Source organism: Streptomyces broussonetiae (genome assembly GCF_009796285.1).
GTDB lineage: Bacteria > Actinomycetota > Actinomycetes > Streptomycetales > Streptomycetaceae > Streptomyces > Streptomyces broussonetiae.
In genome coordinates this window covers 9,171,846-9,284,726 of record NZ_CP047020.1, presented here as the reverse complement: position 1 = coordinate 9,284,726, position 112,881 = coordinate 9,171,846, and the positions used below count along the sequence as shown (strand labels likewise).

General features: G+C 70.1%; 105 protein-coding genes and 15 pseudogenes (2 of these 120 running past the window's edge). 66 read left to right on the top strand and 54 right to left on the bottom strand.

Translation table 11 applies throughout. The annotated features are described in order from the left end of the window. The 8 genes and pseudogenes from GQF42_RS42350 to GQF42_RS42315 all read left to right on the top strand — a co-directional run. Positions 1–155, top strand: the final stretch of a protein-coding gene (locus GQF42_RS42350) for a metal ABC transporter solute-binding protein, Zn/Mn family (RefSeq protein WP_158928948.1). Its footprint begins 823 nt before the window's first position; 155 of the gene's 978 nt are visible here — the last part of the coding sequence; its start codon lies off the left edge, out of view; its stop codon occupies positions 153–155. A gap of 8 nt (positions 156–163) precedes the next feature. Then, a complete protein-coding gene (locus GQF42_RS42345; RefSeq protein WP_158928946.1) occupies positions 164–1,093 on the top strand; it encodes a metal ABC transporter ATP-binding protein in 930 nt (309 codons plus the stop codon). Beyond that, positions 1,080–1,991, top strand: coding sequence for a metal ABC transporter permease (locus GQF42_RS42340; protein ID WP_158928944.1), 912 nt, complete (start codon positions 1,080–1,082; stop codon positions 1,989–1,991). Before GQF42_RS42345 ends, GQF42_RS42340 begins: the two co-directional genes overlap by 14 nt. Then, positions 1,988–2,863 (top strand): metal ABC transporter permease, encoded by an 876-nt coding sequence (locus GQF42_RS42335; protein WP_158928942.1) that lies wholly within the window; start codon positions 1,988–1,990, stop codon positions 2,861–2,863. The genes GQF42_RS42340 and GQF42_RS42335 overlap by 4 nt, the downstream gene beginning before the upstream one ends. Before the next feature lie 14 nt (positions 2,864–2,877). Then, the gene (locus GQF42_RS42330) at positions 2,878–3,315 is read left to right on the top strand and encodes a Fur family transcriptional regulator (protein ID WP_158928940.1); all 438 of its coding nucleotides are present in this window, start codon (positions 2,878–2,880) and stop codon (positions 3,313–3,315) included. Positions 3,316–3,403: 88 nt separating this feature from the next. Next, positions 3,404–3,574 carry a 50S ribosomal protein L32 gene (gene rpmF / locus GQF42_RS42325; RefSeq protein WP_158928938.1) on the top strand — a complete coding sequence of 57 codons (171 nt, stop codon included), beginning with the start codon at positions 3,404–3,406 and terminating at the stop codon, positions 3,572–3,574. A gap of 6 nt (positions 3,575–3,580) precedes the next feature. Then, positions 3,581–3,880: pseudogene (locus GQF42_RS47395) on the top strand (GTP-binding protein); the annotation flags it as partial. 611 nt (positions 3,881–4,491) lie between these two features. Beyond that, positions 4,492–5,361: a trypsin-like serine peptidase gene (locus GQF42_RS42315; RefSeq protein ID WP_158928934.1), complete on the top strand. Its 870-nt coding sequence runs from the start codon at positions 4,492–4,494 to the stop codon at positions 5,359–5,361. 280 nt (positions 5,362–5,641) lie between these two features. On the opposite strand, the gene GQF42_RS42310 is transcribed toward GQF42_RS42315, so the two are convergent. After that, positions 5,642–6,259 (bottom strand): ATP-grasp domain-containing protein, encoded by a 618-nt coding sequence (locus GQF42_RS42310; RefSeq protein ID WP_233273682.1) that lies wholly within the window; start codon positions 6,257–6,259, stop codon positions 5,642–5,644. 423 nt (positions 6,260–6,682) lie between these two features. Here GQF42_RS42310 and GQF42_RS42305 point away from each other — a divergent pair, with 423 nt between their 5' ends. The 4 genes and pseudogenes from GQF42_RS42305 (at position 6,683) to GQF42_RS42290 (ending at position 10,755) form a co-directional block, all read left to right on the top strand. Beyond that, a complete protein-coding gene (locus GQF42_RS42305) occupies positions 6,683–7,102 on the top strand; it encodes an ankyrin repeat domain-containing protein (RefSeq protein WP_158931267.1) in 420 nt (139 codons plus the stop codon). Between the two features lie 203 nt (positions 7,103–7,305). Then, a pseudogene (locus GQF42_RS42300) lies at positions 7,306–7,714 on the top strand (RidA family protein). Positions 7,715–7,940: 226 nt separating this feature from the next. Then, a complete protein-coding gene (locus tag GQF42_RS42295) occupies positions 7,941–10,253 on the top strand; it encodes a molybdopterin cofactor-binding domain-containing protein (protein ID WP_158928930.1) in 2,313 nt (770 codons plus the stop codon). 25 nt (positions 10,254–10,278) lie between these two features. After that, positions 10,279–10,755 (top strand): (2Fe-2S)-binding protein, encoded by a 477-nt coding sequence (locus GQF42_RS42290; protein ID WP_158928928.1) that lies wholly within the window; start codon positions 10,279–10,281, stop codon positions 10,753–10,755. A 181-nt stretch (positions 10,756–10,936) separates the two neighbouring features. On the opposite strand, the gene GQF42_RS42285 is transcribed toward GQF42_RS42290, so the two are convergent. Continuing rightward, on the bottom strand, positions 10,937–11,413 hold the full coding sequence (locus GQF42_RS42285; RefSeq protein ID WP_233273681.1) for a GNAT family N-acetyltransferase: 477 nt from the start codon (positions 11,411–11,413) through the stop codon (positions 10,937–10,939). A gap of 282 nt (positions 11,414–11,695) precedes the next feature. Here GQF42_RS42285 and GQF42_RS42280 point away from each other — a divergent pair, with 282 nt between their 5' ends. Then, positions 11,696–12,235, top strand: a complete 540-nt coding sequence (locus GQF42_RS42280) for an ArsR/SmtB family transcription factor (RefSeq protein ID WP_158931263.1) — start codon at positions 11,696–11,698, stop codon at positions 12,233–12,235. 17 nt (positions 12,236–12,252) lie between these two features. Beyond that, positions 12,253–13,517, top strand: a pseudogene (locus GQF42_RS42275) (MFS transporter). A gap of 215 nt (positions 13,518–13,732) precedes the next feature. On the opposite strand, the gene GQF42_RS42270 reads toward GQF42_RS42275, so the two are convergent. From GQF42_RS42270 to GQF42_RS42255, 4 genes and pseudogenes are all read right to left on the bottom strand, one after another. Continuing rightward, positions 13,733–14,002, bottom strand: coding sequence for a hypothetical protein (locus tag GQF42_RS42270; RefSeq protein ID WP_158917443.1), 270 nt, complete (start codon positions 14,000–14,002; stop codon positions 13,733–13,735). Positions 14,003–14,167: 165 nt separating this feature from the next. Then, positions 14,168–15,265: a PP2C family protein-serine/threonine phosphatase gene (locus GQF42_RS42265; protein ID WP_199272984.1), complete on the bottom strand. Its 1,098-nt coding sequence runs from the start codon at positions 15,263–15,265 to the stop codon at positions 14,168–14,170. 267 nt (positions 15,266–15,532) lie between these two features. Further along, positions 15,533–16,253, bottom strand: a pseudogene (locus tag GQF42_RS42260) (maleylpyruvate isomerase N-terminal domain-containing protein). Positions 16,254–16,309: 56 nt separating this feature from the next. Continuing rightward, positions 16,310–17,299, bottom strand: coding sequence for an LLM class flavin-dependent oxidoreductase (locus GQF42_RS42255; protein ID WP_233273680.1), 990 nt, complete (start codon positions 17,297–17,299; stop codon positions 16,310–16,312). 71 nt (positions 17,300–17,370) lie between these two features. Here GQF42_RS42255 and GQF42_RS42250 point away from each other — a divergent pair, with 71 nt between their 5' ends. After that, complete coding sequence (locus tag GQF42_RS42250; RefSeq protein WP_158928926.1) at positions 17,371–18,135, top strand: helix-turn-helix domain-containing protein; 765 nt, start codon at positions 17,371–17,373, stop codon at positions 18,133–18,135. Here GQF42_RS42250 and GQF42_RS48000 read toward each other — a convergent pair. After that, a pseudogene (locus GQF42_RS48000) lies at positions 18,122–18,292 on the bottom strand (IS256 family transposase); the annotation flags it as partial. The gene GQF42_RS42250 and the pseudogene GQF42_RS48000 overlap by 14 nt on opposite strands. On the opposite strand from GQF42_RS48000, the pseudogene GQF42_RS46550 reads away from it, so the two are divergent. From GQF42_RS46550 to GQF42_RS42225, 6 genes and pseudogenes are all read left to right on the top strand, one after another. Then, positions 18,281–18,661 (top strand): annotated as a pseudogene (locus GQF42_RS46550) (aldehyde dehydrogenase family protein); the annotation flags it as partial. The pseudogenes GQF42_RS48000 and GQF42_RS46550 sit on opposite strands and share 12 nt — an antisense overlap. Then, positions 18,582–19,064 carry a GMC family oxidoreductase N-terminal domain-containing protein gene (locus GQF42_RS46545; RefSeq protein WP_407699522.1) on the top strand — a complete coding sequence of 161 codons (483 nt, stop codon included), beginning with the start codon at positions 18,582–18,584 and terminating at the stop codon, positions 19,062–19,064. The pseudogene GQF42_RS46550 and the gene GQF42_RS46545, both read left to right, overlap by 80 nt. Before the next feature lie 89 nt (positions 19,065–19,153). Continuing rightward, positions 19,154–19,825, top strand: coding sequence for a hypothetical protein (locus GQF42_RS42235; protein WP_158928924.1), 672 nt, complete (start codon positions 19,154–19,156; stop codon positions 19,823–19,825). A gap of 494 nt (positions 19,826–20,319) precedes the next feature. Continuing rightward, a pseudogene (locus GQF42_RS47995) lies at positions 20,320–20,711 on the top strand (hypothetical protein); the annotation flags it as partial. Positions 20,712–21,107: 396 nt separating this feature from the next. Beyond that, entirely contained in the window at positions 21,108–23,204 is a 2,097-nt protein-coding gene (locus tag GQF42_RS42230) for a HelD family protein (protein ID WP_199272983.1), read from the top strand. 109 nt (positions 23,205–23,313) lie between these two features. Next, on the top strand, positions 23,314–23,874 hold the full coding sequence (locus GQF42_RS42225) for a GNAT family N-acetyltransferase (RefSeq protein WP_158928922.1): 561 nt from the start codon (positions 23,314–23,316) through the stop codon (positions 23,872–23,874). 546 nt (positions 23,875–24,420) lie between these two features. Here the strand turns inward: GQF42_RS42225 and GQF42_RS42220 are convergent. Then, positions 24,421–25,419 carry a GlxA family transcriptional regulator gene (locus tag GQF42_RS42220; protein WP_158928920.1) on the bottom strand — a complete coding sequence of 333 codons (999 nt, stop codon included), beginning with the start codon at positions 25,417–25,419 and terminating at the stop codon, positions 24,421–24,423. A 429-nt stretch (positions 25,420–25,848) separates the two neighbouring features. Beyond that, on the bottom strand, positions 25,849–26,226 hold the full coding sequence (locus GQF42_RS42215) for a winged helix-turn-helix transcriptional regulator (protein WP_158928918.1): 378 nt from the start codon (positions 26,224–26,226) through the stop codon (positions 25,849–25,851). A gap of 141 nt (positions 26,227–26,367) precedes the next feature. Between GQF42_RS42215 and GQF42_RS42210 the strand changes: the two genes are divergently transcribed. The 3 genes from GQF42_RS42210 (at position 26,368) to GQF42_RS42200 (ending at position 28,208) form a co-directional block, all read left to right on the top strand. Further along, positions 26,368–27,336 (top strand): NADP-dependent oxidoreductase, encoded by a 969-nt coding sequence (locus tag GQF42_RS42210; RefSeq protein ID WP_158928916.1) that lies wholly within the window; start codon positions 26,368–26,370, stop codon positions 27,334–27,336. A 30-nt stretch (positions 27,337–27,366) separates the two neighbouring features. Continuing rightward, positions 27,367–27,687: an NIPSNAP family protein gene (locus GQF42_RS42205; protein WP_158928914.1), complete on the top strand. Its 321-nt coding sequence runs from the start codon at positions 27,367–27,369 to the stop codon at positions 27,685–27,687. A gap of 74 nt (positions 27,688–27,761) precedes the next feature. Continuing rightward, positions 27,762–28,208 carry a GlcG/HbpS family heme-binding protein gene (locus GQF42_RS42200; protein ID WP_158928912.1) on the top strand — a complete coding sequence of 149 codons (447 nt, stop codon included), beginning with the start codon at positions 27,762–27,764 and terminating at the stop codon, positions 28,206–28,208. A 170-nt stretch (positions 28,209–28,378) separates the two neighbouring features. Here the strand turns inward: GQF42_RS42200 and GQF42_RS42195 are convergent, their stop codons facing one another. The 4 genes from GQF42_RS42195 to GQF42_RS42180 form a co-directional block, all read right to left on the bottom strand. Further along, positions 28,379–28,807, bottom strand: a complete 429-nt coding sequence (locus GQF42_RS42195; protein WP_158928910.1) for a VOC family protein — start codon at positions 28,805–28,807, stop codon at positions 28,379–28,381. Positions 28,808–28,988: 181 nt separating this feature from the next. Beyond that, entirely contained in the window at positions 28,989–29,357 is a 369-nt protein-coding gene (locus GQF42_RS42190; protein WP_158928908.1) for a hypothetical protein, read from the bottom strand. Positions 29,358–29,429: 72 nt separating this feature from the next. Then, positions 29,430–30,314: an aldo/keto reductase gene (locus tag GQF42_RS42185; RefSeq protein ID WP_158928906.1), complete on the bottom strand. Its 885-nt coding sequence runs from the start codon at positions 30,312–30,314 to the stop codon at positions 29,430–29,432. Between the two features lie 14 nt (positions 30,315–30,328). Beyond that, positions 30,329–31,270, bottom strand: coding sequence for an NAD-dependent epimerase/dehydratase family protein (locus GQF42_RS42180; RefSeq protein ID WP_158928904.1), 942 nt, complete (start codon positions 31,268–31,270; stop codon positions 30,329–30,331). A 70-nt stretch (positions 31,271–31,340) separates the two neighbouring features. Here GQF42_RS42180 and GQF42_RS42175 point away from each other — a divergent pair, with 70 nt between their 5' ends. Beyond that, the gene (locus tag GQF42_RS42175) at positions 31,341–32,249 is read left to right on the top strand and encodes a LysR family transcriptional regulator (RefSeq protein ID WP_158928902.1); all 909 of its coding nucleotides are present in this window, start codon (positions 31,341–31,343) and stop codon (positions 32,247–32,249) included. A gap of 436 nt (positions 32,250–32,685) precedes the next feature. Here GQF42_RS42175 and GQF42_RS42170 read toward each other — a convergent pair whose 3' ends face one another. Next, entirely contained in the window at positions 32,686–33,462 is a 777-nt protein-coding gene (locus tag GQF42_RS42170; protein WP_158928900.1) for a class I SAM-dependent methyltransferase, read from the bottom strand. Positions 33,463–33,691: 229 nt separating this feature from the next. Then, positions 33,692–34,069: pseudogene (locus GQF42_RS42165) on the bottom strand (DUF6624 domain-containing protein); the annotation flags it as partial. Positions 34,070–34,247: 178 nt separating this feature from the next. On the opposite strand from GQF42_RS42165, the gene GQF42_RS42160 reads away from it, so the two are divergent. From GQF42_RS42160 to GQF42_RS42140, 5 genes are all read left to right on the top strand, one after another. Continuing rightward, positions 34,248–34,943 carry a chaplin gene (locus tag GQF42_RS42160; RefSeq protein ID WP_158928898.1) on the top strand — a complete coding sequence of 232 codons (696 nt, stop codon included), beginning with the start codon at positions 34,248–34,250 and terminating at the stop codon, positions 34,941–34,943. Between the two features lie 634 nt (positions 34,944–35,577). Then, positions 35,578–36,066, top strand: a complete 489-nt coding sequence (locus tag GQF42_RS42155) for a GNAT family N-acetyltransferase (protein ID WP_158931253.1) — start codon at positions 35,578–35,580, stop codon at positions 36,064–36,066. Positions 36,067–36,271: 205 nt separating this feature from the next. After that, the gene (locus tag GQF42_RS42150; protein WP_158928896.1) at positions 36,272–37,294 is read left to right on the top strand and encodes a DUF6215 domain-containing protein; all 1,023 of its coding nucleotides are present in this window, start codon (positions 36,272–36,274) and stop codon (positions 37,292–37,294) included. 132 nt (positions 37,295–37,426) lie between these two features. Further along, positions 37,427–38,278, top strand: coding sequence for a class I SAM-dependent methyltransferase (locus GQF42_RS42145; protein WP_158928894.1), 852 nt, complete (start codon positions 37,427–37,429; stop codon positions 38,276–38,278). Between the two features lie 248 nt (positions 38,279–38,526). Further along, entirely contained in the window at positions 38,527–38,925 is a 399-nt protein-coding gene (locus GQF42_RS42140) for a hypothetical protein (RefSeq protein ID WP_158928892.1), read from the top strand. A 233-nt stretch (positions 38,926–39,158) separates the two neighbouring features. On the opposite strand, the gene GQF42_RS42135 is transcribed toward GQF42_RS42140, so the two are convergent. Then, the gene (locus tag GQF42_RS42135; RefSeq protein ID WP_158928890.1) at positions 39,159–39,917 is read right to left on the bottom strand and encodes a G1 family glutamic endopeptidase; all 759 of its coding nucleotides are present in this window, start codon (positions 39,915–39,917) and stop codon (positions 39,159–39,161) included. 220 nt (positions 39,918–40,137) lie between these two features. Here GQF42_RS42135 and GQF42_RS42130 point away from each other — a divergent pair, with 220 nt between their 5' ends. Continuing rightward, positions 40,138–41,136, top strand: coding sequence for a helix-turn-helix transcriptional regulator (locus GQF42_RS42130; RefSeq protein ID WP_158928888.1), 999 nt, complete (start codon positions 40,138–40,140; stop codon positions 41,134–41,136). Between the two features lie 214 nt (positions 41,137–41,350). Here the strand turns inward: GQF42_RS42130 and GQF42_RS42125 are convergent, their stop codons facing one another. Further along, positions 41,351–42,361: an ABC-2 transporter permease gene (locus GQF42_RS42125; protein WP_158928886.1), complete on the bottom strand. Its 1,011-nt coding sequence runs from the start codon at positions 42,359–42,361 to the stop codon at positions 41,351–41,353. Between the two features lie 406 nt (positions 42,362–42,767). On the opposite strand from GQF42_RS42125, the gene GQF42_RS42120 reads away from it, so the two are divergent. After that, complete coding sequence (locus GQF42_RS42120) at positions 42,768–43,436, top strand: TetR/AcrR family transcriptional regulator (RefSeq protein WP_158928884.1); 669 nt, start codon at positions 42,768–42,770, stop codon at positions 43,434–43,436. Positions 43,437–43,535: 99 nt separating this feature from the next. Here GQF42_RS42120 and GQF42_RS42115 read toward each other — a convergent pair whose 3' ends face one another. Next, positions 43,536–44,009 (bottom strand): MarR family winged helix-turn-helix transcriptional regulator, encoded by a 474-nt coding sequence (locus GQF42_RS42115; RefSeq protein ID WP_158928882.1) that lies wholly within the window; start codon positions 44,007–44,009, stop codon positions 43,536–43,538. 414 nt (positions 44,010–44,423) lie between these two features. Between GQF42_RS42115 and GQF42_RS42110 the strand changes: the two genes are divergently transcribed. After that, complete coding sequence (locus GQF42_RS42110; protein WP_233273678.1) at positions 44,424–45,251, top strand: maleylpyruvate isomerase family mycothiol-dependent enzyme; 828 nt, start codon at positions 44,424–44,426, stop codon at positions 45,249–45,251. 225 nt (positions 45,252–45,476) lie between these two features. Here the strand turns inward: GQF42_RS42110 and GQF42_RS42105 are convergent. Both GQF42_RS42105 and GQF42_RS42100 read right to left on the bottom strand, forming a co-directional pair. Then, positions 45,477–45,667: pseudogene (locus GQF42_RS42105) on the bottom strand (DUF1707 SHOCT-like domain-containing protein); the annotation flags it as partial. Between the two features lie 202 nt (positions 45,668–45,869). Further along, a complete protein-coding gene (locus GQF42_RS42100; protein ID WP_158928880.1) occupies positions 45,870–46,265 on the bottom strand; it encodes a MerR family transcriptional regulator in 396 nt (131 codons plus the stop codon). Between the two features lie 100 nt (positions 46,266–46,365). Here GQF42_RS42100 and GQF42_RS42095 point away from each other — a divergent pair, with 100 nt between their 5' ends. After that, entirely contained in the window at positions 46,366–47,154 is a 789-nt protein-coding gene (locus GQF42_RS42095) for an amidohydrolase family protein (RefSeq protein ID WP_158928878.1), read from the top strand. Positions 47,155–47,213: 59 nt separating this feature from the next. Here the strand turns inward: GQF42_RS42095 and GQF42_RS42090 are convergent, their stop codons facing one another. Further along, a complete protein-coding gene (locus GQF42_RS42090; RefSeq protein WP_158928876.1) occupies positions 47,214–47,717 on the bottom strand; it encodes a MarR family winged helix-turn-helix transcriptional regulator in 504 nt (167 codons plus the stop codon). A 246-nt stretch (positions 47,718–47,963) separates the two neighbouring features. Between GQF42_RS42090 and GQF42_RS42085 the strand changes: the two genes are divergently transcribed. Both GQF42_RS42085 and GQF42_RS42080 read left to right on the top strand, forming a co-directional pair. Beyond that, on the top strand, positions 47,964–48,518 hold the full coding sequence (locus tag GQF42_RS42085) for an MBL fold metallo-hydrolase (protein WP_158928874.1): 555 nt from the start codon (positions 47,964–47,966) through the stop codon (positions 48,516–48,518). Positions 48,519–49,850: 1,332 nt separating this feature from the next. Further along, positions 49,851–50,417 carry a hypothetical protein gene (locus GQF42_RS42080; protein WP_158928872.1) on the top strand — a complete coding sequence of 189 codons (567 nt, stop codon included), beginning with the start codon at positions 49,851–49,853 and terminating at the stop codon, positions 50,415–50,417. Positions 50,418–50,851: 434 nt separating this feature from the next. Here GQF42_RS42080 and GQF42_RS42075 read toward each other — a convergent pair whose 3' ends face one another. Together GQF42_RS42075 and GQF42_RS42070 are read right to left on the bottom strand one after the other, a co-directional pair. Continuing rightward, complete coding sequence (locus GQF42_RS42075; RefSeq protein ID WP_158931249.1) at positions 50,852–51,373, bottom strand: DoxX family protein; 522 nt, start codon at positions 51,371–51,373, stop codon at positions 50,852–50,854. Between the two features lie 280 nt (positions 51,374–51,653). Next, complete coding sequence (locus GQF42_RS42070; protein ID WP_158928870.1) at positions 51,654–52,787, bottom strand: FAD-dependent oxidoreductase; 1,134 nt, start codon at positions 52,785–52,787, stop codon at positions 51,654–51,656. A gap of 139 nt (positions 52,788–52,926) precedes the next feature. Between GQF42_RS42070 and GQF42_RS42065 the strand changes: the two genes are divergently transcribed. The 3 genes from GQF42_RS42065 to GQF42_RS42055 all read left to right on the top strand — a co-directional run bounded on the left by GQF42_RS42065 (position 52,927) and on the right by GQF42_RS42055 (position 55,370). Continuing rightward, entirely contained in the window at positions 52,927–53,610 is a 684-nt protein-coding gene (locus tag GQF42_RS42065) for a TetR/AcrR family transcriptional regulator (protein WP_158928868.1), read from the top strand. Positions 53,611–54,316: 706 nt separating this feature from the next. Then, positions 54,317–54,733, top strand: coding sequence for a hypothetical protein (locus GQF42_RS42060; protein ID WP_158928866.1), 417 nt, complete (start codon positions 54,317–54,319; stop codon positions 54,731–54,733). Between the two features lie 277 nt (positions 54,734–55,010). Beyond that, positions 55,011–55,370, top strand: coding sequence for a hypothetical protein (locus GQF42_RS42055; RefSeq protein WP_158931247.1), 360 nt, complete (start codon positions 55,011–55,013; stop codon positions 55,368–55,370). Between the two features lie 71 nt (positions 55,371–55,441). On the opposite strand, the gene GQF42_RS47390 is transcribed toward GQF42_RS42055, so the two are convergent. The 3 genes and pseudogenes from GQF42_RS47390 to GQF42_RS42045 form a co-directional block, all read right to left on the bottom strand. Beyond that, complete coding sequence (locus tag GQF42_RS47390) at positions 55,442–55,660, bottom strand: hypothetical protein (protein WP_325100400.1); 219 nt, start codon at positions 55,658–55,660, stop codon at positions 55,442–55,444. 307 nt (positions 55,661–55,967) lie between these two features. Next, a pseudogene (locus GQF42_RS47385) lies at positions 55,968–56,129 on the bottom strand (NAD(P)-binding domain-containing protein); the annotation flags it as partial. A 161-nt stretch (positions 56,130–56,290) separates the two neighbouring features. Next, positions 56,291–56,649 (bottom strand): annotated as a pseudogene (locus GQF42_RS42045) (winged helix-turn-helix transcriptional regulator); the annotation flags it as partial. A gap of 116 nt (positions 56,650–56,765) precedes the next feature. Between GQF42_RS42045 and GQF42_RS46535 the strand changes: the two are divergent. Continuing rightward, complete coding sequence (locus GQF42_RS46535; RefSeq protein WP_233273677.1) at positions 56,766–57,485, top strand: hypothetical protein; 720 nt, start codon at positions 56,766–56,768, stop codon at positions 57,483–57,485. A 490-nt stretch (positions 57,486–57,975) separates the two neighbouring features. Beyond that, positions 57,976–58,515, top strand: a complete 540-nt coding sequence (locus GQF42_RS42035; RefSeq protein WP_233273676.1) for a hypothetical protein — start codon at positions 57,976–57,978, stop codon at positions 58,513–58,515. Between the two features lie 457 nt (positions 58,516–58,972). On the opposite strand, the gene GQF42_RS42030 is transcribed toward GQF42_RS42035, so the two are convergent. Beyond that, a complete protein-coding gene (locus GQF42_RS42030) occupies positions 58,973–59,698 on the bottom strand; it encodes a TetR/AcrR family transcriptional regulator (RefSeq protein ID WP_158928864.1) in 726 nt (241 codons plus the stop codon). Between the two features lie 86 nt (positions 59,699–59,784). Here GQF42_RS42030 and GQF42_RS42025 point away from each other — a divergent pair, with 86 nt between their 5' ends. The 3 genes from GQF42_RS42025 (at position 59,785) to GQF42_RS42015 (ending at position 62,696) form a co-directional block, all read left to right on the top strand. Next, the gene (locus GQF42_RS42025; protein WP_158931243.1) at positions 59,785–61,368 is read left to right on the top strand and encodes an FAD-dependent monooxygenase; all 1,584 of its coding nucleotides are present in this window, start codon (positions 59,785–59,787) and stop codon (positions 61,366–61,368) included. A 226-nt stretch (positions 61,369–61,594) separates the two neighbouring features. Beyond that, a complete protein-coding gene (locus tag GQF42_RS42020; RefSeq protein ID WP_233273675.1) occupies positions 61,595–62,002 on the top strand; it encodes a nuclear transport factor 2 family protein in 408 nt (135 codons plus the stop codon). A gap of 256 nt (positions 62,003–62,258) precedes the next feature. Next, on the top strand, positions 62,259–62,696 hold the full coding sequence (locus GQF42_RS42015; protein ID WP_158928862.1) for a GNAT family N-acetyltransferase: 438 nt from the start codon (positions 62,259–62,261) through the stop codon (positions 62,694–62,696). A 177-nt stretch (positions 62,697–62,873) separates the two neighbouring features. Here the strand turns inward: GQF42_RS42015 and GQF42_RS42010 are convergent, their stop codons facing one another. After that, positions 62,874–63,395: a transglycosylase SLT domain-containing protein gene (locus tag GQF42_RS42010; RefSeq protein ID WP_158928860.1), complete on the bottom strand. Its 522-nt coding sequence runs from the start codon at positions 63,393–63,395 to the stop codon at positions 62,874–62,876. Positions 63,396–63,948: 553 nt separating this feature from the next. Next, positions 63,949–64,425 (bottom strand): hypothetical protein, encoded by a 477-nt coding sequence (locus GQF42_RS42005; RefSeq protein WP_158928858.1) that lies wholly within the window; start codon positions 64,423–64,425, stop codon positions 63,949–63,951. 42 nt (positions 64,426–64,467) lie between these two features. On the opposite strand from GQF42_RS42005, the pseudogene GQF42_RS47990 reads away from it, so the two are divergent. After that, positions 64,468–64,584 (top strand): annotated as a pseudogene (locus GQF42_RS47990) (IS630 family transposase); the annotation flags it as partial. Positions 64,585–64,680: 96 nt separating this feature from the next. On the opposite strand, the gene GQF42_RS41995 reads toward GQF42_RS47990, so the two are convergent. Next, positions 64,681–66,117, bottom strand: coding sequence for an FAD-dependent monooxygenase (locus tag GQF42_RS41995; protein ID WP_158928856.1), 1,437 nt, complete (start codon positions 66,115–66,117; stop codon positions 64,681–64,683). Between the two features lie 115 nt (positions 66,118–66,232). Here GQF42_RS41995 and GQF42_RS41990 point away from each other — a divergent pair, with 115 nt between their 5' ends. Beyond that, on the top strand, positions 66,233–67,198 hold the full coding sequence (locus tag GQF42_RS41990; RefSeq protein ID WP_158928854.1) for an Lrp/AsnC family transcriptional regulator: 966 nt from the start codon (positions 66,233–66,235) through the stop codon (positions 67,196–67,198). A 176-nt stretch (positions 67,199–67,374) separates the two neighbouring features. Here the strand turns inward: GQF42_RS41990 and GQF42_RS41985 are convergent, their stop codons facing one another. Continuing rightward, positions 67,375–68,568, bottom strand: coding sequence for an FUSC family protein (locus GQF42_RS41985; protein ID WP_158928852.1), 1,194 nt, complete (start codon positions 68,566–68,568; stop codon positions 67,375–67,377). Positions 68,569–69,078: 510 nt separating this feature from the next. On the opposite strand from GQF42_RS41985, the gene GQF42_RS41980 reads away from it, so the two are divergent. The 5 genes from GQF42_RS41980 (at position 69,079) to GQF42_RS41965 (ending at position 72,923) form a co-directional block, all read left to right on the top strand. Beyond that, the gene (locus tag GQF42_RS41980) at positions 69,079–70,293 is read left to right on the top strand and encodes a beta-ketoacyl-[acyl-carrier-protein] synthase family protein (RefSeq protein WP_267906163.1); all 1,215 of its coding nucleotides are present in this window, start codon (positions 69,079–69,081) and stop codon (positions 70,291–70,293) included. A gap of 330 nt (positions 70,294–70,623) precedes the next feature. Then, entirely contained in the window at positions 70,624–71,316 is a 693-nt protein-coding gene (locus GQF42_RS41975; RefSeq protein WP_233273674.1) for a 3-hydroxyacyl-CoA dehydrogenase family protein, read from the top strand. Beyond that, positions 71,313–71,390: a hypothetical protein gene (locus GQF42_RS47870; protein ID WP_407699542.1), complete on the top strand. Its 78-nt coding sequence runs from the start codon at positions 71,313–71,315 to the stop codon at positions 71,388–71,390. The genes GQF42_RS41975 and GQF42_RS47870 overlap by 4 nt, the downstream gene beginning before the upstream one ends. A gap of 309 nt (positions 71,391–71,699) precedes the next feature. Beyond that, positions 71,700–71,882: a hypothetical protein gene (locus GQF42_RS41970; RefSeq protein ID WP_158928850.1), complete on the top strand. Its 183-nt coding sequence runs from the start codon at positions 71,700–71,702 to the stop codon at positions 71,880–71,882. 144 nt (positions 71,883–72,026) lie between these two features. Then, positions 72,027–72,923, top strand: a complete 897-nt coding sequence (locus GQF42_RS41965) for an amidohydrolase family protein (protein WP_158928848.1) — start codon at positions 72,027–72,029, stop codon at positions 72,921–72,923. A gap of 52 nt (positions 72,924–72,975) precedes the next feature. Here GQF42_RS41965 and GQF42_RS41960 read toward each other — a convergent pair. Together GQF42_RS41960 and GQF42_RS41955 are read right to left on the bottom strand one after the other, a co-directional pair. Beyond that, a pseudogene (locus GQF42_RS41960) lies at positions 72,976–73,113 on the bottom strand (FAD-binding protein); the annotation flags it as partial. 204 nt (positions 73,114–73,317) lie between these two features. Beyond that, a complete protein-coding gene (locus tag GQF42_RS41955) occupies positions 73,318–74,961 on the bottom strand; it encodes a sigma-70 family RNA polymerase sigma factor (protein WP_158928846.1) in 1,644 nt (547 codons plus the stop codon). Positions 74,962–75,550: 589 nt separating this feature from the next. On the opposite strand from GQF42_RS41955, the gene GQF42_RS41950 reads away from it, so the two are divergent. From GQF42_RS41950 to GQF42_RS41930, 5 genes are read left to right on the top strand one after another with little or no spacing between them, the layout of a single operon-like run. Continuing rightward, positions 75,551–76,813 (top strand): phenylacetate--CoA ligase family protein, encoded by a 1,263-nt coding sequence (locus GQF42_RS41950; RefSeq protein WP_158928844.1) that lies wholly within the window; start codon positions 75,551–75,553, stop codon positions 76,811–76,813. After that, positions 76,810–78,081 carry an MFS transporter gene (locus GQF42_RS41945; RefSeq protein WP_158928842.1) on the top strand — a complete coding sequence of 424 codons (1,272 nt, stop codon included), beginning with the start codon at positions 76,810–76,812 and terminating at the stop codon, positions 78,079–78,081. The genes GQF42_RS41950 and GQF42_RS41945 overlap by 4 nt, the downstream gene beginning before the upstream one ends. Further along, entirely contained in the window at positions 78,078–79,253 is a 1,176-nt protein-coding gene (locus tag GQF42_RS41940) for a GNAT family N-acetyltransferase (RefSeq protein WP_158928840.1), read from the top strand. Before GQF42_RS41945 ends, GQF42_RS41940 begins: the two co-directional genes overlap by 4 nt. Further along, positions 79,250–80,416 (top strand): LuxE/PaaK family acyltransferase, encoded by a 1,167-nt coding sequence (locus GQF42_RS41935; protein WP_158928838.1) that lies wholly within the window; start codon positions 79,250–79,252, stop codon positions 80,414–80,416. Before GQF42_RS41940 ends, GQF42_RS41935 begins: the two co-directional genes overlap by 4 nt. Beyond that, positions 80,413–82,917, top strand: a complete 2,505-nt coding sequence (locus GQF42_RS41930) for an acyl-CoA reductase (RefSeq protein ID WP_233273673.1) — start codon at positions 80,413–80,415, stop codon at positions 82,915–82,917. The genes GQF42_RS41935 and GQF42_RS41930 overlap by 4 nt, the downstream gene beginning before the upstream one ends. A gap of 95 nt (positions 82,918–83,012) precedes the next feature. Here the strand turns inward: GQF42_RS41930 and GQF42_RS41925 are convergent, their stop codons facing one another. Beyond that, a complete protein-coding gene (locus GQF42_RS41925; RefSeq protein WP_158928836.1) occupies positions 83,013–83,357 on the bottom strand; it encodes a hypothetical protein in 345 nt (114 codons plus the stop codon). Positions 83,358–83,547: 190 nt separating this feature from the next. Here GQF42_RS41925 and GQF42_RS41920 point away from each other — a divergent pair, with 190 nt between their 5' ends. The 4 genes from GQF42_RS41920 (at position 83,548) to GQF42_RS41905 (ending at position 87,715) form a co-directional block, all read left to right on the top strand. Further along, positions 83,548–84,393 (top strand): class I SAM-dependent methyltransferase, encoded by an 846-nt coding sequence (locus GQF42_RS41920; protein ID WP_158928835.1) that lies wholly within the window; start codon positions 83,548–83,550, stop codon positions 84,391–84,393. Further along, positions 84,390–85,784 carry an MFS transporter gene (locus GQF42_RS41915; RefSeq protein ID WP_267906162.1) on the top strand — a complete coding sequence of 465 codons (1,395 nt, stop codon included), beginning with the start codon at positions 84,390–84,392 and terminating at the stop codon, positions 85,782–85,784. The genes GQF42_RS41920 and GQF42_RS41915 overlap by 4 nt, the downstream gene beginning before the upstream one ends. 255 nt (positions 85,785–86,039) lie before the next feature. Continuing rightward, positions 86,040–87,182: a phosphate ABC transporter substrate-binding protein PstS gene (pstS, locus tag GQF42_RS41910; protein WP_233273672.1), complete on the top strand. Its 1,143-nt coding sequence runs from the start codon at positions 86,040–86,042 to the stop codon at positions 87,180–87,182. Positions 87,183–87,571: 389 nt separating this feature from the next. After that, entirely contained in the window at positions 87,572–87,715 is a 144-nt protein-coding gene (locus GQF42_RS41905; protein WP_158928831.1) for a hypothetical protein, read from the top strand. 248 nt (positions 87,716–87,963) lie between these two features. On the opposite strand, the gene GQF42_RS41900 is transcribed toward GQF42_RS41905, so the two are convergent. The 4 genes and pseudogenes from GQF42_RS41900 to GQF42_RS46520 all read right to left on the bottom strand — a co-directional run. Next, positions 87,964–88,386, bottom strand: a complete 423-nt coding sequence (locus tag GQF42_RS41900) for an SRPBCC family protein (protein ID WP_158928830.1) — start codon at positions 88,384–88,386, stop codon at positions 87,964–87,966. A 50-nt stretch (positions 88,387–88,436) separates the two neighbouring features. Then, positions 88,437–89,450, bottom strand: a complete 1,014-nt coding sequence (locus tag GQF42_RS41895; protein ID WP_158928828.1) for an aldo/keto reductase — start codon at positions 89,448–89,450, stop codon at positions 88,437–88,439. A 194-nt stretch (positions 89,451–89,644) separates the two neighbouring features. Next, on the bottom strand, positions 89,645–90,439 hold the full coding sequence (locus GQF42_RS41890; protein ID WP_158928826.1) for an SDR family NAD(P)-dependent oxidoreductase: 795 nt from the start codon (positions 90,437–90,439) through the stop codon (positions 89,645–89,647). A gap of 117 nt (positions 90,440–90,556) precedes the next feature. Next, positions 90,557–90,882: pseudogene (locus GQF42_RS46520) on the bottom strand (aldo/keto reductase); the annotation flags it as partial. Positions 90,883–90,897: 15 nt separating this feature from the next. Between GQF42_RS46520 and GQF42_RS41885 the strand changes: the two are divergent. Continuing rightward, positions 90,898–91,161, top strand: a pseudogene (locus GQF42_RS41885) (MarR family transcriptional regulator); the annotation flags it as partial. Between the two features lie 430 nt (positions 91,162–91,591). Here the strand turns inward: GQF42_RS41885 and GQF42_RS41875 are convergent. Then, complete coding sequence (locus GQF42_RS41875) at positions 91,592–91,786, bottom strand: hypothetical protein (protein ID WP_158928822.1); 195 nt, start codon at positions 91,784–91,786, stop codon at positions 91,592–91,594. Between the two features lie 240 nt (positions 91,787–92,026). Between GQF42_RS41875 and GQF42_RS41870 the strand changes: the two genes are divergently transcribed. Beyond that, positions 92,027–93,085 (top strand): alpha/beta fold hydrolase, encoded by a 1,059-nt coding sequence (locus GQF42_RS41870; protein ID WP_158928820.1) that lies wholly within the window; start codon positions 92,027–92,029, stop codon positions 93,083–93,085. Between the two features lie 153 nt (positions 93,086–93,238). On the opposite strand, the gene GQF42_RS41865 is transcribed toward GQF42_RS41870, so the two are convergent. From GQF42_RS41865 to lgt, 3 genes are all read right to left on the bottom strand, one after another. Further along, the gene (locus tag GQF42_RS41865) at positions 93,239–93,718 is read right to left on the bottom strand and encodes a hypothetical protein (protein WP_158928818.1); all 480 of its coding nucleotides are present in this window, start codon (positions 93,716–93,718) and stop codon (positions 93,239–93,241) included. A 17-nt stretch (positions 93,719–93,735) separates the two neighbouring features. Beyond that, positions 93,736–94,284 (bottom strand): CGNR zinc finger domain-containing protein, encoded by a 549-nt coding sequence (locus GQF42_RS41860; protein ID WP_158928816.1) that lies wholly within the window; start codon positions 94,282–94,284, stop codon positions 93,736–93,738. 105 nt (positions 94,285–94,389) lie between these two features. Beyond that, positions 94,390–95,280 carry a prolipoprotein diacylglyceryl transferase gene (gene lgt, locus GQF42_RS41855; protein ID WP_199272982.1) on the bottom strand — a complete coding sequence of 297 codons (891 nt, stop codon included), beginning with the start codon at positions 95,278–95,280 and terminating at the stop codon, positions 94,390–94,392. A 174-nt stretch (positions 95,281–95,454) separates the two neighbouring features. Between lgt and GQF42_RS41850 the strand changes: the two genes are divergently transcribed. Together GQF42_RS41850 and GQF42_RS41845 are read left to right on the top strand one after the other, a co-directional pair. Then, positions 95,455–95,970, top strand: a complete 516-nt coding sequence (locus GQF42_RS41850; RefSeq protein WP_158928814.1) for a MarR family winged helix-turn-helix transcriptional regulator — start codon at positions 95,455–95,457, stop codon at positions 95,968–95,970. A gap of 314 nt (positions 95,971–96,284) precedes the next feature. Then, on the top strand, positions 96,285–97,685 hold the full coding sequence (locus GQF42_RS41845) for an MFS transporter (RefSeq protein WP_407699541.1): 1,401 nt from the start codon (positions 96,285–96,287) through the stop codon (positions 97,683–97,685). Between the two features lie 49 nt (positions 97,686–97,734). On the opposite strand, the gene GQF42_RS41840 is transcribed toward GQF42_RS41845, so the two are convergent. The 3 genes from GQF42_RS41840 to GQF42_RS41835 all read right to left on the bottom strand — a co-directional run bounded on the left by GQF42_RS41840 (position 97,735) and on the right by GQF42_RS41835 (position 101,289). Next, the gene (locus GQF42_RS41840) at positions 97,735–99,522 is read right to left on the bottom strand and encodes a putative hexosyltransferase (protein ID WP_233273671.1); all 1,788 of its coding nucleotides are present in this window, start codon (positions 99,520–99,522) and stop codon (positions 97,735–97,737) included. 105 nt (positions 99,523–99,627) lie between these two features. Next, positions 99,628–100,275: a DUF2201 family putative metallopeptidase gene (locus tag GQF42_RS46515; RefSeq protein ID WP_233273670.1), complete on the bottom strand. Its 648-nt coding sequence runs from the start codon at positions 100,273–100,275 to the stop codon at positions 99,628–99,630. A 72-nt stretch (positions 100,276–100,347) separates the two neighbouring features. Next, positions 100,348–101,289, bottom strand: coding sequence for an amidohydrolase family protein (locus tag GQF42_RS41835; protein ID WP_158928810.1), 942 nt, complete (start codon positions 101,287–101,289; stop codon positions 100,348–100,350). Between the two features lie 57 nt (positions 101,290–101,346). Between GQF42_RS41835 and GQF42_RS41830 the strand changes: the two genes are divergently transcribed. Next, positions 101,347–101,838, top strand: a complete 492-nt coding sequence (locus GQF42_RS41830) for a MarR family winged helix-turn-helix transcriptional regulator (protein ID WP_158928808.1) — start codon at positions 101,347–101,349, stop codon at positions 101,836–101,838. A gap of 78 nt (positions 101,839–101,916) precedes the next feature. On the opposite strand, the gene GQF42_RS41825 is transcribed toward GQF42_RS41830, so the two are convergent. The 9 genes from GQF42_RS41825 to GQF42_RS41785 form a co-directional block, all read right to left on the bottom strand. After that, positions 101,917–102,636 (bottom strand): GntR family transcriptional regulator, encoded by a 720-nt coding sequence (locus GQF42_RS41825; protein ID WP_158928806.1) that lies wholly within the window; start codon positions 102,634–102,636, stop codon positions 101,917–101,919. Between the two features lie 47 nt (positions 102,637–102,683). Then, positions 102,684–103,568: an amidohydrolase family protein gene (locus GQF42_RS41820; RefSeq protein WP_158928805.1), complete on the bottom strand. Its 885-nt coding sequence runs from the start codon at positions 103,566–103,568 to the stop codon at positions 102,684–102,686. A gap of 81 nt (positions 103,569–103,649) precedes the next feature. After that, on the bottom strand, positions 103,650–103,973 hold the full coding sequence (locus GQF42_RS41815; RefSeq protein WP_158928803.1) for an L-rhamnose mutarotase: 324 nt from the start codon (positions 103,971–103,973) through the stop codon (positions 103,650–103,652). Beyond that, positions 103,970–105,514: a sugar ABC transporter ATP-binding protein gene (locus GQF42_RS41810; protein WP_158928800.1), complete on the bottom strand. Its 1,545-nt coding sequence runs from the start codon at positions 105,512–105,514 to the stop codon at positions 103,970–103,972. The genes GQF42_RS41815 and GQF42_RS41810 overlap by 4 nt, the downstream gene beginning before the upstream one ends. After that, the gene (locus GQF42_RS41805) at positions 105,511–106,587 is read right to left on the bottom strand and encodes an ABC transporter permease (protein ID WP_158928798.1); all 1,077 of its coding nucleotides are present in this window, start codon (positions 106,585–106,587) and stop codon (positions 105,511–105,513) included. Before GQF42_RS41805 ends, GQF42_RS41810 begins: the two co-directional genes overlap by 4 nt. Next, the gene (locus tag GQF42_RS41800) at positions 106,584–107,666 is read right to left on the bottom strand and encodes an ABC transporter permease (RefSeq protein ID WP_158928797.1); all 1,083 of its coding nucleotides are present in this window, start codon (positions 107,664–107,666) and stop codon (positions 106,584–106,586) included. Before GQF42_RS41800 ends, GQF42_RS41805 begins: the two co-directional genes overlap by 4 nt. Continuing rightward, complete coding sequence (locus GQF42_RS41795; protein WP_158928795.1) at positions 107,663–108,751, bottom strand: mandelate racemase/muconate lactonizing enzyme family protein; 1,089 nt, start codon at positions 108,749–108,751, stop codon at positions 107,663–107,665. The genes GQF42_RS41800 and GQF42_RS41795 overlap by 4 nt, the downstream gene beginning before the upstream one ends. A 34-nt stretch (positions 108,752–108,785) precedes the next feature. Continuing rightward, complete coding sequence (locus GQF42_RS41790; RefSeq protein WP_158928793.1) at positions 108,786–109,880, bottom strand: sugar ABC transporter substrate-binding protein; 1,095 nt, start codon at positions 109,878–109,880, stop codon at positions 108,786–108,788. Positions 109,881–110,116: 236 nt separating this feature from the next. Then, positions 110,117–112,267 carry an alpha-galactosidase gene (locus GQF42_RS41785; protein WP_158928791.1) on the bottom strand — a complete coding sequence of 717 codons (2,151 nt, stop codon included), beginning with the start codon at positions 112,265–112,267 and terminating at the stop codon, positions 110,117–110,119. Between the two features lie 181 nt (positions 112,268–112,448). Between GQF42_RS41785 and GQF42_RS41780 the strand changes: the two genes are divergently transcribed. Then, positions 112,449–112,881: the 5' portion of an ROK family transcriptional regulator gene (locus GQF42_RS41780; RefSeq protein WP_199272981.1), read on the top strand. The gene runs 749 nt beyond the window's last position; 433 of the gene's 1,182 nt are visible here — the first part of the coding sequence; the start codon lies at positions 112,449–112,451; its stop codon lies beyond the right edge, outside the window.

Sequence of the window (112,881 nt, the reverse complement as noted above, 5' to 3'; positions counted from 1 at the left end):
ACGTGCAGGCACAGGTCAAGGCGGCCAAGGCGCAGGGCATCCCGGTCGCCACGGTGACCGAGACCCTCGCTCCCGCCGGAGCCACCTTCCAGCAGTGGCAGACCACCCAGTTGCAGGGCATCGAACAGGCCCTGGCCAAGGCCACCGGGAAGTGAACCAAGCCATGAACCCGACAGCGAAGGCCCGCGAGGCCGTCCCCAGCCGCCGCAGCGGCAGCCACGACGACGGCCACGACACGGCCGCAGGAACCGGAAGTTGGCCAGTGGTCGACCTGCGCGGCGCCGGCGTACGGGTCGGCGGCCGGACGCTGTGGTCGGGGGTGGACCTTCGCATCGGCACCGGCGAGTTCACCGCCGTGCTCGGCCCCAACGGCGTGGGCAAGTCCACCATGATCAAGGTCCTGCTCGGCACCCTGCCCGCGGCGGCCGGTGACGTACGGGTGCTCGGTGCCCGCCCAGGACAGGCCAACGACCGTATCGGCTACCTGCCCCAGCGCCGCAGCTTCGACGCCACCCTGCGCATCCGCGGCATCGACGTGGTGCGCCTCGGCCTGGACGGCGACCGATGGGGAGTGCCGCTGCCCCTCCCGGGCGCGCGGCGGCGGGCCGACCGTGCGCGGGTGGACGAGGTGATCAAGTTGGTCGGGGCGACAGCGTACGCGCGCCGGCCGATCGGGCAGTGTTCCGGCGGTGAGCAACAGCGGCTGCTGATCGCCCAGGCGCTCGTCCGCAGGCCCGAACTGCTGCTGCTGGACGAGCCGTTGGACAGTCTCGACCTGCCCAACCAGGGCGCGGTCGCGGCGCTGATCGGGCGCATTTGCCATCACGAGGGCGTGTCGGTGGTCATGGTCGCCCATGACGTGAACCCGATACTCCACCACCTGGACCGCGTGGTGTACCTGGCCGAGGGCGGGGCCGCCGTCGGCACCCCGGCCGAGGTCATCACCTCCGGGACGCTGACCCGGCTGTACGGCACGCCGGTCGAGGTGCTGCGGGCCTCCGACGGTCGGCTGGTCGTGGTGGGCCGGCCGGAGGCGCCCGCCGTGCACACCGACCGGCACGACACTCCGGGGAGCGGTCATGCTGCTGGCTGACGCAGGGACCACGCCGGTGTGGTCGTGGAACCTCCTCGCCGACTTCCAGGAGATGTGGTCGTACCCGTTCATGGTCAACGCGTTCCGCGCGGGCGCGGTCGTGGCCGTGGTCTCGGCGGTCGTGGGGTGGTTCGTGGTGCTGCGGCGGCAGACGTTCGCCGCGCACACCGTCTCCGCCGTCGCCTTCCCCGGCGCCGCCGGGGCGCTCCTGCTCGGGTTCAGCGCGGTCTACGGCTACTTCACGCTGTGCGTGGCCGCCGCGCTGGTCATCGCCGCCCTGCGGGGTGGCGGTGAGCACGAGGAGTCGGCGCTGACCGGGACCGTGCAGGCGTTCCTGCTCGCGTCCGGGTTCCTGTTCACCGCCCTGTACAGAGGGCTGCTGGAGGGACCGCAGACCATCCTCTTCGGCACCTTCCTGGGAATCACCTCCTCCCAGGTGACCGTGCTGACGGTGGTCGGCGCGGTGGTGCTCGCGGTGCTGGCGCTGATCGGACGGCCGCTGCTGTTCGCCTCCGTCGACCCACAGGTCGCCGCCGGGCGCGGCGTCCCGGTCCGCGCCCTGTCGGTGGTCTTCCTCGTCCTGCTCGGTGCGGCCACCGCCGAGGCGAGCCAGATCACCGGGACCCTCCTGGTCTTCGCCCTCATGGTGATCCCGGCCGCCACCGCGCAAGTCCTCACCGCCCGCCCGGCGCTGAGCCTGGCCCTGGCCGTCCTGCTGGCCTTCGCCGCGACCTGGCTCGGGCTGACCGCCGCCTACTACTCGCCCTACCCGCTGGGTTTCTTCGTGACGACCATCGCCTTCGCCGGATACGTACTCGCCCTGGCCTGGCGCTCGCTGCACACGCTGCTCGGCAGCCGGACCGGCGCCCGGCTCATGTCCGTGGAGGTGGGGGCATGACCGTCCTGCTGGCCGCATCCCCGCTGTCCCAGCCGTTCTTCCAGCACGCGCTCCTCGCCGGGACCGCCATCGCCGCCGCCTGCGGACTGGTCGGCCACTTCCTCGTCCTGCGCGCCCAGGTCTTCACCGGCGACGCGCTCAGCCATGTCGCCTTCACCGGCGCGATGGCCGCCCTCGCCTTCGGCGCCGACCTGCGCCTGGGCCTGTACGCCGCGACCATCGCCATGGCGCTGCTCTTCGGCACCCTCGGCCGCCGTGCCCGTCCCGACGACGTGGTCATCGGGAGCGTCTTCTCCTGGATCCTGGGCCTGGGCGCCTTCTTCATCACCCTCTACACGACATCCCGCAGCACCGCCGACGGAACCGCGGGTGTCAGCGTGCTGTTCGGCTCCGTCTTCGGCATCTCCGCCGTCGGTGCGGTCGTCGCCGCCGTGGTGGCGGCCGGAGTCGGACTGCTGGTGGTAGTGATCGCCAGGCCGCTGCTGTTCGCCACGCTCGACGAGGCCGTCGCCGCAGCCCGCGGGGTACCGGTCCGCCTGCTCGGCTCCGGCTTCCTCGCCCTGGCCGGGATCAGCGCCGCCGAGGCCACCCAGGCGGTCGGCTCCCTGCTCCTGCTCGGCCTGCTTGCCGCCCCCGCGGGCGCCGCGATCCGGCTCACCGACCGCCCCTATTGGGCACTCGCCCTGTCCGCCGGGCTGGCGGTACTGGAGATGTGGGCAGGGCTGTTCGCCTCCTACGCGGTGCCGAGGATGCCTCCGAGCTTCGCCATCATGGCCGTCGCCACGGCCGTCTACGCCGCGACGTTCCTGATACGACGGCCGGTCCCCGGTCCTCGTACGGGAACCGCCACCGCCGTCCCCACCGGCCCCTGAGCGAAGGCACACTGATGGAACGCGACCGACCGCACGCCCCCACACCGTCGGCCGACGTCACGCTGATCGGCCGCCACACCCAGCAACGCGCCGTCGTCGTCGAGGCGTTCGTCCGGGCCGAGGGCTTCGTCGGCGCCCAGGCCCTCCACAACCGGCTCGCCGACGACGGCTCACCGGTCGGCCTGTCCACGGTCTACCGCACCCTGACCGCGCTGGCCGCCGCCGGCCGGGCCGACATGGTCCGCGACACGAGCGGCGAACGCCTCTTCCGCTACCGCCCCGGCCCCGACCACCGCCACTACCTCATCTGCACCCGGTGCGGCCTGAGCAGGCCCGTCGACTCCGGACCGGTCGAGGACTGGGCGGACACCATCGCACAAACCTCCGGCTTCGCGAACGTCCGGCACACGGTGGAGCTGTCCGGGGTGTGCCCGGACTGCGGCCGTGGATGATGTACAGGGATCCAAAATGGTAATGGAACCCATTTTTATGTAGCGTTTGTGTGCCGCCACCGCACTCACCCCCATCCAGGAGGAATCCATGGCCGTTCCCAAGCGGAAGATGTCCCGCAGCAACACCCGCCACCGCCGCGCTCAGTGGAAGGCGGCCACGCCCACGCTCGTACCGGTCAGCGTCGACGGCGTCCAGCACCTGGTGCCCCAGCGGCTGGCGAAGGCTTTCGAGCGCGGACTCCTGCGCCCCGAGGACTGATCGTTCATGCGCACCACCCGACTGCCCGTCACCGTCCTGCCCGGATTCCTCGGCGCCGGCAGGACCACCGCCCTCAACCACGTCCTCGGCAACCGCGAGGGACTGCGCGTGGCGGTCATCGTCAACGACATGAGCGAGGTCAACATCGACGCCGCTCCGGTCCGCGGCGGCGAGGCAGCCCTGTCACGCACCGAGGAACGCCTCGTCGGGATGACCAACGGCTGCATCTGCTGCACCCTGCGCGACGACCTGCTCCAGGAGGTCGACCGACTCGCCCGCGAGGGACGCTTCGGCCAGGAACTGGTCTTCATCGGCAAGCACCTGCACGCGGGCGCACTGCGCGCGGCTCTGACCGACTGCCTCATGGCCGACCAGGAGGGTCTGCCGAGCGCGGACCCGTTCCCCGCCTGGGACACCCATGGCACCGGCGAAACCTGCCAGCACGAGCATCCCGAACTCCTGGCGGGCGCCTGAGGACTCCGGTCCGGCGGTCCGGCGTGGGAAGGCGTGCCCACCACCACGCCCGACCGGCCGCCGGCCGAGCTGGTGTCACCGGGGAGATGTCTTGAGTCCGGCACAGGCGTGGCCGTTCATCCCGCCGGGCTCCCCGCGGGTTACCGGGGCGCGGCCCGGCACAGCCTTGGACGCCGGAGCGCTGCGTGTCCGGGTACCGCAGGAACCGGATGCGTATGGCGTATCCCGCACTGCGTATGGCGTATCCCGTACGCGGACGGCGTCCCGTACGCGGACGGCGTCCCGGATGGTGTCGGCGCCGTGTTCGCCGGCAGGTGAGGAGCACGACGCAGCGGTTGGCACGCTCGACCGAGGTGGCGATGGGCGGTCCGGAGGATGGATTGTGACGGGAGCCTCCCGGTGAAGCATCTGCCGAATTCCCGGCACGCGTCGATAATGACCTTGTGCGCTCGCTGATCAGGAATTCCATCCTGCCCCTGACACTGGTCATCGTCGGGGCAGCCGCAGTGGCGGGCGACGTCGTGGAGGAAACCCCTACGGCCAAAAGCGGCGGGCGCAGCGGTTTCGGCAAGTCCGGCTTGCCGGGTCAACCCTCGCAGGCCCAGGACCAGGACTTCTCCGCGACGGCCCCGGCCAAGGACGGCAACGCGTACACCCCTCGCAAGACCGAGGAGAACGCCCGGATCGGCGCAGTCTTCGAGAAGGACGACCAGGGCGCCCACTTCTGCACGGCGAGCGTGGTGCAGAGTCCGGGCCGGAACATGCTGATCACCGCCGCCCACTGCGCCTTCGACGCCGACTCCGGACAGCCGCGGAACGACCTGGTCTTCGCCCCCGGCTACCGCAACGGCGACGAACCCGCCGGCCTGTGGAAGGTCAGCAGGGTGGTCGTCGACGACCGCTGGGCCACATCGCAGGACGAGAACCTCGACGTCGCCTTCCTCGTCCTGGACCAGAAGGACGGCAGGAACATCCAGGACGTCCTGGGCGGCAACACCCTCGGCATAAACCGCGGCTTCGACAACAAGGTCAAGATCACCGGCTATCCCAGCAGCCGTGCCACCCCGATCTCGTGCCAGAACCGCACCACGAAGTTCAGCGACACCCAGCTGCGCATCCAGTGCACCGACCTCGAGGACGGGACCAGTGGCAGCCCCTGGCTCGCCGACTACGACCCCAAGAACCACACCGGCACGGTCATCGGCGTCCTGGGCGGCCACGAGGGCGGCGGCGCCCAGGACGACGTCTCCTACGCCGCGTACTTCGACGACGACATCGCCAAGCTCTACCACCACGCCCAGGACAGCGACTGAGCCCCGTTCATCCGCACCCCGCCCCCGGCGAAGAGCCATGACGGCGAAGCGTGCCGGGCAGAGGCCCTTCCGTGGCGGCTCACTCTGCCAACCAGCCTGAACGCCCCTCAGGACCGATGGCGGCGATGCTCGTGCTGAGACCACACACCGTCGTTCCCGTACGCTTTCTCAAAGCCGCCGCGCAGGCCCGGCCCCGGAGGGAGTACGGACAATCGCGAGGAAGTCGGCACAGGAGCCACTGACCGGCAGAGCGCCGGAAACCAATGATCACGCCGGCATTTCAGCCGACCGGGTGAGCGTCCTCGATGTTGTGGCAGAACGGGCGGTCTCGCTGGGCCATCTGTGTCCGCGGACCGGCTGAGCGCAGGACGACGTCCAGGACCCGGTCAGGATCTGCGGCATAGCAATTGCTGAACCCCGCCATGTTCGCCTCGACCACCGCCCACTGGTCGGCGGCACCGTGCTCGGGTGTGGCCAGGAGTCCGATGTCCACCACCACCGCGCTGGGCAGGCCACCGCCGCTCGTGGCCAGGAGATCGTCCGCGAACTCCAGGACAGCGTCTTCGTACCGGTGCCCGTCCAGCCGCTCGGGCTCGAGACGGCCGAAGGTGGCGTACTGCGAACCCGTGCGGACCTCGCCGTCCAGGAGGTACAGGCGAAACTCCGCTGCCCAGGTCACCACGTCGCTGATCTGCACCGGCACGTCCGGTGACAGCACCGGCCCTGTCGGCAGGCGACCGCCGTCGGCGTAGACGGCGGCCGGGAAGCTCTTGTCACTCGGTGGCTTGACGAACGCCGGCCGGGACAACCGGCGCGCCTCGCCCAAGGTCGCCATGGCGATGCGCCGTCGGGTGTACTCATAGGGCAGTGTGGCCAGCCAGTCGTCAGATGGCTCCAAGAGCCAGCTGGAGAGAGCCGGCGGCGGGCGGGGTTGATGGCGCTGCATCGGCCGCGGGGGCTCGGGCGTGGCCGAGGGCCGGTGGTGGACGCGGTCGATCCGGTGGTGGAGAGCGCGGCGGCGCCGGCTCGGCATCTTCCGGCAGGGCCGCGAGGGCCGCTGGCCGTGCCGGCGTGGTTCGCCGAGGCCGGCATGGCCCGTGCAGCTGGGGACGGTTCAGGTGCCGGAGCCTCCGATCGGTACTGTGCGTCGGGCGCTTGTGCGGGTGCTGGAGCGGTCGGTGTCGCATCAGCTGGTGGAGATTGCTCGCAGCGTCGCCGGGGCGGATGAGGCGGGGCAGGACTCGCTGCATGCGCTCGCCGGTCGGCTCATCGGGCCGTACCGGGGGGGGTGCCCCTATCTCTTTCGTCAAGCCAGGTGAAGATGGTCAGCATGACGGAACGGGATCGGTTGGGGCGGGCCTCGGTGCACTCCGCGGCTGGCGATGGTGATGTGGACGGCCTGAGGGCGCTGTTGGCCCGGGGCGCCGACCCGGGGGCTGTCGATGCCGAGGGTTGGACTCCGCTGCATTTTGCTGCTCAGGCGCAGGTGCCCGCTGCCGTCGAAGTCCTGTTGGCCGCGGGCGCAGCGGTCGATGTCGTGGACCGTCATGGCAATACGCCGTTGTGGAGGGCGGTGTTCTGTTCGCGGGGCGAAGGCGGGACGATTCGGCTCCTTCTGGAAGACGGAGCCGACCCTGACCGGGACAACGTTCATGGCGTGAGCCCGAGAGCGCTGGCGGGGCGGATTGCCAACTATGACGTGGCTGTTCACCTTCCGGCTGGGGACGGCATTTTCTCCTAGACGTCATCTGCCGGGGCTGCTGCGGCGGTTCCGGGTGTGAGAGGTGGGCGGAGGTCCGACCGGCTCGCGGGAGCGGGTTGTCGCGCGGTGGCGGATCCCATGACCAGGACGGCGCGCCGTCTGCTCATCGCCCGGCCCAGGATCGCCATCGCGCTGTTGCGCCGGCCGGAGACCGTGCTGGGTCTAGCAAGGAGGCGGACAGAATGGCCGTCACTCTCGTGAACCCGACCGGACTGCCCAGGATCGATGCCCACCGGCCGATGTCGATCGCCTCGGGATCGAGACTGGTCTTCATCGCCGGGCAGGTCGCCTGGGACACCGAGGAGGTCACGGTCGGCAAGACACGACCTGACCGCCCAGGTCGAACAGTGCTACCTCAACATCAACACCGCCCTCGCCGAAGCCGGCGGCGGCTTCGACGACGTGGCGATACTGACCATTTACGTTGTCGACTGGACCCCCGACAAAATGTCCCCGCTCCTGGAGGGGATCGCCCGGGCAGCAGCGAAGCCGGGGGGCACTCCGGTCCCGCCGGCCGCACTGCTGGGCGTTGCCGCACTCGACGTCCCCGACCATCTCGTCGAGGTCGAAGCCACCGCGGTCCTCGGCTGAACCACCGCTCGCGTTCCGGCGTGAGGGGGCGGGGGCCGTAGAGGGGCGTGAGGGGCCACGGCCATGGGCCTTCCCGCGCGCACTTGGCCCCGCACAAAGAATCCTGACTTTCGGTCAGCTGGGTCGGTGTGCAACCGGCAAGACCGTGATAGAACCAGTGAGTTGGCTGGTGACACAGGTGCGCGGCCAGGTGGACGGCGACGGCGCAGAGCGGAGGTTTGCGTACATGACCGGCGCTGACCGTTGGGCCCCTGAAGATCAAGTACCCGGTAGGCATGGAGTCGGACGCAGACGGTTCCTGGGGTACGTGCTGGCGGCACCGACTCTGGTGGCCGCCGCCGAGTTCGGTACGGCACCGGCGGCCGAAGCCGGTATCCCCTCACCGGAACCCACCCAACTGCTCGACCTCAACGACGTGTTGACCGCGGCGGCGCTGCCGACCTCGAACCTGATCACGGTCGAGGTCCACACCGACGGCACCGTGTCGTTCGCGCTGCCGCGGGCCGAGGTCGGCCAGGGGATCACCACTTCGACGGCCATGCTGATCGCCGAGGAGCTGGACGTACCGCTGGAGCGGATACGCGTGCAGCTGGCCGACGCCCGGCCGGAACTGCTGTTCAACCAGCTCACCGGCGCGTCGAACACGACCGTCTCCACCTACCGGCCGGTCCGGGTCGCCGCCGCGGTCGCCCGGGGTCGGCTGCTGCAAGCCGCCGCCACCGAACTCGGCGCGGCAGTCAGCGATCTCACACTGAAGGCCGGTGCCGTCACCGACCCCGCGGGCCGGAGCATCGGCATCAGCGCACTCGCCGAGAAAGCCGCGAGCACAACGACACAGCAGGTCCCGGTGGAACTCAAAGCCCGGGACAAGTTCACCGTCATCGGCACACCGCGCGGCCGTCTCGACGCGCTGGCGGCGGTCACCGGACGCAAGAAGTTCGCGATGGACCTCGACGTACCGGACGCCAGGCCGACCATGGTGTGCCGCCCGCCCACGATCAACGGCCACGTCGGATCGGTGGCCAATGCGGACGAGGTCCGCGCCATGGCGGGCGTCACCGACGTCGCCGTGATCCCCACCGGGGTGGCCGTGCGGGCGCAGACCTTCGGCCAGTGCATCGACGCCGTGCGCGCTCTGGACGTCCACTGGCTGCCCGGTACCGCCGAAGGCCGGTCGGACGATTCCGTGCTGGCGGACCTGAAGGCGGCCGAACCACCCCTCGGGCTCTCGCCGCTCACCCCGTACGTGGAAGAGAAGTTCACGTTCCATTTCCGCGGCAACAGCGCGCTGGAGACCAACTGCGCTGTGGCCGACGTGCGTTCGGACCGCGCGGAGATCTGGGCGTCCCTCAAGTCACCGATCGTCGCGAAGCAGACCATCGCCGCCGCGCTGAGGCTTCCCGAGTCGGCGGTCACCGTGCACGTCACCGAAGGCGGCGGGTCCTTTGGCCGCAAGCTCTTCTTCGACGCCGCGCTGGAGGCGGCGCAGGCCTCCCGGGCGATGGGTAAACCGGTCAAGCTCATGTGGCACCGCGCCGACGACTGCCGCCAGGGGCGGGCCCACCCCATGGCCACCTCGCGTGTACGCATCGACTACCTCGGCAGCACGGTACTCGGCTACAAGCAGCAACACACCAGCATCTCCACTGACTTCAGCCACGGACTGGGCGAGGCCCTGACCGCGCTGGCAGCCAAACTCCCCGTCGGTGACCTCGGGTTCTCGGAGACGTTCTTCCAGCTCTCCCAGTCCATGCCCTACGAGTTCGGTCTCAGCACCCGGCTGCTGAACGAGACCGGCACGGGCTTCAACACCGGCAGCATGCGCAACGTCTACTCCCCCGACGTCACCTGCGCCCGGGAACTCATGGTCGACCGGCTCGCCGCGAAGACGGGCAAGGACCCCTACCGGTTCCGGCACGACTTCCTGCACGACGACCGTGCCCGTGCCGTGCTCGACAAAGTCGCCGATGCCGGCAACTGGGGCCGGGCAATGCCGGCCGGCACCGCACAGGGCATCGCCCTGCACAGCGAGTACCACTCCGTCAGCGCGGTGCTGGCGGAGATCGACTGTCGGCCCGAGACCGTCAACCGTCCCGTCCGCGACGGCGTGGCCGGCCCCCGCGTCACCAAGGCCGTCCTGGCCGTGGACGTCGGCCTCGCCGTCAACCCCCTTGGTCTGGAAGCACAGATGATGGGCTGCCTCATGGACGGCATCGCCCAGACGCTGACCTCCAGCCTGCACCTGCGCGACGGCTACTTCCTCGAGGCCAGCTGGGACAACTACTTCTACACCCGGCAGTGGAACACCCCGCCCGAGCTGGAGATCATCGTCATGCCGGCCACCACCGCAGAGCCCGGGGGCGCCGGTGAACTGGGCGTCGCCGCGTCGATGGCCGCGGTCGCCTGCGCCTACGGCCGCGCCACCGGCACCCTGCCCACCAGCTTCCCGATCAACCACGGCACCCTCTCCTTCACTCCCAAACCGACCGTCCCGCCCGTCCCACAGTCACCGACCGACGGCCTGGACCACGCCTACTGACACACCCCCCGACACAAGGAACCCCGTGCCCGAACACACATTCCGCCTCAACGGCAAACAGGTCACCGTCGACGTCGACGACGACGTACGGCTGCTGTGGGTACTGCGCGACATTCTGGGCGTCACCGGCCCCAAGTACGGCTGCGGCATCAACGTCTGCAAAGCATGCACCAGCCACCTCAACGGCAAGGCCGTCAACCCCTGCTCGATCCCCGTCAAAAACATCAGTCCGGACGACGAGATCACCACGATCGAAGGCCTGCCGGCCACCGTGGGCGCGGACCTGCATCCCATGCAGCAGGCCTGGCTCGAACAGGACGTGGCCCAGTGCGGCTACTGTCAGCCAGGCCAGATCATGGCCGCCGTCGCCCTGGTCCGCAAGACCACAGAAGAAGGCCGTGAAATCACCGACGCCGACCTCGACACCATCCGCAACGTCTGCCGCTGCGGCACATACTTCCGCATCCGGGAAGCCATCAAAGCCGGCGCCCAGAAAATGTGAGGCGCCCGCCCCGACGCACCCAGCACGACAGAACAGGACAACCACGGAACCAAGGCCGGACCGAGACCGGACCGAGACCGGCTGAACCGGCTGGCCCACTCGGCAGTCCCTCGATCCCCGGTGCCCGATCCTGCCGTCACGGTGACACAGCGCCAAGACACAGCGGGGGACGGCGACCGGATCACCGGCGACCGAGGCGCCTGCGAACGTAGCTCGCGTTACCTGGACCAGGCCGATGGTGTCCGTCCGGCTGCCATCCGTGCCGGGCGTAGAAGGCTTGAGCCCGGCTGTTGCGCTCCCATGCTTCCAGTACTCCCGTGGCCAGTGACGTGTTGCGAAGGAACTGCACGAACGCCGCGTGCAGGTGGCTGCCGATGCCCTGTCCCCAAAGGCCGGGGCGGACGTGAATCTGGTAGAGCCGGCCCACGGATGCGGCATCGAGATCTGCTTCGCAGGGAGGGCCCATCGCCAAGATGCCCACCAGCTCGCCCTCTCGTTCCGCGCACAACACAGTCCGGTCATCGGATTGGACAGCGCGCATCCAGCCTTGCCTCCGGCTGGAGAGCGCGTCGAGGGAAGCGAGCTGCACGTCCGACAGTCCACCTGCCTGGTAGTACGCAGTGCGGGCCAGAGTGTGCAGGTCGGTGATCCCGTCCACGTCGTCAGCGTTCGCGGTTCGCAAGATCGTCCGAGAAGTCGTCACGATCCCGTGACGCACTCACCGTGAACTGTGGTTCCCCAGCACGTACTCGGTCGCCCACCACCTCGCTCACGGACGCGCGGGCAGCGGCCTCGTCGACCAGGTTCTTCAGGGAGTCGTGCCGGTACGGCATGCCCCGGGCGAGGTTGCGGCCGAAGGGCACGCGCTCAAAGCCGTGATTCTGGAAGTCCTCGAGAAAGCCCCTTGCCTAATGGTCAAGAATCATTGACCATTGCTCTCATGCCTACCGATGATCTTCCCGAGACGTTTCACGTCACCACCGACGAACAGCTACGCGCCGTTTCCAATCTCACGCGTCACCGGATCATGGCCGTGCTCCGCTTCGAGCCCGCGACGATTACGCAGATCGCCGAGCGGGTGGGCCTTGCGAAGGGGAGTTCCAGCTACCACGTACGGCTGCTCGAACGGGCCGGCCTGGTGAAGGTGGTGCGAACGCGGAAGGTCCGGGGGGTCACCGAGCGGTACTACGCAATGGCCGCTCGGTCGATCGTGCTGCCGGATCCGGGTGAGGGAGGCCCTGATGTACTGATGCGGCATGCAGTGGCGGACCTGGAGGCAGCGCCGGTGGATGCCGAGCGGCATGTTCGGATGGCGCATCTGCGGCTCACCGAGGAGCAGTTCGCGGAGTTGGGGGCTCGGCTGCAGGCACTGGCGGACGAGTACCGGGAGCTGTCCGATCCGTCGCTGCCGGATGCGTCACTCGTCTTCGCACTGTTCCACCCGGCATCGCGCGAGCAGGCCGAAGGGGACGCCAAGTGACCTCAGACGTCCGGAAGTTGGCGCCCGGGTTCGGACGGCTGTGGACCGCGCAGACGGTGTCCTCGCTCGGTGACGGGGTGTCGCATGCCGCGCTGCCGCTGCTCGCGTTGACGTTGACGCGGGATCCGATGGCGCTCGCCGTCGTCTCGGCCGCCGGAACGCTGCCGTGGCTGCTCTTCGGGGTGCTCGGAGGTGCGCTGGTGGACCGCTGGGACCGTCGGAGCACGATGTGGGTCATGGACGCGGCGCGTGCGGTGCTGCTCGCGATACCGGCGGCGGCGGCGCGCTCGACGTGCTGAGCATTCCACTGCTCGCGGCCGTCGCCTTCCTGCTCGGCCTCGGTGGACTCTTCTTCGACACGGCTGCCACGGCCTATCTACCGGATCTGCTCGGCCGCGACCCCGCGTTCCTGGAGCGCGCCAACTCCCGCCTGCGCGGTGCCCAGACCGCCGCGTCCGGCTTCGCCGGGCCGCCCGCGGGCAGTGCCCTGCTCGCGCTCGGGCGGGCGGTTCCGCTGCTCGCCGACGCGGTCTCGTTCGCGCTCTCCGCACTGCTCGTACGGTCACTGCCTGCCGCGCCCCGGCCCGTACCGCAGGCCCGTGAGTCGCTGCTGCGGCAGGCGCGGGCCGGCGCCTCGTACGTATTCCGGGATCAGCTGCTGCTCGGGCTCGCGCTGCGTCCGGCGGTCGGGAACATCGCCTTCCTCGCCGTGGAGACCGTACTCGCCCTCTTCGCGCACGATCGTCTCGGCATCGACACCTTCGGCTTCGGTCTGCTCCTCACGGCGGAGGCCTCCGGCGGTCTGCTCGGCGCAGGCATCGCCTCCTTCCTCGGCCGACGACTCGGCACCGGCACCGCACTGACCTGCACGGCCGCAGTCGAGGGACTCGCCATTCTGGGCCTTGCCGCCGCCCCGAACCCGTACGTCGCCGGCCTCGCGCTCGCCGTCTGCGGAGCGGGTATGGGCGCCACGATGGTGCTCGGCCCCTCCCTCCGACAGGCGATCGTTCCCGCCCACCTCATGGGCCGGGTCGCCTCCACCTCCCGCATGCTCGCCATGTGCGCCGCCCCGTTCGGCGCCTTCCTCGGCGGCTGGCTGGCCACCACCTACGACGTACGCACCCCGCTCTACACCGCCGCCGGCCTCCTCCTCACGATGACCACCATCACCGCGACCATGACCAGCAACCGCCGGGTCGAGGCGGCGCTGCGTGCCGCCGCCCCGGCCGATGATCCAGATCACCCGGAATCCCGGGACCCCGTTCAGGAGCGTGCCATTTAGGGCTCCGCGAGGTCGTTGAGCCACTGCACGGCCCTTGAGCAGGGAGAGGCGGCCCACGTCCTCGTTTCTGATGTCCTGGCCCTCGGCGCGGAGCTGGCGACGGCGGCGTCCTGATGCAGGGCACCCACAGAGCGCCACTTGATGCCAGCCGGTGCCCCACAGCCTGCCGACCCCCGCCACAAGGCAAGGGCCGGCAGGAAACAGTGGCGGGAACCTCACAGGCCTCCGACGCCGGTGCCCTCGTTGCCGCTGGCGTTGAGACCGCCGACACCGACGGTGCCACTGGCGTCGAGACCACCGACACCCACACCGACGTCGCTGCCGCCGGGGCCGACGCCACCGACACCGTCGCCGTCACCGCCTCGTACCTGCTGGGTGACGGCCGCAAGGGCCGGGGACTGGTCGGGCACGGCGCTGGCGATACCGGCGCCCAGGAATCCGGTGAGGGCAGTAGCGGCCAGTACCGTGGCCATCGAGCGGAACATGATCGGCTCCTTTCGGTTCCCCCCTCCTGTCCCGCTCATCCTCACCGCGGCCGGACAGTTCTGCCGGTCGGCGCAGGCCAACAGGATGACGCCACGCGGTGTCAGTTCCAGCCCCAAGCCTCTCAGTCACCCGGGAAGACCACACGGCCGCGACTCGGGCCCGACTCACTCGGAGGGTGCGGACAGGCGCACGGCGAGGGCGGCGACGTCGTCGTCAAGGCGCCCCTTGCTGTAGTGGAGGAGGTCGCGGTGAAGAGCCGCGAGCAGCTCATGGGGCGGCGCCGGGGGCTGTCCGCGCATCCAGGCCGCCAGCGGAAAGAACTCGCCGTCACGGGCCCGGGCCTCGGCAACCCCGTCCGTATAGAGAAGCAGCAGGTCCCCGCGGGCGAAGTCGAAAGTGTCGACACTGTAGTGATCACCGATCAGTTCCGAGAGGCTGAGCAAGGGCGACGGTGCAGTCGGCTCGAGGACACGAAGTCCTCCACCCTGCAGGAGCAGCGGCGGGGGATGCCCGCAGTTGAGGATCCCGATACGCCCGCCGCCGTGTGGGATCTCGACCAGGAGAGCGGTCGCGAAACGCTCCATCGGCCCCTCGGGAGGAAAGGCGGCGTTGTAACGCGTACTGCTGGCATCCAACCGGCGCGCGACATCGACCATGTCGGCCTCGCCATAGGCCGCCTCCCGAAAGGCATTGACGATCGCCGCGGCCGCCCCCACCGCCGGCAAGCCCTTGCCCCGCACATCACCGATGAGCAGCCTCACCCCGTACCGCGTGTCCACCACCTCGTAGAAATCCCCACCGATACGAGCCTCCGCCGCAGCCGCAAGATACAACGACTCAATCTCGACACTCCCGAAACGGTGCGGCAAGGGACTCAACACCACCTGCTGCGCGGCGTCCGCAACCAGCCGCACCTGAAACAGCGTCCGCTCCCGCTGCAGCCGGACATGACTTCCGTACGCGGCCGCCACCGTGACCGCGATGATCCCCGAAGCCGTCCACCACGTCCCCAGGCCAGGGAACACGGCGCTCAGACCGAGCATCAGGCCAAGACAGACCGTACCCAGCAGAACAGTGGGGAGCACCGGCCACATAGCCGCAGCCAGAGCCGGCGCCGCCGGCAGAAGTCGACTGAAGGCCATCTCCGGAGGAGTCGCGTACGCCAGCCCGGCAATGACAACAGTCAAACCAATCGGCGACAACCGCACAAACCTCCCCCGACCATGGCGACTACGGAACCGCGGCCGTCCAGACTCGATCACGCATCACAGAATATCCAGGCAATGGGGATATGTACGTAATGAGGGCACAGCGCCCTGAACGACCAGGGCCGGCCACCCGCCCGACCACACGCCCTGCCACCCGCCTCGGACCGGCTCGCCGACGCTGCCCGCGCCGCACCCGCTCCACGCGACTCCGGCAACGCCAACGCCAACGCCAACACAAATCCGCTATGCGCCCCCAGCGACACCCCCCACCGGCGGACACCCACCGAATGCCACGGCCGGACCGGCGTGCTGTGGCTGCTCTCAGTAGACGATCGACGCGATCTGGCAGACCGCTTCCGCCAGCCGGCGGAGCCGTCAATGCGGGCACGAGCCAGGGCGGTGTCCGCTGGATGCCCCGAGTGCACAGCCGCCAGGCGGTCTCCGCATCCAAGCGCACCACTGCGGCGGGAGATTCGGTATCCGACTCGGCGAGCGACCAGCCGTCCCCGATGGCCGTCACGGTCCGTACGCCTGCGGCCGGGCCGCCGATCCGCACCTGGATCTGCGTGCCGACCGGCATGGTTACCTCACGCAGGGTGTGGGGCAGCGCCCGCATGAACGTGTCCAGGAGTACCGCCAGGAACCGAGGGTCCGGGTCGGTGGCCTCGAAGAACCTTGCGACCTGCCCGCCGATCAGGTCGAGGGTGTCAGCGAGCGCGGCCGGGCTCACTCGACGGTGGGCGTCGGCCCATTCCTGATTCATGTGGTGGACAAACGCCTCCAGTGGCTCGCCCGGCTCGAAGCCGGAGCCGTCCTGGTGGCCGTCGCGGTCACGGGCAAGACGCCCGTAGAAGTCGCCAAGAACGTGTGCGGCGAGATCGCGCACGGTCCAGCCCGGCACCGCCTCCTTGCCCCAGTCGGCGGACGCCAGGCCGCGCAGCGTGGCCATGAGCGCGGCGTGCTCAGGGGCGAACAGAGATCGGGCATCGATCGGGGCGCCGAGCCAAGCATGACCGGGCACGTCATCGAGCTGGGAGTTCACGGCTCAAGCCTGCCGACCGCATGCGTGGTCGGCACCCCGAATTGGCTCGGCCGGACTCAGGTGCCTTCAACGGTGGAAGCGTGACCTGCTGCCGACTGGACGGCCGGGATCAGGTCCGCGACCCGTTCGAGCTGCTCCCGCTGGGAGTGCAGGTCCAGGGCGCCGAGGCGTACGACGATGTGCCGGACGCCGGCGGCGACGTACCGTTCCAGGCGCTTGCGCACTTGGTCTGCGGAACCGGCGACAACTGCCTGGATCTTCTCCAGATCCTCCAGCGGCATGCCATAGGTGGCCCGTGCATAGCTGTCCAGTGCTCGGCGACCGCTCTCGATGTCGTCGTCGATCCGCACCGACACGAAGAGTGCGGGGGTGATGTCCCTGGCTGCGCGCCCGGCACCGGCCGCTGCTCTGTGGATGTCGCGAAGGCCGGATGCGTAGTCGGCGGGTTCGGGCGGGTAGGGCAGCCATCCGTCGTACATCAGACCGGTACGGGCAAGCGCTGCAGGCGTCGCGCCGCCGAGCCAGACGGGTGGGCCGCCGGCTCGGGACGGCCTGAGCGTGGGCGGGATGTCATCGAACCGGAGGATCTCGCCGTGGAAGCCATCGGCACCGTCCCACAGGGCCCGCCACAGGGCGACGGTCTCGTCCAAGCGGGCGAAGCGTCTGTCCCACGGCAGCTCGGACAGCGTGTAGAGAGGCCGTCCCAAGCGGCCGGGGAAGCCGGCGCCGACGGTCACGGTGAGTCGGCCACCGGACAGCAGGTCGATCGAAGCGAGGGACTGGGCCGTCTGGATCGGCCGGCGCAGGAACGGCAACAGTGCGGCCGTACCCAGCGTGACGTTGTCCGTCGCCAGGGTGAGCGCGGCCAGCATCGTGAGCGCCTCGATGCGTGGGCTGATCAGGGAGTCGTTGACGAAGAGCGAGGAGAAGCCCAGGCGTTCGGACTGGCGGCCGAGGGCGACCAGCTCGCGAGGGTCGTCGGCCGGGCCCCACTGGGCGGTTCCGGTCGGGAGCAGTACACCGATGTCCATGTCGGTGATGTTCACGACCGGTGTGAATGGCAGCAATTCCCTGCGGGGAATGGCCTGGAACCCTCTGCCACCGTTAGAACAGGCACGTGGACTTCCCTCGCACGCTTCGCGAACGTCGTACCCGCCGTCATCTCAGCCAGCTTGACCTGGCGCTGCGGGCGGGCACCACCCAGCGGCACCTCAGCTTCATCGAATCCGGCAGGTCCGTCCCCGGCCGGAACATGGTCGTGCGGCTGGCCGAGTCGCTGGAACTGCCGCTGCGGGAGCGCAACGAACTGCTGCTGGCCGCCGGGTACGTACCCGCCTACCCCGAGAGCCCGCTCGACGACCCGGTGCTGGCCCCTGTGCGCGCGGCGATCGACCACATCCTGCGCGGGCATCTGCCGTATCCGGCGCTGGTGGTGGACCACGGTGGTGACCTGATCGCCGCGAACGCCGCATTCGACCTGATCACCGAGGGAGCGGCCCCCGACCTGGTGGGCCCAGGCGCGAACATGTACCGCCTTGCCCTGCACCCTGATGGCCTGGCTCCCCGCATCGTCAACCTCGCCGAATGGGCACGGCACATCCTGGCACGCCTCGGCCATCTGACGGAGCTGCGCACCGAACTCGCCGGGTACGTTCCCGAGCTGGAGCCGTCCGCCGGGCTGCTGGGTTTCGCGGTTCCGCTCCGCCTGCAGTCCTCGTACGGTGAGTTGCGTCTGATGACGACCGTGACGACCTTCGCCACCGCCGTTGACGTCACTCTCGCCGAGCTGAAGCTCGAGGCGTTCTTGCCGACGGACGCATCGACTGCCGAGGCGCTCTCGGCGGCCGCCGGACCGGCGGCCTCTGCGACAGCACCTCGCTGATCCTCTGGCAGGTGCGGCACCACTGGGGCAGGATCGCGGAGGAGAACCGCTTGCGGTCGCCGGTGGCGTCGTCCAGGCGCTTGTCGTTCACCCGTGGTGCTCTCACCTCGACCGTGCCGGCCCAGGTGGTCATCACCTTCCTCGGCTGGTCGGCCCCCTCGTCAGCCGGCGCCAGCGCGAACGCGTCCTGGACTACATCAAGACCGGCCTCAACGAAGGGGCTCGGCTCACCACCGGAGGAGGCCCGCCACCCGGCCTCGACCGAGGCTGGTTCGTCGAACCCACCGTATTTGCCGACGTCGAGAACTCGTCGACCATCGCACAGGAAGAAATCTTCGGCCCGGTCCTCACAGTCACGCCCTATGACAGCGAGGACGAGGCAGTGTGCCTGGCGAACGAGTCGGCCTACGGCCTCGCCGGCACCGTATGGGCCACGGACTTGGACCATGGTGCCCAGGTGGCCCGCCGTATGCGGACCGGCACCGTCGGGCTCAACGGCTACCTTCCCGACCTCAACTCCCCCTATGGGGGCAGGAAGGCCAGCGGACTCGGCAGCGAACTGGGGCCCGAGGGGCTCCAGGCATACCCACGCCGACAGGGACATTCTGCTCTGCGGCGGATCCGTCAACTCGCCCCAGCTGCTGCTCCTGTCGGGCATAGGCGATCCCGACGAACTGCACGAAGTGGGGATAGACGCCCCGCCCCCCCTGCCCGGCGTCGGGCGTAACCTGCAGGACCATCTGATGGCTCCCGTCGTTTGGGAGACCCGGAACTCCACTGACATCGTCCAGGACCTGCTCACCCCGGAAAACCTCCAACGGTGGCGCGTCGGGGAGCGACCTGATCGATGTCGCCCGCCCGCTGTTGGCCCCGCCTTGCTGTCGTATCACCTCGGTCGGCAGTACGGCCCGCCGGAACAACACCCGTAACTCGTCCGGCACCAGCCGCTCAACGAGATCTGTCACGCATGGTTCAATGAACGATCAGGCCAAAATGGTGAGGGTGAGGGGGCGGGCCGATGGGTGCGTCGATGCTCTATCAGGTGCTGGAACCACTGCCTGACGCGCGGAATGCTCTGCTGTTCGCACGTCAACTGCTCGCCCGATTCGGTGTCGGGACGCCGGACATGCCTTCCCTGAGCTTCAACGACATCGCCACTGAGGAACAGTTCCACCACGCCCGACAGTACTTCACCTGCGGCACGTTCCTCTGCTCACAGCGGGACCTCCAGGACTCGCATGTCCAGGAACTCTGGCAGACCCTGGACCGCATGGGCTTCCGGGACACGTCCCCTGGCTGGGTGGAGACGGAGCTGCAACCCGAACTGTCCTCCCTGTGGCCCTTGCCGCAAAAGGTGCAGTTCCAGCTAATGAAGGGAAAGACGCCCTCCACCTTTCCCATCCGTGACCAAGACGAGTGCACTGAGACGGAGATCGACGACGCAGTCGCGGCCTGTGGCCCCCTGTCAATCGACATCGACTGGTTCTCGGCGCTGCGCGGCCTACCAAGCTCCAACCTCTGTGGCGTCCAACTGTGCCTCAACAGCAGATGGACCGAGCAGTGCAGTGAACCTGCTCCAGGCAGGCACAACGTGTACCTGTCCATCGGCACGCGAAACTCGGATGAAGTCGCACGGGACTGGTTGCGGGGCACGGGACTGCGCTTCGGGGAATCTCAGCTGGGGTGGTAGACAGGCAGGAATCGGCCACCCTGGACGACATCGCCGGCGAACCTCTGGCCAGGGTCCGGTGTTTCGCCCCGATGGGTCCGGGGTCGCCCCGATGACGAGCGCCGTCCCCGGCCATCCCGTGCGCTAGGACCTCATCGGCATTCCGCCGGGAGCGCCGAGCCCAGTCACGTCGTGCTCACCACCCGCGCCCCCCGACCGCAGCCCGCTCCTGGCGGCCTTCCGCACCTACATCCTCGCCCACCTCACCGGAGAGGACCCAACCGGCAGGAAAGGCAGACCAAATTCCCCCGCACGCGCATCTTCGAGCAGGTCGACGTCGCTGACGGCCGCGTGCCACGGCCGACCGCAGCACTACACGCAAGGAGGTGGCCCCGGACCGACCGGGCCGCCTCCTTGCAATGACATCACGCTGTCAAGCTCAGTAACGCCGTCCGTCAGGCAGGGCAGGAGGTAGCCGGCTCGGCAGGAACACCGGCCGTCGAACCGGACGGCGAGAGCCGCGACGGCGCCGGCGGGCGAGGGCCCGGGATCACAACCGGGCCGACCGCGCCACCGGTCCGGGCAACCCGCTTCTGCACGACGTCACCCAGAACCGGATCTGGCTGGAGAACGTCCAGGTCGCCCTCGAGTCGCTCGCCTGGATGCCCCCGCTCGCCCTGACCGGCCCCGCCCGGCTCCGGGAGCCCCACCGTCTTCGGTTACGGCGGCTCCCCACCGCCGCGCCTTCGGCACGACCGGCCGCCGCCGTATCCTCCGCCTCCCGGCCGACCGGCCCTGGACCGACGTGATCACACGCACCATCGTCAGCGCGACGGCCGCGGCGGCCACCAGCCCCAGGGCTCCACCGGCCCGGCGAGCCGCCGATGCCACAGCCGCGGACCCATGACGGGCCATCAGTTCCATCGCCCCCAGGCGAGCCTGCCCCAGTGACTGGGCCGAGCCTGGGGCAGCCTACTTGCAGCCGACGTGCCCGGCATCGGCCGCCTGCACCCTGAAGATCGTTTACCGGACGACGCCGAGGACGGCGTTCGACGGTCCCTACGATCGATCGACCGACCGACCGACAAAAGGTGCTCCTCGGAATATCCCTGCTCCGAGCCAGGCTCCGGGTTGGATCCCCATGCCGTCGTGTGTGAACTACTGCACTCCATACCGGAACCACAGGCGGCCGTCGTACCGCATCGCAGGACACATTCCACTTGGTTTGGTCAAGATTTACTTTTCCGGAATCCGTCTGCATAGTGGCGCCTCGAAATACCGGTTGAGGCGGGAGGGCCCTTTCTTGTCGCAGATCAACGATGGCGCCGCGCGCGAGGTGGAGCTCGAGCGGGTTCAGGTGTCCGTCATAGGCGAACTGCTCGACATGCGGCTGGCCGAGACTCGGGCGCAACTGGCGCACGTGCTCGCGACGCCGTCCGACGGGGCGGGCGAGACGTACGAACGGGAAGTGGCGGCCGGGCGGCTGACGAGAGAGGTTCGGCGGCTGGAGGGGGCCGAGGACGGGTTGGTCTTCGGCCGGATCGACCTGGCCGACGGTACCGCCCTGCGGATCGGACGACTGGGACTGCACAGGGACTCGGACGAGCTGCCACTGCTCGTGGACTGGCGAGCCGAGGCCGCGAGGCCTTTCTACGAAGCGACGCCGGTTCATCCCATGGGGCTGCGGCGCCGCCGCCATCTGCGCCTGGCGGGCCGCACCGTGGTGGGGGTGAGCGACGAGTTGCTTGACGGCTCCGCGCCCACCGGACAGGACGTGGTCGGCGACGGCCCGTTGACCGCGGCGCTCCAGGAAAGGCGCACCGGACGAATGGGTACGGCGGTTGCCACGCTCCAGGCCGAACAGGACGCGATCGTCCGGTCGCCGCACCGCGGGGTAACGGTGGTGCAGGGTGGTCCGGGCACCGGAAAGACGGTCGTGGCGCTGCACCGCGCCGCATATGTGCTGTACGCGTTCCCGAAGGCGTCAGAGCGCGGCGTGCTCGTACTGGGGCCGAACGCGCGGTTCCTCGACTACATCTGCCACGTCCTGCCCTCGCTCGGCGAGAACGACGTCGTCCTGGCGACGTGCGAGGAACTGGCCGGCGTTGCGCCGGGCGCCGCGGACCCCTTCGAGGTGGCGCGCCTGAAGGGGAGTGCCGCACTGGCCGACGCGCTGGCCTCGGTGGTCCGCTCACGGCAGGCTCCGGGCGGCGACTTCGACATCCGGGTCGGGCAGGAGTGGATTCGCCTGCAGGACAAGGAAGTCGCACAGGCGCGGGAGTCGGCACAGACCAGTGGTCTCGCGCACAACCGGGCGCGTCGGCTGTTCAAGGAGGTGCTGGTCGACTTCCTCGTCCGAGAACTTGCCCGCAGCGGCGCCGAGGCGCTCGAACGCATCGACGCTCAGGTCGCGGAACTTACCGGCCTCGACCTGGACCGGGTTGCGGCAGCGGACCTGCGCCGCCTCGGTGTCGACGACACGCCCGCCACAGGTGCCGACGAGTTCGACGCCGACGCCGTGCGCGCCGACCTCCTGGACGATGCCTTGCTCGATCGGGCCGTCGAGGACCTGTGGCCGCGGCTCACGCCCGTCGACGTGGTCCGCGCGCTGCTGACGGATGCCGACGCGCTGGCCGCGTACCTGTGGGAGTTCACCGACGACCAGCGGGCCCTGCTGCGGCGAACGCCCGGTGCGCCCTGGACGGATGCTGATGTGCCGCTTCTCGACGAGGCGGCGAGCCTGGTCGACGGCCCGCCCGAGCACGTCTTCGGGCACGTCGTCGTGGACGAGGCGCAGGAACTCACCGTCATGCAGTGGCGGATGATCGTGCGCCGTTGCCCGGGCAGGTCGATGACGCTGGTCGGAGATTTCGCCCAGGCGGGCCCGGCGACTGCGGCCCGGGACTGGAAGGAGGCACTCGGCCCGGACCTCGGACGGCGCTTCGACCTGCGCACCCTGACCGTCAGCTACCGGACCACGCAGGAGATCCTCGCCGCCACAGAGGACTTGCTCGCCCGGATCGCCCCGGCCCGGCCGGCCATCCGATCGATCCGGCGCGGCGAGGTGCCTCGAACCCTCGTCGCGGCCCCGGAGTCGCTCGTCGCCGCCCTCGCGCGGGAGCTGCGGGAACAGGGCGCCGCGTACCCGGGCGAGTTGGTCGGGGTGATCTGCGCCGATGACAGGACGGAGCAGCTCACGGCTGCGGGGATCGAGCAGCATGCCCGACTGGTGCCGGTCTCGCAGGCGCGCGGCCTGGAGTTCGACGCCACCGTCGTGGTCGACCCGGACGGGATCACCGCCGCCCGCCCCGGGGGCGAGCGCGACCTGTACGTAGCCCTCACCCGGGCCACCAAGCGACTGTGCACCATCACCGTCGCGCCCACCGCGAAGAACGGATGAGCACGACGACGGTTGCGAACACAGTCGCGTGGACTCCCCCAGAGTACGAGGGTTGGAGGTACCTTCACGGCAAGCACCGCTCCCGTAGCCGCAGTATTAGAGTGCTCGGGTGCTCATTCCTCCTGAATTACTGCCGGGTGGCGTCGTGTTGCGGCTCGTCTCCCTCGATGATGCGGAAGCACTGCACGCCGCTTATGTGACCAACTGGAAGCACCTGGCTCCGTGGGAACCGCGCCGCCCGGACAGCTTCTTCACCGTCGCGGGGCAGGCCGAGCGCATCGCCGGACGCTTGCAAGAGTTCACCCACGGCCGGATCGTGCCGTGGGTGTGCGAGGGCGAAGGCTCGATCGTCGGCACGATCACCCTCTCCGGACTGGTCTTCGGGCCGTTCCGCAGCGCGTACCTGGGGTACTGGGTGGCGGCCGACCGGCAGAACCAGGGTCTCGCGGGCTCGGCGGTGGCAGGCATCTGCCGCGCGGCCCGCGACATCATCGGCCTGCATCGCGTCGAGGCCACCACGCTCCTCGACAACGCCCCGTCGCAGCGCGTGTTGGAGAAGAACGGTTTCGAGCCGATCGGCGTGGCTCCGCGCTATCTGCACATCAATGGGCAGTGGCGGGACCATCGTCTGTTCCAGCGGATCCTGCACGACGCTCCCCCGTCGGACTGACAAGGGGCCGCACACACACTGCGCCGGCCGGCAGTCAGGGCGAGGGACACTGCGGTACCAGCACCGCACCGCCACCGCGACGGCCGGCGCATCGCGTACGGCCGACGGCCGACGACGCCACGGGAGCGGCCTCGGAGCCGGGGGACGTCGAGCGGCCGAGTGCCAGGACATTCATGCCGGGTACGCGGCAAGGCGGGCAGTGATTCCTTGAAGAAGCGGGTCTTCACTTCCAGGAAGCCGGGAAGGTTCGCGTGGATGTCGACGTGGTAGCTGACCACCTCAACCAGGTCCGTCAGGCCCAAGCCCTCCAGGCGGAGAATCTCCTCCGTACGGCGAAGGGCCCATTCCGTCTGCCCCTCGACGTCCTCGGGACAGGTTCCGTCCGGTCGAAGACCGATCAGGCCATGCAGCGGTCGCAGTACCGGAAGCCGGCAGGAAGGCCGTCAACTGCCCTCCGGGGAGGAGCAAGAGACCCCTGCGAGGTGAGCGGGCTGACACAAGTGGTGGGCACCCGGGCCGAGCGGCCGACCCAGCCCGATCACTGCCTCAACGCCGCCCCGCCGTGGTCCGATCGCCGATGCCGGACGGCGAACTGCCACCGCGGGTGAAGGCGCGCCGGTATGCGGTCGGTGTGGTGCTGAGGGCACGCCGGAAATGCAGTCGCAGGTTGGCGGCCGAGCCCAGGCCCGAGTCACGTGCCACGAGGTCGATCGAGTGATCCGTGGTCTCCAGGAGTTCGCGTGCCAGGCCGAGCCGGGCGTCCACCAGCCACTGCAGTGGCGTCGTGCCGGTCTCGTTGACGAACCGGCGCATGAACGAGCGCTCGGACAGGCCTGCGTGGCGGGCGAGTTGGGCCACGGCGAGCGGCTGCCCGAGGCGTTCCAGAGCCCAGGCCCGGGTCTTGGCCAGCGCCGTTTCGCCGGTGACCGCGACGGGCGCGGGTACGTACTGGGCCTGGCCGCCCTCGCGGTGGGGAGCGGCGACGATGCCCCGGGCAATCTGATTGGCCACGACAGCGCCCAGGTCACGGCGCACGATGTGCAGGCACAGGTCGATGCCGCAGCAGACCCCGGCCGAGGTGAGAATGTCGCCCTCGTCCACGTACAACACGTCACGGTCCACGTGCACGGCCGGGTATTCGCGCTCGAGTTCGTCCGTGTACTGCCAGTGTGTGGTGGCGTGCAGTCCGTCGAGCAGACCCGCCTCGGCCAGCGCGAACGCGCCGGTGCAGATGGACACCACCCGCCGGCCCTGGTCGCGGGCCGTGGCCAGTGCGTCCAGCACTGCCGGCGGCACCGGCTCCGGCTGCGGCGCCACCCCTGGATCGAACCCCGGAACGATCAGCGTGTCGGCTGCGCGCAGGACGTCCAGTCCGTTGGTGACGGCCAGCGGGAGGCCGTTGGAGGTGGGGGCGAGGCCGGTCGGTCCGCACACGGAGATCTCGTACGGGGTCCCGGTGCGCGAGCGAAAGATCTGCAAAGGGATGGCCAGGTCGAGTGGGGACATCCCGTCCAGCGCCAGCACAGCGACTCGATGGACGCTCATGGCGGCATCCTAACGAACCTAGGCATTACTGCATTACTGCTGGCCGTTGAGGCCGTACGTGCACCAAGGCCTGGAGCATGACCAGGCCTGATCGCGTGTTTCGAGCGGGGCCCTGCACCGGGGAGTTCGTGCTCTTCCGGCCGCACGGCTCCACCCTCACCCTGACCCTCTGGCCCTCTGACCCTCCAGATCCGACACAACCACCACGCAGCCCTCAACGACTCCGCCCGCAGATGCGCACCCGGCATCGTGGCGGCCCGCGAGGCGGCTTCCGTGGCGCGGCTCATGGCTGGGTGAGGATGCGGGTTCACAGAAGTCCGAGCGCGGATCGACCGTACGTGGCGGTTGCAACGGGCGCCCGTGCGCCGACAGCCTGGTCCGGGTGCCGCACGGTGTCGCGCGTACCGGGGTACAGAACTGTTTGCCTCGTTACGACACGGCCGGTTCAGGCCGGAGAGCGTGGTCGACGTTCTCCTCGACCCATGAGCGCAGGGCGTTGAGCGGGATCGCGGCGCTCTGCCCGAGGGGGGTGAGGGCGTACTCGACGTGCAGCGGGACGGCGGGATAGACGGTGCGGTCGAGGATGCCGAAGTCCTCCAGGCGGCGGAGTGTCTGGGTGAGCACCTTGGGGCTGACGCCCTGGAGCCTGCGCTGGAGTTCCCCGAAGCGCTGGGGGCCGTCCTCGAGGGCGCCGATGGCCAGCGCGGACCACTTGTTGGCGAGCAGGTCGAGCAGGGCGCGGCAGGGGCACTGGGCGGCGTAGACGTCGTGGTGCGAGTGCTGGCCGCTGGGGCAGGTGGTCGTCATGCTCACTCTCCTCACCAGGTCACTTCCCAAAGGGAAGTACTGGACCTTGAAGGTAACTATACCCCTGGGGATAGCGTCGTCGACGTCCACGGGAGGGCCCGCCAAGGGCCTTCCGCAGAGTGCCTTTTCAGGAGATGACGTATGTCCGCAGACATGATGCGCGCGGTGGTCCAGGACGGTTTCGGCGGACCGGAGGTGCTGCGGGTCCAGCAGGTGCCGCGCCCGACGCCGCTGCCCACCGAGGTGCTGGTGAGGGTCCACGCGGCCGGGATCAACCCGGTGGACTGGAAGACCCGCGGCGGTACCGGCATGGCCGGCCTGCTCGGTGAGCCGCCGTTCACCCTGGGCTGGGACGTGTCGGGGGTGGTGGAGGAGGTCGGCTTCGGTGTGACCACCCTGAAGGCCGGCGACGAGGTGTACGGCATGCCGTGGTTCCCGCGCGTCGCGAACGCCTACGCCGAGTACGTGACTGCCCCGGCCCGGCAGTTCGCCCGCAAGCCCGCCACCCTTGACCACGTGCACGCCGCCGCCGTGCCGCTGGCGGCGCTGACCGCCTGGCAGGCCGTGGTCGACACCGCCCACGTCCAGGCGGGCCAGCGCGTCCTGGTCACCGCCGCCGCGGGCGGGGTCGGCCATTTCGCGGTCCAGTTCGCCCGGCATCTGGGCGCCCGCGTGATCGCCACCGCCGGCGCCGCCCGTCATCCCTGGCTCAAGGAACTCGGCGCGGAGGAGACCATCGACTACACCACCACCCGCTTCGAGGACGCCACTGCCGACGTGGACGTCGTCATCGACCTGGTGGGCGATGACCATGACCGGACCAGCACTCGATCCCTGAAGGTCCTGCGTCCCGGTGGCCTGTTGGTCGCGATTCCGGCCGGCGTCTCGCCGGACCTGGCCCAGGCTGCCGAGGCGGCCGGCGTGCGGGTCACCCCGTTCCTCGTCGAGCCGGACGGTACCGCGCTGACGAGGATCGCCGACCTGATCGACGCGGGCCACGTCGCCGTCGAGGTGGAGGAGACCTTCCCGCTGGAGCAGGCCGGCCCGGCCCACGCCCGCGGCGAGGCGGGCCGCACTCGCGGCAAGCTCGTCCTCACCGTCTCCAACTGACCATCCAAGCACGTACTTTGGAGTAGCACCGTGTATTACGAGATCCGCCGCTACCAGGCGCAGCCCGGACGCCGCGAGGAGTGGGTGCGCTACATGGAAGACGTGGTCATCCCGTTCCAGGCCTCGCTGGGCATGGACGTGACCGGCTCCTTCGTCGATGACGAGGACGAGGACGGCTATGTGTGGATCCGCCGGTTCGAGGACGAGGCCCAGAGCGAGGCACTGTACGCGGCCGTGTACGACCACGACCGCTGGAAGAACGAGATCGGCCCGGTCGTCCACGGCCTGCTGATCCCCGAGCGGACCGTAGTCACCCGGGTGGTCCCCACCACCGCCTCACCACTGCGGTGACCCGGCCCCACCACTGCGCCCGGAACGGCGCCACCCGCACGGCACAGCACGGCACAGCAACAAAGGAACGGCTCATGAGCACCGACACACCTGCGAAGTCCTCCCCTGCCTCCTCTATCACCCAAGCCGCCGCAGGCGCACTGATCGCGGCGGTGCACGCCGCCGCCACCCGGATCGGTTTCACGGCCGCCGTCGCCGTCACCGATGCGGGCGGGCACCTCAAGGCGTTCGACCGCGCCGACGACGCGCCCTTCCTCACCACCGAGGTCGCCGTCGACAAGGCCTGGACCGCAGCCTCCTTCCACACCCCCACCCACGCGTGGAACGACTACCTTGCCAATCCGCGGATCGCGCCGCTGGCCGGTCACCCGCGCCTGATGGCAGTCGGCGGCGGCTACCCGCTCATCGACCACGGCCAGTGCGTTGGCGGCCTCGGAATCTCCGGCGGCAGCTACGAGCAGGACCAGCAAGCCGCCGAAGACGCCCTGACCGCCCTCGGGTTCGAGGTGCCCGCCCGCTGACCGCCGGGCCAAGCCGTACAGTGCGCCCTCGCAGCCGTCGAGGGCGGACCGTACGGCTTTCAGCGCACCGAGATCATCGGCCGGAACTTCGTGGGCATGCACGACGCGGATCAGCCGCATCCGAGAGCCGCTCGGTGGGAAGGCCGACGGACCGTCGCCGGGCGGTCTGCTCAGGGCCGGACGTAGGGCCGGGTCATGATCTCCAAGTTGTGGCCGTCCGGGTCGTCGAAGTAGGCGCCACGACCGCCGAACAGACGGTTGATCCGGCCGGGTTCGGTATGGCCGGGGTCGGCGTAGTAGGTGACTCCGACCGCCTCCAAGCGGGCGATCATGGTGTCGAACTGCGCCTCGGGCACGATGAAGGCGTAGTGCTGCGACTGGATCGGCTCGTCGCGCTTCTCGTAGTAGTCGAGTGTCACGCCGTTGCCGAGGTCGACGGGCAGGAACGGCCCGAACGGGGCGCCGACCTTCAGGCCCAGGATCGCGGCGATGAACTCGGCAGACAGGTGCCGGTCGCTGGCGTAGACGGCGGTGTGGTTCAGCTGGACGGCGGCCGCCGGCAGCTCGGATACGTCGGGGTACTGCTGGCCATAGGACATCGGTGCTGTGTCTCCGGTCTTGCGATCTGCTGGAAATAGGGCGCCACGCGCCGGCGCCGGAAGCAAAGACACGGAGAAGGAAGGCGGACCTCTTGTCCGCCTCGCGCTCACGCCGAGGCCGGGAACCTCACTCGTGCATGGCCCATGGCCGACCCGGCAGTCACCCGACTGACCTTAGAGATCAACGCGGGCTGAGGCAACGGCGTTTCCATGCCGTGCGCCGCCGGGGGGCGATCGCTGCCCCGATCCACGGTCGGGTGATGTCGAGGAGCGAGGGAGGCATCAGGTCTCTTGCCAGGGCGGCATGGGGATGCTCCCTGTGAAAGGTACTGGTCGTGCCGCAGATGTCGAAGGTCGAGCTGCACGCAGCGATCCGGCGTGACCACCGGCCGAGCAGCACACAGGCCTCGATATGGGCGAGGAGTTCGGCGAAGCGCCGGTACTCGTCATGGTCGGCTGAGTCGAGTTGTTCCAGGATGAGTGTTTCGAGCAGAGGTACCAGGTCGCCGAGGAGTGCGGGGACGTCATCCTGGTCGCCGAGGCAGATCATGACGGCTTCGGGGTCCGTTTCGAGGGCTGCGGCGACGAGTTCGGGGTCACGGGTGTCGGCGAGTGGCGGCGCTCAGCGGAGCAGTGTGTCTTCCAACTGCGTCTGCTCCGCCTCACTCAGCTCGAGCTCCGCCGCCTTGGCAGAGTCCTGGATCGATGCCGGGCGGCTGGCGCCCGGCACCGGGATCACCGCCGGGGAGCGGGTCAGGAGCCAGGCCAGGGCGATTTGCTGGGGGCTGACGCCGTGCTCGGCCGCGATGCGGTGGAAGGCGGTGCTCGCAGCAGTCGGACCGGAGGGTTCCTCAAGGGAGCTTCGGGAGATACCGCCCAGTGGGCTCCAGGGCAGGAAGGCCAGCCCGAGCTGCGTACTCAGCCGCAGTTCGGGCTCACTGTCGCGCACTGCAGGGGAGTACTGGTTCTGTACGGAGACGAGACCGTCGCCGAGGATCGCATGCGCCTCGCGGATCTGGCCGGTGGTGACGTTGGAGATCCCGGCGGCGCGGATGGTTCCGGCGTCGAGCAGTTCGCGCAGTGCGCCGACGGACTCCGCCCAGGGCACATCCGGGTCCGGCTTGTGCAGCTGGTACAGGCCGATGGCCTCGACGCCCAGGCGCTGCAGGGAGGCTTCGGCGGCACGCTTGAGGTGGGCAGGGGTGGCGGTGACGGTCCAGCTGCCGTCGCCGGGACGGCCACGGCCTCCCTTGGTGGCGACGAGGAGGTGGGAGGTGTCGCCGCCGTAGCGGGCCAGGGCGCGGGCGATGAGGAGTTCGTTGTGACCGGCTTCGCCGGCGTGCCAGTGGTAGCTGTCGGCGGTGTCGATGAGCGTGACCCCGGCGTCCAGGGCGGCGTGGATGGTGGCGATGGCTTGCTGTTCGTCCGGGCGGTGCTCGATGGACAGCGGCATGGCGCCCAGGCCGAAGGCGCTGACAGTGGTGTTTGCGATGGTGCGGTACTGCATGGTGTGTCTGCTCCTCAGGCGGTGGGGGCGGCGGATGCGGCGAGGGCTTCGGCCACGGCACCGGGGAGCCAGCTGGTGGTGTGGGAGAAGGAGAAGCCCAGTTCTTTGGCGCGGGCGTTGCTCATGACGTAGTGGCGGTCGAAGGAGAACGGCGAGGCAGGCTCGCCCTCGGCGGCGCTTACGTACATGGCCTTCCTGCCGGCCTGTGCGGCGATGACGGCACCCAGGTCGTGGACGTCGAGCGGACCGTCGGAGCAGGCGTTGATCGGGCCGGTGACGTCGGTGAGCGTGGCCACCCACAGCAACAGGTCCGCCAGCTCCTCGTAGTGGATGAAGACCGTGGGCAGAGCCTCGGCATGCACCGTGATCTGCGTGCCCCGGGTGACGTGCTCGACGTAGTGCGCCAGTCGGCCGGTGAACTCCGCCGCACCGCCACCGAGCACGTGGGCGCTGCGCACGGCGGCGAAACCGAACCCCTGATGTCGGGCGAAGACGGCTTCCGCCTGGCGCTTGCCTTCGGCGTAGTGCGCCTGCAGGTACGCCGCGTCGTGCCACGGCAGGTCCATGGCCACCTGCCACGTGGACGCGTCCACGGCCTCCTCCGGCACCGGAGTGCCGGGCGGGACGGTCGGCAGTTCGGCGGTCGCCGGGTCGTAGACCTCGATGGTGGAGGTCATGACGTAGCGTCGGGTGCGGCCGCTGAAGACGCGGGCGGCGATGGCGGCCTGCACCGGGGTGTAGCAGATCTGGTCGACGACCACGTCGAAGGTGCGGGAGCCGAGGGCAGCGATCAGGGCGGACTCGTCGTTGCGGTCGACGACGAGGTGCTCGGCCCCGGCAGGCGGCGGGGTGGAGCCGCGATTGATCACCGTGACCTGGTGGCCGGCCGACACCAGACGCTCGACCAGGAGCTTTCCGAAGTACCGGCTTCCGCCGATGACGCTGATCTTTTGCATGGACCCATCCTGGACATCTACCGTCACCAGCAGAAGTGCCTGCTTACTGGAAACGTATTAAGGATTACTGTTGATCGATGTGCAGCGGTTGCGTGTCCTGCGAGCGGTGGCGGAGCTGGGCAGCTTCAACCAGGCGGCGGCAGTCCTCCACCTCACCCCCTCGGCCGTGTCCCAGCACGTCGCCGCACTGGAGCGCAGCGTCGGCGCCCAGGTCGTGGTGCGTAGCACGCGCGGAGTCACGCTCACCCCGGCCGGCCGGATCATGGTCGGGGCCGCCGAGTCGGTCGCCGCGGAACTCGAACACGCCAGACAGCAGGTCGACCGGCTCGGCAGCGGCCGCACCCAGCTCACTGTCGCCACCTTCACCAGCGGCGGCAGGCTCCTGCTACCCGGCGCACTCGCCCGCCTCACCGCCACCCATCCCGAGACCGTGGTCCACGTCAGGGAGACCGAGCCCGAAGACAGCCTGCCACTGGTCCGCCAGGGCGCCGTGGACCTCGCCCTCGCCTACCACTTCGACGGCCCGCTGCCCGGTCGGCAGGGCCCGAGTTCCAGCCTGGCGTGGACTGGGCTCATGGAAGACCCCCTGTATGTCGTCCTGCCCGACGCCCATCCTCTGGCCGACCGCGAGACGATCGACATCGCCGAGCTGGCCGCCGAGCCCTGGGTACTCGGCTGCCGCAAGACCGAGACGTACCTGCGCCGCTACGCCGAACGTGCCGGATTCGCCCCGGAGGTGCGCGGCACGACAACGGACTACTTCTTCGCCCGCTCGCTCGTCGCTGCGGGCACGGGAATCTCGCTGATCCCCTCCATCGCGCAGACCCCGCAAGTGTCAGGATTGCGCACCGTCCCGATCACACCGCCGACTCCGACCCGGCACATCGGCGTTGCCACGCTCCTCCGCCGCAACCACGCCCAGGTCAGCACACTGATACAGGCCCTTCAGGAACAGGCAGCAGCGCTGGAGGAAACCTGACCCGCCGGCCCTGGTGATTCGGGTGACCATCATGTGTCAGAGCCGGACCTCGCTGCTCATCGTGGGCACCGTCCGGCCCTCGATCACCCTCGGACGAGATTCCACCAGCCGGCGCACCCTTCTCGCACCTGCCGTATGAAGGTTGCGCCCGAGAAACCATGCTGTCAGCGAGACGATCAAAGAGACGGCCAGACCCCTGAAGCCGCCAGATCGCGGTTCGCACTCTCCATGAGGAACAACCGGCGCTCCAGATGGCCGGACCAGGACGGTCACCGACCCCCGGCGCTGCGCGGCCATCGTCGACGGCCTCACTTCCAACGGCACGATCATCGAGACCGGCACCGATTCCTACCGCTCGCCGGCGCCCGCGCCGACGGGCCGATGACCCGCCAAGGTCGGCCGACACCTGCCATCCCACTCCTGGCGGTGGAATCACCTACCCACCGGCGCGGGCCACAAGCAACGGCTGGAAGAAGCCCGTCTCCTGCGGCATCCGCCACCTGGGGTCGACAAATCCGGCCTCGGCTGCGAGGCCGGCCAGTCGGTCCTGGCCGAGCGCCCAGAAGGTGGTCCGGTGGACCTTCACGCGCCACTCTCCGCCTGCCGGAAGAAGTTGGAAGAGCTCGAAGTCGTAGTGCTCGCCGTCGTCGTGCCAGTGCCAGAGCTGGAAGGTGACGGTTCGTTCCCCGCCGCCGACACGGTCGGCGACCCGGTGGACTTGCGGAGGCGTCGAAACCGGGCGGTCGCGCACCAGGTCGTCATAGGGACGTGTGCTGACCAGCAGCAGGCCGGCGGCACGCAGCACGCGGCGCATCTCGGCCAGCGCGGCGAGCACATCCTGCTCCGTCAGCAGATGAGGTAGCGCATTGTCGGCGCACACGACGGTGTCGAACCGCGCATCGGGAAACGGGAGGCGCCGCATGTCGGCGGCGGCCGTCCGCAGGCTCAGGCCCCTGCGGGCGCCTTCACGGCTAGCGCGGGCGGCGGCACGGGGGCTGAGGTCGGTCCCGGTGACGCGGTGTCCGCGCAGTGCCAGGCCGATGGCCTGGGTACCGATGCCACAGGAACAGTCAAGCACCGCTGCACGGTCCTGGCCGATCAGGGCATCCAGGGCGTTCCCCTGTCGGCGGATGCTCGCGTCCCAGTCCGAGTAGATCAGATGGTAGTCGTCGGCCAGTTCGTCGTAGAAGTGCGCCACTGACATCTCGGGCATGGCCCGAGATTACCGTGCCTGATTCCACGGAGGTGCTGGTCGCCTCCTGATGAGCGCGAACCTGCTTACTGTCGACAGTGCCGTCATTTGCCGTGACCATCTGCGAGCGTGCTGATCGTCGACCGCTGTCGAAACGCATCGACATACGCTGCGGGCGGACGTGAACCAGGCCAGACGCGATGAACAGGGAGAGTGGAAGGCACTTGCCGTCCGCTCTGACAACGGGGCGTCAGGCCATCGCGAACTTGGCGACGTATGTGCCGAAGGGCTCGATGCCGACTTCGGCGCGAGGCTCGTCCATGCGCTCGGGCTCTTCGCAGGACCACGGAACCGGTGATCCGTCTCTCACACCGGCGATCTGAGTGCCGTAGACCTGCTTGCGGCCCTCATTGACCAGCGTGCGGTCGCGCAGAAAGGCCGGCTCGCGCGGGCTGGCCCACCCGGCCGCCACTGTCGGCTGCACCAACTGGAGAGCCCGTCGCTGAACGTCGAGTTGCCGGTCGGCGTGCTGGGCGACCAGCCAGCTCCGCCGCGGCGCCTCCACTCTCCTGGGACGCTTGGGACTTGGTACCAGAGCCGCATCGGGCACCGTCTGCCCTGTCGGCCACAGCTCGGACCCCACCAGCGTCACCCGGCACGAGGTTCTCTCTGCGATGCACCCGAACCGCGCACAGATATGCGTCTATTCAGGCGATACAGGCGACAAGCCATAACTTATGGAGTTTCACAAATGTTTCACGTGGTGCGGGCGAGTACCCGCAGTCACTTCTGGAAGGCAGGATTCTATGAATCGGGTCACCCGCACCGGTGTGGTCACCCTCTTCGTCGCCTCGGGCGCGATGGCTGTGGCGGGGCCGGTGCACGCGGACTCTGCGGCAGACGGCTCCGCGGTCGGCTCACCAGGGCTGATCTCCGGCAATACGGTCCAACTGCCGGTGCACGTCCCGGTGAACATCTGCGGCAACACAGTCGACGTGGCCGGGCTCCTCAATCCCGCCATGGGCAACAGCTGCACCAACGCAGGAGCCAAGGACCGGGCCGGGGCGACGGGCCAGGCCACGGCCGTCGGCAGGACACAGGACTCGCCGGGTGTCGTTTCCGGCAACGACCTCCAGCTGCCGATCGATCTGCCGCTGAACGTGAGCGGCAACACGGTCAACGTGGTCGGCGTGGGGAATCCCGTCTTCGGCAATGAGTCCGTGAACTCCCCGGACGCCCGTCCCAGCGAGCCCGCCCGTACTGCACCCGAGCCGCCCGCTCGGACCACACCGCCGGCCCGCTCCGTACCGCCGGTCAAGCCGACGCCGCACAAGCCGCGTTCCATGCCCAGGACGACGCATGCGATCACGCCTGAGTGGACGAAGAACTCGCTCGCCGAGACCGGCGCCGACGGGATCTGGACGGCCGTTGCCGCGAGTGGTACGGCACTCCTTGGCGGAACGGTGCTGTACCGCCGCTTCCGCGTACCGACGGCACGCTGAGAGAGCAGCGGGCGGACCACCCGTGAGTCCGTGTCGCGTGTACGTCGACGAGAGGCCTCGCCGGCTGTCGCGCGCCGGAGGCGCAGCGCCTCCAGGCCGACAACGCGGCATTCGGCGGCTCCGGACACGGCCGGCCCTGCGACCACCGGCCCGCCCCGGCTCCCACCAGCGGGGCGGGCCTTGTTCGCTGCGCATCCGGCACGCTCGCGCTGAGGTCCTGCCGGGGACGGCGTCCCGGGAGTCGGCTCTTCGGCCGGGAGAGAAAGCGGACCGGGGTGACCTCTTGCGTGTGGAGGACAGCGTCGAACCAGCCGGCGAGCGATCCGCCGGAAAGGTGGTGGGCGGCGGCGTTTCCGGGATCGTGGGCGGGCCGATCAGCCGCGTCTTGGCCAGTGCGGCAAGCCAAGCCGTCACGGGATCCGGACTGTCCGTGTGCAGGGCGAGGAGGTAGGCGTCCAGATTGGCGCTTCCCAGCAAGGAGAAAGGACCGATCGACGCACCGACAGCCACGAGGTCAAGTCCGCTCAGAGCACTGACCTGGCCGCACTGGGCGGGCGAGCCGGGGCGGGCTGCGGAAACGGCTTTGCGCCCCGTGCTGATCGACGCGGATGCTGGCTCGTGGGAGGTACTGAAGATGATCAACGTGGTGTTGAGGCTGTCAGCCCGTGACTTGGTGCATGCGGACCTGGCGTCGTGCGGGTGGGCAGGGTCTGACCATCACCTGGTCGGCGTCGCCGAGCAGTTGGAACGTGCCCGGATCGGTGAGGTCGACTACCTTGCAATCTGCCCTGCAACCAACATCCCCGTGGCGAAGGGCGGCGTCGACTACCAGGTCAAGGAAGGCGTCGGCACTTTGTGGCAGCTGGCAGTCCACCCCGCACTGCAGTCGTGCGGGATCGGCACGTTCCTTGTCGAAGCCGCGGAAACGCGGATCAGGAACCGCGGTCTGGGGCAGGCCGAGCTGGCCGTGGAGGAGAAGAACTCCCGGGCACGTGCCCTGTACGAACGACTGGGGTACGTCGCCTACGACCGTCAACCGGACGCGTGGGACGAGCAAGCCCCTGATGGCTCGTTGCGCCGCTACGAAACGATGTGCACATTGATGCGGAAGGAACTCGCGTAGGCCCAGCCACCTTCACGGGGTCGGCCGGCGGACCCGTCGTCCTCTGCTGACGACCGTACAGGCAGCCCTCGTGCTCGGGCAGGATCAGGCGGGGGCGCTGCCCCTGCCTGACAGTCGTACGTTCGGCTTCGGCCGTGCCCGGACCGCTCCCGGAACTGTGGCCTCCGCCACGGCGGATGTGATCCGGGCCTGGTGAGATCACCGGGTGCTCGGTTTCCTGCTCCGTCTGCTGCCGTTCTGGGTCCGTGAGCCCCTGCTCATCGCAATCGGGTCCGTGCTCGGCGTGCGCATCATGTATCTCGCAGTCCGCGACCACGACTGGGGCGCGGCCGGTCTCGGTGTGGTGTTCCTGGTGTTCACCGCGATACGCGTCCACGCTGTGGTCCGGGCACTGCGCGCACGCCGGAACCCGAGTCCGGCAGCCTCCGCGGACGAGGCGGCGGCCTCAACGTACGGGGCGGCGGTCGGCGCCACCCGGACGCAGGCCCAGGCCCAAGTCGGGCAGCGTCCCGGCCCGGGCACTGCAGAGAAGGAACCCAACGCGTGGGGCCAGGCCGTCGCGGCCGTGGCCGTGTTCGGGGCACTCGCGGCCGCACTGTGGCTGGCCCCAAAGGTGCTGCCGTCCGACGACAGCACACCGCAGCCTGCCTCGTGTTCGGGAGGTGCACACGACGAACTGCCGTCGGCCTACGCGAAGACACCCCGGGCGGTGACCGGTGACGAGCTGTGCCAGGCGCTCAACCGCCCCGACCTGGCTCAACTCCTTCGAACACCTGGAGAGAGAGCGAGCACGGCTTCCGGCACCAGCAGCACCGCTCCCCTGACCGACGGGAAGGTCGCCCGACCGGAGGCCGAGGTCAGGTTCGACACATACACCGTGAACCTCTCGGCCACATACAACGAGCTGTCGACTGCCCAGTACGTGAACCTGATGAAGATCGGTGGTGAGAGGGAGATCAAGACGGAAACCGTTCTCGGCCGGCCCGCGGTCTTCTCCTCCGATCACACCATGAAGTTCCAGATCAGTCTCGGGAGCGGCGGATCCGGCGTACCGGTGGAACAAGGTCCGCCGGCCAGGACGCTGTCGGTGGCCCTCGACGAGAAAGACCGCGGCGGCTACTACGACTTCACCGTGTGGAGCACGTCCGGAGCCCTGCCGGACGACAGCGTTCTCCTCGACATCGCCGAGAAGGTTCTTCCGACGCTCCCCGAACGGGGCGCTCGATGAGTACCTGTTCTGATCCGGGACCGATGACGGGCTGGTGGGCGACTCGTCGAGCCGACATGATCGATGTGTGACGGATCCAGATGATCGAATCCAAGGGATTCAGCGGTCGTATCGATCATCTAGGCTGGCTCGGTGACTGATGAGCAGGAGCGGGTGCAGCCGTCGGGAGTGTGGGCCACGGCGGTCGGGGTGGCCAGGGTGCGGGCGCGGGAGACCGAGCGGGAGAACGCGTTGTTCCGCGACCCACTGGCACAGGCCTTCGCCACCGCCGGGGGCCTGGGGCCCTCCTCGCCGCCGCTGCCCGGTGACGAGGCTGAGCGACGCCGTCGGCTGGGCCTGGCGTTGTCCATCGTCATCAGAACGAAGTTCCTCGACGACCTGTTGCAGCAGGCCTCCGCGTCCGGGGTCCGGCAGGTCGTGCTGCTCGGCGCCGGCATGGACAGCCGGGCCTTCCGGATGGACTGGCCCGAGGGCACCCGGCTGTTCGAGGTCGACACCGCCGCGCCACTGGACTTCAAGGCTTCGGTGCTGCGCCAGGAGCGGGCCGTGGCACGCTGCGAGCGGATCACCGTCGCGGTGGATCTGCGTGAGGACTGGCCGGCCGCGCTGGCCGCCGCAGGTCACGACCCGGCGGCGCCGACCGTGTGGATCGCCGAAGGACTGCTGATCTATCTGCCCGAGGACGCGGTGGAACTGCTGCTGGCCCGGATCAGCGCACAGTCGGCGGCAGGCAGTCGAATGGGGCTGACGTTGGGCCCGCGCGGCGTGATCGAGCGCTTCGGGGCGGACGCCGTGCCGGGATCGGCGGCGTCCATGTGGGTCTCGGAGACGCCCGACGACCCGGTGGGCTGGCTGGCCGGGCACGGATGGGAGGCCAGCAGTCACACCCTGCGCGAGCGTGCTGCCGCCTACGGCCGCCCGATCAGCACCCCGCCACAGCTCGAGGAGGGGCCAGGCGGACTGATCTCGGCGGTCCGCCGGTAAAGCGACTCCCGGTTCCCCGGATGATCGCTTCCAAAGGGGCCTGATGAGTGGAGCCAGGTTCATGCACGGCCGGCCGGTCATCCGCGCACTGACCGCCCACAGAACCCGGCCTCAACTTCCCGTACAGTCGGCGTCCTTGACGACTGCGACGTCCGGTCTGCAGGATCCGCAGCACCCGTCTCGCCGACTGTGCAAGCAGCCCTTGGTGACCAGCGCAGGGGACCCGTGACCGCCTGGAGGGTAATGGGATGGCCCGCCTGCGACTCTCCTGGGTCCTGTCCGGACGCGGTTGGGTCGACTCCAACGTCGGCGACCACCACTCGGAAGCCGAAGTCACGGCCTCCTGTATCACCCATGCCCCCGAAGACCCCTTGGCGGCAGTAACCCGGCTGATCGCCGGCGAGACGGATTGCAGAGCGCAGCTCGAAGCCCTCAGGACCGCGGGGCGCGAACATCGAGGCGACTGGGCAGTCTCCGATCTCCTCGCCGATGCCCTTGTTTGCCGCGTGTGGTCTCGGCAGGATCGTGCCGCGGGCGCCGCTGCCGGGATCGGTGGCGATGCGCGACCACTGCTGCTGGATGTCACCGATGCGGCAAGCATCGTCGGGGCTGCCGAGAACATCGATGCCGTGGACGCGCCGGTCTAACTACGCCGGGATCTCCGAGGCCACCCTGCCGGCCCAGAACGAGGACGTGGACGCCACCACCGCCTCCGGCCGTGGAGATCCCGCGATCAGTGGCAGCTCACGTCGGGTGTGCGACGCCACCGGTCAAGTGGCTGCCCGTCCAAGGGGGTTGTCCGCCGCCCGAGCCCCCGAAGGTGCCCGGACCGTACGGTCCGGGCACCCCCTTGTGGTTTCACGTCACTGCTGGCGGGGAGTCAGTAGCGGATGACACCCGGTCGTTCGGCGGGCACGTGCGGCGTACGGGCGGCGCCGTTCGGTGTCATGGAGAAGGAACCTCCGGACAGCGGTCCCGGCGCGTAGCCGCCGCTGGTGAACGCCTGCGGATTCGTCGCGTCGAACGACTGGCCGTCCACCGTCACACCGGAGAAGTCCAGTTCGCTGAAGGACGGATAGCTCTGCGTGGGGGATTCGATGACCGCTTCGGCGCTGGCGTTCTGCGCGCCGAGGTTCTGGTCGACGTGTTCGGTCCAGCCCCTGGTGTTGTCGGTGAGCGTCAGCGTGTAGTTGCCGCCGCCGTTGGAGACCGCTGAGGCCGTGATGGTGTCGCCTTCGGAGACCGGGTCGTCCCAGTACACCGGGGCAGCGGGGTACATCTCGTACCAGGCCGAGAGAACCGGCGACCCGCTGGAGCAGTCCGTCTGCACGCCGGTCTGTTCCACCGTCTGTGAGCCGTAGCCGTCCAGGCCGACCCAGGGGGCGAACAGGTCGTTACTGCTGTTGCAGGTGACATGCGGTTCGGTCCAGGAGCCGGCGATGGTGCCGAAGCTTCCGGTGGCAACGTACCCGCCCCAGTTGCTGTCCTGGAATCGCTTGGCTTGGGGGCCGAAGCCCGTACTGGCTGCGGCCGACGTTCCCGCACACGCGGGGACGAGAGCGGCGGCGGCGAGCAGCAGACCCGCGGCTGCCGCTCGACCGGTGAAACGATTGCGTCTGGTTCCTGTGTTCGTGCCCATGTACCGGTCTCCTGTGGGGGGATGGAGTCGATGTTCGAGGGCCTGTCAGACCGGGGTTCATCGTGGGTGTGGCTTGTGTGAAGTCTCAAGAGTCAGGCGCCAACCGGAACTCGCCATGGCGAGAACATGACACAATGGCCTGGCGGCGAATAGCGCTCGTCGAGCTGCGCCCGCCTGGAATCGAAGGGCGGTCAGGGTGTTTCCAGCCGGTTTCCACACGGTGTCAGGCGGAGCCCAGCCACCGGCGCCCCCGCGCGCGGCCTCGGGCGGCCTGCTCGAGGGCCTGAGCATTTCTGAAGCGGAACAGAACACTTACCTGCATGTCCTCGCCGCTGCGACCTGTACGGCCGCCGGTCTCGCCACGGAGTTGGACATCACCGCCGACCGTGCCGAGCGGCTGCTGACCGTACTCGCCGAACGGGGTCTGGTCACCCGGCACGACGGCGCTCCGGTCCGCTGGTCGGCCGCAGCGCCTGACGTCGCGATCGAGGCGTTGCTGCTACGGCGGGAGGAGGAACTGCTGCGCACCCGCGGCCGGGTGGGCGAGCTGATGCGGGTCTACCGGCGGGCCCAACGGCCACAGGCAGCCGATCTGTTGGAGGTGATCACCGGACAGGCCGCCATCGCCGAACGCTGGCGGCAGATGCAGGACGGCGCCCGTCGGCAGCTCCTGCTCTTCGACAAACCCCCGCACATCTCGCCCACCGACACCGAACTGGAGCGCTCCCTGCTGGCCCGCAGAGTGCGCATCCGCGCGGTGTACGAGGCGGGTTCGGTCAGCGCCCCCGGTCGACTGGCCGAGATCCGCGAGGTGGTCACAGCCGGAGAGGAGGCAAGGGTGCTACCCGAACTCCCGTGCAAGCTGGCGATCGTGGACGACCGCTGGGCCATGCTTCCGGTGGCCACCGGCTCCGAGGCACAGGCCGCGGTCCTGGTTCGCGCCTCTTCCCTGCTGGACGCCCTCACCGGCATGTTCGAGGCGTACTGGCATCGGGCAGTACGGGTGCCGGACGCGGACGGCCCGACGATCGGCGCGGGGAACCGCCGGGGGGAGCTGCTGACACTGCTGTCTGCCGGGTTCACCGATGACAGCATCGCTCGCCAGTTGGGCGTTTCACCACGCACCGTCCAGCGGTGGGTGCGCGAGGTGATGGACGACCTCGGCGCGCGGACACGCTTCCAGGCCGGCATCCAGGCGGCGCGGGCCGGCCTGCTCTAGCAATCCAGTGGGACTTCACCATTCCCGCCGGCCGGAGGAGCTGTTCGCCCCGAGCGGGCCGACGGCGGGTCAGGGGCGGTTCGGTGACCGCCTACCGCAAGCGGCTCCCCACCCGGCAACCGCGTCGCAGGTTCGGGACCCCGACACCCCTTGAAGTCCCGAACCTGCGGAGCCACATCCCCCGCCATGCACGGCGCCGCCTGCGGACAGTGACTCAAGCGGAGAGTTGCCCGACCACCCTGGCCGCGGTCGAAGCACCCCTGGCGTGTGCGCGGCGCGCCGCCGTCCGGTCGAGGATGTACTGGATCGCCAGGCAGCCGACTCCCCACGCCGTCAGCGTCAGCATCGCAGGGGTCACGTGCTCGCCATGGAAGTAGCCGGCGTCGCGCAGGCCGGTGATGGCCGCGGCCGGGGGCATGACGTCGGCCAGTGGTGCGAGCCAGGAGGGCAGGAAGGTGGCGGGCAGGATACCGCCGGAGGTGGCGTTGCCCAGGATCAGCAGCACCACGGAGGCGACCGGCATGCCGATCGGTCCGAACAGCCGCAGCAACACCCCGGCAGCGGCAGCGGTCGCCCACGCCAGCAGGCCCACGACCACAGCGACCGTGGCGTAGGGTGCGGGAAGCGCGTCGAAACCGGTGTGCGCGATGAGCGCCACGATCAGGCCGGAGGCGACGGAGAAGGCCAGCATCGATGCGACCCGGGCGAACAGTGCCAGGCGCGGGGCGATCTGGTACGAGGAGACCGCGAAGAGGAACCCGGCGAGCACCACCCCGAAAGCGGCGTAGAAGGCCGAGAGCCCGCGAGCGTCACCGTCGGCGAGCGGCCGTACGTCCCGGACCGGTACGGGGTGACCGACGGCCTGTGTCACCGCTGCCGACAGACTGGAGATGGTGGACGGCCCCTGCGCTCCGGCCGCGATGAGACGGAGTCCTGCGTGGTCGGAGACGAGCACAGCCGGAACCTCGTCGTGCGTGACCGCCTCGTGAGCGGCCGCCGCGTCGGCGTACCGGTAGAAGACGTAGGCGTCCGGCGCCTCGTTGTTGAGAGACAGCTCCGTCCGCGCGGCGACCGAGTCGGAAGCGGCGATTCCGAGTGGCTGGTGGTGTGCGGCCGGGGAGTGGAAGGCCGCCAGGTAGACGCCGACAAAGATGCCACCAATGGCGAGTGCCGTGATGACCGGGGCGAGCAACGCCTTGCGCAGGCCCGCGGTTGCGGAGAGCACGGGGGCCGGTATGCCGGGCTCGGTGTCGTCCAGGTGATCGCGTGCGTGTGCCGGTCGGCCGGAACCTGCGCGTGTCCCGCGATCAGGAGGCGGCGTGAGGGTGGGACCTGCGCTGCTGTGCTGGTGCATGGGGAAGATCTCTCTCCAGGATGTGCGAGGGGGTGGTGTCGGCCGGACAGGACGGCCGGCGGACTCGGCCTCGGCCTCGGCTGCGCAGGCAGCCCGCCGTGGATCTGGGAGCGCGACACCCACTGGTACGTGCGCCACGCAGGGCGCCTCCTGCACTCCGGCGTCCCCGGTCATTGTAAGCGCAGAAAATCCTTCACTTAGGCGTGCGCCATGATCCCCCCACTGCCGTAGTCTCGACCCGACCATCTGCACAGGTGACGGAGGAAACGGGCACGGCATGACCCCCAGCACATCCCACGACGACGGAAAGCCGCGCCTGCGCGCGGACGCCGCACGGAACCGCGCCCAGATCCTCACCGCGGCGCGCGACGCCTTCAGGGAGCTGGGCACGGCAGCCCCCTTGGACGAGATCGCCCGCCGCGCAGGGGTCAACATCGCCACGCTCTACCGGCGCTTCCCGGACCGTGACGCCCTGGTGCGACAGGTCGTCGTCGACGGCTTCGTGCTGGTGCGCCGCCTCGCCCGTGAGGCCTTGGAGGCCGCACCGGCGGACCCGCTCGCCGCCATCGAGGGGCTGTTGCTGAGCATGGTCGACGAGCGGGAGATGCTGGTCCTGCCCTTGATCGGAGGGCCTGTCACCGACGACCCCGAGGCCCTCGAGCTTCAGCGAGGGACCTCGGCCGCGATGGAGGAGCTACTGGCCGGTGCCCGTGCGCGGGGTGTCGTACGCCCCGATGCGACAGCCGTGGATCTGATCACCACCGCCGCGCTGGCCTGCCGCCCGTTGCCCTACCTGCCTGCCGAGCTGGCCACCGCCGTCGCCACGCGCCACGTACGTATCTTCGTCGACGGCCTGCGCCCGGCCAAGGCGCGGCCGCTCCCGCCCGCCCCCACGTACGAGGAGGTGACCGCCCACCTCCGGCCTGCGGCCGATGCCGACCGATGAAACACGGCGGCACGCGCAGACCGCCGCATCGAATGCCCCGGGTACGGCCGGGCGCAGTGCCGCTCCCCCGTCGACCTCGTCCGGCTCACCCGGACCGGCTCACTCGAGGTCGTCGTTGCCCAGGAGTTCCAGAAGCCGGGCGAGGACCCGCAGGCAGGCGTCGACCTCGGCGTCGGTCACGTCGCCGCCGACCTGACGCAGCACCGCGCGTTCGCGGTCGATGACGGCGGTGATGGCGGCCCGCCCCTTGTCGGTCAGCCCGATGAGGGACGATCTCTTGTGGGCCGGATTGGGTGCGGACGCGACCAGCCCTCGTGCAGCCGCCTCATTGACCATGCGCTGCACGAACTGGCGGCTCAACGCCTGGGCCCGACCCATCTGAGGGACGGTCATGCTCCCGTGCTCGCGGAGCATGCTGAGTACGGCCCGCACCCCGACCGACAGCCCCTCGGCGGACACGTCCTGCTCCACCTTGCGCTGCGTACGCCGGTACAGCGGCCCCACCAGGTCGAACACCTCGGCCAGCCGGCCGGTCAACTGTTCGGACGCCAAGCCACGCTCTGCCTCACTCACCTCACCATGATGACACCTTGGTTGCCATTGGCCCGAATAATGACACCTTGGTTGTCATGGGTGCCCTGTTCCGGCTCGACACCGGCGCCGGCCGCCTCCTCGCGCTGCTGCACGGCGGCTCCCTCGACCACGCGAGGGACGCCCAGATCCCCGCCCCCGCCTCACTGCTGCGAGATCGATGTCCCGTCCTCGCCATCAACCGTGCCATCGACGTGCGGGACCACCCCACCATGGAGCGCGGTCCCGTCGATCGAGATCGCGTGTCCGCTGGGAACGGTACGGGTGAGGCGTTCGGCCATGCCGATGGCCAAGCGGGGGCGCGAGGGGACTTGCCGTGCGCCCCAGGGTCTGGTTGGGTACCAGCGCCGCGGGCACGTAGGGCGTGCCGGGCGGGTGGGGAGCGGAGCAAGCAAAGTGCACACGACGGTACGGCAGGACGACTCGTGGGCCTTGCCCGACGGGCTGGGACAGGCGATCCGGGGCACTGCCGAAGAGATCGCCACGCTGGTGCGGAGCGCGAGCGACACGGCACTTGCCGTACCGGGGTCCGAGTGGACCGTCGGCGAGGCCGCCGCACACCTGGCCCTGGCCAACGAACTGATGGCCGACCTGGCAGCCGGGCGGGAGCGCCCGTACGGCGACGGAACAGCCCGGAGTCTCGCCCAGGCCAACGCGGAGTCCCTGGCCGTGTTCGGGGAACGCCGGGCGGAGCCTCTCGCGACGATGATCACGGAGCAGGCCGAGGCGTTCCTGGGCGCTCTTTCGCGTCCCACGGCCGACGGCCCTGAACGAACAACACCCTTGGGCCCGATGAACCTGCCGGTGCTCGCGTCGTACCTGCTCACGCATATGCTCGGCCATGGATACGACCTGGCTCGCGCCCTGAAGCGTCCGCACATGGTCGATCGGACACGGGTGGGCTTGTGCATGCCGTTCATGCTCTCGGTCATGCCGCGTGTCGCAAACCCCGCCGCCACGGCCCGACTCACGGCCCGTTACGGGATCCGGCTGCGTGGGGGCGAGTCGTTCGGCGTTCTCCTGGCCGACGGAGCCGTGCAGGTGACACCGGGGGCACCACCGCAGCGCGCGGACTGCACCATCCTGCTCGATCCCGTCGCCTTCCTGCTCATCGCGCTGGGACGGCTGAATCCCTGGCGGGCCATCGCCCAGGGACAGGTCCTGGCCTGGGGCCCCCGGCCGTGGCTGGCACCTCGCTTCCCGACCCTGTTCACCGCGCCCTGAGCCGTCTGCCGGCACCACCTGGCCGCTGCGACCTTCTTCGATGCCGGGCCGCTGGAAGACGGCCGGCATCCCCACCGCGCCCTGCCCCTCGCGGGCCCCACGCGGGACACCTAGTCGGCCGTGCGGAGCCGGAACCTGCGGTGGCCGCCGCTCAGGCCACGCCCGACCCGCCGTCAGTTCGGGACGACGGAGTCAATCACTCGTGGTGAGGGACGCGGGCCTGGTCAGTTGGTTCAGAGTCCGTGCCGACAGAGCAGCTTCCACGCGCTCGTCCAACTCGTCCGCGGTCAGCAGGCCGTCCCCCGCCGCGCTCCGCAGCACATCCACACCCGGTCCCGGTCCGCGTGCGAGGCTCGCAGCTCGGGCGACGAGCCGGAGCCGGAGCGCTTTCCGGTGGGCGAGATCTCTCCCGGCATGCTTCCGTCCTGGTCCTGTCGAACGTCTCCGCGCGACGCGGGCAGCGCAGCGTGGAGAAGACCAACGTCGTATCGCGACACAGATCCCGGCTGGGCTCCGTGCTGGGCTCCGTCACGCAGAGGCGATGGGAGGCGTCGACTCACAACGTCAGCATCACCGAGTGGCGGACGAGAGGCCGGCTGCGGTTCGGGGCGCGAGAACTCAGCGATGCCGGGCGGTTCGGGTGTCCGGAACAGTGGTTGGGCTTGCCGCGTCCTCGGTGGCGGCGATCGTCCGGCGCAGAACGCGGCGCGCGGTCTCCAGGTCGGCGGCACGCCGGTCGAGGACGTCGAGCTGGTCGCGGAGGCTGGTGAGGACGCCGGGGCAGGGGCGAAGTGCCGCCTCGCCGGAGGTGCAGGGCAGGATCTGGCGGATGATGCGCGTGGGCAGGCCGGCGGCCAGCAGGGCGCGGATGCGTCGTACCGTCTCCGCGGTCTTGTCGTCGTACTCGCGATAGCCGTTGGCACGGCGCTCCGAGTGGATCAGCTCCATGCGTTCGTAGTAGCGCAACAGGCGCTCGCTGACTCCGGTACGACGCGACAGCTCCCCGATCAGCACCCGGCCCGCTCCCCCCGGTTTGACCTTCCCATGGTGTCAGGGAGCAACAGTGCACCGGTCGGCCGCATTCCGTGCCGGTCGTCGAGAAGGGAGTGACCCGTTGATCATCGATGCGCACAGCCACGTCCACGACCCCGTCGAGGCGCATGTGGGGCTGCTGGACGAGGCCGGGGTCGACCGTGCCGTACTGTTCGCCACCCGCCCGCACCCCGAGCGGGCGGGTGACCTTTCCTCGCTGCGTCGGGAGATGGCAATCCTGGACGAGGCCGTCGGAGGCCGGGCCGGCACTGTCGAGGGGTATCGCGGCGCATGGCGGGAGTTGGACGCGGCACTCGCCGCGCGGCCGGAGCGGTTCATCGGCTTCCTGTCCGTACCGCTGGACCTCGAGCCGGACCAGATCGCCGCGGTCGTGGAACGCGAGGTCGTCGGGCGCGGGCTGCACGGGATCGGCGAGTTGACGCCGCCGCCGGGACGGGCAGGGTTGATCGAGCCAGTGCTCCGGGCGGCGGCCGATCACGGCCGGCTGCCTGTGGTCGTGCACGGATTCGCCCCGACCACGGCGGACGATCTGACGACGCTGTCGGCACTCGCCCGCCGCCATCCGACGGTTCCGTTGGTGGTCAGCCAGCTCGGGGGGCTGAACTGGATGCAAGCGGTGGAGCTGGTACGCGACACTCCGAGCATGTACCTGGAGCTGTCGACGGCCAACATCGTCTTCGCCGTCCGGCTGGCCATCAAGGAGATTCCGGACCGGACCCTGTTCGGATCGGACGCCCCCTACGGCGACCCGGTCCTTGCCCGGGCCCTGGTGGAGCGCGTCACCGGCCCGGGCGAGGTACGCGACCGGGTGCTCGGCGGGACGATCGCCGAACTGGTCGGGTTCGCCTGACGCAGCCGCCCCCGCCACTTGCGGACGCAGCAGTGCCGGCAGGCGTGCGGGGCGGTCCGCTATTTCTCACTTCTGGGCGAGCCGGCCGACGCTGTCGCCGGGAAGCGAGAGGCCAACGCGTCGCCGCCTGCGGTGCCGTGGAGGAGCCGGCGCAGCAGGTCGGCGAGCCTGTGCAGTTCCTCGGGTGACAGGCGGTCCGTCATGAACGCGGTGAGTTCGGTGGTTGCCACGCCCAGCCGCTCTGTCAGTTCTTCACCGTCGCGGGTGAGCGAGAGCAGCACGGCGCGCTTGTCCTGAGGGCTCGGCATGCGTGCGACCAGATCGGCGCGGACCAGGGAGTCGACGAGGCGGCTGGGGCTGCCTGCCTCGCAGACAAGAAGCCGACCCAGCTCGGCGAGGGTGAGTTCACCCCGGCTGCGGAGCACGTCCAGCACTTCGGCCTGGGCCGGGGTCAGGCTCAGGGACCTTAGTGCGGCGGCCAGTCTGCGGCTGCCTTCACGCTGGCCGGCGAGGATGAGATAGCGGACCTCGTCCTGCAGGGTGTGCCGGGGTGCGGGGTTCATGGGTCTCCTCGTGCGCTGTCCGGAGGGGGCACGGGGCGGGCCGGTTCGTCCGGGCCCCGCTGGGGACCGGCGCCGCGACCCTGACCTTCGGCGGCGCAGAGCGCCTGATGCTCCCGCTGCCGGTCGGCGACCTGGAGGCCGCCCGGCGAGCCGGCGGAGCGCGGGACGTCATCCCCTACGGTCCCGCACCCGCCGACCGCGCCGCGCGGGCTGCTGCCGACCGCACGTACGCGTATCCCGAGGCTGGTGACCCACGGCCACCTCGACCACTTCGGGCTCGCGCAGCGGGTCAGCTCGCAGGGCGGCGCAGCGGTGTGGATCCATGCCGCCGACGCCCCGATCCTGAAGACACCCGGACGGACCCGCCGGCACTGGAAGCCCGAACGCGCGCCGGCCCGCTACGCGCTACGCCGACCCTCCGCTCTGCGCGCGCCGCTGCACCTGGCGCGTTCCGGCGCCCTGAACACGTCCGCGGTCCCCGTTCTGCGATCGTTCCGGGATGGCGAGCTGCTCGACGTACCCGGACGCCCGAAGGCGCTGCGCACTTCCGGCCACACCGCCGGGAGCACGACGTTCCTGTCGAGCGGCCCTGCCGTAGCCTTCAGGGGCGACGCGCTGGTCACCGAGGGCAGCATCACCGGCCATCGGGGTCCGTGTCTGATCTGCCGAGCGTTCACCCCGGACAGCGCAGCCGTCCGTGAGTCACTGGGAACCCTGGGCACGCTCGACGCGCGGCGAGCCGGGAGGCACGCTCGTCCTCCTCCGCGATGGCCGCGAGGACGCGGTAGTGCGCGAGGCTGACGTCACCCGCGGCGCGTTCCAGCCGCCGGGTGAGCAGGCTGAGGGCGCGCACCGCCCTGTGGCGCCTTCCACGGCGACCAGTTCCCCTACGGTGGCAACCGGCTCACCCACCCACCACGGCACCGGGCACGTTCGACGTTCCAGGGCGGGCGGCGGGCTGCGCGGCCCACCGCAGTGTCGGCGACGCCGTCCGACCGCCGGCGGCCTCGAGTCGTGGGACGTGCACGTGGCGACTTATCACGTCGGCGTGCGGGCCACCCTCGTCGAACTCGGCGCCGTGCGCGACGACGACCCGCGCTGGATCGCCGAGACGATGCCGACGACGCGCGCCGTGAACGGGCGCGCACAGGGAAAAGGCCGACCTCGTCACCGAGACCCGCCACAGCGTCGTTCGGGGAGTTGAGGGCGAGTACCAGCAGGTGATCGGTGCCCCACAGGCACGCCGGTCCTTGGGATCGGCATCCGCCGACAGCAGGCCACGCAGCACACCGTGCAACCGCTCTCCGGTCGTGGGTGTCGCACCTTCGTCGACCAAAGCGGGCGCACATGCCAGATGGCCGTCGGCGAGAGCGGGCGCGCATGTCCTGCAACGCCGGGCACAAGTGCCCGGCCTGCCGGCGGTACCGGGGCGAGGGGCCGCCGATCGACGGCCCCGCCGAGCCGCACGAGGTCGGCGTCGAGCACGCCCCCGACCAACGAGCGCACCGTGCGGCGTGGCCATTTCCGACTCCCTGAAGACGGCTCACATCCGAGGGTTCCGGCGCCTCACTGTCGGCACTCCCCGCCGCCCGCCTGCCCGGTGTCACCCGCCCCGCCGGGGCACGTCCACGAAGAGCCGCACGTCACAGACGCCTCAGACGTTGCAAACGCAGAGGTCGCAGACGCCACTGATGCCAACGGCACGCTGCGCACCGCAGACTGACCGAGCAGCACGGAACGCCATCCCGGCCGGCCTGCCTGCCAAGCTCCTGGGCAGGACGCACTCCACGGCGCACGTCCACGGGCCGACGACGCCGCTCCCCCTCTAAGGCCGCCCCCCTAACACGACTCGCGCCCGGCGATTTGCAGCGACACGCCACATTCGATGGGCGGACGAGGCATTCGAAGGGTGGACAAGTGCCGATAGATCCCTCGGACGGATTAATAGTATGTCAATACGCCTTTATTTCTCGGGATTTGACATCGCGCTTACATGGCCGGCGAGCCCGAACATACCCCCTTTCGGCCCCCTGCCGCGATCTTCCGATATGACCGATATGACAGCCGTAGGTACGTTTGATCGCAGTCGGCTGACGAGCCGGCATCTCCGAGATACCCGACAGGAGAAGCGACATGAAGCTCGCCCGTTCCACCATGGTGACCGCCACTGCCGGAGCCGCCGCGGCACTTGCCGTCACTGGCATCACCTACGCCTCGGCTTCCTCAGCCCCCGTGCCCCAGGCAGCCCCGGCCGCAGTCGCCCAGGCCCCCCAGACGGCCCCGGCTCCGGCCGCCGCCCCCCTCGGCGGCGACTCCGGGCAGGGCACCGAAAGCAAGGGCACCGAAAGCAAGGGCAACGAAGGCAAGGGCAACGAAGGCGGCGGCGGAGGCCGACGCGAAGAGGGCCGACGCCACGAGGAAGGCCGGATCCTGGTCAACGAGCGGTCCTACTCCGCTCACGCGGGTGACTGCATCACCGTCATCAGCGGCCTCGGCGCCAAGACCCTGAACGTCCGCAACGAGACCCACGAGCGCGTGGAGGTCTTCCGCGGGGTCGTCTGCGACAACGGCGCCCCCATCGCCACCGTCGGCCCCCACAGCTCCAGCTTCGGAGTCGACGACCTCCACGTCAAGGACGGCGTCCACGTCAAGAACGGCATCGTCGCCAGCTTCCGCGTGGTCTGCCGCCACGAGGACTAGCCCCAAACCGACACCACCATCGGCACACGATATGGAGCCCCGGCCCGCCGGAATCGGGCCGGGGACCCCACCCCACCCTTGACCATCAAATCCACCCACCAAACACACTCCCCCAGACCCGGACACCAGACGCCACGCCCCCGGTGCCCGGGCAACGCTCTGTGTTGCTCCGGCAACGCCAGGGGCGACCTTTGCGCGAGGGCGAGGGGGCCGTGCATCGGGCCGGTCACACCGTAGGGCCACGACAGCTTTCCCGTACCGGCGGGGCTTTGAGACGTCCGCCCGAGGAAAGCCGGCGGCAGCATCACCCGCGCACGCGCACGCGCGAATCGTCACGCCGCTCCGCGTGCGGGCGTCCTCTTGGGGTCCTGGAGGGGCGAGTCACCGGGGGACGCCGGAGGCGGTCGATCACCCTGATCGTCGGCCCCGTGCTCTCACAGGCTCAGCGTGATCGCGGCGGCGACGCCGCCGAGGCCAAGGGCGAGGCCGGCCTCGGGCCAGCCGCCGGCGCCCCACGGAAAGAACCGGTCGAAGGCCAGCCGACCTGGACCGATCATGGCGATGGCCAAGGCACTGATGGCGATGCAGACGCTGTACTCCACACCACCGTCCGTATCCCACAGCCCGTGGGCCCCGGTGACGGTTGCCATGGCGTTGATCATCACGCCGATCAGAGCGGCGGCTGCGAGGGGGGTGAACAGCCCGGCGGCCAGGCCGAGGCCGCCGAGGAATTCGGAGAGGCCGCCGATCACCGCATAGACCCTGCCCGGGTGGTAGCCCAGGGCGTCGAATCCTCTGCCGGTTGCCGCCAGCCCCTGCCCCCCGAACAGGCCGAAGAGCTTCTGCGAGCCGTGTCCGGCCATCAGCAGTCCGAAGGTCAGCCTGATCAGCAGAAGTCCCCAGTCGCCGGCGGACGGTCCTGGTGCGAGGGCACTCCGCCGTGCAGCCGCCTGCATGAACCCCGAAGGCCCCTTCGTGTTGCGCTCGCTCATCTGAGTGCTCCGGTACGGACGCCGAAACGAACGTTGAGCGCCTGTCTGCACAGGCATCGCCGCACCGCCGCAAGCGGTGCGAAACCGCGCTTGGCACGGGTTCATACGTCCCGCTACCGATACTTCCGCAACAGCAGTGGCCTCGCACATCGGACGACCTGCGCAGAGGCCGCACAACCGCCGGGCTCAGGTGGCAGGCCCTGGCCGGTGTGCCGATCGTTCCGAGCCCCACGCAACGAGTGCCTCATCGGGGCTGTTCGTGTCCGGTGAGCATGTCGACCAGGCTGTGGGGCGCTTCGAGGCCGAAGAGGATCTCGTGGAGCTGCGCGCCTTCGGTGGCAGCCGCGACACTGCGGGGGAACAGGGCCTGCTCGTAATCCATGAGCGCGGCCTCGACGTCGTGCGGGCGCGACACGATGGCCCTGCCGAGTTCGGCGCCGTCATACATGGCCAGGTTGGCGCCGTCGCCGTTCGGGGCCGAGAGGTGGGCAGCGTCGCCGAGCAGAGTGACCCCCGGCACCCGATCCCACCGGTGCTCGATCGGCAGCGCGTTGAGGGGGCGCAGGACCGGCGTGGTGTCGCTGTCGGTGATCAGTGCAGTCAGCTCCGGCGCCCAGCCGTCGAACTCCTGCACGATCCGCGCGGTCGCCGTGGCGGAATCGGTGAAATCGATACCGGCGAACCAGCCCTGCGGCCTGGAGAGCGCCGCGTATGTGTGGAGGGTCCCGCCGCTCTCCCGATGAGCCTGGATCCCCTTCCCCGGCGCGAGAGCGAAGAGCGATCCCCCGCCCACCGCTTTCGCGCCGGCAGGGTGCCGGGTGTCGGCGTCGAACAGATAGGTCTCGATGTACGACCTGCCGACGTACTCGGGGGTCGCATCGGAGACCAGGGGCCGGACCCGTGACCACGCACCGTCCGCGCCGACCAGCAGGCTCGTACCGACGGTGGTGCCGTCGACGAAGGTCACCGCGTGGCGGCCCTCGCCGAGGGCATGGACACCACGCACCTTGTACCCCCACCGGACGGTGCCTGCCGGGAGTGAGTCGAGCAGGATCCGGCGCAGTTCGCCGCGCTGCACTTCGGGGCGTCCGCCCGTGCCGTCGTCGGGTTCGTCGAGCAGAACGGTCCCGTCCCGGTTGAGGACGCGTGTGGCCTGGCGGCCCTCCAGGACGAGGCCACGGAACTCCTCGAGCAGGCCTGCGGCCTGGAGCGCCGGTTGGCCATTGTGGTCGTGGACGTCGAGCATCCCGCCCTGCGCGCGCGCCGTCGGGGAGGGCTCCGCCTCGTAGACCGTGGCCGGGATTCCGTGGACGTGCAGGACACGGGCGAGCGTGAGGCCGCCGAGTCCGGCGCCGATGATCGTGACCGGAGTGGTCATGGTGCTTCCTTCCTGGTCGCGGACCGCTGGGCGCACACCCGGCAGGTCATGCTGGAACGTCGTTCCAGAGGCAAGACTGGAACGGCATTCCATGCGCTGTCAAGCTGGAACGACGTTCCAGGATGCTTAGAATGCAGGCATGGCAACCAGGACTCGCCGTCCCGAGCGGCGGCAGGAACCTCTTTCCCGAGAGCGCATCGTCAGCGCCGCCGTCGAGCTTCTCGACACGGTGGGCGAGAGCGGTCTCACGTTCCGCGCACTGGCCGAGCGCCTTGCCACCGGCCCGGGGGCGATCTACTGGCACGTCTCGGGCAAGACCGAACTCCTCGCCGCCGCCACCGACGCTGTCGTCGCCACCACGGTCACCGAAGACGAGACCGACGCGACGCCGTGGAATGCGATCCGCGCCCTCGCGCTCGGCGTGTTCGACGCGATCGAGGCCCACCCATGGGTCGGCACGCAGCTCACCCAGGCACCCCCGCAGTCGCCGATGCTCCACATCTTCGAGCGCATCGGACGCCAGGTCCAGGCGCTCCAAGTGCCCGAAGCCGCCCAGTTCACGGCAGCGTCCGCGCTGATGAGCTACATCCTCGGAGTGGCGGGCCAGAACGCCGCCAACACCCGGACGCTCCAGCCGGGCACGGACCGGACCGAGTTCCTCGACGCCGTGGCGACGGCATGGGAAGAACTCGATCCCGACCAGTACGCGTTCACCCGCAGCGTCGCCGGCCGGCTGCGCAAGCACGACGACCGAGCAGAGTTCCTCGCCGGCATCGACCTCATCCTCACCGGAATCTCCGCTCGTCAGCAGCCGACCGCCTGACCCACACCCTCACAACGGGCATCCGTTGGCCGTCGCCGAGGCATCCGCACACGGCCACACGGTCTGCGGTCAGCAGTCCACCGTCGTCGGAACGGCTCGACGCGCCACGAGTGGGAGGCGGCTCCGGAGACGATCCTGACCACGTCGATGTGCTCGACATGAGCAACGGCGGCGGCGTCGCCGGCCTCACGCAACGGCTCGACCCTCCACGCTCCATCATCACGGCCCCATGGATCAGTTGCGTCAAGGTGCGCCCAGGGCGGGACGTGGGTCACGTTCTCGTCGGTGGCCGCCGGATCGAGAGTCCGCGGGACCGCAGGCTCATCGCTGTGTGGACATCCCCCTACCTCAGCCGCGGAGCCCGTCCTGTCGTCGTGGCCCTGGGACGAGACGGCGCTGAACTCTCCCGCATCGGCCCCTATGACAGCCTGGACACTCATACCTGGGCACGGTGGGGACAGGAGTCGTAACCGGCCTGCATCGTGGGCACAGCCGCTACGGGACAATCGTCCGTCACCCCACGATCGTCCTCGGTACGGCGTCCCCGCAGAAGTGCGCTGTGCGCCAAGTCGAGTGCGCTGTGCGCTCATGACGCTGTAGTTACTCAATTGGGACGCTTTATGACACGCAAGGCCCGGCGGCCCGGCGGTCTTCGCAGACGCTCGGCCGCCGCCGGCTGTCACTCACCGACTGAAGGACGAATCCCATGCGCAAGAAGATGGTGGCCATGGCCCTCGCAGGGGGCGCACTCGTCGCACTCGCCGGCAACGCGCAGGGCGCTTCCGCCGCCTCGCAGGCTCCGCAGACCCGTTACACGCAGATCTGGCACGGCACCCACTCCGCGGCCGGCTACTGGTCCACCGGCGACTTCGTCCCCCACAGGTCCCGCTGGCTGGCGACGAACTTCGGTTGCTACGGCCACGACGGAGCCAAGATCAAGGCCGAGATCGTCCGCACCAGGGACCGCCACGTCATGAACCACAGCGGCTACATGTACTGCAACAACGGCGAACAGCACAGGCTGGACGCCACCGTCTCCACAGGCACGTCGTACTACATGCGGCTGTACGTGAACGGGAAGAAGCACAGCATGTACGCAAAGACGTACGAGGTGTTCCGTTGATCCCTGTTCACGTGGTCTCACTTCACGTGATCCCTGATGCGGCATCACCTTGCCGTGGTCGCCGGCCGGCGGCGGTGCCGTACACGCCGTACCTGCCGGGCCAGCGCCTGGTCGGGGTCGGCTGAGCGGCGCTGTCCCGGTGGCTGACCACGGTGCTCGCAGCAGTGCCTGCTGGATGCCACGGCGTTCGAAACGGGGTGGCCGCCGTAGGTGCGCCCTCGGTAGCGTCGGGCTTCTCCCGGCCGGCCGCACCGGCGGCTGCCTCGTCCAGAGAGCGATTCGCGCGACCACCCGGCAAGCAACAACGACCCTGTGGCGCCCGACCCGCCCCGGGGAACTGGAGCTGGTGCGCGAGCTGGACTGGCGTGCCTGGCCGCCCCGGCTTCCCGAGCAGCCGATCTTCTACCCGGTCCTCAACGAGGACTACGCCATCAAGATCGCTCGAGACTGGAACGTCCGGCACGACGGCGCCGGCTTCGTCACCCGGTTCGACGTCGACTCCGACTTCCTGCGCAGGTATCCGGTCCGGCAGGCAGGCGGACGCACGATCCTTGAGCTGTGGGTACCGGCCGGGGAGCTGGACGAGTTCAACGCTCACATCGTCGGCGAGATCGAGTTGGTTCACGAGTTCCACTGAGCGGAGCAGACTCCGGTCTGTGCACGAGGTCCGGTTCAGGCTCGGATCCCGGACACGCACACGGCGCCGCGTCAGGACGGCACGACGCCCGCGCGTACCGGCCCGCGCACCACGTCGGCGACCAGCTCTCGTACCCGCTCGGCCGAAACGGGCCGGCCGGGGTCCTCCGAGATCCGCTGGAACCATTCCTTGGCCCCGAGCCCTGCGGGTGCCGGTCCGAGGTACGGCTCGACGTAGACCGGGGTGATCGGTTCGCTGCGCCGGCTGTCGGCGAGCGTACCGATGTCCACCGCGTCGTAGCCGAGGACATCCAGCAGGTGCGTGGCGTCCTTCTTGGCGCGGGCGTCGTCTCCGGCGATGGGCAGGGCGCTGCCGTCGGGCCGCCCCGGTGGCCCGGGCGAGCGTGAACAGTCGGTGGGCGCCGATGTTGTTGAACGCTTTGACCACGGATGCGCCCACCAGGTGCCGCTGCACCAGGGCGCTGGAGGTGACCTCGTCGGCGTCCAGTTCGGCCATGCGGCCGTCGCGCTGTGGGTAGTAGTTCATGGTGTCCAGCACGGTCTTGCCGTTCAGCGCGTCTGCGGGAATCCGGTCGTAGGCGACCAACGGGATCGTCGCCACCACCAGGTCACCGGCTCGGGCCGCTTCGGCGGGGGTGGCCGCACGGGCCCGGTCGCCGAGCGAGTCCACCAGGTCGGCGAGGGTTTCGGGGCCGCGCGAGTTGCTGAGGACGACGTCGAACCCCGCGGCTACGGCCAGCCGGGCGAGGCTCGTTCCGATCGATCCACTGCCGATGAGGCCAAGGGTGTGGGTCCCTGCTTTCTCCAGGTGCGATGGTGAGAGCTGCCGCTGGGCAGCCGCGACGGGAACAGGGGGGACGACGCCGCTCCCGAGGCCGGATCAGGCGCCCGGTCCGGGCGCTACGCCGTCGTCCCTGTCGTCTGCGGTCGGTTCGGCACGTGCCGCTTCCTGTCCAGTTCGTCATAGCGTGCCCGCATCGGCACACTGGCGGCCGGGCCGGCGGTGAACACGTAGGCGTCGCTGTCATCGAGACGCTCGCCGGTTCGACCTCCTGGCCGGTCTCGGCGTCCGCGAGGATCATCGAGCGATCGCCGGGGGCCAGGTGCTGGTTGCCCCAGGCGGCCAGGGCGACGATCACGGGTCGCAGGGAGCGACCGCGCTCGGTGAGCACGTACTCGTGACGGACCGGGCTGGTCTGGTACGGGCGCCGTTCCAGCAGGCCGTCGGCCACCAGGGTCTTCAGCCGGGTGGTGAGCATGCGACGCCCGCGCGTACCGGCGCCGGGGCGGAGTGCGGTGTGGGTCCGGCCCTCGTCGTCGCCCTTTGCCGGTTCGGCCGGTCCGTCAGTCCAGCACCACACTTCAAGAGGCACCCATGAAAACCTGGTTCGTCACCGGCGGCACACCCGGCGGATTCGGCATGGCCTACGCCGAGGCCGCCCTGGCGGCCGGAGACCATGTCCCCCGGGCACGGCAGGTCCCCGCGCTCAACCACAACCCCGGCGCCACCCTTCCCCTACTGGACAAGCTGCACGCCGACGCCTCCGCGGACGTGCGCCGCTCGGTGGCCAACCACCTCAACGACATCTCACGCCTCGACGCCCTCCTGGCCACCGCGACCGCCGCACACTGGATGCACCACCCGGCGCCCACCACACCCGCCGTGGTCCGCCACGCCATGCGCACCCTCGTCAAGAAGGGCGACCCGCACGCGCTGAAGCTGGTCGGCTTCCACGGCAGCCCCGAGGACCTGAAGGTGGTGGGACCTCAGGTGGACAGCGCCAGGATCCCCCTGCACGGGACCCTCGACTTCACCGCGCGCGTCACCAACATCTCCGGCCACACGGTGTCCCTGGCCATCGACTATGTGATCCACCACGTGAAGGCGAACGGGCAACGGGTCCCCAAGGTGTTCAAGCTCGCCAAGCGCGGCCTGGCGCCGGGAGAATCCGCGGACGTGACCCGCCGGCACTCCTTCCGCCCCATCAGCACCCGGGTCCACTACCCGGGAACCCACGCCGTCGCGCTCCAGGTCAACGGCCGCCCATACGGCCTGGCGGAATTCGACCTCGGGGAGGCCGGGGAACCGTCCTGACCACGCCTCGTCACAGAAGTCAACAGCACGCCGTCACCCACGGATTGGCTGGGCACCACCGATCGCGATCCCAGGCATTCGGTGCGAAGCTCGGGTCAGGCCGCGCTGCTGCGCAGGTCCACTGACCGGCGACTCCTGCCCCCGGGACGGCCGGCTCGCGGCCACTCTGCGGTCGCCTGCCGGTCCATGCGGCTAGCGGACTGACACCGCCGACCCTTTAGCACGACTCACCTAGCAACCTTCGTAGCGACACGCCGACGGCAAGGGGTGAGCGGGTGTCAGTAGATCATCCGGACGGGCTAATAGTCTTTCAATATGCCTGCATTTCCGGTCACTTGAGATCCTGGCCGAACGTCAAACAGGCCCTGAAATACCCCGATCGGCGCTCCGGCGCCAGTATTCCGATATGACCGATATGACAGCCGTAGGTACGTTTGATCGCAGTCGGCTGACAGGCCGGCGTCTCGGAGAGATAGACAGGAGAAGCGACATGATGGTCGCCCGTTCCACTATGGTCACCGCCGCTGTTTCGGCCGCCGCAGCCCTGGCCGCGACCGGCATCACCTACGCTGCGGCCGCCCCCACCTCGGCACCGCAGGCGGCTCCGGCCGCTGCCGCCCCGGCCCCCGCCTCCGCCCCGTTCGGCGGCGACTCCGGGCAGGGCAAGAGCACCGAAAGCAAGGGCAACGAAGGCAAGGGCAACGAAGGCGGCGGCGGAGGCCGACGCGAAGAGGGCCGACGCCACGAGGAAGGCCGGATCCTGGTCAACGAGAGGTCCTACTCCGCTCACGCGGGTGACTGCATCACCGTCATCAGCGGCCTCGGCGCCAAGACCCTGAACGTCCGCAACGAGACCCACGAGCGCGTGGAGGTCTTCCGCGGGGTCGTCTGCGACAACGGCGCCCCCATCGCCACCGTCGGCCCCCACAGCTCCAGCTTCGGAGTCGACGACCTCCACGTCAAGGACGGCGTCCACGTCAAGAACGGCATCGTCGCCAGCTTCCGCGTGGTCTGCCGCCACGAGGACTAGCCCCAAACCAACAGCAGTACATGGGTCCCCGGCCCGCCGGAATCGGGCCGGGGACCCCAGTTACGGCCATTGTCCGGCTGCCCACACGCCGTGCACACCGTCGGGCCCGGGCACCAGGAGCCACGCTCCTGGTGTCCGGGCCGTCGGCCTTTCGTCCGCCGACCGACCCACCTGGGGATTCCCACCCGGACGCCACGTCCCCACACCCTCGCCGCCGGGCTCCCCTGTGGCGTTTGTCCACCCCCGAACGGGTGACAAGATGCGCTCGCAGCGCTGCGGGGACGGTCCCCGGGCTCCAGAGCGCCGCGAGCAATCGCACCGCCGGGCCCGCGCCACCACGGGCCGCCCGAACCAGCCCGCCCCCCCCCCCGGCTACACAGGCTCAGACCTGTTTCACAGCGCACACCTCTGCGGGCTGTCCGCCTCCCTGGACGAATCGCGGTGCACGTGATCTGGACTAATGGCGGTGGGCGAGGCCGTCGATCATGAGGGAGAGAGTGAAGTCGAACCGGTCGTAACCCTCGCCCGCGGTGAGTTCGGCGGCGTGGCGCGTGGTGTGGGGGAAGGTCTCGACCGGCAGGGCGGCGAACCGACGTAGCAGTTCGTCGCGGTCGAGGACCCAGACAGCGTCGTCACGGACGGACCGCTGACGCGCGATCGATGTCTCGAGGCAGTAGGCGGCCACGTACAGCAAAAGGGCGTCGATGGCCCAGGCGGCGGCCTGCGGGGAGACTCCGCCGGCGAGCAGGATCGACAGCATTCCTTCGCTGACGCGCAACGTCTCGAGGTCGGTGGGGGCCATGGCGAGCGCGGCGCGGGAGATCCCGGGGTACTTCAGGTACTGGTCACGCATCTGGCTGCACACGTCCCGGATCTGCTCCCGCCACACCTCAGGATCGGGCTCGGGCAGCACCAGCCCGGCACACAGCCGCCCGATGAGCAGCTCGTCGAGGTCGGCCTTGTTGACCACGTGGGCGTAGAGCGAGGCGGGTCCGGTGTCCAGGGCGCCGGCCAGGCGGCGCATGGTCAGTGCCTCGTACCCCTCGGTGGCGACGACGCCCAGGGCGGTGTCGATGACCTGTCCCACGGTGATCGGGGTCTTGCGGCGCCGCGGCCTGGGGTCGGCTGCAGCCTCGGGGGTCGGCGGCTGGTGGCGCGCCGTACGTCGCTCTCTGGGGTTCACCCGGCCATCATAACTTGACACGAACACTGTTCGTCGATAGAACACCGTTCGTGTCAATCAATGTGAACCAGAGCGTGGACCACAACATGGACGTCACCGTGGTCGGAGCCGGTCCGGTGGGCCTCGTGCTCGCCGCGGAGCTGGCGCTGTCCGGAGCGACGGTGCAGGTGCTCGAGCGCCGGGCCAAACCGGACGAGGCGATGAAGGCGGGGGCGATCAACGTGCCCACGGCCGAGGCACTCGACCGCCGTGGCCTGCTGCCTGCCGCCGAACAGGTGCAGCGGGAGATGCTCGAGCGGGTGGGATCGTTCGCTCGCATGGTCGACAAGCAACGGCCCGGTACCGGCCGGCAGGGGCCTGATACGCGGTTCACCGGCCACTTCGCGGGGATGATCCTCGACGCCGACCTGGTGGACTGGTCCGATGCCGACTTCGCCGCGCACGCCGCGGCAGCCGGAGCCCGGATGGTGCCGCAGCGCGAGCTGGAGGTGCTACTGGCCGAGCATGTCGCGCGACTCGGCGTACCGGTACGTCGCGGGGTGGAGGTCACCACGCTCGAGAACACCGGCGACGGCGTGCTCATCGGCACCACCGCCGGCCCGGTGCGCACCGGGTGGCTGGTCGGATGCGACGGCGGACGCAGCACCGTGCGCCGCCTCGCGGGCATCGACTTCCCCGGCACCGACCCCGAACTCACCGGACACCTCGCGGTCGTCGACATCGCCGACCCGGAGAAGCTCGCGAACGGATGGGCGTGGTCGACCCGGGGGGCGTACCGCTCCGGGCCACAGCCCGGGCGAGTGGTCACCGTGGAGTTCGACGGCACGCCCGCCACCCTCCCGCACGCGCGGCCCCGCTCGCGCGGGGGGAGCCCCGTGGCGCCGGTGACCCTTGAGGAGGTGCAGACCAGTCTGCGCCGGGTCTCGGGCACCGACGTCACGCTGACCGCGCTGCGCGGCACCGCGACCCGTTGGAGCGACAACGCCCGCCAAGCCGCGAACTACCGGTCGGGGCGGGTACTGCTGGCCGGCGACGCCGCACACGTGCACTCGCCGTTCGGTGGCCAGGGGCTCAATCTAGGGGTCGGCGACGCGATGAACCTCGGTTGGAAGCTCGGTGCCGTGGTGGCCGGCTGGGCACCCGAAGGGCTGCTCGACACCTACGACGCCGAGCGTCGTCCCCTCGGCGCCTGGGTGCTGGACTGGACACGGGCCCAGAGCGGGGTGATGCGCGGGGACGCCAAGTCGGCCGCGCTCCGGGAGGTCGTCGCCGATCTGCTGGCCACTCGGGAGGGCACGACCCACGCGGTCAAGAAGATCTCCGGTGTCACGCAGCGCATCGACCTGTCGGGCGACCACCCGCTGGTCGGACGGTTCGTCCCCGACCTGTGGCTGACGGACGGCTCCCGTCTGGTCGACCACGGCCACAGCGGCGGATTCCTGCTGCTCGACCGCACCGCGGACGGCGCGTTCGCCTGCCTCGCTGCAGCCTGGTCGGGGCGCGTGAGCTGCGTGACCGACGACCACGCGAGCCCGACGGGGGTGTTGGTACGCCCGGACGGGGTGGTCGCCTGGGCCACCGACGTCGCCGACATCGCCGGGCTCGAAGCCGCCCTGCACCAATGGGCCGGTGCACCGTCGTCCTGCCCCGAGCGCGCGCCGGTGAGTTGACCCGCTCCCCGTCTCGTCCTCGGCCGATGCACCGACGGATGCCGTCGATCATCCACGTCATCCCGAATCCCGGAGGTCCCAACGGGCTGACGTCCCCTGGTAGTTGGTACCGCGTACGGCCCAGCTCGGCCGTCAGGTGAGCCGATCACCAAATGACGTTGACGTACGACTGGTTCGGAACGTTACATGCGGTGTACCCGCTTCTTGCCGAATGGGAGGACCTCTGGTGACCGCCGCCACGCGTGAGGTGTTCGAGCGCTACCATGCCTGCTGGGAGGCCCGCGATCCTGACCGGATCGCCGAACTCCACACGCCCGACTCGGTGTTCCATCTCCACTCGGGCCAGGACCCCGTACGGGGCCGGGCTGCCATCCGGGAGGCGGCGGCCGGGATGTTCTCGCTCGTCCCGGACCTGGCCTTCGAGTTCGTCTCACTCCGCACCGGTGAGGACTTCTGGGTGGTCCAGTGGAAGCTGACCGGGACGGCCGTCTCCGGTGCCACGGTCGACGTCGCTCTCGCAGACTTCGTACTGGTCGAGAACGGTGCCGTCAAGGAGAAGCACTCCTACGTGGACGGGGTGGCCATGCAGGCCGCTCTCACACCTCCTGAGGCAGCTGAGGCACGGACTCACTGAGAACGGGTCATATCGACGACGAAGCTCCCGGCAGGCGGTGGCGCGAGGCCGACGACGGCATTGCCCACCTGAACTCGGCGCGGCAGCGGGACGAGGTGTCCGCCCGGTCATCAGCGCGGAAGGGCATGACCGCTTCCGCGGCATGACGACGATCAACCATGCTGTCCGGCCACCACGGCGAACAGAACAGCCGCCGCGCCGAGAACGAGCAGGTGAGCGGGGCCGGCGATCCACAACCGTCGGTTAGGCTCCGCGCATGGACGTCCGTGTAGACATCGTCAGGGAAGCCGACCCGGAACTCGTCGACGCCTTTGGTCGGCTGTTGCCTCAACTGTCCTCGACGGCGAAGCCTCTCGATCACCAAGCGGTCCACCGGATGGTGACGTGCGACGCCAACACGGTGCTCGTCGCCCGGACGTCCGAGGCGATCGTCGGGACGTTGACGCTGGTGTTGTTGCCCTTGCCGTCTGGATTGCGCGCCCGCGTCGAGGACGTGGTCGTCGACAGTGCGGCGCGCGGTCAGGGAGTGGCCGGCCGTCTCACTCAGGAGGCCTTGCGGATTGCTCAGGAGGCGGGCGCCCGGACTGTCGATCTCACCTCCCGGCCGGACCGAGTGGCAGCCAACCGGCTCTACGAGCGTCTCGGCTTCCGAGTCAGGCAGTCGACCGTCTATCGCCGCCCGCTCGACGGGTAGCGCACGCGGCGACACGTCATGGCTTGCTGGGAAGCCCTGGTTGGTTTCCCAGGGGAGGGAGTCTCGTTTCTTCCCATCGGTGAGGGGGATTTCCTGCGGGTCTTCACCGGCTGGTTCACCACCCGCATCGGCACCACGTCAGGCAGCCGCCTGCTGTGACGGTCGTCTGGGCCTGGGTCAGTAGGCGGAGTTGACGTTGTCGATGGAGCCGTAGCGGTGGGCGGCGTAGTTGGCGGCTGCGGTGATGTTGGCGACGGGGTCGGTGACGCTGTGGGCGGTGCCGGTGACGTGGTAGGCGTTGAAGGTGGGGTCGATGACCTGGAGCAGGCCCTTGGAGGGGGTGCCCTTCTGCGCGTTGACGTCCCAGTTGTTCTGGGCGGCGGGGTTGCCGCCGGACTCGCGCATGATGTTGCGCTTGAGGCCCTCGTAGCTGCCCGGGATGCCCTTGGCCTTCATGATCTGCAGGGACTGCTTGATCCAGCCGTCGAGGTTGTTGCCGGAGCCGGTCTTGGTCTGGGCGGTGGTGGTGCGGCTGTATCCGGCGGTGGCCTTGACCGTGTGGGCGGTGGGTGCCTGCGTGGCCTCGGCGGCCTGTGCGGTGGCCGGCATCAGGGTGATGGCGGCGGCGGCGCAGCCGGTGGTGGCCAGGCCGGTGACGACGAGGGTGCGCAGGCGGGCGGTGCGAGTGGTCATGGTCATGCGTCAGTAACTTTCCGCTGGGGGACATCGTCGGCGCCGGCCCTGCTGGGGGCTGCGCGGGGGCCTGTAGGGGGCCCTGGTGCGTGAGCAGGAGTGGGTGGAGGTGGCCGGGGGTTCCGGCTGGTGTCCATCGCCTGGCTCCCGGCGACGACAGCAATGTTTAGCGACCGGCTGGGCGGGGCGCAATGATGTGACGTACTACCCCACATCGGAGGAATACCCGTTATGGTCCGCTATGCGGCTTTCATGTCCTGTTCAGGGCGTTCCCGTCCTACGATCCCGGATCGGATGTGATCTGCCTCCTATGGGTCACATCACGCGATCAAGCCCCTCAGGGGCGGCAAACACCACCCGACCGAGACCACGCTCCAAGCCCGCGAACAGTCCTGGATGAGTGCCGCCAAGCACGGCCCAAGCCGGGATCACACCCCTGCGGCGCGGACGCAGCACAGTCGGCTGCGCACTCGGGCCGCCACGCCACACCGGACCGTGGCTTCCCAGGACCACGCCAAGGGCTGTCCCTCATAAAGGATCTTCAGGGGTCGGCCGTCGGCTACCCCATCGCTGCCCGGGCCGCGTCCAGAAACCTCAGCCGGTTGTCCTCCAGGTAGTCCCGCACGCTCTCGCCATCGGGCAAGCCTTCCCACACGGTCCGGTTGAGGTCGAGGAAGTACGCGCGTGCCGCGTCATGCACGGTCAGGGGGAACTGGACACGGATGAGCCGCTCCGCGACCCACAACCGGTTCATGGCGTCCTGGGTCTTCAGGTACCAGGGGTGAGTGTCGTTGAACTCGGCAGGCCGGCTGAACGCGGAACGTTCCGCCTCGGCCGCCACCTCGATGAACCGCTCGAGCAGCGCAAGGCGTTCCGTGCGCCGGGTCTCCGACAAGGCGATGTGCTGTCGTCGCTGTTCCGCGCGCTCCGCCGACAACTGCGTCCTGTGCTGGACGAGGTAGGACAACGAGCCGCCAAGGACGACTCCGCCCAAGGATATGAGCGACACCCAGATCTGACCTGCCATGGCGGACATCGTCCCACGCCGGCGACGCGGGAGTCCTTGACGTCGCCGCCGGTGATCGCGGCACACCAGCAGCTCGGCGGCCCGGTCGTCCCGATCCGGGACAATCTCAACGGACGCAAGGGCGCTGACCTGCGAGAACTCGCCGCCACCCGGGACTGGCCGACCATCGACTCCCGACCCGGGCCGAAGCACGACAGATATCACCACAGGCGCCCGCTGATGACCACCAGCCTCTCCACGACGGCCGGCTTCCTGTACGTCGGCTCAGCGGGGCTCGCCGAACCAGCGGTCGAGCGCCGGTTCCACGTCATCCGCGCCGGCCCAACACACGTAGCCGTCCGGCCGGATGAGCATCGGCTCGGTGTCGGCGCCCTGGCCGACCCGGTCCACCCGGTCCGACCAGGGGCCCGCGGCCCTGGCGAACGTGTCTGCCGGATCCAGCAGGATGCCGTGCCCGGACCGCAGCAGTTCGTGCACCCGGGCCGGGCCGAGGTCCAGGTCCGGCGCGGGCCGGCCGACGAGCGGATGGGTTTCGGTACCCGGCATCGGGTAGCGGAGGGCCATCCCGGACATCAGGTCGGCGAGGTGGTGCTGGACGTCCGGCAGTTGGGCCATGGTGGTGAAGATCTCCCGGGCGGCCAGCACGTCCGGATCGCGGGTGCCGGCCCAGTCCATCAGCAGGCTCTGTGCCCGGACGTTGCGCAGGACGGCGGCCCCGGCCGGATGGCGTTCCGCGTGATACGTGTCGAGCAGGTTCTTCGGTGCCCAGCCGTGCACGGCGGCGCCGAGCTTCCAGCCGAGGTTCAGCGCGTCCTGTATCCCGGTGTTCATGCCCTGCGCGCCGAGCGGAAGGTGGACATGGGCGGCATCGCCCGCCAGGAACACCCGCCCGTGCCGGTACTGCTCGACCTGCCGTGACGCGTTGGTGATACGGCGGGCGTAGCGCAGTTCGAGCAGTTGCACCCGCGTTCCGAACACGGTGCTCAGGCCGTGCCGGATGTCGTTCTCGGTGACCGGGGTCTGCCTCGGCAGTGACTGGCCCGGTCCACCGAGCACCAGGCGGCGCAATTGCCTGCCCTGCGGATCGGTGCCGAGCGGGAACAGCGCCGCCCAGTGCCCGTCCTCGTTCCAGGTGTGCGACGTGGAGGGCTCGACGCCGCCCAGCCGCACGTCGGCGGCGATGATCGTCAACGTGCCCGGCTGACCGGGGAACCCGGCCCGCAGCAGCGACCGTACGGTGCTGTGAGCGCCGTCGGCGGCGACGAGGTAACTGGCCCGGAGGGCGGCGCCGTTGGCGAAGGTCGCGGTGACCCCGTCGTCGTCCTGGGCGAGGTCGACCAGTTCGTGGTCCCTGCGGGCGTGGAGGCCGTGCGCGGCGAGATGCCGCTCGAGGAATCCCTCGATCACCACCTGCGGCACGGACCGCCATGGCAGACGGTGCCGGTTGGAGTGGAGCGGGAGCGGAATACCGGCGAAGTGGCCAGTGGTGACGGGGTGATCTCCGGTGGCCAGCAAAGGCTCCAGCAGCCCTCGCTGGTCGAGTGCCTCCAGTGTGCGGGACTGCACGCCGCCCGCCTTGGACAGGTCGCTGCGCTGCGACAGCTTGTCGACCAGCACGGTCGAGACCCCCGCCGTCAACAGCTCGTTGGCCAGCGTCATTCCGGTCGGGCCGGCGCCGACAACGATCACATCGGTGTCCACGGACTCTCCTCTGCATGTGTCGATCAGTACAGGTGCAACGCTCCGCCGGCCGAGCCGCCCGAGCCAGGAACCGGCTCCATTGCGCCGATATCTGACACCGTCTACCTTCGGCTCGGTGGAATCCGACTACGACGAGCTGGATCGCCGGCTCGTGCACGCCCTGCAGATCGACGGCCGTGCCCCGTTCAGCACCATCGCCGAGGTTCTCGGCGTGTCGGATCGCACCGTCGCCCGCCGCTACGCCCGGTTGCGGTCGGCCGGGGCGGTACGGGTGCTCGGCGGGGTCGACCCGACCGCGCTCGGCGCCATCCTGTGGTTCCTGCGGGTGCGGTGTGCGCCCAACGCGTCGCTCCCGGTCGCGGAGGCGCTCGCCAGACGCCCCGACACGTCCTGGGTGAGCCTCAGCTCCGGCGGCACCGAGATCACCTGCGTGGTCCGAACCGAGAGCGAGGCGGACAGCGAGGCGCTGCTGCTGGCCAAACTCCCCCGCACCCCGCGCGTGGAGGGCGTGACCGCGCACTCCGTGCTGCACGCCTTCTACGGCGGCCTGGACAACCTGGTCGGAAAACTCGGGTCGCTGGACGCGGAAGCGATCGAACGGCTGCGCCCGCCCCCGATGCCGCACCGACAGGGACCGGTGTGGCTCGACGACGGTGACCGCAGGCTCCTCGCCGTGCTCGCCACCGACGGCCGGGCCGGGTTCGAGCAGCTGGCCGCGGCGACCGGCTGGTCGCCGACGACGGTCCGGCGCCGGATGACGGAGCTGCGCGAACACGGCCTGCTCTATCTCGACATCGACTTCGACTGGCGCATGTTCGGCGTCAACGCCCGGACCCTGCTCTGGCTCTCGGTCGCCCCCGCGCACCTGGAGGAGGCCGGTCAGGCGCTGGCCGGCCATCCGGAGATCGCGTTCGCCGCCGCCACGACCGGCCCTACCAACCTGTACGCGAGCGTGGTGTGCACGGACCAACGGGAGCTGTACCGGTACCTGACCACCCGGGTCGCCGCGCTCCCGGCCATCACACACCTCGAGACGGCACCAGTGATCAGGACCGTCAAGCAGGCAGCGAACCGGACATAGCAACCGACCAGCCCTCCGCTGCTTCTTCGATCGGGCGGAACGCAGTGCTTGTCATGAGCCGCGGCGTGGCGATGCGGACCTCGGAACATCGTCCCCTCAGGGGGTGAAATCGCCCCGAGCCGGCCTCCGAGAACCTGGCCGACAGGCCGTCTCAGAGTCGCCGTATCACCGTCGGATCACCCACTGAATGCGTTGCAGACCTCGCCGATCCCGGCCGGTCCTGCCTCCGCCTCGGCCTTTCGGGACGGCGGCCTGATGCCGTCCAGCTCGGCAAGGAGATGCTCGATGTCGGCGACGAGCGATCCGTAGACATGCCAGGCATCCAGCTTGCCCAGTGCCCCCTGCTCGATCAGATCGGTCACCTCGGCATGCCAGGTCAGCACGTGATCGATCGTTTTACGCAACTGCCTTCGGGCGTCGGCCCGAGCCGAACCGGCCTCCGGCCCTACAGCGGCATGTGTGGTGAACATCTGTCCCGCCAACACGAGCGACTCCCCGTATCTGACAGCGAAGCCCTGCCCCAGGCCGTGGTCCACCTCCTGGTCGATGTTCTCCGCCAGAGTCACGGCGATGCCCCGCACCCGGTACGACGCCGTGTGGAGGACCTCCAAGGCACATTCGTAGACCGGGAACATGTGATGCCGGTGCGCGGCCCGGGCGTTCCAGCGCAGGCTCTCGGCTGCCCTCTGCACCTCGTCGCGAGCTTCCACTACCTGCTGCTCCAGATTTCGCACCCGCTCCAGCCAGATGTGCCCGTGGCTCTGAGACCGTCCTTCCCCCAGGCCACGACCCATGTCCTGCAGCAGCGTGCCCATGCTGCGGGCCAGAGTGCGCACGGCGGCGTCGGATTCGCTGAGGTACGTCGGTGGAAGGACCAGGGCGTTTACCGCAACTCCCACCACAGCACCGGTAAGGGTGGAGATCGTCGGGGACACCACATGTCCGACCGGAGCCGCCGCGGCAGCCGTCAGGGTGATCACCGCGGTCGATGCGACCTGGAGCCGGTCCTCGCCGTTGCGGCGCCCACCGGTGAGCAGCACCACCGTCAGGACGGCCACGACCGCTCCCGCGGTGGCCCCCAGCAACCAGGCGGTGACGACAGCCAGCGCCACTCCCGACACCTGGACCGCCACCCGGCGCGCAGCATGGACCACCGAGCTGTACACCGTGGACTCATTGGCCATGACCAACGCAACGGCCACACCCAGGAACTGTTGCTGCCCCGGCAGCCACAAGGCGATGAGCTGCCACGTGAGCGCCGCTGCGATCAGACTCTTCACACCATGGCGCAGGACGTGGTCATCGCTGCTCGCGCGGATCGTACCGATCCCTCGCAGTACTGCCGTCCAGGCTCGCGGTGCTGGTGCCATCGCTGCGTGTCCGCCGGGCCGACCAGGGAAGGAATAATGCATATCGAGCAGAATGCACCATTTCGCACGACCCCTCAGTGATGCACTTCACGCATTTCCGCTCGACCCCCGCGACCGCATTGCCGCGATCTTGCGCACGACCCGGTCCCGGATCGCATGACCGCAGTAGCGAGGCCGAAAAAAGGGGAAAGGCGTGGGCGGCGTGGAACATGCCGCGACAGCACTGATGCCTACGTCACAGCGGCCGCGCACAAAGGCTCCGGCGCCGGCCGCGCGACCTTCCCCCCTGTGGGCGCCACCGGTGTCCGGGCCGCCCGATCACCGCCCTCCCTCAGCAGTCGCCAGCTCCTGCGACACCACTACTTCAATCTCGCAAATTGTAGAGATGTGACAATTCCTTGCTTCCGAATCGATCAACTCAAACCCTGATCTCCGTTCTGAACACTGAGATGATCTCCATCAAGGCAAGTCGGGCGCTATGTGGCGTCTTAACAATTCAAGGAGGGTCGCGTGACCCGTAACGGTCATGTACTGGTGACGGGCGTCGGTGCGATGACGCCGCTGGGAGCCGATGCGCCGTCGTCGTGGTCGGGGCTGCTGGACGGTAAGTCGGGGGTGCGTTTCCTGGACGAGGAGTGGGCCGCGGACCTGCCCGTGCACGTTGCGGCCGGACTCACGACGGACCCTGCCTCCCTGCTTCCGAGGACCGAGGCCAGGAAGCTGGACCGCGGCGAGCAGGTCGCCATCCTCAGTGCGCGCGAAGCCTGGCAGGACGCCGGCGCTCCACAGGTCGAGCCGGAACGATTCGCCGTCGTCATCGGTACGGGGACCGGTGGTGTCCTCAGCACTCTGGGGCAGGACGACGTCTTCGAACGCGCCGGGATTCGCCGGCTGTCGCCGTTCGCGGTCCCCATGCTGATGCCCAACGGGCCGGCCGCCTGGGTGAGCATGGATCTGGGCGCGAAGGGAGGCGCCAGGACTCCGGTGAGTGCCTGCGCGTCCGGGGCCGAGGCCCTCGCCCTGGGGCAGGATCTGATCCGCAGCGGGCGGGCGGACCTGGTCGTCGCAGGTGGGGTGGAGGCCTGCCTGCACCCCTTCACCATCGCGGCATTCGCCCAGATGAAGGCCCTGTCGACACAGTCCGTGGATCCAGAGACCGTGTCCTGCCCGTTCGACGTCAAGCGGTCCGGGTTCGTCATGGGCGAGGGCGCGGGGATGATGGTGCTCGAACGCGCCGAGTTCGCCCGGGCCCGTGGAGCGCGTGCCTACGGCACGCTGGCCGGCAGTGCCGTGAGTTCGAGCGCGAACCACATCACGGCCTCGGACGCGGAAGGTCAGGCCTTCGCGATGGAACTGGCGCTGCGTGACGCCGGCCTGGCCCCGGCCGACATCGGGGTCGTGCACGCCCACGCCACCTCTACGGAGTCCGGTGACCTGGCGGAGGCCGAGGCGATCGGCCGGGTGATCGGAGGCCACGCTGCGGTGACGGCGACGAAGTCGATGACAGGTCACATGATGGGTGCGTCCGGAACGGTTGGCGCCATGGCCGCTCTGTTCGCACTCAAGGACGGCACCGTGCCGGCCACGCGCAACCTCGACGAACTCGACCCGCGCGTGGAACTGGACGTGGTGCGCGGTGGGCGGCGCACCGGTCAGTGGTCCGCCGCGCTGGCCAACTCGTTCGGGTTCGGCGGACACAACGTCTGCCTCGTCTTCACCAAGTGACGACGAGACCTTGACCGCCACGCCGGGCGGCACAGGAGGCACGGGCAGGTCGGCCGCCTCCGCCTCGGGCGCCCCGGCATGTCATGCACCTGGACACGGTGTGGCCGGCACGGCCGATCGACGTGGTCACCGCAGACCCCGTGCGGGTTGCACATCTCCCTCTCCTGCTCCCGGCGACCCATCCACCGACCAGACGCGTACAGCCTGTATCGGATACAGGTTGTACTCGTTTTGGAGGTGCACATCTCCGAGGGAGTCGACTCCCCCATCGCTCCGCCGTGAAGGTCGCGACGGAGCCCTGTCGAAGGAGTGAGTGCTGGGAGCTTCACCGTGCCTGCCGGCTACGCATCCCGCCCGGTGGCCGTGATCGGCGCCGGGACACTCGGCCGTCGCATGGCCCTGATGTTCGCGACCCGTGGTGGCGCCGTGCGGATCTACGACCCGTCCGAGTCGCAGGGTGAGGTGGCAGTCGCCCATGTCGAACAGAACCTCGCCGTGGTCGCCGGTCGCCTCGAGAACGACACGCCGGGAACCGTGGTCGCCGTGGCGGTTCTCACCGAAGCGGTCCGGGACGCGTGGCTGGTCATCGAGGCGGTCCCGGAACGGCTCGAGCTGAAGAAGCAAATCTTCGGAGCCCCGGACGCGATCGCCCCCACCGACGCGATCCTCGCGAGCAACTCCTCGTCCCACGCCAGCAGTAACTTCCTCGACCACGTCCGGCATCCCGAACGCGTGCTCAACATTCACTTCTACATGCCGCCCGCGCAGAACGCCGTCGACGTGATGTCCTGCGGCAAGACCGACCGCGACGTGCTGGACTTCGTGCCGACCACACTCGCCGAGTTCGGGGTGTCTCCCTTCGAGGCCCACAAGGAGAGCACCGGGTTCATCTTCAACCGGGTGTGGGCCGCCGTGAAGCGCGAGTGCCTCGAAATCGTCGCGGAGGGAGTGTCCACACCGCAGGACGTCGACACGGGACGTTCCGCGTCAACACGGGGCTCAAGCACGGGCCGTTCCGGATGATGGACCAGGTCGGTCTGGACGTCGTACTCGACATCGAGGAACACTACGCGGCCTCACACCCCGAGTACCCGTAGGGCCCCCGTACGCTGCTGCGTGGTTACATCAGCAGTGGCCGTCTCGGCGTGAAGAGCGGCGCAGGGTTCTACGACGACTACGCGAAGGTCTGAACAGGTACACCATGCCCAAGTCGCCGACGAAGCCCCGGCCGCACACCACGACACCGATGGTGGACGTCCGGGCCGGCGGGTCCTGGAGTTGCTCGCCACCCACCGCCGCGACGACGAACAATGGTTCCTCACCTCCATGGAGTTCACGCTCCATGCCGACCGCAATCCCGACATCGCCGTCGAGCTGGCGCCCCGCGAGGACGCCTCATCGCCGGCATGGCCCAGATCCTCACCGGCCTGCTGCACGAGGCCGCCCCGCACGACGGCCGTGACATCGCGATGCTGGTCACCGCGATGCACGAGGGAATCACGGTGCTGGAAATCATTCACGGCGCCCCGGCCGCCGCCGTCCGCGAACGCATCATCCCTCGGGTACTCAACGCCATCACCACGACCTAGATCGGGTCGATCCTGCTGTGCCTGTTCGCCCTCAAGCGCTGCCGGGCCCGGTGTGATACAAGATCCGCCCAGGCACCGTGGGGCATCTGAGGTACTTCAAGTGCGCCATGGTTGTGGAGCACCACCACGATTTCGCGAGGGCAGATGAAGCGAGCAGATGAGTCGGCGAGCGAGGCAGCCGAGGTCCGCCGGTTCTGGCAGCGGCTGGGGCTGCCAGGACTCGTCGACATCCACACCCACTTCATGCCTGAGCGCGTGCTGCGCAAGGTCTGGAGCTACTTCGACTCCCTCGGCGCCACGAACGACGACCTCATATGGCCCATCACCTACCGCACCGAAGAGGCCGAACGACTCGCCACCATCCGGGATTTCGGGGTCCGCGCCTTCACATCGATGCTCTATCCCCACAAGGCGGGCATGGCCGAGTGGCTCAACGGCTGGGCCGCCGGCTTCGCGCACCGGACACCCGACTCCCTGCACACCTCGACCCTCTTCCCCGAGGCGGGCGTCGAGTCCTACGTCCGGGAGGCAATCGAGGCAGGCACGCGGGTCTTCAAGGCACACGTGCAGGTGGGGGCCTACGACCCCGCCGACGAGGTGCTCGACTCCGTGTGGGGACTGTTGGCCGAGGCCGAAGTCCCCATCGTGATCCACTGCGGCTCGGGACCCGTGCCGGGCAAGCACACCGGACCCGAACCGGTCGGACGCGTGCTCGCCCGGCACCCCCGGCTGCGCCTGGTCATCGCGCACATGGGAATGCCCGAGTACGAGGATTTCCTCGGCCTCGCCGAGCGGTACCAGGAGCTGAGGCTCGACACCACGATGGTGTTCACCGACTTCGCCGAGCGGCTCGAGCCGTTCCCACGGCGTGCGCTGCCACGTCTGGCCGGCCTCGGCGACCGGATCCTCCTCGGCACCGACTTCCCCAACATCCCCTATCCCTACATCCATCAGCTCGAGGCCCTGGAGCGTCTGGAACTCGGGGACCAGTGGCTCCGCGACGTCTGCCACGACAACGCCGCGCGACTGTTCGGCTTGTGAGGCAGGTTTCCACGGCGGTCGCCGGGGGCAGGGCGCAGGGAGCAGCACTCTGCGTGTACAGCGTCGCGTAGTGGCCGCCGGCGCGTGTGGCGAGCCAGCCGCCCAGCGTCGAGGACTCGAAGGACTGCAGGAAAGGACGCAATGTCAGCGCGTGCGGCCGCAGTTGGTTCTCCAGGTGCGGCCCCAGGGCGCGCGGCCGAGATGACAGCCCGTTGCACCCGCCTCCTCATCGCACTCGGCGCCGGCCGGCCTGCGCCGGACGCGGACACCGGGAGGTCCGTGGCGCGCCCGCCGACCGCCCCGCCACGACCGCCGACCACCCGGCGGCGCGACCACCAGCGGTGAGTTCTTCGACAACAGCTCCGCCGCCCCGGCGACGTCGCTCGAAGCCGCGTCACATCTTGGCGCCGAAGTCCTGCGTCCACCAGGGACCGCCCGCGCCCTTGTGGACGCCCACGCCGATGTCCTTGAAGGCGCAGTTCAGGATGTTCGCCCGGTGGCCGGGGCTGTTCATCCAGGACTGCATGACGGCTGCGGCGGTCTGCTGGCCCTGGGCGATGTTCTCGCCGTATGTGGACCAGTGGTAGCCGGCGGCGGTGATGCGCTGCCCGGGGTCCGCGCCGTCCGGGTTGGTGTGGTCGAAGAAGTGGCGTGCGGCCATGTCGTCGGAGTGGCCCTGGGCCGCCGTTTGCAGTTGCGGGTCCTCGGTGAGCGGACCGCAGCCTGCGCCTGACCGTTCCTTGTTGACCAGCGCGACGACCTGACCGGCGACGTCGCTCGGATCCGGCTGAGCCAGCGGTGTGCCCGCCGCTGCGGGAGTCCTGCGCGAGGAGGTCGAGGCTGCGGGAGTGTTCTTCTCGGCCGGGCTCGCCGGCTTGGCGGAGTTCGCCTTCTTCCGCTTCGTCGCGGAGGGCGACGGGGACGGGGACGGCGAGGACGACGGCGATCCGCCCTCGGCGCTGGGAGTGGAGAGGTCCAGGACGGGGACCGCCGCACTTCGGTCGGCGTTCGCGCGGTCGGCGCTCGTACCGGCGTCGGTTCCGAAGTACCACAGGCCGCCTCCCGCCACGCAGGCCGCGACGACGGCGCCGCCGACGGCCCGTCGGCGTATCCGGCGCCGCCGCCGGGACTGGGTGCGCGAGCCGGCCCGACCCCGTGCGGCGCGCCGCCCGGTGCCGGAGTCCGGTGCCGCGCCACCCGCCGGGGCGTCGAGCGGTGCCACGGCACCAGCCGGGGCAAGCTTTCCCGCATCAGAAGAGACCATGGCGAGCAGCGCGGGTGAGGCCGCGATCAGTGCCAGACCGGCCAGCAGCCCCTCGGCGGGCATCAGTCCGCTCCACAACCCACTGCAGCGCGTGCAGCCGCGCGCGTGCCGGGCTATTCGCTTGCGCCACAGCGCCGAGGGCCTGCCGTCCCAGGAAGCCAGCACGGTCCGTAGCTCCTCGCACAGCGGCCGGGCGTCGAGCGCCCGCACCACCACGCGCGCCGCCTCCAGCTGTGCCTTCATCCGCTGGACCCGCACCGCGGCGTGCTGGGACGAGAGGTCCAGGGCCGCAGCGACCTCGGCCCGCGTCAGCTCACCGGCGCACTCCAGCCACCACAGGGACAGCAGTTCCTGGTCGTCGGGCTCCAGCCAGCGTGTCGCGCGCGCCGTCTCCAGGCGCTGCCCCGTGAGCTGGAGCCGGACGACGGTCAGATCGACGAAGTCGGCACCCGGATCGGCCAGGTCCTCGGCCTCCTCCACCCCGCCCGCGGCAAAAAGCCGACGCTGCCGGTGCTCCCGGACCTGGTTCATCGCGATGGCCACCAGCCAGGACCGGAAACGCTCGGGAGTACGCAGTCCGCCCAGTCCGTCCAGGGCCCGCAACATGGTCTCCTGCACCACGTCGTCCACATCCACCGAGCCGTTCAGGGCCCGGCCCACGATGTTGTAGACCAGGGTGAGGTACGCGTTGACCAAGGCGTCCTGTGCCTGTGTGTCGCCTTCTCGGGCGGCCGTGACCAGCGCCGCCGTCTCCATCGCGTCCTGCGTGCTCATACCCATGCTTCCTGTCCTCGAGACCGCACGATTGTGTCCGATACCTGGGAGACCCCTCGACGCGCCCCGGATAACACTTCTTCGACGGGGAATCCTGGTCGGCCCCGGGGACCACCACCCCGGTGACGTACGACGTCGCCGTGCTCGGCAGCCGAGCGCCGGGGCGCACCCCGCTCGCCGTACACGCCGGTCCCTGGTTCTTCCCCTTCTTCGGATCAGATCTTCGGAGCGGGTGGAGTCGCTTTCAAGCCATGAAAAGAATTGTCCGGAACCGGCTTTCCATAAGGTTTCCTTGAGTAACCCTCAAAGAGTGGTTATAGGTGACACGTTGGATGTGACCACCATCTCCGATCTCCCGGGAACCGGGGTTCTCCATGGCCCGTCCGCATGGCAGCAAAACCCCTTGCACGGGCGGCCAGTTGGCGCAAGCCCATTCCGAATGGTGAGATAAACTCGTCTCCGGACGCCAGCTCGTCACGAGCGTCCGTCCACTCACACCTTCAGCGCAGAAGCCCACGCCAGTGGGCTCATTCCGTCGCACCTCGCCGGCTTTCCCGTGCCGGCGGTCCACGCCTTCGAGCAGGAATTGATGCCCGTTCAACCCATCGCGGAACTCATACGTTTCGTTCGGCAGCACTCACCTTTCTACCGCGAGCTCTACGCTCACCTTGACGACCACGCGACTCGTCTCACCGATCTCCCGGTGGTACCCCAGGCCGATTTCTGGCGGTCCAACGCGCCCCGCGACAACCGGCTGTTGACCGCCCCCCTGACCGAAGCGGTCGTATTCCGCAGCGGCGGAACCACCGGCTCGCCCAAGTTCTCCTACTACACCCGCACCGAATGGCGTGAATTCACCGCCGCGTTCGGGGCCGGGCTCGTCCGCGCCGGGCTGCAGCCCGGCCACCGGGTGGCGGACCTCTTCTACGCGGGCGACCTGTACGCGAGTTTCAGCTTCGTCCTCGACTCCCTGCACCGCTCCCCCGTCGCCAACGTCCGCCTGCCCATCGGCGGCGCGACGCCCTGGGAGTCCACCGCGGCGACCTTGGAGGAGTTCCGGGTCCAGGTCGTCGCCGGCACACCGACCACACTGTGCTCGCTCGCCGAACGCCTGGCCGCCGCAGGCCGGACCCTGCCGGAGGCGGAACTGCTCCTCTTCGGCGGGGAATGCCTCTTCGGAGACCAACTCCCGCTGCTCCGCGAGGCGTTCCCGAACGCAGAGCCACGCTCCCTGGGATACGCGAGCGTCGACGCGGGGCTGCTCGGCGAGGCCGTGCCCGGCGGGGATCCGCGTGTGCACCGCACGTTCACACCGCACACGGTGGTCGAGATCCTGTGCGACGACACGGACGAACCCGTTGCCGGCAATGGCCTTCCGGGGCGGCTGGTCGTCACCGATCTGCGCAGACGACTCATGCCCGTGCTCCGCTATCCGGCGGGCGACCGGGCCGAGTGGGTGGACCGGGACTCAGGTGTGTTCCGCATCCTCGGGCGTGCCGAGGAAGGCGTGCGGGTCGGCCCCGTCTCGCTCCACACCGAGGACGTCCACGCCGTCGTCACGGCCGCCGACACCCGTGGCGAAGTGACCGGCCTGCAGCTCGTGGTGCGGCGCAGGGACGGCCGCGACGGCCTGGTGCTGCGACTCGCGGTCGCCGACCCCGACAACGCGTCCGCCGCGCTGGGGAAGGCCGTCGTGGCGGCGCTCCTCGCCGAGCGGCCCTTCTACGCGAGCGCGACCGCCTCCGGGCACGTGAACCCCGTCGATGTCGACTGGGTGCGGCACCAGGATCTCGCGGTCAACTCCCGCTCGGGCAAGCTCATCCGGGTCGTCGACGAAAGGCCGCACTCGTGAGCGCGGCGGCTGCGCCCGCCCGGCGGCTGCCGCTCGTCGTGCGCAATCCGTCCTTCGGCAGGGTCTGGGCGGGTCAGCTCCTCACCCAGGCGGCGAGCCGCATGTTCCAGGTCGGCGCGGTCTGGTGGCTCGTCGGGTTCGCGGGCGGTGCGCACCGCGGACTCGACTCGGGGCTGTTCCTCATGGTGAGCACCCTGCCCGCGGTGGCGCTCGCCCCGGTGATCGCCCGCATCGTCGTTCGGTACGCCCACCGCACGGTGCTGGCGAGCGCGGCGACGGTGGCGGGCGTGGTGGCCGTGACAGCGGCCGTCCTGGCCCGCGCCGAGGCGCTGCCCATGGCCGTTGCCTACGCGGTGGGGCTGGTGCTGGCCGGCTGTCAGGCGGTCTTCGATCCCTGCCTGACCACGTCGGTGCCGGAACTCGTGGAGGACGCCGACATCGAGGCGGCCACCGGCTTCGAACTGTCCACCCAGTCCGTCGCCGGGCTGTGCGGCGGACTGCTCGGCCCCCTCGTGGTCGACGCGGGCGCCCTGGCGGGCGTCGCCGCCACCTGCGGCGCCGCCTATCTGCTCGCGGCCCTGCTGATCGGGTCCACACGTTTTCCGCACCAGGGGCCCGGGGACGGCCCGGCGCCCGAGCGGCGCACGCTGCGCCGGGTACTGGCCGGTCTGCCGTTCATCCGCCGGGTACTGGTCTGCTTCGCCGCCGCCAACGTCTTCACCACCGCCGTGTACGTCGTGATGCCGCTGTACACCCGTCAGGTACTGCACGCGACCGGCTCGACCGTCGCCTCACTGGAGACGGCGCTCGGTGCGGGCGCCCTGCTGGGTTCGTTCACGGGCGGGCGCCTGCCCGGCCGCCCTGTCACGGTCGGCAGCGCGTGTCTGACCGTGATGGCCGCGGCCCTCGGTCTGCCGGGCCTGTTCCCCGGACATGCGGTCGCCCTCGCTTCGATGGCGGTGGCCGGGTGGTGCGTCGGCGTGATCGGCGTACGGTTCGTGGCGCTGTTCCAGCGGTTGGTGCCCGCTGCCGACAAACCGGCCTTCTTCGCGGTCATGCAGGCCGTGCTGGGCGCCACGTTCCCGGTGTCCTCACTCGTGTTCGGCGCACTGGGCGACCACCTGACGGCCGGAACGCTGTGCCTGACGCAGGGCGCCGGACTCGTTCCGGTCGCGCTGGCGCTGTGGTGGCTCGGCTCGCGGGCAAGCACCGCCGAACAGCCCGGGGCGGACGCACCGGCGCCGGTACCGGCGGGAGAGGCCTCGTGACCGCGGTCCTCTCCTCCGCGTCCGTCCAGGACATCGCAGAGCTGCGGCAGTTGTACTTCGAGGTGTACGGGCACGGCTACCCGGTGCCGCTCGGCAGCGACCCGGTGGTCATGCGCCGGCTGATCACCGACGGCACCGCGCACTGGCTCACCGCCCGCGCCCCCGTCGGCGGTGCGCTGGTCGGTTCCGCGGTCGTCCTGACCGAGCCGGGCAGCCGCATCGGCAAACTGGTCGGCCTCGCCGTGCACCCCGGCCATCGCGGCGGGGGCCTGGCCTCCCGGCTGACCGGGGCGGTCTGCGACGAAGCCTTCGCCACCGGTCTGCTGGACTCCGTGTACGCCACCGTCCGCCTGGTCACCGAAGGGCCGCAGCAGGTCGTCGTACGCAACGGATTTCGGCCGCTCGGCCTGCTGCCTAACGCCGTCGAGGTCGAGGGCTGCGAGACGCTCGCACTGTTCGCCCGCTACGCCGACGGTGTGCTCGAGCGCCGCGAACCCGTGCTGAACGTGCCCGAGCGGCTGTCGGCGCTGCTCTCCGCCGCCTGCCGCGGCGTCGGCATCGACCACCCCCGGACCCGCCCCGCGCCCTGGAGCGGTACGACGGCCGTCGGCGCCGAACCGAGCGAGCCGCTCGCGGCCCCGCCTGTCGCCGACGCCGAACCGATCGAGCTGATCGCGGCCCCGGCCTTCGTACGGCGCCGTTTCCTGGAGCTGTTCCCCGCGGCCGACGACCGCTTCTTCCCGCTGCACACGCCCAACGCGGTCCTGGTGGCCGCCGACGGCCGCTTCGAGGCGTACGCCGACCTCGATCCCCTGGCGGGCAGTTGCGCACTGGTCGCGGTGCATCCGCGCCCGTCCGTGGTGGCGGGAACCCTGGAGGCGGTGATCGCGACGGTCACGCGGGCCGGTGCCGACTACGTCGAGACGCTGCTGCCGCTGGCCGACACCGAGGCGCTGGAGGTCTTCCTCGCCTCGGGGTTCGTACCGAGCGCGGTCTACCCCGCGATGCGCCGCATCGACGACCGGCTCCACGACTACGTCGTGCTCTCGCGCACCAGCCGGCAGATCGACTTCCGCACCACCGCCGTCAGCCCGCTGCTCCAGCCGTACCTCGGTGCCTACCTGAGTGCCTGGACCACCACCTACCTGCCCCTTCACGAGGTCTCCCGATGAAACCCCATCTCGCTCCCGTCGAGGTCCCCGACCCGGCGGCACTCGGCCACGTACAGCGCCTGTGCGACCTGGCGGAGCCGTACGCCGACGGCCCCGGCACCGACGCGCTGTTCGCCTCGGCCATGGCGGAGGCGAACGCCTGGCACGCCGGCCGTTCCCCCTTCTTCGCCGCCCTGCTCGAGGACCCGGCCGAGGCCCCCGCTCCCACGGTCGGCGACGGCGTGCGCACCCCGCTGGTACCCGCCGCCTTCTTCAAACGGCACGAGTTGCTCTCGATCCCGCGCGACGAGGTCTTCCTCCACCTGACCTCATCGGGCACCACCGGTCAGAAGTCGCAGATGTTCTTCGACGAGTGGACCATCCGCTCGGCGCAGCGCATGGTGGCCCGGATCTTCGACCACTACGGCTGGATCACCCCCGAACAGCCGGTGAACTACCTGCTGTACAGCTACGAACCCGCTCCGGCTCTCCAGCTGGGCACATCGTTCACCGACAACTATCTGTGCGACTTCGCCCCGGCCCGGCACACCACGCACGCCCTGCGGCACACCGGCACCGGCCACGAGTTCGACGTGCACGGCTGCATCGCGGCGCTCCAGCGCTACGCCGAGGACGACGTGCCGGTCCGTATCCTGGGCTTCCCCGCGTTCCTGTACTTCACCCTGGAGCGGATGCGGGCGATGGGGCTGGCGCCGCTGCGGCTGCCCGAGGGATCGCTGGTGGTGCTCGGCGGCGGCTGGAAGGGCCACGCCGACCGGCAGATCGGCAAGGACGCCTTCTACGCCGAGGTCACCGACCGCCTCGGAATCCCGGGCGACCGGGTCCGCGACACCTTCGGCTCCGTCGAGCACTGTGTGCCGTACGTCGAGTGCGCCCAGCACCGGCTGCATGTGCCGGTGTGGTCGCGGGCGGCCGTCCGGGACACCGGGACGCTGCGCCCCCTGCCGTACGGCGAGCGTGGCTTCCTGCACCTGGTCAGCCCCTACATCACCTCGGTGCCCGCGCAGAGCGTGGTGATGGGCGACCTCGCGTCGCTGCACCCCGGCGAGGAGTGTCCCTGCCCGCTGTCCACCGACTGGTTCACCGTGCACGGCCGTGCCGGGGTGAGCCGCAACCGCAGCTGCGCGGTCGCCGCCGCCGAACTGATGAAGGGAATGTCGTGATCACCTCCGTACTCCACCTCTGGCAGGGCGAGTTTGTCGACGACGCCGAGGCCGGTCGGCGGCTCACCGCCCTGCCCGAGCTGGCCGGACAGGTCCTGACCCGTCCCCTGCCCACCGAGGTGGTGCTCGGCGCCTGTGCCGTGGTCAGCCGTGACCTGGCCGATCCCGGCTCCGACCTGTACGGGCGGCTGGCCGGGCAGCTGCCCGCCGACGAGGCCCCGACCGTGCTGGCCGAGCTGGCGACGGCGCTCACCCGGGAGGCGCTGGAGCGCAAGCTGCGGCGGGAGCTGGGCGGACTGCGCCCGGAACGGCTCACCCGGCCGGACGCCCGCGAGACGGTGTACGAGGCCTGGGCGCCCGTCGGTCTGCTGGTGCACATCGCGCCGGGCAATGCCGCGGCCGTGGCACCGCTGAGCGTCGTGGAGGGGCTGCTGGCCGGCAACCTCAACGTGCTCAAGACCAGCAGCTCCGATTCGGCCGTCGCCCTCGATGTGCTCGCCGCGCTCGGTGCGGCCGACCCGTCCGGGCTGATGGCCGAGCGCGTGGTGGCCCTGCGTTTCCCCTCTGCGCGCCGCGAATGGCTTGAGGCGCTCTGCGGGCCGGCCGACGCGATCGCGGTGTGGGGCGGTGAGGACGCGGTGCGCGCGGCGGGCGAACTGGCCCGGCCCGGCTGCCGGGTGGTCGAGTGGGGCCACCGGATCTCCTTCGCCTACCTGACCCGGCAGGCCGGGGCAGAGGACGGCGTGCTCGACGCGCTCGCCGAAGACGTCTGCCGGTTCGAGCAGCAGGCCTGTTCCAGCCCGCAGGTGGTGTATTTCGACACCGAGGACACCGAGGAACTCTTCGCGTTCGCCGGCCGGTTCGCCGAACGCCTGGCAAAGGTGTCCGACACCCACCCCGCGCCTGCACCGGGTCCTGCGGAGCAGGCGGAGATCACCACGGTGCAGCAGCTCGCCCGGCTCGAGCAACACCTGGGCCTCACCCGTGTGTTCGCGGCCGAGGAAGGCTCCTGGCGGGTCCTGGCCGATGCACGCCCCGCGCTCGAGGCCTCGCCGCTGCACCGCAGCATCCGGGTCAAGCCGCTCCCCCGGCACGCGATCGCCGCGACCCTGCGGCCCATGCGCCGCTACCTGCAGACCGCGGCGATCGGCGGCGACCGCGCGGACGTGGCCGAACTCTCCCGCGCGATGTTCGCCGCGGGCGTCACCCGCGTCACCCCGGTCGGCTCCATGCTGGAGAGCTACGAGGGCGAACCGCACGACGGCGTCTACGCGTTGCAGCGCTACAGCCGCAGGGTCAGCGTGCGCGCCACGGACACGGACTTCCGTACGGTGCCGTGTCTGGACGACCTGGTGGCGCCGCCGCCGCTGCCGCCCGCGCCGGACGCGCCGCTCCTGGGCAAGGAGGGCGTGCAGCGTGCGCTCGCCGCCCTGGAGCCGCGCCACGCGCACCTGTACTTCCGCAGCGGGGGCTCCACGGGCACTCCCGCGCTGTCGGTGTTCACCTGCGACGACTACGACAACCAGATGCGCGCCGCAGCGGACGGGCTGCTCGCGGCCGGCTTCGACCCGGCTCGGGACCGGGCGGCCAACCTCTTCTACAGCGGCGGCATGTACGGAAGCTTCATCAGCTTCTTCTCCATCCTGGAACGGCTGAACGCCACCCAGTTCCCGGTGGCCGCGGGCCCCGACCACGCCATGGTCGCCGAGGCACTGGTCGCCCACCGGGCCGACACCCTCTTCGGTATGCCGTCCTATCTGTGGCAGCTGCTCCACGCCGAGGCCGACCGGCTGCGCGCCTACGGCGGCATCCGCAAGATCTTCTACGGCGGCGAGCACTTCACCGCCGAACAGCGCAGGGTGCTCACCGAGGAATTCGGGGTGACGGTGATCCGTTCCGCGGCCTATGGCAGCACCGATCTCGGTCCGCTGGGCTACCAGTGCGCGTCTTCCGGGGGCACGGTCCACCATGTGCTGACCGACCTGCACACGCTGGAGATCCTGGATCCGCGGGAGGACCGGCCGGTGGACCCGGGCGAACCGGGACGGCTGGTGTTCACCTCCCGCGCCCGGTCCGGCCAGCGCCTGGAGCGCTACGAGATCGGTGACCTGGGACGTGCGGTGCAGGGCACCTGTGCGTGCGGCAGCACCGTGCCTCGTCTGGAACTGCTCGGGCGCTACGGGGACGTGGTGCGCGTGGCCACCTACTTCGTCAACTACCGGCGCATCGTACGGGTGTTGGAGGAGCGGCTCGCGTATCACGGCGAGGTGCAGCTGTCGGTGGCATCCGGCACCGACCGGGAGGTGCTGACGGTCCGGCTCGACGACCAGTACGCCCCCGACCCCGAGGCCACACGCACCGCGCTCACCGCCGAGGTCCAGGAGGTGGCCTCAGCTGTGGCGGAGGGCCTGCTGGACCTCGCCGTGCAGAGCGTAGGGAGGGAGGCCTTCGAGCGCACGCCGACCAGCGGCAAGCTCCGCACGGTCATCGACCTGCGCTGAGACCGGGAGGAGCCGCGCCACCGACGGTGTGGGGTGCGGTGCGGTCCGTGGGCGTTCCGGTTGAGCGCCTGCTCAGCCGGATCGTCTGCGCCCGGTCAGTCGCCCGGGCGGAACCGGAGCGCCGACCAGGTGTCGTCGACGGCGATCTGCCGCACAGGACGCACGCCCCGCTCGGACAGCGCTGCGGCCAGGGTGTCGCGATTCAGATCCGTTCCGAGCTTGCCGCCCTTGGGATAAGCCACCCAGGCGAGCGCATCGCGCCGCGCGGTGGCAAGCGCCGCCTGTGCGCCCGCCCCGAGAAGGTCGCCGGAACGGGTCACGAAGACGAGCACCGCATCGGCCGAGGCCGCGTCGCCCGGGGCCTCGAAGTCCAGATCGACGTCGTCGGGCTTGCCCAGGACCGCGATGCTCTGGCCGGTCTTGATCTGCAGCTTGCTCATGACGGACACGCCCTGATCCTGCCAGCCGGGGTACGGCGTCGCTCGCCGAAGAGGTTACGAAGACGTCTCAGCGGATGCCGTCCGAGGCGGGGGCAGAGCCGATGCGCCCGTCGAAGGGGTTGAGCTGCATCCACGCGTGGCGCCGTGGCTCCGAGGTGTAGGGCCCGCTCGCTGCCGCCAAGATGGAGAAGTGACGCAGGAAGCCGGCGGCCGGCTCCCCTCCGGGCCGGCGGGGCCGGGACTCTACGGGGAGTGTCTGTTCCGCCCCCAGGACGAGGGGGAGGCGGCGCGGGTCGACCTCGGGGCGCTCGTCTACGACGCCACGACGTTCGCTCGCCTCCAGCAGCTCGGCGTCGGCCCGGGGATGCGCTGTCTGGACGTGGGTGCGGGCACCGGGACAGTGGCCCGGCAGCTGCTGCGCGAGGCGGGCGTGGCCGAGGTCGTGGCGGTGGACCGGGACATCCGGTTCCTCGCCGCCGAACCCGTCGCCGGACTGACCGCGCTCGAGGCCGACGCGAGCGGCCCCGGCTTCTCTCCCGGTCTCTTCGACCTCGTTCACGCCCGGTTCCTGCTGATGCACCTGCCGTCCCCCGCCCGCATGGTGGAGCGGCTCGCCGCGCTGCTCGTACCCGGAGGCGTCCTCGTGCTCAGCGACGCCGTGGACCTGACGACCGAGGGCGCACCCCGGACGCCGTACACGACGGCCATGCGGGCGATGTGGCGCGGGCTGCGGGAGACGATCGGCACGGATGTCTCGTGGGTGCCGAGCTGTCCCCGGCTGATGGTCGCCGCCGGGCTGGAGGCGGTGGCCGCCGAGATCCATGTGCCTCCCCTGGTGCCCGGAAGTCCCATGAGCCGGTTCTGGGCCGGGACCTGGGACCGGGCGCGCGCCGCCATGGTGGGCACCGGGCTGGTGGACGAAGCCGGGATCGACGAGGCGAAGCAGTGTCTTGAGTCGCCGCAGTTCGCCGGGCTGTCGCCCGGCATGCTGACCGCCTGGGGCCGGAGAGCGGTGCCCCCGACGACGCCGTCGTGACCGGATCGCCCGTACCCGCCGCCGAGCCCGCCCTGCGTCCCGGACGGCGTTCCCCGGCACCGCTGCTGGCGGTGTGCACGGGGTACTTCATGGTGATCCTGGACGTGACGATCATCAACGTCGCGGCGCCCGTGGTGGGCCGGGACCTGTCGGCTTCACTCACCGGCATCCAGTGGATCACGGACGGGTACACCCTGGTTCTGGCCGGGTTCCTGATGACCGGCGGCGCGCTCGGCGACCGGCTGGGCAACCGGCTCGTCTTCTGCTGGGGCGTGGTGGTGTTCACGCTGGCGTCGGCCGGGTGCGCGTTCGCACCCAGCGCTTCCGCCCTGGTGGCGGCCCGGCTGGTGGAGGGGCTCGGCGCGGCGTTGATCGTGCCGGGTTCGCTCGCCCTGCTCCAGCAGTCCTTTCCGGCGCCGGCGGCCCGCGCGTGGGCCTTCGGCCTGTGGGGCTCGATGGCCGGCGTCGCCGCCTCCGCCGGACCGCTGCTGGGCGGGCTGCTGGTCACGACGGTGGGCTGGCGGTCGGTCTTCCTCATCAATCTGCCCGTCGGATTGGTGTGCCTGCTGCTCACGTTGCGGCACGTGGCTCCCTCTCCGCGACACGCCGCCCGCTCCCCGGACTGGCCGGCACAGTGCGCGGTGGTCGCGGCGGTGGCCCTGCTCACTGCCGCGCTCAACGAGGCGGGGCGCCGCGGCTGGTCCGATCCCGCCGTCCTCGGCGGACTGACGCTGGCGTTGGTGGCCGCGGGCGCGTTCCTCGTACGCGAGAGGTGGGCGCGCTCACCCGCGCTGCCCCTGTCGTTGTTGCGCTCCCGCACGATGAGCGGCGGAGCCGCCATCGGCCTGCTGTTCAACTTCGGCTTCTACGGCATGGTGTTCACCGCCAGCCTGTACTTCCAGCACCGACGGGGCTTCAGCGCCCTGGCGGCCGGGGCGGCGCTGTTCCCGGCGGTGGCGGTGACCATGTTCGCCTCCGTAGTGTCCGGGCGGCTGTCCCGCCGTACCGGGGACCGTCCGCTGGTCGTCTCCGGGATGCTGCTGGCGGCGCTGGGGCTGGCCGGATGGGCGGTGGCGGGGGCCGATGCCGCCTACACGGTGCTGGTGGCTCCGATGATGGCGGCCGGCTTCGGCACCTCCTTCGCCCTCACCGGCTCGACCGCCACGGTGATGGCCGCCGCGCCCCCGGAGTACTCGGGGGCCGCCTCCGCCCTGTTCAACACCACCCGCCAGATCGGCAGCGCCACCGGCGTGGCGCTGGGCGGCAGTCTGCTCGCCACGGGCAGCGATTACGGCGTCGGGCTGCGCATCGCCATGGCGGTGGGCGCCCTCGCCTATCTGGTGGCAGCGGGCGTCGCCCTGCGGTGCGTGCCCGCGAAGGGGAAGGCGTAGGGGCTGCTGACGCGTGCGCCCGGCGGGGCACCGGCACGTGGCTGCGCGGTCGTCCCACGTGTCCGCATCCGTACCCGAGCCCGACGAATGTCACGGATCACATCCGATCGATTACTTATAGTCATCACAGGGGGTGTGAACGGCCCTGTCACCTGCCCCTCAGGCATCGCTCCCCACAGGCCGCAGGACCGCACAGCCCCGCCCCCCCATGTTCCGGACCGCCTACTGCCGGTCCACCGGAAGGAGAGCCGAAGAGTGCTTCAGCCAAAGCGTGGGCTGCGCAGCCCGGCGGTCGGTACGGCGATTGTCTCCAGCGCCCTGCTCCTGACGGCCTGCGGCTCGAGCGGCAGCTCCCGGCCCGCCGGCAGGTCGCCCAGTCCCGCCTCGCCCGCCGCCACCGGTGCCGGCGGCATCACCTGCGGCAATGCGGCCACCGTGCCGGCGTCCGGCTCCACCGCGCAGGAATTCGCGATGAAGTTCTGGATCAAGAACTACATGCGGGCCTGTCCCGGTACCCGGATCACCTACGAAGCCAACGGATCCGGTGCCGGCCAGAGTGATTTCCTCACGGGCAAGACCGCCTTCGCGGGTTCCGACTCCGCACTGAGCACCGCTCAGATCGGCCGGTCCGAGAGCGTCTGCGCAGACGGTGGCCGGGCCATCCACCTGCCGATGGTCGGTGGCCCGATCGCGATCGCCTTCAACCTGCCGGGAGTCAGCAGACTCGTGCTGGACGCCCCCGCGCTGGCCAGGATCTTCGACACGCAGATCACCAAGTGGAACGATCCTGCGATCGCGAAGCTCAACCCCGGTACCACGCTGCCGTCGACGCCGATCCGGGCAACACACCGTTCCGACTCCTCCGGCACGACGGACAACTTCACGTCCTACCTGAGCACGGCCGCACCCGGTACCTGGCCCCACGGGCACAACAAGGTGTGGACGGCCGGGGGAGGCCAGTCCGCCAAGGGCTCCTCGGGCGTCGCCGAACAGGTGAAGAAGACCCCGGGCGCCATCGGCTACGTCGAACTGACCCATGCCCTCGCCCGTAACGTCCCCACGGCCTCGATCGCCACCGGAGCCCCCGCCCCGGTCGACGCCAGCGTCCTCACGGCCTCCAAAGCGATCGCCGGCTCCACCCCCATGAACGCCGACGGCGACCTGGTGCTCAAACTCGACTACGCGACCAGAGCCCCGAGTGCCTACCCGATCGACATGGTCACGTACGAGATCGTCTGCGACAAGGGCAACAAACCGGCGACATGGCCCGCCACCAAGGCATTCCTGACCTACATCGCCGGCATGACAGGCCAGCAGGACCTGAGCTTCGAGGGCTACGCGACCCTCCCGGCCATGATCGTGAACAAGGTGCGCACCAGGATCAACACCCTTGCCTAGCCGCGGCATGAGACGTTGCTCGCGGGAACGGCTCACGTGGCCGGCGCCTGGCGGAGCGCGTCGAGCACCGTGCCGGAAAGGTCCGTTGCCGCCACCTGCGTTCGGGTCGGCCTGTGGCCTTGCGGCGGGCGCGGTGGTCCGGCCGGCGCAGACGTTGGAGCAACCGGCATACCGGAAGGCACTGGATCAGGCCCGGGAACTACGCCTGTGACTCTGCTGTTGATCGCACCGGGCAGGGGGCGACGGACACGGCGGCCCGTGCCGGCAGCCCAGCGCGAGCGATGCCACCACCGTGCGGCTGAATCCGCAGGCTGGGCGGCGTGGCTGGGCGGACGCGGGCCACCGGCACGGAGCAGGGTGGTCGGTGCTGTCGTCGTCGAGGAGGAACCGTGAAGCGTCGAGTCGTCACCGTCCTGGCCGTTGTCGTTGTCGGGCTGATGTCGTTCGCACTGCCGGCCGCGGCCCGGGACGGCCGGGGACGTATCGAGGCCAACGACTGGAACGTCCCACTCACCAACATCGGCCTGCTGTAGTGCCGAGGGCCGCCCCGGGGAACAAGGAGGTCCGTTGGACAGGACGCACCACACGGGGAGGACAGCACGATGGGCGTGCAGCGGAACGACGAGATCGGTGAGGCGTTCGAGGGCTTCAAGTCCCTGCCGCTGGCGCAGTACGCGGAGGTGCCCGGCTTCCTGGCCATGGTGGGAGGCGTGCACCGCAAGTCGGTCCTGATCGTCCGGTATTCCGCCTGCCAGGGTCCGGACCCGTCACCGTCCGCCGGTCATCGTGTCCCGATCGCCGCGGCCAGGGCATCGAGGCCGTCCCGGTATACCCCGGTGAAGAGGCCTTCGGCCTCCTCGTCGCTCACGCCCTCGGGGACGAAGCGCCCGCTCCACTGGACCTCGGCGGCGTCCGGCCTACCGGGCAGGGCGTGGACGCGGAGGGTGGCGAGATAGCCGGTGACCGGGAACGGGGCCTGCAGGAAGGTGTAGCTGTAGGAGCGCGCCTGCAGGTCGTACGCCGTCAGCTGCTCGATGATCACCTCGCCGTCCACGTTGGTCAGGCGGCGGGTGCGGCCTCCCTGTTCGCAGACGCTCTCGGAGATGAAGGGCAGCCAGTCGGGCAGGGAGTGGAAGCCTCCGATCAGGTTCCAGACCTCCTCGGGGCCGGCCTGAACGACGCGGGTCACGGAAGTGGATGCCATTGCGGGTTCCTTCGTTCGCGGGGTTGCGGAATTGCCGGGTGCCGGGCGGGTCAGTCGCCGGCCGGGAGGGGCGCGGCCGGGTCGAGCAGGCCGGCCTCCCGCAGGTCCTGCCAGAAGGCCGCGGGGATCTCCTCGCGCAGGGCACCGAGGTCCTCGGTGATCCGGGAGGGGCGGGAGGCGCCGGGGATCGCCGCCGCGGCGGCCGGGTGGGCGAGGGTGAACTGCAGCGCGGCGGCCTTGATGGACACACCGTGCCGCTCGGTCAGCTCCCGGATGCGCCCGACGGTCTCGAGGATGTGGGCCGGGGCCTGCTGGTACTCGAAGTGGGTGCCGCCGGCCAGGATGCCGGAGCTGTAGGGGCCGCCGACGACCATGTCGACACCCTGTTCCTGCGCCGCGGGCAACAGCCGTTGCAGTGCCTGGCGGTGGTCCAGCAGGGTGTACCGGCCGGCCAGGAGGAATCCGTCGGGGCGGGGCTCGTCCAGGGCGAGGGTCAGCTCGATGGGCTCCACCCGGTTGACGCCCAGGCCCCAGGCCTTGATGACACCCTGGTCGCGCAGATCGTCCAGGACCCGGAAGGCGCCGGTGCGGGCGGTCTCGAACTGGGCGAGCCAGCGGTCGCCGTGGAAGTCCTGGGCGATGTCGTGCACCCAGACGATGTCGAGCCGGTCGGTGTTCAGCCGCTGCAGGCTGTCCTCGATGGAACGCTTGGTGGCGTCGGCGCCGTAGTCGTCGGTCATCCTGTTGGGGCGACCGTGCTCGAACAGGCCGCCCTTCTCGCCCAGGTCTCGGGCGGTGGGATCCTCCACCTCGTCGTGGATGACACGGCCGACCTTCGTGGACAGGACGAAGGAGTCCCGCGGCCGCCGGGACAGCATCTCGCCGAGCCGGATCTCGGCCAGGCCCGCGCCGTAGAACGGGGCGGTGTCGTAGTAGCGGATGCCCTGGTCCCAGGCGGCCTGCAGGGTGGTCTGCGCCTCGTCCTCGGGGATGGCGCGGAACATGTTGCCCATGGGGGCGGTACCGAAGCCCAGCGAACCGGGCAGCAGGTGGGTCAGGCTCATCAGGAACTGGCTCCCATTCGTGCGTGGTGGCCGCTCGGCGACTCCCCCACGCGCCCTTCGCAGCCTACTTGCACACGACGGTACTTGCATACGCTTACTAATGCAAACGCGGGCTATATGCTTCTGTAGATCAAATTTGTCCGGCCGCAGGCCTTCGGCAGGCAGGCCGGGGGCACGGTGGTCGGGCGGCGGGCTCAGGGCAGGATGGAGTCGACGTAGCCTCCGTCGACGCGTAGGGCACCGCCGGTGGTGGCAGAGGCGTACGGCGAGGCGAGATAGACGACCAGGTTGGCGATCTCCTCGGGCTCGATGAGGCGTTGCAGCAGGGACTGCGGGCGGTACTTGACCATGAACTCGCGCTGCGCCTCGTCCCAGGGCAACTCGTCGCCGACCAACTCGCGGACGAATCCCTCGACGCCACCGGTGTGGGTCGGTCCGGCGATGACGGAGTTGACGGTGACGCCGGTGCCTGCGGCGTCCTTGGCGAACCCGCGGCTGACGGCGAGCAGCGAGGTCTTCGTCATGCCGTAGTGGATCATTTCGGCGGGGATGGCCACGGCCGAGTCGCTGGCGAGGTTGAGGACACGTCCCCAGCCCCGTTCCTTCATGCCGGGCAGGTAGGAGCGGATGAGCCGCACGGCGGAGAGGACGTTCACCTCGAAGTAGCGGCGCCACTCGGCGTCGTCGATCTCCAGCGCAGGCGCGGCACCGAAGATGCCGAGGTTGTTGACGAGGATGTCGGCCGCGGGTACGGCCCGCAGTACGGCGGCGGCGCCCTGCTCCGTCGCCAGGTCGCCCGTGGCGCCGATGACGTCGTCACTGCCGGAGTCGGCGCACACGGCGCGGACGGCGTCCGCGACGCGCTGCTCGCCGCGGCCGTTGACGACGACGCGGGCTCCCGCGCGGGCAAGGCCGGTGGCGATGGCCCGGCCGATGCCCTGGGTGGAGCCGGTGACGAGAGCGGTCCGGCCGGAGAGATCGATCTGCATGGTGCGTTGTCCCCTCGTCGAGGCTGTGCGGCTGCGGAGGCGGTGCCCGGCCCCCCGGGTGCGCGCGTTCTCCCTGCACGGGACGGGCAGCACACCCGGGGTGTTCGGGGTCGGTCGGTTGAGGGTGTCGGGGTCGGGGCCGGTGCGCAGAGCCCGTCAGGGCCTGCAAGGGCGGCCGAGCCGGCGTCGGCGGGCTGGAAGCCGAAGACGTCGAGACCCTGCCGGATGCGGTCGGGGGTGACGGACTCGAGGATCACGATGTTGCCGCTCTGCAGGTGCCGGCGCAGCACGACCTGCGCCGGGGTTACGCCGTACGCCTCGGCGATTCGCACGATCGCCTCGCCCTTGAGGACGGCGCCCCGAGCCAGAGGGCTCCAGGGCTCGGCGGCGATCCCGCACCTGACACGGAAGGCCGGCAGCGCGGCCTGCTGGAGACCGGGATGCGGCGGCGGCCTCCTCTGCAGATGCGGCAGGTGGCCGAGTCCGTCGTCCTCAGCCAGAGCGCCACCACGCGGCTGGTGTCCCGACTGGAGGACCGCAGGCTGCTGTCGCGCTACCTGCGCCCGACCGGCCGCCGGGGCATCTGCACCAATGTCACCGACGCCGGCCTGCGCCTGCTGGAGCAGGCCCGTCCCACCCACAACACCGCCCTGCGCGAGGCCCTGGACCAGGCAGCCACCGAACCCGTGCTCGCACCCCTGGTCCAGGCCGTCCAGCACCTGTACGGCGATACCCAGCCGGTGCGACCCGCCCGCCGTACACGGTTTCCGCACCCGCTGCCCCGATCGGACCGCGGAACGATCTCCCTTCCGAGGATCCTCCCGGTGGGCCCCTTGGGCAGTGCGCCCGTGGTCCACGACTGCCCCTGGGCGCCGCGTTGCGGCACGACGGCCGCACCTGTGAGCACGAATGCCGCACCGCCCTGTGGCCGGCCGCGCTGCGGGTGCCCGCCGGGGCGCCGGGCACCGGGTCGCACCGGACCGGGGGCCGCCCGACAATGAGACAGTGGGTTACGGCTACTGGGCCGGCCGGGTGCAGAACCAGCTCTCCCGGCGGGTGTGCAACGGCGCTCGCCGCCTGCCACTGGTGCTGCCACTGCTCGACGAACCGACCAAGCGCCCGTCTCCGCGTCCGTGCGACGAGTCATGAGATCTACAGCCCCAGGTCCAGGGCCAGGCACGAGTAGTAGTTCCACGAACCCTCGGGGTTGTAAGAGGCCGTCACCCCGCCGCTCCGGTCGGCTTCCACCTCTTCGGTCATGTCCTCGAAGCGGATGCGCTCGGGAAGTCTGCCGTACCGCGCGTGCCGTGCCGCCGCGCCGAGGTCCGTCAACGGTTCCTTGTCCATGGCCGAACTCCACTTCTTCATCGGTCGTCGCTCCGGAGGATCGACGGCCCACGGAACACACACCAGTAACCACTCTGACGGGTGACGCATGCGATCGCAAGCCCCAGTCACCATTTGAACTGGTCACGGAATTCGCTACGTCACCCTTTTGACTGGTGACGAACCCTGTGTCAGAGTCACCCCTGCGCTTGAACTCGCCGCGACCGTGCGGCACTTGTCCCCACACATGGGAGGCTTCACATGATCAACAGGCGTACCTTCGGCAAGGCGATGGGGCTGGGCACGGGAGCAGCCGCCGCCTCGTTGGCCGGTCTGCAGGACGTTTCGAGCGCCGCCCCGACCGCCCCGGCCTCCGCGGCCGCGCCGGGCACTCCGGGCACTCCGGGGAGGCACACCTCCTTCCCCTCCCTGAAGCAGGTCAAGGCCGGTCTGCTCAACGTCGGCTATGCCGAGCTGGGCCCCGCTCACGGCCCGGTGGTCATCTGCCTGCACGGCTGGCCGTACGACATCCACAGCTACGTCGACGTCGCTCCCCTGCTGGCGGCCCGGGGCTACCGCGTGATCGTCCCCTATCTGCGCGGTCACGGCACGACGCGGTTCCTGTCCTCCCGCACCTTCCGCAACGGCCAGCAGTCGGTGATCGCCCTGGACATCATCGCGCTGATGGACGCCCTCGAGATCCACAACGCGGTGATCGCCGGCTTCGACTGGGGCTCACGGACCGGCGACATCCTCGCGGTCCTGTGGCCGGAGCGCGTCAAGGCTCTGGTCTCGGTGAGCGGCTACCTCATCACGGACCGCAAGGCCCAGCTCGAACCGCTCCCGGCGGCCGCGGAACACACCTGGTGGTACCAGTTCTACTTCGCCACCGAACGCGGCAGGAAGGCCATGGAGGACCAGGACCACCGCCTCCAGCTGACCCGGCTCGTCTGGGAACTCGTCTCCCCGACCTGGAAGTTCGACGACGCCACCTTCGCGCGCACCGCGGCCGCCTTCGAGAACCCCGACTACGCCGCGATCGTCATCCACAACTACCGCTGGCGGCTCAGCGTGGCCGACGGCGAACGCCGTTACGACCGCTACGAGGAGAAGCTGGCCATGACACCCTCCATCGCGGTGCCGACCATCACCGTCGACCCCGAGAAGGACCCCTTCACCCTGCCCGGCAACGGCTCGACGTACCGCGCCAGGTTCACCGGCAAGTACGAGCACCGGACGCTGACCGGCGTCGGCCACAACGTACCGCAGGAGGCACCGGTGGCGTTCGCGCAGGCCGTCGTCGACGCGGACCGCCTCTGACGAAGCCGGCTTCGACTTCACCCGCCGACACCTGGGTGCCGTGCCGGAGGCACGCTCGGCAGGCATCCGCCGGCGCACGGGTATCGGGCACTTCATGGTCCACTCGATGTACGACGTCGACACCGCCGGCGGAGGCCCGGCAGCCCGTAGAGGTCAGCGTGTCGGATGCTCCGCGACGGTGTACGACACCGAACGCGCCCGCTCGTGGCGCCGGATCCGCCCCTTCGCGACGAGTGATGCGAGAGCGTTGCGGACGACCTGCGGGGTGGGTGAACGGTCCGGGTGCCGTGCCATCAGCTCGTCCCGCAGGTCCTTCGCCGACCTCGGTGCGTCGTGGGCGCCGAGCAACTCGATCAGGACATCCCGGAGCAACGGCTGCACCGGCTTTCCCGTCGCGGCGGCCTTCTCCCGGGAGGTGACGGCTTCACGCTCGGGCCGCTCGCGCAGGGCAGGAGCGTTCGTCTCCTCATACCGTTCGGCGAGCGCCAGGATGTCCGTCAGCAGGGCTTCCTCCTGCTTCAACATCCTGAGCCGCTCGGCCAGTTCCCGTTGCCGGTGACGGTTCTCCTCGAGATCCCCCGCGGCTTGTTCGACATACCGCGCCCGGAGCGAGGCGGCTGACCGGCTGTTCACGACCGTTCTCTTCCTGGTCAGCTCTGGGCGCTGTGCCGGCGTGCCCGGTAGGCGGCGGCCTTGACCCTGTTGCCGCACGTTCGCATGGCGCACCACTCGCGTCGGTGACCTCGGGAGCGATCGAGGTAGACCTGCGTGCACTCGGGACGGGCGCACTCGCGCAACAGCGCCGCCTCGTCTCCGCCGATGATCTCGACCGCCTCGCGGGCGAGGGCGGCGAGTCCCTGGACGGCCGTGCCGGTGCGCGTCGCACCGCCGGGACCGAGCCGCACGGTCACGGGGAGCCCCGCCGCATGCAGGTTGACCTCGGCGACCGCCTCGGCGGACAGCGGCCGACGCTCGATCCGGGCCACGACCAGGCAGTGGATCGCCTCACGCAGATCCAGGGCGATGGCGAGGTCGGCCTCGCTCGCCCCGGGCGCCAGATCGAGCATGCCGGACTCCAGGAACCAGTCGTCGAGCAGCTCGGGGGAGGCCAGCTTCTCGATCGGCTCGGCATTGCGTCGCGCGCGCAGCGTTCCTACAAAGTCCAGAGGAAGCGTTCCGCAGGGAAATGCATGGTTCACGTAACCATCCTGGCCAGTGACGCTTGGATGTGCAACACCCTGCCCATGACCGGCCATTCGGCAGGACGTCCGCCCGACCGGCCAGGGCGGTGGCAGGAGCAGCTGTCACACCTGCTTCGGGTCACGGGCGCGGGCCGCGACCGGCTTCGGGGACTCCTGCCCGCCCTCGGTCTGCGGGCCGGACGCGTCGTCGCCCGGACGTGGACGGCGGCTGACGATCAGGTACACGAGGGCGCCCGTGAACAGCAGGAGGGAGACGTAGTCGTTCAGGCGCAGGCCGAGGAAGTGGTTGGCGTGGTCGATGCGCAGGGCTTCGATCCAGGCCCGGCCGGTGGTGTAGGCGAGCACGTAGCAGGCGAACAGCCGTCCCCGGCGCAGCCGTTGGTGGTGCCGGCTGTCCAGCCACAACAGCAGCGCCATGACACCGACGTCCCACAGCGACTCGTACAGGAACGTCGGGTGGTACAGCGCGATGTCCGGGCTGTCCACGGGCCGGTGCGCCGGGTCGATGTACAGCGCCCACGGCAGATGGGTGGGGCGGCCGTACAGCTCCTGGTTGAAGTAGTTGCCCCAGCGGCCGATCGCCTGCGCCAGCACCAGCCCCGGCGCGACCGCGTCGGCGAAGTCGGCCAGCCCGATGCCGCGGCGGCGGCAGCCCAGCCAGGCGCCGACCGCGCCGAGTGCCACCGCACCCGGGATGCCCAGGCCGCCGTCCCAGATGTAGAGGGCGTGAAGGGGCTGCTTGCCCGCGGCGAAGTACAGCTCGGGGTCGGTGACCACGTGGTACAGACGGCCGCCGAGAAGGCCGAACGGCACGGCCCAGATGGCGATGTCTGCGATGTCCTCGCGGCGGCCGCCCCTGGCCTCCCAGCGGCGGCCGGTCAGCCAGACGGCGGTGAAAATGCCTGTCAGGATGCACAGTGCGTACGCGCGGATCGGCAACGGTCCAAGGTGCCAGACCCCCTGGGAGGGGCTGGGGAGGTACGCCAGGTTCAAGGGCTCGACCGTTTCTCGCACGTACGGAACCCGGCTCGCGGGCCGGACAGGGGTCGACCCGACGATACATCGGACACCGAAGTTTTCGGTAAGCACGGACGGGTCGGGTCGGCAGGCGGTCCGAGCCGTGGACGACCCGGCTGTCGCCGTCCGCGCCGCGGCTACCCTTGGCTCATGTCTGCGCAGTCCCGCACCGAGGTCTCCCTGCCCCGCCCCCTGGGGGCGGAGCAGGACGCCCGCCTGCTCACCGAGGCCGTCACCCGGCTTCGACGCGCGCTGCGCTCCTCGATCCGCACGGACTACGCGTGGGAGACCCTTCCCATGGCCCAGGTCGAACTGCTCCAGGTGCTCGGCGAACACTCCCCTGCCCGGATCAGCGACCTCGCTGCCCGTCGGCGCCTCGCCCAGAGCACGGTCAGTGGGCTGATCGGCCAGATGATCACCGCCGGACTGGTCACGCGCGACGTCGACACCGCCGACCGCCGGGCCTCCGTGGTCGCCCTCACCGACGCCGGCCGCGAGAAGCTCGCCGCCTGGACCGCCGCCCACGAACGCCGCATCGACGCAGCACTCGCCTCGCTCGACGACGGCGCCCGCGCGGCCATCAAGGACGCGCTGCCCGCCCTCTTCCAACTGGCCGAGAACCTGGGCGAGCCTGACGAACCCGACGAAGGCGCCACACCGCGCTGACCTCGCCGGGCGTATGACGCCCGCCGGCCGAACCGGCTCTCAACCGCCCCCACCGCGGGCATGCACCGCAGGACCGCCGGTCATCCGCGCCCCCTTGCGTGTGCCACGACCGCCGACGCCGCGCGCCCCCGATCGTCTCCTTCCAGGGGTGTTCCCTGTTCCCCGGGCCGCCATACATCGGCTACAAAATAGATTGGTAGCCGATGTAATATCGAGGGGCAAGGGCCCCTCTGGAACCTAAGGACGATGACGTCGTGGATGGTGGCGAGACGGACGCGGGCCCTATACGCACCCGGCCCTGGCCGACGCTCCTCGTGCGGGAGCGCCCCCGGCCGCACGCGATACGCAGCCGACCCGGAGCATGGTGGCTGGCAGTGGCGACCGTGTGTTTCGGCGCGTTCATGGGTCAGCTCGACGCCAGCATCGTGACGCTCACCTACGGCAGCCTGCGCAGCGAGTTCGCAACGTCGCTGGCGGCCGTCGAGTGGGTGTCGCTGGCGTATCTGCTCACGCTCGTCGCCCTGCTGATACCGGTGGGGCGCCTGTCCGACGCGTACGGCCGCAAGCTGTTCTACCTCTACGGATTCGTCGTCTTCACCGGCGCGTCCGCGGCCTGCGGCCTGGCCCCGTCCCTGGTCGCACTCGTGGTCTTCCGGGTGGTGCAGGCGGTGGGCGCGGCGATGATGCAGGCCAACAGCGTCGCCCTGGTGACGACGAGCGCTCCCCGGGAACGGATGAGGACAGCGCTGGGGGTGCAGGCCGCGGCGCAGGCCCTGGGGCTGGCACTGGGGCCGACCGTGGGCGGGGCACTGGTGTCGGCCCTCGGCTGGCGCTGGGTGTTCGGCATCAATGTCCCGGTGGGGGTCGTCGCGCTGGTCGCCGGACACTATCTGCTCCCCCGCACCCGCAGCCGGAACCGGGTGGCCTCCTTCGACTGGCCCGGTCTGGTGCTGCTGGCCGTGGCGACCACGAGCCTGCTGCTGGGCGTCTCGGCGGCCTCCGGGCTCCCGGTGCCGCCCTGGGCGGTCACCGCCCTCTTCGCCCTAGCCGGGACGGCGGGCTGGGCCTTCGTCCGCCGCCAGCGCCGTACCCCCGTTCCCCTGCTCGACCTGGCACTGTTGCGCGTGCGGGCGGTCTCGTCGGGGCTGGCGGCGGCGCTGTGCGGGTATCTGGTGCTGTTCGGCCCGCTGGTGCTGGTGCCACAGATCGTGGTGCGGGCCGGTGGTTCGGAGTTGCTGGCCGGTGCGGTGCTGACGGCACTGCCGGCCGGGTTCGCGCTGGCGGCCGCCGGCGCGGACCGCGTCCTGCCCCGCGCCGTGAGCGACCGGGCACGTTGCCTGCTGGGGGTGGCCGTCTGCACGGGCGCACTCGCAGCGATGCCGCTACTTCCCGTCACACCGTCCTGGCTGGCGGTGCAACTGGCTGTCCTCGGACTCGGGCTGGGGCTGTTCACCCCGGCCAACAACACGCTGGTCATGGGCGCGATTCCGGCGAACTGCTCGGGCACCGGCGGCGGCCTGGTGAACATGGCCCGCGGCCTGGGCACCGCCCTCGGCGTCGCCCTCATAACGCTCGCGCTCCACTTGTCCCGGGGCGGCGTACGCCACGGCTGGGTCCACTCCGTCGCCGTCCTGCTCTGCGCGGCGCTCGTAGCGGCCGTGGCCTCGTCGCTCTCCGCGGCAGACCGGCGCCGCGCACCGGTCGGTTCACCGTGACAACGGCCGACTGCCGTATCTCGCTGTGCGCGAAGGCGGCGTCCCTCCCCTACCACGTCCAGCCGTGACCACCGCTGTTGTGGAACAGGGCCAGCACGGCGAACGTCACGACGAGGTAGCCGGTGAGCCGGCGCTCACGGAACAAGGCCGCCAGTGCGAAGGCGAGTGCCGTGTACCAGGGCATCGACCACGGGGCCGCGAGGATCCAGGCGAAGGCGAGGACGAAGGGTACGGCGACGGCAGCGGGCACGTCCGCCGGGACACGCCTGTACAGCGTCCAGGCCAGCGTGAGCATGAGCACCGGCCACAGGAGGCCGATGGCGGTCTCCGTCCCTCGATGTCCGAGCAGTGCGACGCCGACGTCGTCGAAGGCCGCCCACAGCGACGGGGTGGAGACCAGGTGAGAGGCGGCGGACAGCGGGGCGAGGGCGTGCAGCCCATAAGCGCAGTACAGGACGGCCAGGGTCAGCACCGCCGAGCAGGTCAGCCTCGCCGTCCGCCACCAGGCGCCCGCGCGCACCAGCGGCCAGGCCAGTCCCGCACCGAGCAGCGCAGCGCTGATCTTGACGCCGCAGGCCAGGCCGACCAGCACTCCGACGAGCAGGTCGTGGTGCCACCGGGTGGCCCGGCGAGCGACCTGAATCGCGCAGACGGCCAGGCAGGCGACAAGGGTGTCCAGATGCCCGCCCGCGACCAGTACGCCGATCAGCAGCGGGTTGGCCGTCCACAGCAGGCCGGCCCGGACCGGGTCGTCGGCGGTGCGCAGCAGCAACCAGCCGGTGCCCAGGAACACCGCCCCGTTCGCCAGCATCAGCGCCCAGATCGTCAGCCACGGCCGATCGTCTCCGAGCAACGCGGCAGCCGCCTGCCACCAGGTCGCGACCGGCCCGTAGACGGACGGGGTGCGCTGCCAGGCATCGCTCACCAGATGGGCGTAGGCGCCGCCCAGTTGGGCCGGGATCGTCACGTACGGATCGCCGCCGAGTGCGGCGATCCTGCCGTACGCGGCGTAACTGGCCGTGTCGGAGGAGCCGACCGGGGTGAGGTCGGCGACGAGGAGCACGGCGAGCGCACCCGTTGCGAACAGAAGCCGCGGGTTGGGGCGCCAGCCCCGCGCATGGGCGCTGATCATGCCCAGTGCACCGAGACACGACAGCACTATGGCCGCAGAGGTGACCACCTCGGAGACGGTGCCCGACATGACCGGCAGCCGAAGCCACGGGATCGGCGCCCTGAGGGTGTTGTGGTTGGGCGCGCTCGCGCCGACCAGCCCGAACAGGGCGATGCCGACGGCGGAGAGCCACACGGCCGCGCGTGGCCGAGGCCGCACCCCGGCGGTCAGTACCGACGAAAGGGTCGTCCGGTTCCCGTAGGCGGAACACCGGACCCACTCACTGTTGCTGGTCGTCAAGATCGCTCTCTGGCTCGTCGGCACGTCGGCTCGCAGCGAGGAGGACCGTGACGATCTTGCCGCGAACTCGTAGCCCTCACCGCTGCCGGGCACAACGGCCGCCGCCGCCACGTCGTCACGGTAGGCGACGAACCAACACCCTCGTCGCTGTCCCCCCTCACTTTCCGGATACCGGGATATCACGGTGCAGGTGGGCATGCGCACCGCCTCCACCCAGCTCCGGGGCCGTGGTGCGGCGGTGCCGATCAGAGCCGCGATGATACGGCAGGATGGGTTCTCGTCGGGCCAGGGGGTGAGTCCGTCGGTGCGTACGACGACGGTGCCCGGGCGGTCCGGCGTCGCGAGCGCCGCTTGGGTACCGGCACGCATGTCCGGGCCGCCACTGCCGCCCAGGGCGAGCTGCCCGGTGGCCGCCACCCGGGACACGGCCGCACGTCCGTGTCGCCGTCGCGCACGGTCACCCGACTGCCCCGTACCCCCACCTCGCGCAGCACCCCCGCCACCTCGGCGAGGGCGGCCGCCAGTTCTGCGTCACCCATCGAACCCGACGGCGTCGATGACGACGGCCGCCCTCGGCAGCGGACGGCGCGGGCCCGGCGGGACGGCGCCGCCCGGCGCCGAGGTGCGGCGCGGGGGACGGCGATGGGTGTGGTCGACGGCTCCGCCGACCCGTCCGGCGGCTTCCCGGACCGCGCCGGACGGCGCCCGCCGCCAGTCCACGGTGGGTTGCAGGATCTCCGCGGCCCAGCGCCACCGGCCCGTGGGCAGAGAGCCACGGGTGCACCGATGGGCGTCCATCGCCTCGGCGGTCCGCCGGCGCAGGGCCTGCGCCTCGACCTCACCGAGCCGTGCGGGGCCGGCGCAGTCGGGCAGTTCCCAGGGCCCGACCCGGCCGTGGGCACCCGGTCCGCAGTCCGGCGCCCGCGCATCCGGCGGCAGCCGGTCGAGGGACATCTCGAACAACCGGCCAGCGGGGAGGCCGAAGAGGCGGGGTTGCATACACCCGTCGGGCATGCGCAGGCCGTCGGCAGGCAGGTCGTCGTTGATCTCGCAGTCCTGCGCGACGTTGACGCGGTGCCGGGCGCGCTGGACGGCGGCGGGGAGCCCGGCCGCCCGGCCGTGGTGGTCGCGCAGCAGGTGCGCCACCTCGTGCCCCGGGACACCCGCGAGTTCGGGCACCGGCGTCGCGGGACGAACGCAGCGGTGGTGTCAGCGCCCGCGCCCTCGGTGTGCTCCGCGAGGTCCGCGCGGTCAGGCGCCTGCGAGACGGGGGAAGAGAACCTCGGCGCTGCCGCGGTTGACCGCGTCGAGCTGCCCGGGCTCGAAGCCCTCGTACCCGTCCAGCATGGAATCGAACCGAGTGCCCAACTCCTCCCGGGCGAAGGGGAAGTCGCTGCCGTACAGGACGTGGCCGGGGGCGGCGAAGGCGAGGAGGGAGGGCAGCGCGGACGGGGTCGCGGACAGCGCGGTGTCGAAGTAGAACCCCTGCAAGTCACTCAGGATGCCCTGCGAGGTGGTGCCCGGGTTGAACTGGGCACCGGCGGTGAACCGCCAGGCCGCATACGGCAGGAAGCCGCCCGCGTGGGAGAGGATCACCTTCATCCGGGTGTGCCGGCTCATCACGCCGTTGAGTGTCATGTGCACCGCGGTGCGTGTGGTGTCGAAGGGGAAGTCCACCAGCGCGCCGGGCATGCCGTCCAGCCTGGGCATCGGCGGCGCGTCGGGGTGGATGAAGACCACCGCGCCACGGGCGTCCAGCTCGGCCCACAGCGCCCCGTACTCCTTGTCACCGAGGTAGCGGCCCCGGGCGTTGGACATCAGCACCACCCCGTCGGCGTGCAGTTCGTCCAGCGCGTGGGCGGCCTCGGCGAGCGCGCCGTCGACGTCCGGCAGCGGAAGGGAGGCGAAGAACCCGAAGCGGTCGGGCCGGTCCTTGGCCAGCTCGGCCGCGTACTCGTTGACAGTGCGGGCGACGGCGCGGGCTTCGGTGTCGTCGCCGAAGTGGGTGCCCGGCGAGCTGATCGACAGGATGCCCGTCGCGATCGACCGGCGGTCCATCATCGCGATCGCGCTGGGCGCGTCCCAGGCGGGAGTGGGCCAGCCGGCAGCCGTGACGCCGTGCCGGTCCATCACGTCGCGGTAGGCCGGCGGAATGAGGTGCTGGTGAACGTCGATGCGGCGGGGAGAGGGCATGTCCTCTCGCCTCCTAATATTTAGGCCGCTAACCATTGCTCTGGTAAGTTACCACCCATGGGTGACAGCGGCAACGGTGACATGACGACGACGGACGGCGACGTGGGCGCAGAGGACATCGCGCAGGCGGCCGACGCGCTTTTCGTCGCCATGCGCCGGGCGCGTTCGGCCGGCGCCGAGCACATCGGCGGGCTCTCCCTCGCCCAGGTCTCACTCCTGGAGCCCCTGGCCGCGGAGACGGACATCCCGGTGGGCCGACTGGCGAGCAGTGCGGATGTCAGCGTCCCCACCGCCACGCGCATGCTGCAACAGCTGGAGGCGAAGGGCATCGTGGTGCGTCGCCGGTCCCCCGAGGACGAGCGACGCGTCCTGGTGAGCCTCACCGACGAGGGCTCCGAGCGGCTCACCCTGCTCCGGTCCCGGCTGCGGGAGCGCCAGGCCCGCGCCTGCGAGGCGTTCACGCCGACCGAGCGCGTCCTGCTCGTCACCTTCCTGCGCCGCCTCACCGGACTCGTCGCCGAGTCCGGCAGCGGTTCCGCATCCGCCTGATGCAGGCGGATGCGGCCTCCTCGCCCCGGGCGGTGGGCGTGCGGATCCGCCGTCCCGTCGGCGCGACCGCAGGGACGATCAGGGCTTGGGGTCCTGGCTGAGCTGTCGCCGCAGGCTGCGGGTCAGATGCTCCGCCATCGCCTCCGCGGCACGGTCGGGTTTGCGGCGCAGTATCGCGCGTACGACACGTTCGTGTTCCGCGAGCGTCGGGTCGTCGGCGCTCCTGCCGCTCGTGAGCCGGAAGACGTGCAGATGGGAGTGGAGCCGCTCCACCGCGTCGGCGAGCAGCCGACGTTGCGAGGCCGTCGCGATCGTGTCGTGGAAGCGCTGGTCGAGCGCGGCGAAGTCGCGGTAGTCCGCGTACCGTCCCGTCGGCCCCGGATGGGTCCGCATCTCTTCCACGAGCCGCTCGAGTGTGTCGAGTTGCTCCTCGGTGGAGTTGACGGCGGCGAGCGCCGCCGCCCTCGGTTCCAGCAGCAGCCGCATTTCGAACAGCTCTTCAAGGCCCTCGCGCGTGAGCAGCTCGGTCGCCCGGTATCCGGAGAGCGACCGTTTCACCACGAGTCCGTCGGACTCGAGCCTCGCCAGGGCCTCACGGACGGGTGTGGGCGAGACACCCAGTGCGCGCGACAGCGCCTCCATCCCCACGCGTGCGCCTGGGGCGATCTCATGGTCCATGACCATGGCCTTGATCTGCTCGTAGACGCTGTCCGAAAGGACCTGGCGACCAGGACCGGTGGACTGGCTCCGTCCTTCGGACTCCGGCGCCCCGACAGGGGAACTGTCATGCGGTGGCATCCGTTCTCCTGCTCCTGCGGCTCCGGCGGTCACGGGACGGGGGCAGTCTACCGACGGGGGTGGGAGTGCCGGGCGGGCATCCGCAGCCGGTAGGCGTGCACGGCTGTGCCCCCGAACAGGGCACTGCGTTCGTCCGTGCCGAGCCCGGCCGTCAGGGCGCGGGCCGCGTCGAGCACCTCCGCGTAGTCGGCGGCCAGTGTGCACACAGGCCAGTCGGAGCCGTACATGACCCGCTCCGGTCCGAAGGCGTCGAGGACGGTGTCGGCGAAGGGGCGCAGGTCGTCGACCGTCCAACTGCTCCGGTCGGCCTCCGTGACGAGGCCGGACAGCTTGCAGAAGGTGTTGGGTTCGGCTGCCAGTGCCCGCAGTTCGCACGCCCACGGTTCGAGCGCGCCGTCAGCAACGGCGGGTTTGCCGATGTGGTCCAGGACCATTCCGAGACCCGGCAGGCGGCGGGCCGCGGCGGTGGCCGCTGGCAGCTGGTGCGGCAGGACGACGAGGTCGTAGGCCAGGCCGGCGTCTGCCACTGCGGACAGCCCCCGCAGGACGTCCTCCCGCGCCAGCCACCACGGGTCGGGTTCCGACTGCACCTGGTGCCGGATGCCCACCAGCCGTCCGCCACCGGGCAGTTCGCGCAGCCCGGCCAGCGTGTCCGCCACGTCGGGCGCCGTCAGGTCGGTCCATCCGACCACCCCGGCGACCAGTGGGTCACCGGCCGCCTGTGCCAGCATCTCGGGGGTCTCCTGCGGGACCGTCACGGTCTGCACCAGCACGGTCGCGCCGACCGCGGCCCGCTCGGCGAGCGGACGCAGATCCGAGAGCGAGAAGGTCCTGCGCAGGGGCGCGAGTGCGGGACCGGTGATCCAGTCCTGGTCCCGCACGGCCAGGTCCCACACATGGTGGTGGGCATCGACGAGCGGCGTGTCACTCATGCGGTTTCCTTCTCCTTCTCCAGCCGGCTCGATGATTCGACGAGGCGCTTCGCCGCGCCGTCGCACCCTCGTCGACCGGGCTCAGGGCATGAGGAACACCTGCTCCATCTCGGCCCACCACTGCCCCGGTTCCGCTTCCTCGACCGGCTGCTGGCAGGGGGCGGTCAGCCGCCACCAGGACTGCGTCGCCTCGTCGGCGGCCATCCGGGCCATGTCCGCGGCCAGGTCGTCGCCGTGGTACTCGAAGTAGCCGAACAGCAGGTCGCCGAGGAGGTGGATCGAGTAGTTGCCGATGTTGCAGTCCCGCAGTGTGTCCAGCACCGGCTGGGGCACGTCGCGGTGCAAGTCGCAGTACTTCTCGCGCAGTTCCGGGCGGATCCGGATCACCTGTGCCACACGCCTCATTCCGTGTCCTCCTTCGCGGTCACCGCCGACAGGGCGCGGTCGTGGATGATGCGGATGATCCGGCCGCTCATCCGTTCGTAGTCACGGTCATTGTCGACCTCGCCCCGGATGCGGTGGTCGGCCATGACCAGGACGCGGTCCGCCAGGGTGATCATCTCGGTGAGGTCGCTGCTGATCAGCAGAATCGGCAGACCTGAGCGGGCCAGCTCCCAGAGGAGTTCGTGGAAGGCGTGTTTGGTACGTACGTCCACACCCACGGTCGGCTCGTCGACGATCAGCAGCCGGGCGTCGGCCGCGAGCCATTTCGCCAGGCTCAGTTTCTGCTGGTTGCCCCCGGACAGTTCACCGGCGTTCTGGTCGAGGCCCGAGACACGGATACCGAGGCGCTCGACCAGGTCCTGAGCCACGTTCCGCTCCTCGGCGGCGGAGATCAACCCGAGGGCCCCGGCCAGCTTTCTCCACACGGTGACCGTGATGTTCCGGTGTACGGGCTGTTCGAGGAAGACGCCCTCCTCCTTGCGGTTCTCGGTCAGATAGCCGATGCCGAACTCGTGCAGCGCCTGGCGGGGGGACGCGATCCGGGCCGGCCTGCCGTGCATCCTGATCTCACCGCCGGTGATCCGGTCGAGGCCCACAACGGCCTTGACCAGCTCGCTGCGCCCGGCGCCGACGAGGCCGTAGAGACCGACGATCTCGCCGGGCCGCACCTGAAGTGAGATGTCCCGGTGGCCGTCGCCGGTGCAGACCCCGTCCAGCGCGAGAACGGGCGCGGCCGTGCGGTCCGGGGTGCGCGGACGCATCTCCGTCGCCGTGTGGACGCGGCCCACCATCAGGTTCACGACCTCGTCGTGGGTGTGACCCGCGAGCGGAGAGGACTCCAGCACCGATCTGCCGTCGCGCAGCACGGTGACGGTGTCGCAGATCGCGAAGACCTCTTCCAGCTTGTGGCTCACGAAGACGACACATGTGTCACGGGCCGTCAGCCGCCGTACGACGCCGAAGAGGCGGTCGGCCTCCTGGGGGGACAGCGAGGCGGTCGGCTCGTCGAGCAGCAGCACCTCGCTCCTCGTGTGGAGCGCCTTGGCGATCTCCACCAACTGCTGCTGGGCCACAGACAGTTCACGCACCGGCCGGAGTGGGTCGAGGTCCAGGCCCAGCTCCGCCAGGCAGCGCAGGGCCGGGGCCTTCATGGCCTGCCGGTCGACGAGCCCGCGGCGCGAGGGCGGGTTCTGCAGGGTGATGTTCTCCGCCACCGAGAAGTCGGGTATGAGGTTGCGTTCCTGGTGCACGACCCCGATGCCGGTCCGGGTGGCCTCCAGCGGCGAGTGCAGGCGCACCTCCTGGCCACGCCAGGTGAGCCGGCCGCCGTCGGGCGGGTGGACGCCGGTCAGCACCTTGATGAGGGTGGACTTCCCCGCGCCGTTCTCACCCAGCAGAGCGTGCACGGATCCGGCCGTCAGGCGCAGGCCGACGCCGTCCAGGGCCCGTACTCCGGGAAAGACCTTGACGATCTCCCGGCCTTCGAGAAGCACCTGGCTCATCGCGCGCCTCCCGGGTGCGGCAGGGCGGCATCGGCCGGCCGTCCTCGGCCCGCCGGTCCGGGCGGGGTGCGCCCCGGCGCCCTGCCCTTCGTATCCATGCGGGTCTGGTGGACGCGGCCACCGACCACGGTACCGAGCACGACCAGACCGATGAGGAAGTTCACCCAGCTGGGGTCGAGCGAGAACTGGGCGCGCGCGGCGTCGATGAGCCGCATGACGAACGCCGCCAGCACCGTGCCCAGCACCGCCACGGATCCGCCGTTGAGCGCGACACCTCCGATGATCGGAGCGGCGAAGCTCGGCAGCAGCCAGTCCCCGCCGACGCTGCTGTTGACGCCGGGCAACGACGCCGTCGCGGTCACGGCCGCGACGCCGGCCAGCAGGCCGGACAGGGTGTGCGCGAGCACGATCTGCCGGTCGGTGGAGATGCCCGACAGTCTCGCGGCCAGCGGGTTGCCGCCCGCCGCGAGGAGCCGGCGACCGGCGGTCGCGCGGTACATGAACGCGGCCAGCAGGGCCGCCGCTGCGAGCGCGGTGAGGAACACCAGCGGGAGGTTCAGCAAAGCCGCACGGCCGAAGTCCTTGAGGGCCGGCGAGTAGCCGTCGACGGTGCGTGTGCCGACCAGCCGGTACTGGGCTCCCAGCAGGATGGTCATCGTGGCGAGCGTGACGATGAAGCCGTTGATCCGCGTCGCCACGATGAACACTCCGGTCACCAGACCGACCAGTGTCGCCGTGAGGACGCCGGCCGCAACGGCGACCGGGGCCGGGACACCGCCGTCGGCCATGAGGACGCCCATCAGACAGGCCGCGCAGCCGCCCAGGGCACCGACCGCGAGGTTGAGCTGCCCCACGCACAGAGCGGTCATCTGTGCCAGCCCGATGAGGATGGGCGTGGCCAGGTACTGCAGGAAGGTCCGCACCGACGGCCCGTGGAAGAACTCGCCCGACGAGGCCGCGCCCAGGACGAGGTATCCGGCCGCTGTCACGCACAGCAGCGTCATGGTCGTGGAGCGGGAGAAGCGGCGCAGGGCCGCGCCGGTACGGGCTGCGGGGGCGTTGACGGTGATCACGTGGAGCGCACCACCTTGCGGTAGGACACGACGGTGCGTACCCGGTCGGCCGACAGGGCCAGCAGGAGGACACAGCCGAGGTAGATGTTCAGGCTCTCCAGGCCGACACCGAGCAGATCCAGGCCCTTGCGGATCACGCCGACCAGCGAGGTGCCCAGCAGGGCGCCGAGTACGGAGACGACGCCGCCGGTGAGCAGGGTCCCGCCCAGGACCGCGCCGAGGAACGAGGGCAGCATGAAGTCCTGACCGATGGAGGCGCGGAACGTGCCGGTGCTCACGGCGGCCATGAAACCGGCGAGTGCGGCGAGCAGTCCGGACAGGGTGTGCGCGAGGATCACGCGGCGGCCCGTGGGGATGCCCGACAGCTCCGCCGCCGCGGGGTTGGCGCCGGTGAGCAGCAGTTCCCGGCCCACCCGGGTGCGGGAGTACAGCACACCGAGGCCGCCCAGCGCCAGGACCGTGAACTGTGCCATCTGCGGGACGGCCGGGGATCCGCAGAGGCGACCGACGCAGATGTCGGCGAGCGAGGTGGTGCGCAGGTCCATGAGCCCGCTCGGCCGAGTGGTGAAGGCCGCGTTCTCGGTCAGCGCCGAGTAGAGCAGGGAGACCAGTCCCTGCAGGGCGAAGTCCATGGCCAGGGTGACCACGAAGGCACTGACGCCGGTACGGGCGATGATCCAGCCGGTCAGGGCGCCGATGGCGGCGCCGACGAACAGGCAGAGCAGCAGGCCGAGTTGGAGTGGAAGGCCGAGCCTGTCGTAGCCGAGGCCCGCGAAGAGGGCGCCGAAGGCGGCCATCCGGCCGACGGCGAGGTTCATGTGTCCCACGGACAGGACCACCATCTGCGCGAGCGCGACGACGGTCAGCGTCGAGATGTCCCGCAGCAGGGGGAACAGCACGAGCCGCTGGTCGAGGAACGCCGGCCGCAGGAGGCCGAACAGCGCGGCGAGAGCGACGGTGAGCACCAGGAGACCGAGGCGCTGGTTCACCCAGAACGGCAGCCGCCGGGCGGGCTGGGGCGCGGCCTTGGCTCGGTCGGTCCGACGGTCGTGCTCCGGGGTCGTCGCGGGTGCCTTCATGCCACCCTCCGGTTGTCGACGGCGTCCATGTCCCAGTCGATCCCGATGCCTGGCATGTCCGGTGCCACCGCGTGTCCGTGACGGATCATCAGTTCGGTGCGGGTCACGGCCCTCAGTTGCGGGATGTACTCGACGAACATGCCGTTGGGCACCGCGGCGGCCAGGCTGACGTGCAGTTCCATCAGGAAGTGCGGGCAGACCATGGCGTTGTGGCTCTCCGCGGTGTGCGCGACCTTCAGCCACGGAGTGATGCCGCCGATGCGTGCGGCGTCGACCTGTACGACGGAGGCCGCGCCCGACTCCAGGTAGGCGCGGAACTGCATGGCGGAGTACAGGGACTCACCGACGGCGACGGGAGTCCTCGTCGCGGCCGCCAGGCGGGCGTGTCCGCTGACGTCGTCGGCCGGAAGGGGTTCCTCGAGCCAGTACGGCCCGTACGGTTCGAGGGCGGCCGCGAGGTGGAGTGCCGAGGAGATGGTCTGTGACTGGTTGGCGTCGGTCATGATGTGCATCGACGGACCCACGGCTTCGCGGACGGCGCGCAGCCGCTCCGCGTCCTCCGCCACATGCGGCTTGCCCACCTTGATCTTGACGCCCGCCCACCCGGCCTTCTGCGCCTCGAGTGCCGAGCGGACCAGGTCGTCGGTGTCCAGGTGGAGCCAGCCGCCTTCGGTGTCGTAGAGCGGGACTTCCTGGCGGTGGCCGCCGGCCAGTCGCCACAGCGGTTCACCGGCGCGCCTGCACCGCAGGTCCCACAGGGCGGTGTCCACGGCGGCGAGGGCGAGGGAGGTGATGGCTCCGGTGGTCGTGGCCCGCGTCGTCGCGAACAGCCGCTGCCACAGGGCCTCGACGTTGCGGGCGTCCGCGCCGACGAGGAGAGGAAGCAGGTGCTCCCGGAGCAGGGCCAGCACCGACGATCCGCCGGTGCCGATCGTGTAGGCGTACCCGATTCCCTGGAGGCCGTCCCCGGTGGTGATCTCGACGAGGATCGTCTCCTGCTTGACGAAGGCCTGCACGGCGTCCGTGCGGTCCTTCTCCACCGCGATGTCGGCGAGCAGTGCCGTGGCGGTCGTGATGACGGTCATCGTAGGGGGCCGCTTTCCGTAGTGCCGTCGGCGGTCACTTGCAGACCAGGACGGTGTCGGCGAACTGCTTCTTGAGCTGCTCGGTCTTCGCCTTCCTGGCCGAGTCATAGGTGTGGACGTTCGCCTTGGTGACCACGAACGAGCCGGAGTCGATCGTCCGGCCCGGCCGGCGCATGGTGCACTGCTTCGTCTGCAGCAGCGCCAGCGCCCACGTCCCCACCTCGGCCTGTCCCACGGGGTTCTGTACGACGGTGGCGGCCACCGAGCCGTTCTCGATACCGCTGAGGATCTGTGCGTCGTCGTCGATGGCCACGACCTTGGCCTGGGAGCCGGTACTGCGGACCGCGTCGGCAGCGGCGACGGCGGGGTTGTAGGCGGTGGTGACAATGCCCTGGATCTGGTTGCCCTTGGCGGCGAGCAGGTCGGAGACCGCCTTCTGCGCGGTCTGCAGGTCCGTGTCGACGTCGGTGACGGTCTGCAGCAGCTTCACCTTGCCGCCGGACTCCTTCACCGCCTCGGCCACTCCCTTGATGCGCAACTGCGTGTTGGCGTCCACGTTGTTGCCGGTGAGGTGGACGAGCGTGCCCTTGCCGCCCATGGCCTCGATCGCGGCCTCGGCTGCTTTGTAGGCGGCTGCCTCCACGTCCGTGGACAGACAGAAGTCGGCCTTGTCGGTGCCTCCGGCCGGGCAGGAGGCGAGCGAGGCCACGGCGAATCCCTGTGACTTGAGATCCGCGAAGGTGGTGTTGATGTCGGTGGGCGACACCCCGAAGATCCCGAACGCGTTGTAGCCGCGGGCGGCCAGCGTGGAGAGCAGGTTGTCCTGCTTCTGCTGGTCCCACTCGGAGGTCTCGTCGAAGATCACGTCCCCGAGGCCGTACTTCTTCTTCGTCGCGACCCCCGCCGCCCTCCACGGCTGGAAGTACGGGTGGGCCCCGCCGGGCACGAGGGCCACCCTGATCCCCGACGCGTCGGCCAACTCGGCCGGTCCGGTACCGGACTTGGCGGCCACAGGGGCCTGGACACCCGAGGGCGAGCCGGAGTTCTTGATGGTGCAGGCCGCCGAACCCGCCATGAGGACAGCAACGGCGGCAGCTCCTGAGAGAACGGAACGGGTCGGGGGACGCATCTCCACCACTTCCCAGAATCACATAGGAAACTCGTAGGGCGATGGTCGGGCACCTACCGCCCTCCGTCAACCCATCGAACCGCAACAACCACGTTGGTCATCATGATACTGCAGCTCAAAGCGGTAATTGAATGGCCGTCAGGTCGAGGTGAGGCATCAGACTCCGACTGCGTCGACCTGTCGATCGACCACCACGCGCCGAAGGAAGGGGCAAAATCGTATAGGAAATTGAGGATTCAGTGGGAGCCTGTGCCTTCGGTCGTCATGTCGTCGACCCTGATCAGGTGCAGGGACGTACTGGACCAGTCACCGGTCGGCAGTTCGGGTGCGATGCCGTACCCGGTCAGTACGCAGGCGTGGTGGACGGCGCCGGTGGTGACGTCCCGGTAGCACGCGGTGGGGTCCAGTCCGGCGAGCCTGAGGGCGGGGCGCGGGGTGCCGTGGCGGGGTGCCCGCTGCCACACCAGCACAAGGACCTCGCGGCGGTCGGCCGTCGTGTACTGCACGGCGGTCGGCCCGTCGTCGACGGGGCCACGCAGCCGGTGCTGGACACCGTGCTGGACGATGTGACGGACCGTCTTGTACTGGGCCACCAGCTCCGCACCCTCGGACAGTTCCTCCGGTGTCCAGCGGGCAAGGTCGCCGCCCACCGCCAGGACCCCGGCCATGGCGACGTGGAAGCGGTAACGCAGCGGCACCGAGCGGCCGGTGAGCTGGTTGGGCACGTCCGTCACCCAGGCCGCCATCACCTGGGCCGGGTAGATCTGGCTGAAGCCGTGCTGGATGGAGACCCGGTCGGCCGCGTCGGTGTTGTCGGACGGCCACGCCTGGTCCGTGCGGGAGAGGATGCCCAGGTCGACACGGCCGCCGCCACCGCTGCACGTCTCGATGCGCAGCCCGGGGTGGTCCGCGCGCAGCCGGTCGATCACGTCGTAGAGGTGGTGCACGTACCGCGTCCACAGCAGGTCCTGCCCGTCCTCGCGGGCAGGCCAGCCGGCCTCGCTGAAGGCGCGGTTCATGTCCCACTTGAGGAAGTCGATCCCGTTGTCCGCGACCAACCGGGTCAGCCATCCGTACGCCCACTCGGCGACGTCGTCACGCGCGAAGTTGAGCACCAGCTGGTTGCGCAGTTCGGTGCGGGTGCGGTGCGGGAAGTGCAGTACCCAGTCGGGGTGCGCGCGGTACAGATCACTGTCGGGGTTGACCATTTCCGGCTCCACCCACAGGCCGAAGCGCATGCCGAGCCGGTGGACCTCCCCGACGAGCGGGACGAGCCCCCGTGGGAACCGCTCGGTGCCCGGGGTCCAGTCGCCGAGTCCGGCGCTGTCGTCGCGGCGGCCGCGGAACCAGCCGTCGTCGACCACGTAGAGTTCCACCCCGAGCTGCGCGGCCCGGACCGCGAGTGCCTTCTGGCCGGCCTCGTCGACCTCGAATCCGGTGGCCTCCCAGGAGTTGAACAGCACGGGGCGCATCTCGTCCGGGTGCGGGAGCACATGGCTTCTCACGTACGCGTGCCAGGCGCGGCTCGCGGCTGAGAACCCGCGGTCGGTGTACAGGCCCGCGAAGCGTGGGGTGGCGTACTCCTGGCCGGGGCCGAGCGGCAGTTCCGTTCCGTCGTGCCCCGCTCCACCCGTGCAGGACGTACGACCGTCGGGTGTGCGTTGCACGGTCAGGTGCCAGCTTCCGCTCCAGGCCAGGGCCGCGCTCCACACCTCGCCCCGGTCCTCGCCGCAATCGCCGGCGTCCAGCATCAGCCACGGGTTCGCGTGGTGGCTGGTGATGCCGCGCCGACTGGTGAGCACGGTCTCGCCGTGCGGGACCGGCTCCCGGTGCAGCAGGCCCTCGGCCGACCACTGGCCCGTGACATGACTGATCCGGTAGTGGTCACGCGGCGGCAGCGTCCAGGCGGCCGAGTCCGCGCGCAGTACGGCCATGGGCTGCCGGCCGGTGTTGCGCAGCACGGTCCAGCGCTCGACGACGTCCGTGTCGTCGTGGACGCGGTAGTGGAGCGCAACTGCCAGTGGGTAGTGGCGGTCACGGAACTCGAGGGCCAGTTCCTTCGTTCCGGGCGCCGGCTCGCCGATCCGGTGGCCCAGGTGCGCCCACTCGAAGGCCCGGGTGCCGTCGGCGAACCGTACCCGCAGGGACGGCACTCCGTACCGGGCCCCGCCGTCGACCGGCAGCTCCTCGCCGGCCGGGGAACGGCCCTCGAAACTGCTGACCTCCCCGGCCGGGAGCACCAGCCGACCGGCCGCCGCAAGGGTCAGCGGAGGCCCCCAGGCCAGGTGACAGGGTGCGCCCGTGGGGTCGATCCACAGTGCGTACGACGTGCGCGCAGTGGACAGCAGCCAGACACCCGAGGCGGGGTCGAAGGAGATCGCAGACATGGGTCCTCACGTGGGGAGAGCGCCACACAGAAGCAGTCTGCAGCCAACCCTTCCTTCGATCAGGTGTCAATGCACGCTCCCTGTCTGCGTTTTCCAGGTCCACCCTGGTCAACTCGTGTCCTTGAAAAGGACTGTGCTTAATTCATTGACAGCGAAAAAGAACCTCCCTAAGTTTCCGGCCATGCGCTCGGCCCCTTCCCACGAGGCAGCCCCGGCGATGACGCCGGCCGCTTCCCTGGTCTTCACCACCCTGCTCTCCCACGGTCCGCTCACTCGGTCCGAGGTGGCGCGGCGCACCCGCCTCTCTGCGGCCGCCGTCACCAAGGCGGTCCGGCCGCTGATGGAACTCGGCTATCTGGTCGAGGGTGTGCACGAAGCCGCACGGCCCGCCGTGGGCCGACCGGCCAACCTGGTGTGGGTGGACGGCGGGAGGGCACTGTTCATCGGCGTCAAGGTGACCGGCGACGAGATCATCGCCGTGCTGGCCGATCTGTGCTGCCGGGTCCGGGTCTCCCGGCACCTGCGGCTCACGGGCCGCAAGCCGGAGACCGTGCTCCCCGCCCTCACCGCGCTGGTCCAGGAACTGCTCACGGAGGCCGACGGATTCGGTGTGC

What these genes read in the sequence shown, in the direction of transcription:
- GQF42_RS42025 (WP_158931243.1), top strand. Translation starts at nt 59,785, where the DNA reads ATGGACGTCACCGTGGTCGGAGCCGGTCCGGTGGGCCTCGTGCTCGCC.
- GQF42_RS41810 (WP_158928800.1), bottom strand. Translation starts at nt 105,514, where the DNA reads ATGAGCCAGGTGCTTCTCGAAGGCCGGGAGATCGTCAAGGTCTTTCCC.
- GQF42_RS42090 (WP_158928876.1), bottom strand. Translation starts at nt 47,717, where the DNA reads ATGAACCCCGCACCCCGGCACACCCTGCAGGACGAGGTCCGCTATCTC.
- GQF42_RS42180 (WP_158928904.1), bottom strand. Translation starts at nt 31,270, where the DNA reads ATGCAAAAGATCAGCGTCATCGGCGGAAGCCGGTACTTCGGAAAGCTC.
- GQF42_RS41835 (WP_158928810.1), bottom strand. Translation starts at nt 101,289, where the DNA reads ATGCCCTCTCCCCGCCGCATCGACGTTCACCAGCACCTCATTCCGCCG.
- GQF42_RS42235 (WP_158928924.1), top strand. Translation starts at nt 19,154, where the DNA reads ATGGGTGCGTCGATGCTCTATCAGGTGCTGGAACCACTGCCTGACGCG.
- GQF42_RS41955 (WP_158928846.1), bottom strand. Translation starts at nt 74,961, where the DNA reads ATGAGCACGCAGGACGCGATGGAGACGGCGGCGCTGGTCACGGCCGCC.
- GQF42_RS42210 (WP_158928916.1), top strand. Translation starts at nt 26,368, where the DNA reads ATGTCCGCAGACATGATGCGCGCGGTGGTCCAGGACGGTTTCGGCGGA.
- GQF42_RS41965 (WP_158928848.1), top strand. Translation starts at nt 72,027, where the DNA reads ATGAAGCGAGCAGATGAGTCGGCGAGCGAGGCAGCCGAGGTCCGCCGG.
- GQF42_RS41870 (WP_158928820.1), top strand. Translation starts at nt 92,027, where the DNA reads ATGATCAACAGGCGTACCTTCGGCAAGGCGATGGGGCTGGGCACGGGA.
- GQF42_RS41875 (WP_158928822.1), bottom strand. Translation starts at nt 91,786, where the DNA reads ATGGACAAGGAACCGTTGACGGACCTCGGCGCGGCGGCACGGCACGCG.
- GQF42_RS46545 (WP_407699522.1), top strand. Translation starts at nt 18,582, where the DNA reads ATGGTGCCCAGGTGGCCCGCCGTATGCGGACCGGCACCGTCGGGCTCA.
- GQF42_RS42220 (WP_158928920.1), bottom strand. Translation starts at nt 25,419, where the DNA reads ATGAGCGTCCATCGAGTCGCTGTGCTGGCGCTGGACGGGATGTCCCCA.
- GQF42_RS42005 (WP_158928858.1), bottom strand. Translation starts at nt 64,425, where the DNA reads ATGTCCGCCATGGCAGGTCAGATCTGGGTGTCGCTCATATCCTTGGGC.
- GQF42_RS42295 (WP_158928930.1), top strand. Translation starts at nt 7,941, where the DNA reads ATGACCGGCGCTGACCGTTGGGCCCCTGAAGATCAAGTACCCGGTAGG.
- GQF42_RS42140 (WP_158928892.1), top strand. Translation starts at nt 38,527, where the DNA reads ATGGCCCGCCTGCGACTCTCCTGGGTCCTGTCCGGACGCGGTTGGGTC.
- GQF42_RS41820 (WP_158928805.1), bottom strand. Translation starts at nt 103,568, where the DNA reads ATGAGTGACACGCCGCTCGTCGATGCCCACCACCATGTGTGGGACCTG.
- GQF42_RS41950 (WP_158928844.1), top strand. Translation starts at nt 75,551, where the DNA reads ATGCCCGTTCAACCCATCGCGGAACTCATACGTTTCGTTCGGCAGCAC.
- GQF42_RS42195 (WP_158928910.1), bottom strand. Translation starts at nt 28,807, where the DNA reads ATGTCCTATGGCCAGCAGTACCCCGACGTATCCGAGCTGCCGGCGGCC.
- GQF42_RS41795 (WP_158928795.1), bottom strand. Translation starts at nt 108,751, where the DNA reads ATGACCGTCATCACGACCGCCACGGCACTGCTCGCCGACATCGCGGTG.
- GQF42_RS42075 (WP_158931249.1), bottom strand. Translation starts at nt 51,373, where the DNA reads ATGCAGGCGGCTGCACGGCGGAGTGCCCTCGCACCAGGACCGTCCGCC.
- GQF42_RS41890 (WP_158928826.1), bottom strand. Translation starts at nt 90,439, where the DNA reads ATGCAGATCGATCTCTCCGGCCGGACCGCTCTCGTCACCGGCTCCACC.
- GQF42_RS42010 (WP_158928860.1), bottom strand. Translation starts at nt 63,395, where the DNA reads ATGACCATGACCACTCGCACCGCCCGCCTGCGCACCCTCGTCGTCACC.
- GQF42_RS46535 (WP_233273677.1), top strand. Translation starts at nt 56,766, where the DNA reads ATGAAAACCTGGTTCGTCACCGGCGGCACACCCGGCGGATTCGGCATG.
- GQF42_RS42170 (WP_158928900.1), bottom strand. Translation starts at nt 33,462, where the DNA reads ATGCCCGAGATGTCAGTGGCGCACTTCTACGACGAACTGGCCGACGAC.
- GQF42_RS41925 (WP_158928836.1), bottom strand. Translation starts at nt 83,357, where the DNA reads ATGAGCAAGCTGCAGATCAAGACCGGCCAGAGCATCGCGGTCCTGGGC.
- GQF42_RS42270 (WP_158917443.1), bottom strand. Translation starts at nt 14,002, where the DNA reads ATGTTCCGCTCGATGGCCACGGTACTGGCCGCTACTGCCCTCACCGGA.
- GQF42_RS41895 (WP_158928828.1), bottom strand. Translation starts at nt 89,450, where the DNA reads ATGAGCCTGACCCACCTGCTGCCCGGTTCGCTGGGCTTCGGTACCGCC.
- GQF42_RS42155 (WP_158931253.1), top strand. Translation starts at nt 35,578, where the DNA reads ATGATCAACGTGGTGTTGAGGCTGTCAGCCCGTGACTTGGTGCATGCG.
- GQF42_RS42305 (WP_158931267.1), top strand. Translation starts at nt 6,683, where the DNA reads ATGGTCAGCATGACGGAACGGGATCGGTTGGGGCGGGCCTCGGTGCAC.
- rpmF (WP_158928938.1), top strand. Translation starts at nt 3,404, where the DNA reads ATGGCCGTTCCCAAGCGGAAGATGTCCCGCAGCAACACCCGCCACCGC.
- GQF42_RS42335 (WP_158928942.1), top strand. Translation starts at nt 1,988, where the DNA reads ATGACCGTCCTGCTGGCCGCATCCCCGCTGTCCCAGCCGTTCTTCCAG.
- GQF42_RS42160 (WP_158928898.1), top strand. Translation starts at nt 34,248, where the DNA reads ATGAATCGGGTCACCCGCACCGGTGTGGTCACCCTCTTCGTCGCCTCG.
- GQF42_RS41830 (WP_158928808.1), top strand. Translation starts at nt 101,347, where the DNA reads ATGGGTGACAGCGGCAACGGTGACATGACGACGACGGACGGCGACGTG.
- GQF42_RS41785 (WP_158928791.1), bottom strand. Translation starts at nt 112,267, where the DNA reads ATGTCTGCGATCTCCTTCGACCCCGCCTCGGGTGTCTGGCTGCTGTCC.
- GQF42_RS41970 (WP_158928850.1), top strand. Translation starts at nt 71,700, where the DNA reads ATGGCCCAGATCCTCACCGGCCTGCTGCACGAGGCCGCCCCGCACGAC.
- GQF42_RS42215 (WP_158928918.1), bottom strand. Translation starts at nt 26,226, where the DNA reads ATGACGACCACCTGCCCCAGCGGCCAGCACTCGCACCACGACGTCTAC.
- GQF42_RS42200 (WP_158928912.1), top strand. Translation starts at nt 27,762, where the DNA reads ATGAGCACCGACACACCTGCGAAGTCCTCCCCTGCCTCCTCTATCACC.
- GQF42_RS42120 (WP_158928884.1), top strand. Translation starts at nt 42,768, where the DNA reads ATGACCCCCAGCACATCCCACGACGACGGAAAGCCGCGCCTGCGCGCG.
- GQF42_RS47870 (WP_407699542.1), top strand. Translation starts at nt 71,313, where the DNA reads ATGATGGACCAGGTCGGTCTGGACGTCGTACTCGACATCGAGGAACAC.
- GQF42_RS42065 (WP_158928868.1), top strand. Translation starts at nt 52,927, where the DNA reads ATGGCAACCAGGACTCGCCGTCCCGAGCGGCGGCAGGAACCTCTTTCC.
- GQF42_RS42035 (WP_233273676.1), top strand. Translation starts at nt 57,976, where the DNA reads ATGATGGTCGCCCGTTCCACTATGGTCACCGCCGCTGTTTCGGCCGCC.
- GQF42_RS42135 (WP_158928890.1), bottom strand. Translation starts at nt 39,917, where the DNA reads ATGGGCACGAACACAGGAACCAGACGCAATCGTTTCACCGGTCGAGCG.
- GQF42_RS42060 (WP_158928866.1), top strand. Translation starts at nt 54,317, where the DNA reads ATGCGCAAGAAGATGGTGGCCATGGCCCTCGCAGGGGGCGCACTCGTC.
- GQF42_RS42340 (WP_158928944.1), top strand. Translation starts at nt 1,080, where the DNA reads ATGCTGCTGGCTGACGCAGGGACCACGCCGGTGTGGTCGTGGAACCTC.
- GQF42_RS42330 (WP_158928940.1), top strand. Translation starts at nt 2,878, where the DNA reads ATGGAACGCGACCGACCGCACGCCCCCACACCGTCGGCCGACGTCACG.
- GQF42_RS41790 (WP_158928793.1), bottom strand. Translation starts at nt 109,880, where the DNA reads ATGCGTCCCCCGACCCGTTCCGTTCTCTCAGGAGCTGCCGCCGTTGCT.
- GQF42_RS41985 (WP_158928852.1), bottom strand. Translation starts at nt 68,568, where the DNA reads ATGGCACCAGCACCGCGAGCCTGGACGGCAGTACTGCGAGGGATCGGT.
- GQF42_RS42345 (WP_158928946.1), top strand. Translation starts at nt 164, where the DNA reads ATGAACCCGACAGCGAAGGCCCGCGAGGCCGTCCCCAGCCGCCGCAGC.
- GQF42_RS42015 (WP_158928862.1), top strand. Translation starts at nt 62,259, where the DNA reads ATGGACGTCCGTGTAGACATCGTCAGGGAAGCCGACCCGGAACTCGTC.
- GQF42_RS41825 (WP_158928806.1), bottom strand. Translation starts at nt 102,636, where the DNA reads ATGCCACCGCATGACAGTTCCCCTGTCGGGGCGCCGGAGTCCGAAGGA.
- GQF42_RS42280 (WP_158931263.1), top strand. Translation starts at nt 11,696, where the DNA reads ATGCCTACCGATGATCTTCCCGAGACGTTTCACGTCACCACCGACGAA.
- GQF42_RS42190 (WP_158928908.1), bottom strand. Translation starts at nt 29,357, where the DNA reads ATGATCTGCCTCGGCGACCAGGATGACGTCCCCGCACTCCTCGGCGAC.
- GQF42_RS41900 (WP_158928830.1), bottom strand. Translation starts at nt 88,386, where the DNA reads ATGGCATCCACTTCCGTGACCCGCGTCGTTCAGGCCGGCCCCGAGGAG.
- GQF42_RS41800 (WP_158928797.1), bottom strand. Translation starts at nt 107,666, where the DNA reads ATGAAGGCACCCGCGACGACCCCGGAGCACGACCGTCGGACCGACCGA.
- GQF42_RS42080 (WP_158928872.1), top strand. Translation starts at nt 49,851, where the DNA reads ATGAAGCTCGCCCGTTCCACCATGGTGACCGCCACTGCCGGAGCCGCC.
- GQF42_RS42070 (WP_158928870.1), bottom strand. Translation starts at nt 52,787, where the DNA reads ATGACCACTCCGGTCACGATCATCGGCGCCGGACTCGGCGGCCTCACG.
- GQF42_RS42185 (WP_158928906.1), bottom strand. Translation starts at nt 30,314, where the DNA reads ATGCAGTACCGCACCATCGCAAACACCACTGTCAGCGCCTTCGGCCTG.
- GQF42_RS41850 (WP_158928814.1), top strand. Translation starts at nt 95,455, where the DNA reads ATGTCTGCGCAGTCCCGCACCGAGGTCTCCCTGCCCCGCCCCCTGGGG.
- GQF42_RS41815 (WP_158928803.1), bottom strand. Translation starts at nt 103,973, where the DNA reads ATGAGGCGTGTGGCACAGGTGATCCGGATCCGCCCGGAACTGCGCGAG.
- GQF42_RS41935 (WP_158928838.1), top strand. Translation starts at nt 79,250, where the DNA reads ATGAAACCCCATCTCGCTCCCGTCGAGGTCCCCGACCCGGCGGCACTC.